The sequence below is a fragment of the Stenotrophomonas sp. CCNWLW57 genome, from assembly GCF_037203925.1.
Lineage (GTDB): Bacteria > Pseudomonadota > Gammaproteobacteria > Xanthomonadales > Xanthomonadaceae > Stenotrophomonas > Stenotrophomonas rhizophila_A.
Map to the genome: position 1 here is coordinate 515,336 of NZ_JBBCBJ010000001.1, position 111,959 is coordinate 627,294.

The 111,959-nt window shown below is 66.7% G+C and carries 108 protein-coding genes, 1 tRNA gene and 2 riboswitches (2 of these 111 running past the window's edge); of the genes, 42 read left to right on the top strand and 67 right to left on the bottom strand.

Going from position 1 to position 111,959, the window contains the following annotated elements; all coding sequences use genetic code 11:
* The 10 genes from glmU to V9K91_RS02300 form a co-directional block, all read right to left on the bottom strand.
* Window positions 1-187: the 5' portion of a bifunctional UDP-N-acetylglucosamine diphosphorylase/glucosamine-1-phosphate N-acetyltransferase GlmU gene (glmU, locus tag V9K91_RS02255; RefSeq protein WP_095363003.1), read on the bottom strand. The gene continues 1,178 nt to the left of window position 1, outside the view; the window shows 187 of its 1,365 coding nt (coding positions 1-187); the start codon lies at window positions 185-187; the stop codon falls past the left edge of the window.
* A gap of 134 nt (window positions 188-321) precedes the next feature.
* Window positions 322-744, bottom strand: coding sequence for a F0F1 ATP synthase subunit epsilon (locus V9K91_RS02260; protein ID WP_068854096.1), 423 nt, complete (start codon window positions 742-744; stop codon window positions 322-324).
* Window positions 745-746: 2 nt separating this feature from the next.
* Complete coding sequence (gene atpD, locus V9K91_RS02265) at window positions 747-2,153, bottom strand: F0F1 ATP synthase subunit beta (protein ID WP_068854097.1); 1,407 nt, start codon at window positions 2,151-2,153, stop codon at window positions 747-749.
* 38 nt (window positions 2,154-2,191) lie between these two features.
* Complete coding sequence (gene atpG / locus V9K91_RS02270) at window positions 2,192-3,055, bottom strand: F0F1 ATP synthase subunit gamma (RefSeq protein WP_068854098.1); 864 nt, start codon at window positions 3,053-3,055, stop codon at window positions 2,192-2,194.
* An 80-nt stretch (window positions 3,056-3,135) separates the two neighbouring features.
* Window positions 3,136-4,683, bottom strand: coding sequence for a F0F1 ATP synthase subunit alpha (atpA, locus tag V9K91_RS02275; RefSeq protein ID WP_068854099.1), 1,548 nt, complete (start codon window positions 4,681-4,683; stop codon window positions 3,136-3,138).
* A 44-nt stretch (window positions 4,684-4,727) separates the two neighbouring features.
* On the bottom strand, window positions 4,728-5,255 hold the full coding sequence (locus tag V9K91_RS02280; protein ID WP_068854100.1) for a F0F1 ATP synthase subunit delta: 528 nt from the start codon (window positions 5,253-5,255) through the stop codon (window positions 4,728-4,730).
* 3 nt (window positions 5,256-5,258) lie between these two features.
* Entirely contained in the window at window positions 5,259-5,729 is a 471-nt protein-coding gene (locus tag V9K91_RS02285) for a F0F1 ATP synthase subunit B (protein WP_068854101.1), read from the bottom strand.
* Between the two features lie 111 nt (window positions 5,730-5,840).
* Complete coding sequence (gene atpE / locus V9K91_RS02290; protein WP_068854102.1) at window positions 5,841-6,143, bottom strand: F0F1 ATP synthase subunit C; 303 nt, start codon at window positions 6,141-6,143, stop codon at window positions 5,841-5,843.
* Between the two features lie 63 nt (window positions 6,144-6,206).
* Window positions 6,207-7,001, bottom strand: coding sequence for a F0F1 ATP synthase subunit A (gene atpB, locus V9K91_RS02295; protein ID WP_068854103.1), 795 nt, complete (start codon window positions 6,999-7,001; stop codon window positions 6,207-6,209).
* Window positions 7,002-7,032: 31 nt separating this feature from the next.
* The gene (locus V9K91_RS02300; protein WP_176472592.1) at window positions 7,033-7,401 is read right to left on the bottom strand and encodes a hypothetical protein; all 369 of its coding nucleotides are present in this window, start codon (window positions 7,399-7,401) and stop codon (window positions 7,033-7,035) included.
* Between the two features lie 510 nt (window positions 7,402-7,911).
* Between V9K91_RS02300 and V9K91_RS02305 the strand changes: the two genes are divergently transcribed.
* Window positions 7,912-8,727, top strand: coding sequence for a hypothetical protein (locus V9K91_RS02305; RefSeq protein WP_068854105.1), 816 nt, complete (start codon window positions 7,912-7,914; stop codon window positions 8,725-8,727).
* A 130-nt stretch (window positions 8,728-8,857) separates the two neighbouring features.
* Here V9K91_RS02305 and lpdA read toward each other — a convergent pair whose 3' ends face one another.
* The 4 genes from lpdA to V9K91_RS02325 form a co-directional block, all read right to left on the bottom strand.
* Window positions 8,858-10,666, bottom strand: coding sequence for a dihydrolipoyl dehydrogenase (gene lpdA / locus V9K91_RS02310; protein WP_336442616.1), 1,809 nt, complete (start codon window positions 10,664-10,666; stop codon window positions 8,858-8,860).
* Window positions 10,667-10,683: 17 nt separating this feature from the next.
* Window positions 10,684-11,304, bottom strand: coding sequence for a hypothetical protein (locus V9K91_RS02315; RefSeq protein ID WP_336442617.1), 621 nt, complete (start codon window positions 11,302-11,304; stop codon window positions 10,684-10,686).
* Window positions 11,305-11,330: 26 nt separating this feature from the next.
* Window positions 11,331-13,058: a dihydrolipoyllysine-residue acetyltransferase gene (gene aceF, locus V9K91_RS02320; RefSeq protein ID WP_095363005.1), complete on the bottom strand. Its 1,728-nt coding sequence runs from the start codon at window positions 13,056-13,058 to the stop codon at window positions 11,331-11,333.
* A gap of 179 nt (window positions 13,059-13,237) precedes the next feature.
* Complete coding sequence (locus V9K91_RS02325) at window positions 13,238-13,762, bottom strand: DNA-deoxyinosine glycosylase (RefSeq protein ID WP_095363006.1); 525 nt, start codon at window positions 13,760-13,762, stop codon at window positions 13,238-13,240.
* A 192-nt stretch (window positions 13,763-13,954) separates the two neighbouring features.
* Here V9K91_RS02325 and V9K91_RS02330 point away from each other — a divergent pair, with 192 nt between their 5' ends.
* The gene (locus V9K91_RS02330) at window positions 13,955-14,584 is read left to right on the top strand and encodes an OmpW family outer membrane protein (protein WP_068854109.1); all 630 of its coding nucleotides are present in this window, start codon (window positions 13,955-13,957) and stop codon (window positions 14,582-14,584) included.
* Between the two features lie 224 nt (window positions 14,585-14,808).
* The gene (glpK, locus tag V9K91_RS02335) at window positions 14,809-16,311 is read left to right on the top strand and encodes a glycerol kinase GlpK (protein WP_249833162.1); all 1,503 of its coding nucleotides are present in this window, start codon (window positions 14,809-14,811) and stop codon (window positions 16,309-16,311) included.
* Between the two features lie 29 nt (window positions 16,312-16,340).
* Here glpK and V9K91_RS02340 read toward each other — a convergent pair whose 3' ends face one another.
* Together V9K91_RS02340 and V9K91_RS02345 are read right to left on the bottom strand one after the other, a co-directional pair.
* On the bottom strand, window positions 16,341-17,135 hold the full coding sequence (locus V9K91_RS02340; RefSeq protein WP_068854111.1) for a MetQ/NlpA family ABC transporter substrate-binding protein: 795 nt from the start codon (window positions 17,133-17,135) through the stop codon (window positions 16,341-16,343).
* A 93-nt stretch (window positions 17,136-17,228) separates the two neighbouring features.
* Window positions 17,229-18,194, bottom strand: coding sequence for a YafY family protein (locus V9K91_RS02345; RefSeq protein ID WP_068854112.1), 966 nt, complete (start codon window positions 18,192-18,194; stop codon window positions 17,229-17,231).
* An 89-nt stretch (window positions 18,195-18,283) separates the two neighbouring features.
* Here V9K91_RS02345 and V9K91_RS02350 point away from each other — a divergent pair, with 89 nt between their 5' ends.
* Entirely contained in the window at window positions 18,284-18,895 is a 612-nt protein-coding gene (locus tag V9K91_RS02350; RefSeq protein WP_249833163.1) for a hypothetical protein, read from the top strand.
* A 116-nt stretch (window positions 18,896-19,011) separates the two neighbouring features.
* Window positions 19,012-19,788 (top strand): DUF481 domain-containing protein, encoded by a 777-nt coding sequence (locus V9K91_RS02355; RefSeq protein WP_068854114.1) that lies wholly within the window; start codon window positions 19,012-19,014, stop codon window positions 19,786-19,788.
* Window positions 19,789-19,883: 95 nt separating this feature from the next.
* Here the strand turns inward: V9K91_RS02355 and hemC are convergent, their stop codons facing one another.
* The 6 genes from hemC to V9K91_RS02385 form a co-directional block, all read right to left on the bottom strand.
* Window positions 19,884-20,795 carry a hydroxymethylbilane synthase gene (gene hemC / locus V9K91_RS02360; protein ID WP_095363009.1) on the bottom strand — a complete coding sequence of 304 codons (912 nt, stop codon included), beginning with the start codon at window positions 20,793-20,795 and terminating at the stop codon, window positions 19,884-19,886.
* A 117-nt stretch (window positions 20,796-20,912) separates the two neighbouring features.
* On the bottom strand, window positions 20,913-21,641 hold the full coding sequence (locus V9K91_RS02365) for a LytTR family DNA-binding domain-containing protein (protein WP_068854116.1): 729 nt from the start codon (window positions 21,639-21,641) through the stop codon (window positions 20,913-20,915).
* A gap of 10 nt (window positions 21,642-21,651) precedes the next feature.
* Window positions 21,652-22,698 carry a histidine kinase gene (locus V9K91_RS02370; protein ID WP_095363010.1) on the bottom strand — a complete coding sequence of 349 codons (1,047 nt, stop codon included), beginning with the start codon at window positions 22,696-22,698 and terminating at the stop codon, window positions 21,652-21,654.
* Window positions 22,699-22,701: 3 nt separating this feature from the next.
* On the bottom strand, window positions 22,702-23,376 hold the full coding sequence (locus tag V9K91_RS02375; RefSeq protein WP_095363011.1) for an alpha/beta fold hydrolase: 675 nt from the start codon (window positions 23,374-23,376) through the stop codon (window positions 22,702-22,704).
* A gap of 43 nt (window positions 23,377-23,419) precedes the next feature.
* Window positions 23,420-25,324: a glucans biosynthesis glucosyltransferase MdoH gene (gene mdoH, locus V9K91_RS02380; protein ID WP_249833164.1), complete on the bottom strand. Its 1,905-nt coding sequence runs from the start codon at window positions 25,322-25,324 to the stop codon at window positions 23,420-23,422.
* Between the two features lie 400 nt (window positions 25,325-25,724).
* Window positions 25,725-25,889 carry a hypothetical protein gene (locus tag V9K91_RS02385; protein ID WP_157771772.1) on the bottom strand — a complete coding sequence of 55 codons (165 nt, stop codon included), beginning with the start codon at window positions 25,887-25,889 and terminating at the stop codon, window positions 25,725-25,727.
* A 211-nt stretch (window positions 25,890-26,100) separates the two neighbouring features.
* On the opposite strand from V9K91_RS02385, the gene V9K91_RS02390 reads away from it, so the two are divergent.
* Complete coding sequence (locus V9K91_RS02390; RefSeq protein WP_184125747.1) at window positions 26,101-26,490, top strand: DUF2628 domain-containing protein; 390 nt, start codon at window positions 26,101-26,103, stop codon at window positions 26,488-26,490.
* Between the two features lie 57 nt (window positions 26,491-26,547).
* On the opposite strand, the gene V9K91_RS02395 is transcribed toward V9K91_RS02390, so the two are convergent.
* A complete protein-coding gene (locus tag V9K91_RS02395; protein WP_095363014.1) occupies window positions 26,548-29,145 on the bottom strand; it encodes a methyl-accepting chemotaxis protein in 2,598 nt (865 codons plus the stop codon).
* A 168-nt stretch (window positions 29,146-29,313) separates the two neighbouring features.
* The gene (locus tag V9K91_RS02400) at window positions 29,314-30,768 is read right to left on the bottom strand and encodes a SulP family inorganic anion transporter (RefSeq protein ID WP_095363015.1); all 1,455 of its coding nucleotides are present in this window, start codon (window positions 30,766-30,768) and stop codon (window positions 29,314-29,316) included.
* A gap of 68 nt (window positions 30,769-30,836) precedes the next feature.
* Between V9K91_RS02400 and V9K91_RS02405 the strand changes: the two genes are divergently transcribed.
* A complete protein-coding gene (locus V9K91_RS02405; protein WP_068854122.1) occupies window positions 30,837-31,121 on the top strand; it encodes a putative quinol monooxygenase in 285 nt (94 codons plus the stop codon).
* On the opposite strand, the gene V9K91_RS02410 is transcribed toward V9K91_RS02405, so the two are convergent.
* The 11 genes from V9K91_RS02410 to V9K91_RS02460 all read right to left on the bottom strand — a co-directional run bounded on the left by V9K91_RS02410 (window position 31,115) and on the right by V9K91_RS02460 (window position 40,006).
* Window positions 31,115-33,064 carry a response regulator gene (locus tag V9K91_RS02410; RefSeq protein ID WP_336442619.1) on the bottom strand — a complete coding sequence of 650 codons (1,950 nt, stop codon included), beginning with the start codon at window positions 33,062-33,064 and terminating at the stop codon, window positions 31,115-31,117. The two genes, V9K91_RS02405 and V9K91_RS02410, sit on opposite strands and share 7 nt — an antisense overlap.
* Window positions 33,051-33,914 (bottom strand): ATP-binding protein, encoded by an 864-nt coding sequence (locus V9K91_RS02415; RefSeq protein WP_068854124.1) that lies wholly within the window; start codon window positions 33,912-33,914, stop codon window positions 33,051-33,053. The genes V9K91_RS02410 and V9K91_RS02415 overlap by 14 nt, the downstream gene beginning before the upstream one ends.
* Window positions 33,911-34,927, bottom strand: coding sequence for an ATP-binding protein (locus V9K91_RS02420; RefSeq protein WP_068854125.1), 1,017 nt, complete (start codon window positions 34,925-34,927; stop codon window positions 33,911-33,913). Before V9K91_RS02420 ends, V9K91_RS02415 begins: the two co-directional genes overlap by 4 nt.
* A complete protein-coding gene (locus V9K91_RS02425) occupies window positions 34,918-35,319 on the bottom strand; it encodes an ATP-binding protein (protein WP_093534678.1) in 402 nt (133 codons plus the stop codon). Before V9K91_RS02425 ends, V9K91_RS02420 begins: the two co-directional genes overlap by 10 nt.
* Window positions 35,316-35,696 carry an STAS domain-containing protein gene (locus V9K91_RS02430; protein ID WP_068854127.1) on the bottom strand — a complete coding sequence of 127 codons (381 nt, stop codon included), beginning with the start codon at window positions 35,694-35,696 and terminating at the stop codon, window positions 35,316-35,318. Before V9K91_RS02430 ends, V9K91_RS02425 begins: the two co-directional genes overlap by 4 nt.
* 1 nt (window position 35,697) lies before the next feature.
* Window positions 35,698-36,555 carry an STAS domain-containing protein gene (locus V9K91_RS02435; RefSeq protein WP_249833167.1) on the bottom strand — a complete coding sequence of 286 codons (858 nt, stop codon included), beginning with the start codon at window positions 36,553-36,555 and terminating at the stop codon, window positions 35,698-35,700.
* Window positions 36,556-36,725: 170 nt separating this feature from the next.
* The gene (locus V9K91_RS02440) at window positions 36,726-37,016 is read right to left on the bottom strand and encodes a PQ-loop repeat-containing protein (RefSeq protein ID WP_093534684.1); all 291 of its coding nucleotides are present in this window, start codon (window positions 37,014-37,016) and stop codon (window positions 36,726-36,728) included.
* Window positions 37,016-37,717 (bottom strand): glycosyltransferase, encoded by a 702-nt coding sequence (locus V9K91_RS02445; protein WP_336442620.1) that lies wholly within the window; start codon window positions 37,715-37,717, stop codon window positions 37,016-37,018. The genes V9K91_RS02440 and V9K91_RS02445 overlap by 1 nt, the downstream gene beginning before the upstream one ends.
* Window positions 37,714-38,301, bottom strand: a complete 588-nt coding sequence (locus V9K91_RS02450; RefSeq protein WP_068854131.1) for a class I SAM-dependent methyltransferase — start codon at window positions 38,299-38,301, stop codon at window positions 37,714-37,716. The genes V9K91_RS02445 and V9K91_RS02450 overlap by 4 nt, the downstream gene beginning before the upstream one ends.
* A complete protein-coding gene (locus V9K91_RS02455) occupies window positions 38,298-39,056 on the bottom strand; it encodes a PIG-L family deacetylase (protein ID WP_068854132.1) in 759 nt (252 codons plus the stop codon). The genes V9K91_RS02450 and V9K91_RS02455 overlap by 4 nt, the downstream gene beginning before the upstream one ends.
* Complete coding sequence (locus V9K91_RS02460) at window positions 39,044-40,006, bottom strand: acyl-CoA dehydrogenase (RefSeq protein ID WP_095363022.1); 963 nt, start codon at window positions 40,004-40,006, stop codon at window positions 39,044-39,046. Before V9K91_RS02460 ends, V9K91_RS02455 begins: the two co-directional genes overlap by 13 nt.
* Window positions 40,007-40,142: 136 nt before the next feature.
* On the opposite strand from V9K91_RS02460, the gene V9K91_RS02465 reads away from it, so the two are divergent.
* The 6 genes from V9K91_RS02465 (at window position 40,143) to V9K91_RS02490 (ending at window position 48,603) form a co-directional block, all read left to right on the top strand.
* Complete coding sequence (locus V9K91_RS02465; RefSeq protein WP_176472594.1) at window positions 40,143-40,307, top strand: hypothetical protein; 165 nt, start codon at window positions 40,143-40,145, stop codon at window positions 40,305-40,307.
* An 89-nt stretch (window positions 40,308-40,396) separates the two neighbouring features.
* Window positions 40,397-42,634 (top strand): ATP-binding protein, encoded by a 2,238-nt coding sequence (locus V9K91_RS02470; RefSeq protein WP_336442621.1) that lies wholly within the window; start codon window positions 40,397-40,399, stop codon window positions 42,632-42,634.
* Window positions 42,631-43,104, top strand: coding sequence for a response regulator (locus V9K91_RS02475; RefSeq protein WP_093534696.1), 474 nt, complete (start codon window positions 42,631-42,633; stop codon window positions 43,102-43,104). Before V9K91_RS02470 ends, V9K91_RS02475 begins: the two co-directional genes overlap by 4 nt.
* Window positions 43,097-45,490, top strand: coding sequence for a PAS domain-containing protein (locus tag V9K91_RS02480; RefSeq protein ID WP_336442622.1), 2,394 nt, complete (start codon window positions 43,097-43,099; stop codon window positions 45,488-45,490). Before V9K91_RS02475 ends, V9K91_RS02480 begins: the two co-directional genes overlap by 8 nt.
* A 15-nt stretch (window positions 45,491-45,505) precedes the next feature.
* Window positions 45,506-45,700 carry a hypothetical protein gene (locus V9K91_RS02485; protein ID WP_093534700.1) on the top strand — a complete coding sequence of 65 codons (195 nt, stop codon included), beginning with the start codon at window positions 45,506-45,508 and terminating at the stop codon, window positions 45,698-45,700.
* A gap of 344 nt (window positions 45,701-46,044) precedes the next feature.
* The gene (locus tag V9K91_RS02490) at window positions 46,045-48,603 is read left to right on the top strand and encodes a TonB-dependent receptor (protein ID WP_237334282.1); all 2,559 of its coding nucleotides are present in this window, start codon (window positions 46,045-46,047) and stop codon (window positions 48,601-48,603) included.
* Between the two features lie 53 nt (window positions 48,604-48,656).
* On the opposite strand, the gene V9K91_RS02495 is transcribed toward V9K91_RS02490, so the two are convergent.
* The 3 genes from V9K91_RS02495 to V9K91_RS02505 all read right to left on the bottom strand — a co-directional run bounded on the left by V9K91_RS02495 (window position 48,657) and on the right by V9K91_RS02505 (window position 50,446).
* Window positions 48,657-48,917, bottom strand: coding sequence for a BrnA antitoxin family protein (locus V9K91_RS02495; RefSeq protein WP_217977531.1), 261 nt, complete (start codon window positions 48,915-48,917; stop codon window positions 48,657-48,659).
* On the bottom strand, window positions 48,910-49,230 hold the full coding sequence (locus tag V9K91_RS02500; protein WP_306987461.1) for a BrnT family toxin: 321 nt from the start codon (window positions 49,228-49,230) through the stop codon (window positions 48,910-48,912). The genes V9K91_RS02495 and V9K91_RS02500 overlap by 8 nt, the downstream gene beginning before the upstream one ends.
* Window positions 49,231-49,675: 445 nt before the next feature.
* Complete coding sequence (locus V9K91_RS02505; protein WP_095363027.1) at window positions 49,676-50,446, bottom strand: oxygenase MpaB family protein; 771 nt, start codon at window positions 50,444-50,446, stop codon at window positions 49,676-49,678.
* A gap of 173 nt (window positions 50,447-50,619) precedes the next feature.
* Here V9K91_RS02505 and V9K91_RS02510 point away from each other — a divergent pair, with 173 nt between their 5' ends.
* The gene (locus V9K91_RS02510; RefSeq protein WP_336442623.1) at window positions 50,620-51,540 is read left to right on the top strand and encodes an MBL fold metallo-hydrolase; all 921 of its coding nucleotides are present in this window, start codon (window positions 50,620-50,622) and stop codon (window positions 51,538-51,540) included.
* 118 nt (window positions 51,541-51,658) lie between these two features.
* Window positions 51,659-52,612 carry an alpha/beta hydrolase gene (locus V9K91_RS02515; RefSeq protein ID WP_095363029.1) on the top strand — a complete coding sequence of 318 codons (954 nt, stop codon included), beginning with the start codon at window positions 51,659-51,661 and terminating at the stop codon, window positions 52,610-52,612.
* 174 nt (window positions 52,613-52,786) lie between these two features.
* Here the strand turns inward: V9K91_RS02515 and V9K91_RS02520 are convergent, their stop codons facing one another.
* Together V9K91_RS02520 and V9K91_RS02525 are read right to left on the bottom strand one after the other, a co-directional pair.
* Window positions 52,787-53,752 carry a hypothetical protein gene (locus tag V9K91_RS02520; protein ID WP_336442624.1) on the bottom strand — a complete coding sequence of 322 codons (966 nt, stop codon included), beginning with the start codon at window positions 53,750-53,752 and terminating at the stop codon, window positions 52,787-52,789.
* Window positions 53,749-54,693 carry a LysR family transcriptional regulator gene (locus V9K91_RS02525; RefSeq protein WP_336442625.1) on the bottom strand — a complete coding sequence of 315 codons (945 nt, stop codon included), beginning with the start codon at window positions 54,691-54,693 and terminating at the stop codon, window positions 53,749-53,751. Before V9K91_RS02525 ends, V9K91_RS02520 begins: the two co-directional genes overlap by 4 nt.
* Before the next feature lie 101 nt (window positions 54,694-54,794).
* On the opposite strand from V9K91_RS02525, the gene V9K91_RS02530 reads away from it, so the two are divergent.
* The 3 genes from V9K91_RS02530 to V9K91_RS02540 all read left to right on the top strand — a co-directional run bounded on the left by V9K91_RS02530 (window position 54,795) and on the right by V9K91_RS02540 (window position 56,815).
* Complete coding sequence (locus V9K91_RS02530; RefSeq protein ID WP_336442626.1) at window positions 54,795-55,124, top strand: nuclear transport factor 2 family protein; 330 nt, start codon at window positions 54,795-54,797, stop codon at window positions 55,122-55,124.
* Window positions 55,121-55,903, top strand: a complete 783-nt coding sequence (locus tag V9K91_RS02535; protein ID WP_336442627.1) for an SDR family oxidoreductase — start codon at window positions 55,121-55,123, stop codon at window positions 55,901-55,903. Before V9K91_RS02530 ends, V9K91_RS02535 begins: the two co-directional genes overlap by 4 nt.
* A gap of 132 nt (window positions 55,904-56,035) precedes the next feature.
* Complete coding sequence (locus V9K91_RS02540; protein WP_336442628.1) at window positions 56,036-56,815, top strand: alpha/beta hydrolase; 780 nt, start codon at window positions 56,036-56,038, stop codon at window positions 56,813-56,815.
* A gap of 191 nt (window positions 56,816-57,006) precedes the next feature.
* On the opposite strand, the gene V9K91_RS02545 is transcribed toward V9K91_RS02540, so the two are convergent.
* The 7 genes from V9K91_RS02545 to dtd all read right to left on the bottom strand — a co-directional run bounded on the left by V9K91_RS02545 (window position 57,007) and on the right by dtd (window position 62,678).
* Entirely contained in the window at window positions 57,007-57,276 is a 270-nt protein-coding gene (locus V9K91_RS02545; protein WP_095363109.1) for a DUF333 domain-containing protein, read from the bottom strand.
* Between the two features lie 192 nt (window positions 57,277-57,468).
* Window positions 57,469-57,948 carry a hypothetical protein gene (locus tag V9K91_RS02550; RefSeq protein ID WP_176472595.1) on the bottom strand — a complete coding sequence of 160 codons (480 nt, stop codon included), beginning with the start codon at window positions 57,946-57,948 and terminating at the stop codon, window positions 57,469-57,471.
* A gap of 242 nt (window positions 57,949-58,190) precedes the next feature.
* Window positions 58,191-59,042, bottom strand: a complete 852-nt coding sequence (locus V9K91_RS02555) for a DUF3037 domain-containing protein (protein ID WP_093534722.1) — start codon at window positions 59,040-59,042, stop codon at window positions 58,191-58,193.
* The gene (locus tag V9K91_RS02560) at window positions 59,027-59,779 is read right to left on the bottom strand and encodes a HipA family kinase (protein ID WP_249833174.1); all 753 of its coding nucleotides are present in this window, start codon (window positions 59,777-59,779) and stop codon (window positions 59,027-59,029) included. The genes V9K91_RS02555 and V9K91_RS02560 overlap by 16 nt, the downstream gene beginning before the upstream one ends.
* Window positions 59,780-59,833: 54 nt before the next feature.
* Window positions 59,834-59,909: transfer RNA gene (locus V9K91_RS02565), tRNA-Ile, on the bottom strand.
* A 388-nt stretch (window positions 59,910-60,297) separates the two neighbouring features.
* Window positions 60,298-62,148, bottom strand: coding sequence for an RNA polymerase sigma factor RpoD (rpoD, locus tag V9K91_RS02570; RefSeq protein WP_068854157.1), 1,851 nt, complete (start codon window positions 62,146-62,148; stop codon window positions 60,298-60,300).
* Window positions 62,149-62,237: 89 nt separating this feature from the next.
* Entirely contained in the window at window positions 62,238-62,678 is a 441-nt protein-coding gene (dtd, locus tag V9K91_RS02575; protein WP_068854158.1) for a D-aminoacyl-tRNA deacylase, read from the bottom strand.
* A gap of 73 nt (window positions 62,679-62,751) precedes the next feature.
* Here dtd and V9K91_RS02580 point away from each other — a divergent pair, with 73 nt between their 5' ends.
* From V9K91_RS02580 to V9K91_RS02595, 4 genes are all read left to right on the top strand, one after another.
* Entirely contained in the window at window positions 62,752-63,669 is a 918-nt protein-coding gene (locus V9K91_RS02580) for a lauroyl acyltransferase (RefSeq protein ID WP_093534724.1), read from the top strand.
* 65 nt (window positions 63,670-63,734) lie between these two features.
* Window positions 63,735-64,871 carry a GTP cyclohydrolase II RibA gene (gene ribA, locus V9K91_RS02585; protein WP_095363037.1) on the top strand — a complete coding sequence of 379 codons (1,137 nt, stop codon included), beginning with the start codon at window positions 63,735-63,737 and terminating at the stop codon, window positions 64,869-64,871.
* Window positions 64,872-64,958: 87 nt separating this feature from the next.
* Window positions 64,959-65,480 (top strand): PH domain-containing protein, encoded by a 522-nt coding sequence (locus tag V9K91_RS02590; protein WP_245356735.1) that lies wholly within the window; start codon window positions 64,959-64,961, stop codon window positions 65,478-65,480.
* The gene (locus V9K91_RS02595) at window positions 65,477-67,006 is read left to right on the top strand and encodes a PH domain-containing protein (RefSeq protein ID WP_336442629.1); all 1,530 of its coding nucleotides are present in this window, start codon (window positions 65,477-65,479) and stop codon (window positions 67,004-67,006) included. Before V9K91_RS02590 ends, V9K91_RS02595 begins: the two co-directional genes overlap by 4 nt.
* 3 nt (window positions 67,007-67,009) lie before the next feature.
* Here the strand turns inward: V9K91_RS02595 and V9K91_RS02600 are convergent, their stop codons facing one another.
* Window positions 67,010-68,068, bottom strand: coding sequence for a CDP-glycerol glycerophosphotransferase family protein (locus V9K91_RS02600; protein ID WP_336442793.1), 1,059 nt, complete (start codon window positions 68,066-68,068; stop codon window positions 67,010-67,012).
* Here V9K91_RS02600 and V9K91_RS02605 point away from each other — a divergent pair.
* Together V9K91_RS02605 and V9K91_RS02610 are read left to right on the top strand one after the other, a co-directional pair.
* Window positions 68,067-68,888 carry a glycosyltransferase family 2 protein gene (locus V9K91_RS02605; protein WP_068854164.1) on the top strand — a complete coding sequence of 274 codons (822 nt, stop codon included), beginning with the start codon at window positions 68,067-68,069 and terminating at the stop codon, window positions 68,886-68,888. The genes V9K91_RS02600 and V9K91_RS02605 overlap by 2 nt on opposite strands.
* A 44-nt stretch (window positions 68,889-68,932) precedes the next feature.
* On the top strand, window positions 68,933-70,060 hold the full coding sequence (locus V9K91_RS02610) for a glycosyltransferase (protein WP_249833178.1): 1,128 nt from the start codon (window positions 68,933-68,935) through the stop codon (window positions 70,058-70,060).
* Between the two features lie 9 nt (window positions 70,061-70,069).
* On the opposite strand, the gene V9K91_RS02615 is transcribed toward V9K91_RS02610, so the two are convergent.
* The 5 genes from V9K91_RS02615 to def all read right to left on the bottom strand — a co-directional run bounded on the left by V9K91_RS02615 (window position 70,070) and on the right by def (window position 76,034).
* On the bottom strand, window positions 70,070-71,422 hold the full coding sequence (locus V9K91_RS02615; RefSeq protein WP_336442630.1) for an O-antigen ligase family protein: 1,353 nt from the start codon (window positions 71,420-71,422) through the stop codon (window positions 70,070-70,072).
* A 10-nt stretch (window positions 71,423-71,432) separates the two neighbouring features.
* Window positions 71,433-73,157 (bottom strand): glycosyltransferase family 39 protein, encoded by a 1,725-nt coding sequence (locus V9K91_RS02620; protein ID WP_336442631.1) that lies wholly within the window; start codon window positions 73,155-73,157, stop codon window positions 71,433-71,435.
* A 24-nt stretch (window positions 73,158-73,181) separates the two neighbouring features.
* Complete coding sequence (gene rsmB / locus V9K91_RS02625) at window positions 73,182-74,522, bottom strand: 16S rRNA (cytosine(967)-C(5))-methyltransferase RsmB (RefSeq protein WP_336442632.1); 1,341 nt, start codon at window positions 74,520-74,522, stop codon at window positions 73,182-73,184.
* A 1-nt stretch (window position 74,523) separates the two neighbouring features.
* Window positions 74,524-75,447 carry a methionyl-tRNA formyltransferase gene (gene fmt, locus V9K91_RS02630; protein ID WP_095363042.1) on the bottom strand — a complete coding sequence of 308 codons (924 nt, stop codon included), beginning with the start codon at window positions 75,445-75,447 and terminating at the stop codon, window positions 74,524-74,526.
* 74 nt (window positions 75,448-75,521) lie between these two features.
* The gene (gene def, locus V9K91_RS02635) at window positions 75,522-76,034 is read right to left on the bottom strand and encodes a peptide deformylase (RefSeq protein WP_068854169.1); all 513 of its coding nucleotides are present in this window, start codon (window positions 76,032-76,034) and stop codon (window positions 75,522-75,524) included.
* A 125-nt stretch (window positions 76,035-76,159) separates the two neighbouring features.
* Between def and V9K91_RS02640 the strand changes: the two genes are divergently transcribed.
* The 9 genes from V9K91_RS02640 (at window position 76,160) to V9K91_RS02680 (ending at window position 85,719) form a co-directional block, all read left to right on the top strand.
* Complete coding sequence (locus tag V9K91_RS02640; protein WP_320457888.1) at window positions 76,160-77,293, top strand: LysM peptidoglycan-binding domain-containing protein; 1,134 nt, start codon at window positions 76,160-76,162, stop codon at window positions 77,291-77,293.
* A 74-nt stretch (window positions 77,294-77,367) separates the two neighbouring features.
* On the top strand, window positions 77,368-78,507 hold the full coding sequence (gene dprA / locus V9K91_RS02645; protein WP_095363044.1) for a DNA-processing protein DprA: 1,140 nt from the start codon (window positions 77,368-77,370) through the stop codon (window positions 78,505-78,507).
* 42 nt (window positions 78,508-78,549) lie between these two features.
* Window positions 78,550-79,023, top strand: coding sequence for a DUF494 family protein (locus V9K91_RS02650; protein ID WP_068854172.1), 474 nt, complete (start codon window positions 78,550-78,552; stop codon window positions 79,021-79,023).
* A 39-nt stretch (window positions 79,024-79,062) separates the two neighbouring features.
* Window positions 79,063-79,854 carry a pilin gene (locus tag V9K91_RS02655; RefSeq protein ID WP_336442633.1) on the top strand — a complete coding sequence of 264 codons (792 nt, stop codon included), beginning with the start codon at window positions 79,063-79,065 and terminating at the stop codon, window positions 79,852-79,854.
* A gap of 37 nt (window positions 79,855-79,891) precedes the next feature.
* Window positions 79,892-80,800 carry an RDD family protein gene (locus tag V9K91_RS02660; RefSeq protein WP_093534746.1) on the top strand — a complete coding sequence of 303 codons (909 nt, stop codon included), beginning with the start codon at window positions 79,892-79,894 and terminating at the stop codon, window positions 80,798-80,800.
* A gap of 189 nt (window positions 80,801-80,989) precedes the next feature.
* Window positions 80,990-83,488, top strand: a complete 2,499-nt coding sequence (locus V9K91_RS02665) for a DNA topoisomerase I (protein ID WP_336442634.1) — start codon at window positions 80,990-80,992, stop codon at window positions 83,486-83,488.
* Between the two features lie 60 nt (window positions 83,489-83,548).
* A complete protein-coding gene (locus tag V9K91_RS02670) occupies window positions 83,549-84,109 on the top strand; it encodes a Sua5/YciO/YrdC/YwlC family protein (protein ID WP_336442635.1) in 561 nt (186 codons plus the stop codon).
* 50 nt (window positions 84,110-84,159) lie between these two features.
* On the top strand, window positions 84,160-84,966 hold the full coding sequence (locus V9K91_RS02675; protein WP_210131151.1) for a DUF4124 domain-containing protein: 807 nt from the start codon (window positions 84,160-84,162) through the stop codon (window positions 84,964-84,966).
* Window positions 84,967-84,999: 33 nt separating this feature from the next.
* A complete protein-coding gene (locus tag V9K91_RS02680) occupies window positions 85,000-85,719 on the top strand; it encodes a DUF4124 domain-containing protein (protein ID WP_336442636.1) in 720 nt (239 codons plus the stop codon).
* A gap of 24 nt (window positions 85,720-85,743) precedes the next feature.
* Here V9K91_RS02680 and V9K91_RS02685 read toward each other — a convergent pair whose 3' ends face one another.
* Window positions 85,744-86,520: an SDR family oxidoreductase gene (locus tag V9K91_RS02685; RefSeq protein WP_336442637.1), complete on the bottom strand. Its 777-nt coding sequence runs from the start codon at window positions 86,518-86,520 to the stop codon at window positions 85,744-85,746.
* A 122-nt stretch (window positions 86,521-86,642) separates the two neighbouring features.
* Between V9K91_RS02685 and V9K91_RS02690 the strand changes: the two genes are divergently transcribed.
* Window positions 86,643-86,858 carry a hypothetical protein gene (locus tag V9K91_RS02690; protein ID WP_336442638.1) on the top strand — a complete coding sequence of 72 codons (216 nt, stop codon included), beginning with the start codon at window positions 86,643-86,645 and terminating at the stop codon, window positions 86,856-86,858.
* A 118-nt stretch (window positions 86,859-86,976) separates the two neighbouring features.
* Here V9K91_RS02690 and sppA read toward each other — a convergent pair whose 3' ends face one another.
* The 4 genes from sppA to V9K91_RS02710 form a co-directional block, all read right to left on the bottom strand.
* Window positions 86,977-88,881: a signal peptide peptidase SppA gene (sppA, locus tag V9K91_RS02695; protein ID WP_068854181.1), complete on the bottom strand. Its 1,905-nt coding sequence runs from the start codon at window positions 88,879-88,881 to the stop codon at window positions 86,977-86,979.
* Between the two features lie 85 nt (window positions 88,882-88,966).
* On the bottom strand, window positions 88,967-90,337 hold the full coding sequence (locus tag V9K91_RS02700; RefSeq protein WP_336442639.1) for an MATE family efflux transporter: 1,371 nt from the start codon (window positions 90,335-90,337) through the stop codon (window positions 88,967-88,969).
* 71 nt (window positions 90,338-90,408) lie between these two features.
* Complete coding sequence (locus V9K91_RS02705) at window positions 90,409-90,963, bottom strand: DUF3106 domain-containing protein (protein WP_336442640.1); 555 nt, start codon at window positions 90,961-90,963, stop codon at window positions 90,409-90,411.
* Window positions 90,956-91,957: a hypothetical protein gene (locus V9K91_RS02710; RefSeq protein ID WP_336442641.1), complete on the bottom strand. Its 1,002-nt coding sequence runs from the start codon at window positions 91,955-91,957 to the stop codon at window positions 90,956-90,958. Before V9K91_RS02710 ends, V9K91_RS02705 begins: the two co-directional genes overlap by 8 nt.
* A gap of 437 nt (window positions 91,958-92,394) precedes the next feature.
* Between V9K91_RS02710 and V9K91_RS02715 the strand changes: the two genes are divergently transcribed.
* Window positions 92,395-94,626, top strand: coding sequence for a primosomal protein N' (locus tag V9K91_RS02715; RefSeq protein ID WP_336442642.1), 2,232 nt, complete (start codon window positions 92,395-92,397; stop codon window positions 94,624-94,626).
* Window positions 94,627-94,666: 40 nt separating this feature from the next.
* Here V9K91_RS02715 and V9K91_RS02720 read toward each other — a convergent pair whose 3' ends face one another.
* Window positions 94,667-95,287: a glutathione S-transferase gene (locus V9K91_RS02720; RefSeq protein ID WP_336442643.1), complete on the bottom strand. Its 621-nt coding sequence runs from the start codon at window positions 95,285-95,287 to the stop codon at window positions 94,667-94,669.
* A 234-nt stretch (window positions 95,288-95,521) separates the two neighbouring features.
* On the opposite strand from V9K91_RS02720, the gene V9K91_RS02725 reads away from it, so the two are divergent.
* The gene (locus V9K91_RS02725; RefSeq protein WP_336442644.1) at window positions 95,522-96,832 is read left to right on the top strand and encodes an NAD(P)/FAD-dependent oxidoreductase; all 1,311 of its coding nucleotides are present in this window, start codon (window positions 95,522-95,524) and stop codon (window positions 96,830-96,832) included.
* Here V9K91_RS02725 and V9K91_RS02730 read toward each other — a convergent pair.
* The gene (locus tag V9K91_RS02730) at window positions 96,805-97,122 is read right to left on the bottom strand and encodes a hypothetical protein (RefSeq protein WP_336442645.1); all 318 of its coding nucleotides are present in this window, start codon (window positions 97,120-97,122) and stop codon (window positions 96,805-96,807) included. The two genes, V9K91_RS02725 and V9K91_RS02730, sit on opposite strands and share 28 nt — an antisense overlap.
* Window positions 97,119-97,391: a GIY-YIG nuclease family protein gene (locus V9K91_RS02735; RefSeq protein ID WP_093534768.1), complete on the bottom strand. Its 273-nt coding sequence runs from the start codon at window positions 97,389-97,391 to the stop codon at window positions 97,119-97,121. The genes V9K91_RS02730 and V9K91_RS02735 overlap by 4 nt, the downstream gene beginning before the upstream one ends.
* Window positions 97,392-97,435: 44 nt before the next feature.
* Window positions 97,436-97,518, top strand: a riboswitch (glycine riboswitch).
* Between the two features lie 20 nt (window positions 97,519-97,538).
* Window positions 97,539-97,629: riboswitch (glycine riboswitch) on the top strand.
* Window positions 97,630-97,712: 83 nt separating this feature from the next.
* Here V9K91_RS02735 and V9K91_RS02740 point away from each other — a divergent pair.
* On the top strand, window positions 97,713-98,330 hold the full coding sequence (locus tag V9K91_RS02740; RefSeq protein WP_068854189.1) for a trimeric intracellular cation channel family protein: 618 nt from the start codon (window positions 97,713-97,715) through the stop codon (window positions 98,328-98,330).
* Here the strand turns inward: V9K91_RS02740 and V9K91_RS02745 are convergent.
* The 3 genes from V9K91_RS02745 to V9K91_RS02755 form a co-directional block, all read right to left on the bottom strand.
* Window positions 98,327-98,764, bottom strand: a complete 438-nt coding sequence (locus tag V9K91_RS02745) for a GNAT family N-acetyltransferase (protein ID WP_337308171.1) — start codon at window positions 98,762-98,764, stop codon at window positions 98,327-98,329. The genes V9K91_RS02740 and V9K91_RS02745 overlap by 4 nt on opposite strands.
* Before the next feature lie 46 nt (window positions 98,765-98,810).
* Window positions 98,811-99,116 (bottom strand): DUF1778 domain-containing protein, encoded by a 306-nt coding sequence (locus V9K91_RS02750; RefSeq protein WP_068854191.1) that lies wholly within the window; start codon window positions 99,114-99,116, stop codon window positions 98,811-98,813.
* Between the two features lie 147 nt (window positions 99,117-99,263).
* Entirely contained in the window at window positions 99,264-100,337 is a 1,074-nt protein-coding gene (locus V9K91_RS02755) for a 3-deoxy-7-phosphoheptulonate synthase (RefSeq protein WP_068854192.1), read from the bottom strand.
* Window positions 100,338-100,639: 302 nt separating this feature from the next.
* Between V9K91_RS02755 and V9K91_RS02760 the strand changes: the two genes are divergently transcribed.
* Entirely contained in the window at window positions 100,640-101,803 is a 1,164-nt protein-coding gene (locus tag V9K91_RS02760; RefSeq protein ID WP_095363057.1) for a serine hydrolase domain-containing protein, read from the top strand.
* A 69-nt stretch (window positions 101,804-101,872) separates the two neighbouring features.
* Here V9K91_RS02760 and groL read toward each other — a convergent pair whose 3' ends face one another.
* Both groL and V9K91_RS02770 read right to left on the bottom strand, forming a co-directional pair.
* Complete coding sequence (gene groL, locus V9K91_RS02765; protein WP_093534776.1) at window positions 101,873-103,522, bottom strand: chaperonin GroEL; 1,650 nt, start codon at window positions 103,520-103,522, stop codon at window positions 101,873-101,875.
* Between the two features lie 90 nt (window positions 103,523-103,612).
* Window positions 103,613-103,900, bottom strand: coding sequence for a co-chaperone GroES (locus V9K91_RS02770; RefSeq protein WP_068854195.1), 288 nt, complete (start codon window positions 103,898-103,900; stop codon window positions 103,613-103,615).
* A 279-nt stretch (window positions 103,901-104,179) separates the two neighbouring features.
* On the opposite strand from V9K91_RS02770, the gene V9K91_RS02775 reads away from it, so the two are divergent.
* The 4 genes from V9K91_RS02775 (at window position 104,180) to V9K91_RS02790 (ending at window position 109,397) form a co-directional block, all read left to right on the top strand.
* Window positions 104,180-105,964: an endonuclease gene (locus V9K91_RS02775; RefSeq protein ID WP_249833191.1), complete on the top strand. Its 1,785-nt coding sequence runs from the start codon at window positions 104,180-104,182 to the stop codon at window positions 105,962-105,964.
* Between the two features lie 147 nt (window positions 105,965-106,111).
* On the top strand, window positions 106,112-106,450 hold the full coding sequence (gene cutA / locus V9K91_RS02780; protein ID WP_068854197.1) for a divalent-cation tolerance protein CutA: 339 nt from the start codon (window positions 106,112-106,114) through the stop codon (window positions 106,448-106,450).
* A complete protein-coding gene (locus V9K91_RS02785; RefSeq protein WP_249833192.1) occupies window positions 106,450-108,816 on the top strand; it encodes a protein-disulfide reductase DsbD domain-containing protein in 2,367 nt (788 codons plus the stop codon). The genes cutA and V9K91_RS02785 overlap by 1 nt, the downstream gene beginning before the upstream one ends.
* Window positions 108,813-109,397, top strand: coding sequence for a TlpA disulfide reductase family protein (locus V9K91_RS02790; protein ID WP_095363059.1), 585 nt, complete (start codon window positions 108,813-108,815; stop codon window positions 109,395-109,397). The genes V9K91_RS02785 and V9K91_RS02790 overlap by 4 nt, the downstream gene beginning before the upstream one ends.
* Here the strand turns inward: V9K91_RS02790 and V9K91_RS02795 are convergent.
* Window positions 109,373-111,959 carry the 3' portion of an excinuclease ABC subunit UvrA gene (locus tag V9K91_RS02795; RefSeq protein WP_336442647.1) on the bottom strand. It continues 50 nt past the right edge of the window, so 2,587 of the gene's 2,637 nt are visible here — the last part of the coding sequence; the start codon falls outside the window, past its right edge; the stop codon is at window positions 109,373-109,375. The genes V9K91_RS02790 and V9K91_RS02795 overlap by 25 nt on opposite strands.

A 111,959-nucleotide genomic window follows, 5' to 3' on the forward strand; every position in this document is an offset into this window, starting at 1 on the left:
CGCGCACCGCTTCACCACCGTGGCCGTACACCACATGGATGGCGTCGGGCCGCAGCTGGCGCGCGGTATCGATCACATGGGCCAGCATCGGGCGGCCGGCAATCGGCTGCAGCACCTTGGGCAGGTCCGACTTCATGCGCTTGCCAGCGCCGGCGGCGAGGATGATGACGTGCAGGGCTTGGGTCATGGGGATGGAGGGTGATCAAAGGTGACGACTGCGATTCTAGAACGCCCGCCGTCAATGTGCCGCGTTTCCGGCACGCGGAAACAACAACGCCGGCAGAAGCCGGCGTTGTCGTATGCAGCGGTAAGCGCTGGATGTCAGTGCTTGAGGGTCTTGCGCAGGCGCTCCAGCGCCTGCAGCTGGACCACGGCTTCGGCCAGCTTCTGCTGGGCTTCGGCCACTTCCATTGCTTCGCCACGGTTGGCCAGGATGCGCTCGGCTTCTTCCTTGGCCTTGCGGACCGAGGTTTCGTCGATGTCCTGCGCGCGGATCGCGGTGTCGGCCAGCACGGTCACGACCTGCGGCTGCACCTCGAGGATGCCGCCGGAGATGGCGAAGTCCAGCTGTTCGCCATTCGGGGTGGTGACCACCACCTTGCCCGGCTTGAGCCGGGTGATCAGCGGGGCATGCTTGGGCGCGATGCCCAGTTCGCCAAGCTCACCCGTAGCCACGACCAGAGTCGCTTCACCACGGAAGATTTCCTGCTCGGCGCTGACGATGTCGCAACGGATGGTGCTCATGATCAGGCCTTCTCAGCCATCTTCTTGGCTTTCTCGACCGCTTCTTCGATGCTGCCGACCATGTAGAACGCCTGCTCCGGCAGGTGGTCGTATTCGCCGTCGACGATGGCCTTGAAGCCGCGGATGGTGTCCTTCAGCGACACGTACTTGCCCGGCGAGCCGGTGAACACTTCTGCCACGTGGAACGGCTGGCTGAAGAAGCGCTCGATCTTGCGGGCGCGCGAAACGGCCTGCTTGTCTTCTTCGGACAGTTCGTCCATGCCCAGGATGGCGATGATGTCCTTCAGTTCCTTGTACTTCTGCAGGGTCTGCTGGACGCGCTGGGCGGTGTCGTAATGTTCGTGGCCGATGACCAGCGGGTCCATCTGGCGGCTGGTCGAATCCAGCGGATCCACCGCCGGGTAGATACCCAGCGAGGCGATCGAACGCGACAGGGTCACGGTCGAATCCAGGTGGGCGAAGGTGGTCGCCGGGGACGGGTCGGTCAAGTCATCGGCCGGCACGTAGACGGCCTGGATCGAGGTGATCGAGCCGTTCTTGGTCGAGGTGATGCGCTCCTGCAGCACGCCCATTTCCTCGGCCAGGGTCGGCTGGTAACCCACGGCCGACGGCATGCGGCCCAGCAGTGCCGACACTTCGGTACCGGCCAGGGTGTAGCGGTAGATGTTGTCGACGAACAGCAGCACGTCCTTGCCCTTGCCGTTTTCGTCCTTCTCGTCGCGGAAGTATTCGGCCATGGTCAGGCCGGTCAGCGCGACGCGCAGGCGGTTGCCCGGCGGCTCGTTCATCTGGCCGTACACCATCGCGACCTTGTCCAGGACGTTGGAGTCCTTCATCTCGTGGTAGAAGTCGTTGCCCTCACGGGTACGCTCGCCCACGCCGGCGAACACGGACAGGCCGCTGTGCGCCTTGGCGATGTTGTTGATCAGCTCCATCATGTTGACGGTCTTGCCGACGCCGGCGCCGCCGAACAGGCCGACCTTGCCGCCCTTGGCGAACGGGCACATCAGGTCGATGACCTTGATGCCGGTTTCCAGCAGCTCGGTGGCCGGCGACTGGTCTTCGTACGACGGCGCTTCACGGTGGATTTCCCAGCTGTCGCTGGCGGTCACCGGACCGGCTTCGTCGATCGGACGGCCCAGCACGTCCATGATGCGGCCCAGGGTGCCTGCACCGACCGGCACCGAGATGGCGCGTTCGGTGTTGGTGGCCACCAGGTTGCGCTTCAGGCCGTCGGTGGAGCCCAGCGCGATGCAACGGACCACGCCGTCGCCGAGCTGCTGCTGCACTTCCAGCGTGATTTCGGTGTTGTCCACCTTCAGCGCGTGGTACACCTTCGGCACCGACTCGCGGGGGAATTCCACGTCGACGACGGCGCCGATGATCTGAACGATCTTGCCCTGACTCATTGCTGCATCCTCTAATTTAAATGCTTTGACTGCGCGCGTCAGACTGCTGCCGCGCCGCCGACGATTTCCGAAATTTCCTGGGTGATCGCTGCCTGGCGGGCCTTGTTGTAGACCAGCTGCAGGGTTCCGATCAGCTTGTTGGCGTTGTCACTGGCCGACTTCATCGCGACCATGCGGGCTGCATGCTCGGACGCGACGTTTTCCAGCACTGCCTGGTACACCAGCGATTCGACGTAACGCGTCATCACGTGCTCCAGCACGGTCGCGGCGTCGGGTTCGTACAGGTAGTCCCAGTCGTGGTGTGCAACCTGCTTCTCGGCGGCCGGCAACGGCAGCAGCTGGTCGAAGCTGGCCTTCTGCGTCATCGTGTTGATGAAGCGGTTGTAGACCAGGTACACGCGGTCGACCTTGCCCTCGGTGAAGGCGTCGAGCATGACCTTGATGACACCGATCAGCTGTTCCAGGTGCGGCACGTCGCCCATGTGGGTGACGCTGCCGACCATGTTGACCTTGACGCGGCGGAAGAAGGTGGATGCCTTCTGGCCGATGGTCACCAGGTCGATCTCGGCGCCCTTGTCCTGCCACTCGCGCACGTCGCCGAGCATCTTGCGGAACAGGTTGTTGTTCAGGCCGCCGGCAAGGCCGCGGTCGGAAGAGACCACGATGTAGCCCACGCGCTTCACTTCGTCGCGCTGGACCAGGAACGGATGCTGGTAATCGGTGCTGGCCTGGGCCAGGTGGCCGATCACCTGCTTCATCGCCTGCGCATACGGACGCGACGTCTTCATCCGCTCCTGCGCCTTGCGGATTTTGGAGGCCGAGACCATTTCAAGCGCGCGGGTCACCTTGCGGGTGTTCTGCACGCTCTTGATCTTGGTTTTGATTTCGCGTCCGCTTGCCATCTCTTATTCCCGTAGAGCGGGGCCATGCCCCGCTTTGTCGTTTGCGCAGCGGGGAAACACTCCCCGCCCCACGAAGCGGCTTACCAGCTGCCGGTGGTCTTGAACTCGGAGATGCCCTTCTTGAAGGCCGCTTCGATGTCGTTGTCCCAACCGCCGGTGGCGTTGACCTTGCCGACCAGTTCGCCCTGGGTGTTGGCGAAGTGGGCGTGCAGGCCTTCTTCGAAGGCCAGCAGCTTGTTGACCGGCACGTCGTCGAGGTAACCCTCGTTGACGGCGTAGATCGACAGCGCCTGGTTGGCGATCGACATCGGGGCGTACTGCTTCTGCTTCATCAGCTCGGTCACGCGCTGACCGCGCTCAAGCTGCTTGCGGGTGGCTTCGTCCAGGTCCGAGGCGAACTGCGCGAACGCCGCCAGCTCACGGTACTGGGCCAGCGAGATGCGGATGCCGCCCGACAGCTTCTTGATGATCTTGGTCTGGGCCGCACCACCGACGCGCGACACCGAGATACCGGCGTTCACGGCCGGGCGGATGCCCGAGTTGAACAGGTCGGTTTCCAGGAAGATCTGGCCGTCGGTGATCGAGATCACGTTGGTCGGCACGAACGCGGAAACGTCGCCGGCCTGGGTTTCGATGATCGGCAGCGCGGTGAGCGAACCGGTCTGGCCCTTGACGGCACCATTGGTGAACTTCTCCACGTACTCTTCCGAGACGCGGGCGGCGCGCTCGAGCAGGCGCGAGTGCAGGTAGAAAACGTCACCCGGGTAGGCTTCACGGCCCGGCGGGCGCTTCAGCAGCAGCGAGATCTGGCGGTACGCCACGGCCTGCTTGGACAGGTCGTCGTACACGATCAGGGCATCCTGGCCGCGGTCCATGAAGTACTCACCCATGGTGCAGCCCGAGTAGGCGCTGATGTACTGCATGGCAGCCGATTCGGACGCGGTGGCGGCCACGACCACGGTGTGGGCCAGGGCGCCGTTCTCTTCCAGCTTGCGCACGATGTTGGCCACGGTCGAGGCCTTCTGGCCGATCGCGACGTACACGCACTTGATGCCGGTGTCCTTCTGGTTGATCACCGCATCGATGGCCAGGGCGGTCTTGCCGGTCTGGCGGTCACCGATGACCAGCTCGCGCTGGCCGCGGCCGATCGGGATCATGGAGTCGACGGACTTGTAACCGGTCTGCACCGGCTGGTCGACCGACTTGCGCCAGATCACGCCCGGGGCAACGCGCTCCACCGGTGCGGTGGCCTGGGCAGCGATCGGGCCCTTGCCGTCGATCGGCTCGCCGAGCGCGTTGACCACGCGGCCCAGCAGCTCCGGACCGACCGGCACTTCCAGGATGCGGCCGGTGGTCTTGGCCACGTCGCCTTCGCGCAGGTGCTCATAGCCACCCAGGACCACGGCGCCGACCGAGTCGCGCTCCAGGTTCAGGGCCAGGGCGAAGGTGTTGTTCGGCAGTTCGATCATTTCGCCCTGCATCACGTCGGCCAGGCCGAAGATGCGCACGATGCCATCGGACACGCTGGTCACGGTGCCTTCGTTGCGCGATTCCGCGGCCAGCTTGACCTTCTCGATGCGGTTCTTGATCAGTTCGCTGATTTCGGAGGGGTTGAGCGTGGTTGCCATCGTCAAGTCCTAGTGCCGGCGATCACGCCGGACGTTAAATGAATTCAGTTAGCGAGCGCGGTCTGCAGGCGCGACAGCTTGCCCTTGAGCGAGCCATCGATCACCACGTCGCCAGCGTCGATCACCGCACCGCCGATCAGCGACGCATCGATGGCGGTGGTGACGTCGACCTCTTGGCCGAAGCGCTTGCGCAGCGCGGCCTTGATGGCGTCCAGCTCAGCGGTGGACAGCTCGGCGGCCGAGGTCACCGTGGCTTTCACCACGTGTTCGGCTTCAGCGCGGAGCTGGTCGTACATGCCTGCGATTTCCGGCAGCAGCGGCAGCCGGTGCGCTTCGGCCAGGATGGCCAGGAAGCGACCGAACGACTCGCCTGCCGTTTCCGGGGCCAGCAACGCGACGGCATCGTCACGGCCCAGCTCCGGGTTCGACAGCAGGGCCGACACGCGCGGATCGGCGGCTACATGGGCGGAGAACGCAAGCGCGTCCGACCACGGCGCGAACGTGCCTTCGTCGCGCGCGGTCGCGAACGCGGCGCGGGCATACGGGCGTGCAAGCGTGAGGGCCTGGCTCATCGATCAGATCTCCGAGGCCAGCTCGTCGAGCAGCGCCTTGTGGGCGTTGGCGTCGATTTCGCGCTTGAGCAGCTTTTCGGCACCGGTCACGGCCAGCACGGACACCTGCTTGCGCAGATCCTCGCGGGCACGGTTGGCGGCCAGTTCGATCTCGGCGTGGGCCAGTTCTTTCTGGCGGTTCGCTTCGACGATGGCTTCATTCTTGGCAGCATCAACGATCTGGTTGGCGCGGGCATGGGCCTGGTCGATGATCTCGTTGGCCTTGGTGCGCGCATCCTTCAGTGCTTCGTTGACCTTTTCCTGCGCCTGGGCCAGATCCTTCTGGCTGCGGTCGGCAGCAGCGAGCCCTTCAGCGATCTTCTGCTGGCGCTCTTCGATGGCGTTCATCAGCGGCGGCCAGATCTTGGTCGCGATGATCCAGATCAGACCGGCGAACGCCAGTGCCTGGGCAACGAGGGTAAAACCGATTTCCATGGGGTTCGCTCAATCTGGGGTGATGGGGTGGAGGCGCCGCAGGAGCGGCGCATCCGTTCCTTCATCCGCGATCAGGCGCTCGAGGCGCCTGATCGTTTCGCTTTCGCTGGATCAGCCGGCAACCGGCGGCAGGCGGGTCACGAACTCAGCGATGGTCGGGTTGGCGAAGGCCAGCAGCAGGCCGACGGCGACCGAGATGATGAACGCGGCGTCGATCAGGCCGGCGGTGATGAACATGCGGACCTGCAGCACCGGGATCAGTTCCGGCTGGCGGGCAGCCGATTCCAGGAACTTACCGGCCATGATGGCCAGACCGAGACCGGCACCCAGCGCGGCCAGGCCGATCATGATGCCGACGGCGAGGACGGTGGAGCTCTGGACTTGGGCGAGGTTGGTCAGGACGGCAAAGTACATGGGTTATCTCCGGAAACTTAAGTAGCTAAGGGTAATGAAACGGATGAAGGGTGAAGCGGAAACTCAGTGAGCGTCTTCCGACAGGCTCAGGTACACGATGGACAACATCATGAAAATGAAGGCCTGCAGCGGAATCACCAGCAGGTGGAACAGCATCCAGCCGAGGCCGAAGGCACCGCCTGCGATGGCGCCCATGATGCCGGCACTGCCCAGCACCCAGATCAGCAGGAACACGATTTCGCCGCCGAACATGTTGCCGAACAGTCGCATCGCCAGCGAGATCGGCTTGCTCAGCCACTCGACGATGTTGAGGATCAGGTTGAACGGCATCATCCACTTGCCGAACGGTGCGGTCAGGAATTCCTTGGTGAAACCACCCAGGCCCTTGGCGCGCAGCGCGAAGAAAAGCATCAGGAAGAACACGCTGATCGACATGCCCAGGGTGGCATTGACGTCGGCGGTCGGGACCGGCTTCCAGTACGGAATGCCCAGCGCTTCAAGCGGCAGGGCGATGAAGTCGGCCGGGATCATCTTGATGAGGTTCATCAGGAGGATCCAGAAGAAGATCGTGATCGCGATCGGGGTCACCAGCTTGCTGGTGCCGTGGTAGGTGTCCTTGGCCTGGCGGTCAACGAACTCCAGGCAGATTTCAACGAACGCCTGCCACTTGCCCGGTACGCCGGCGGTGGCCTTGCGGGTGGCCATCCAGAAGCCAAACACCATCAACAAACCCATCAGGACCGAAGTCACAATGGTGTCGACGTGAATTGCCCAGAAACCACCTTCCTGCATGTGGAACGTCAGGTTGTGCAGGTGATGTTGGATGTAGGAGGTGGGTGTAAGCGCCTCGCCTGCCATGTGTCCGGAACCTTGAGTTAAATAAATTGGATCAGCGCCTGGCCAGAGCCAGGACCTGGAACATCAGTCCGACGGCGATTCCGGCCAGCAGCGCCAATGCAGGCAGCTTGAAGACCACGAAACCCACCGCCAGGACACCGAATACGAGCGCCCACTTTGCCACCACCGCCAGGATCAGCCGCGACATCGCTGAACCTGCCGCCTGCACCCCGCCCCCCAGCGCCATCCGCGCCGCGACCCAGCCGCCCGCCGATACCGCGATGCCCGATGCCAGCGCGCCAAGCGCGTACTTCGGGCCTGCCAGCAGCAGGAGCACCAGGGCCAGGACAGCCACTGCAGCCAGCGGGTACACCGCTGCGCGCAGCATCAGTCGCCGACCCGCGTCAACGGAGTTCAGCACACGTATGTCCTGCATGGTTGTGGGAGGGGTGACCGGGGCTGGAACTGCCTGTGCCCCGTCGAGCCGCCAAATTATAGCAACGGGACAATTTGCGAGACAACCTGCGCCTGTTCATCCCTGACAACGCAAGTTGCTGCATCGCCACAGATTTTGGCGCGGGAGGGCGTCCGATCCCGCCACTGCCCGCCCCAATTCATGTCGCGTCGCACCATATTGAACTTTGGTCGTGGGGGCTGGTCAGAGAAGTGGGCCTGCCAATTCGATCCTCGTCGACGCCCCTGAAGCAGGCCGGTACCGGGCGGCCCCGAGCTCTCTCCGGGGCCGCCTTTTTTCCGGGCCGGCCGCATCCGCTACAACGTTGTGCAGTGCCCGTGGCGGCCACGCGCGGACACCGACGGTCACCCGGGGTGCATGAACGGTACACACAATCTCCACCATACGTTCACGAATGGTGGACGCGGCGCTGGGCAGAGTGACTCCACTTCACTGAATCCCTCCAAGGATAGAACGATGCGCCTGCTTCCCCTGCTCGCCCTGCCGCTGGCCATGGCCGCCCTCACCCACGCCACGTCCGCGAGCGCGGCCGAAGGCGATGACCGCTTCGCCCTGCGCCTGGGTGCGATGAACATCGACTCGGACAACACGATCCGGGGCAACACCACGGTGCTCGGCCAGGATGTGGGCTTCTCCGAGGACTTCGGCCTGGGCGGCAAGGAATGGGAGCCGCGCATTGACGGCCTGTTCCGCATCAGCGACCGCCAGCGCCTGATCTTCAACTACTTCAAGTACGACAAGGACCGCCGCGAAACCCTCAACGACGGCATCAGCTTCGGCGGCGAAACCGTGCCGGCCGGCAGCTTCGTCAAGGGCGAGCTGAAGTACCAGGTGGCCAGCCTCGTGTACGACTACTCGGTGGTGGACACCGAGAAGTTCGACCTCGGCCTGCAGCTGGGTGCGGAGTACGCCAAGGTGAGCACCAAGGCCTACGCCGACCTGGGCACCGTGTACCAGGGCGAGTTCCTGGACGAGAAGGCCGACGGCGTTGCGCCGGTGGTCGGTGCGCGCTTCACCATCACCCCGTCCGAGAAGTGGATGATCACCGCGCAGGGCCAGTACCTCAACACCGACTGGGGCAACTTCGATGACTACGATGGCGACCTGACCCGCGCCAACGTGATCGTGGATTACAGGTTCACCGACAATTTCGGCATCTTCGCCGGCTACGACTGGTTCCGCCTCGACGTCGACCAGACCGGCAGCGATGGCACCATCGGCCTGAAGCAGGAATTCAAGGGCCCGGTGGCCGGCATCAGCGTTTCGTTCTGATCCAACCGTTGGTTGGTGTGTTACCGCACGAAAAACCCGGCGAAAGCCGGGTTTTTTGTTTGAACCGGTCTCACGACCAACGGTCGTGAGCTACCGAAATAAAAGAAACCCGGCTTTCGCCGGGTTCCTTTTATTTCTTTTTCGGGATGTACAGATCGGTGATGGTGCCGTCGTAGATTTCCGCGGCCATCGCCACCGATTCGCTCAGCGTCGGGTGGGCGTGGATGGTGTGGCCGATGTCTTCGGCTTCGGCGCCCATCTCGATGGCCAGGCCGATTTCGGCCAGCAGGTCACCGGCGTGCACGCCGACGATCGCGCCGCCGATGATGCGGTGGGTGTCCTCGTCGAAGATCAGCTTGGTGAAGCCTTCGGTGCGGCCGATGCCGATCGCGCGGCCGCTGGCGGCCCACGGGAACTTGGCCACGCCGACCTTCAGGCCCTGCGCCTTGGCTTCGGTTTCGGTCACGCCGACCCAGGCGATTTCCGGGTTGGTGTAGGCCACCGACGGAATCACCCGCGCCACCCACTCCTTTTTCTCGCCCGAGGCCACTTCAGCGGCCAGCTTGCCCTCGTGCGTGGCCTTGTGGGCCAGCATCGGGTTGCCGACGATATCGCCGATGGCAAAGATGTGCGGCACGTTGGTGCGCATCTGGCGGTCCACCAGAATGAAGCCACGCTCGGTGACGCCCACCCCGGCCTTCTCCGCGCCGATCTTCTTCCCGTTCGGCGAACGGCCCACGGCCACCAGCACACGGTCGAAGGTGCCCTGCTCCAGGCCCGGCTTCTCGCCTTCGGCAGCGGCGTCGAAGGTCACGGTGATGCCCTTCTTGTCCGCGGTCACGCCGGAGGCCTTGGTCTTGAGATGGACCTCGACGCCCTGCTTCTTCAGGCGGTCGGCCAACGGCTTGACCAGGTCCTTGTCGGCACCGGGCATCAGCTGGTCCATGAATTCCACCACGGTCACCTTGCTGCCCAGCGCCGCGTACACGGTCGCCATTTCCAGGCCGATGATGCCGCCACCCACCACCAGCAGCGAGCCGGGAATGTCCGCCAGTTCCAGTGCGTCGGTGGAATCCATCACGCGCGGGTCGTCCCACGGGAAGTTCGGCAGCTTCACCGCCTGCGAACCGGCGGCGATGATGCACTGCTGGAAGCGCAGCAGCTGGGTCTTGCCGTCGTCGCCGACGATCTCCAGCTCATTGGCCGAGACGAACGTGGCCACGCCCTGCACGGTGCGCACCTTGCGCTGCTTGGCCATGCCCGACAGGCCCTTGGTCAGCTGGGTGACCACCTTTTCCTTGTAGCCGCGCAGCTTGTCCAGCGTGATCTTCGGTGCGCTGAATTCCACGCCGAAATCGCCCGCGTGGGCCACTTCGTCGATCACCGCGGCCGCATGCAGCAGCGCCTTGGACGGAATGCAGCCCACGTTGAGACACACTCCGCCCAAGCTGGCATAGCGTTCGATCAGCACGGTGTCCACGCCCAGGTCGGCCGAGCGGAACGCAGCGGTGTAACCGCCCGGGCCCGCCCCCAGCACCACCATCTGGCATTCGATGTCGGCCGGCTTGCCCGACGACAGCGCCGGCTGCGGCGCGGCCGGTTCGGCCGGGGCGCGGTGCGACGGGGTCACCGGCGGCTTGCTGGCCGGGGCGGCTGCCTTGGGCGCTTCCGCCGCAGGCGCGGCCGGGGCGGCAGCGGCGCCTTCGGCGTCCAGCACCACCACCACATCGCCCTCGGACAGCGTATCGCCGAGCTTGACCTTGATTTCCTTGACCACGCCGGCAGCCGAAGACGGCACTTCCAGGGTGGCCTTGTCCGATTCCAGCGTGACCAGGCCCTGGTCCTTCTTCACCGTGTCGCCCACGGCGACCAGCAGTTCGATCACCGGCACCGCGCTGTAATCGCCGATGTCGGGAACCTTGATTTCAATAGCGGCCATTCGTCTTCTCCTGGGTCTCAGCCGGCGTTGCCGGCGAGCAGTTGCTGCAGTTCGTCGAGCGACTCGTCCAGATCCTGCCAGCGACGGTCGAGCTTCTTTTCCTTGGTGTCGCTGGCTTCGATCAGCAGCGCCACCTGTTTCATCATCAGTTTGCCGGCGCCGCACTCCCAGCGCGGGCCGCTGTAGCGCTCGCCAGCCACCTGGAAGGACAGCACCTCACCGTCGGTCACCGGCGCCTTGCGCCCTGCCGGCACACCCGAATCCAGCGCGGCCTGCCAGCTGCGCACCAGGCGCTGGGCCAGCGCGGCGGGGATGGCGACCTGGTACTGGTCCGGTTCCTGGTCCACGCGCAGCTCCACGCCACCACCGCGTGCACTGTTGTTCCAGTTGTACACGCGCTTGTCGGCCTCGCTGTAGCGCAGGGTCCACGCCTGGTCCTGGCTGCCGGGCAGCAGCGCCACGCCGGCTTCCACCCCGCCCTTGGGCAGGATGGTCAGCGCCAGCGCGAGCTGTGCCTTGCCGTTGAACAGGGTTTCCACGGCCTGGCCGTAGTTGCCCACCGCCGGCGGCCAGCCGCGGCCGATATCGGTCGTGCACGCGGCGGACGCGCCGGGCGCAACAACCAGGGCGGCCAACATCACCGCAACGCCCGCCAGGCGCTGCCTCACAGCAGCACGCGCCGCATGTCGGCCAGCACCTGCGACAGGTACGTGGTGAAGCGCGCGGCCAGCGCACCGTCGATGACACGGTGGTCGTAGCTCAGCGACAGCGGCAGCATCAGCTTCGGAGCGAATTCCTTGCCGTTCCAGACCGGCTGGATCGAGGACTTGGACACGCCCAGGATGGCGACTTCCGGTGCATTGACGATCGGGGTGAAGGCGGTGCCGCCGATGCCGCCCAGCGAGCTGATCGAGAAGCAGCCGCCACTCATGTCGGCCGGGCCCAGCTTGCCGTCGCGCGCCTTTTTGGCCAGCTCGCCGGTTTCCTGGGCGATCTGCACCACGCCCTTCTTGTCCACGTCGCGGATCACCGGAACGACCAGGCCGTTCGGGGTGTCAGCAGCGAAGCCGATGTTGAAGTACTTCTTCAGCGTCAGGTTTTCACCGGCCGCATCCAGCGATGCGTTGAATTCCGGGAACTGCTTCAGCGCCGCGGCGCTGGCCTTGATCAGGAAGGCGAGCATGGTCAGCTTGATGCCGGCCTTCTCGTTTTCCTTGTTCAGCGCCACGCGCAGGCCTTCCAGGTCGGTGATGTCGGCCTGCTCGAACTGGGTGACGTGCGGGATCATGGCCCAGTTGCGCGCCAGGTTGGCGCCGGAGATCTTCTTGATGCGCGACAGCGGCTGGGTCTCGACTTCACCGAACTTGCTGAAATCGACCTTGGGCCACGGCAGCAGGTTGAGCCCACCACCCGCAGCGACCGTGCCACCGGCAACGGCGGCGCCACCGCCGGTCAGCGCCGACTTGACGAACTTCTGCACGTCGGCCTTGGTGATGCGGCCGCCCTTTTCGGTGCCGGTCAGCTGGTTGAGGTCCACGCCCAGCTCGCGGGCGAACACGCGCACCGCCGGGGTGGCATAGGGCACCTTGGACGGCAGCACGCTGTCGGCGTTGAACTGCACCGGCGGGCTGCTCGGGGCACCGGCCGAGGGGGCGCTGGCGATTTCGCGCGCCGCCAGCTTGTCCGGCTGGGCCGGCACGGCGACCGGTTCCACCTTGGTGCCGGTTTCGGCAGCGGCCGGGGCGGCGGCAGCGGCGGCCTGGCTCGGCGCCGGGGCGGCGGCGCCCTCGGCTTCGATGATGGCGACAACCTTGCCCTGCGACAGGGTGTCGCCGACCTTGACCTTGATTTCCTTGACCACGCCGGCAACCGACGACGGCACTTCCATCGTGGCCTTGTCCGACTCGAGCGTGACCAGGCCCTGGTCTTTCTTGACGGTATCGCCGACGGCGACCAGCACTTCGATCACCGGGATATCGGTGTAATCGCCGATGTCCGGCACCAGCGCTTCCACCGGGCCACCGCCGGCAGCAGCCGGTGCAGCGGCGGGCGCGCTCTGGGTGGCCGGGGCCGGGGCGGCAGCAGCAGCAGCCTTGGCCGGGGCGGCAGCGGGTGCCGGCGCAGCCGCCGGGGCAGGCGCTGCGGCTGCGTCAGCCACTTCGATCAGGGCCACGACCTTGCCCTCGGACAGGTTGTCGCCGACCTTGACCTTGATTTCCTTGACCACGCCGGCGACCGAGGACGGCACTTCCATCGTGGCCTTGTCCGACTCGAGCGTGACCAGCCCCTGGTCCTTCTTGACGGTGTCACCAACGGCGACAAGCACCTCGATTACCGGGATATCGCTGTAGTCACCGATATCGGGGACAAGTGCTTCCTTGATTTCGGCCATGGGGATAACTCCGGCAATCTGGTGTAGGGAATCGCCTATTGTGGGGGCATGAGGCGTCAGCGCCAACCAGCTTGGGCAATTTTCACCCGCTCTGTCCCGGGACAGCGTGTTGCAGCAGGGATGGGCGCTGCTGCGGCCGGTGTTCCAGTCGGTACCGTATTGTCCCGCTACGGTCCGGCTCAGCCGGCCAGGACATCGGCGACGGGCTGCCACGCCACCTGCAGGCGCGGCAGCGGCCATGCCGCATTCGCCGGACTGGTCGAGGGCAGCGACCACACCGCCAGGGACGCCGCACGGTCGCCCAGCACCGGCAGGATGTAACGCACGAAGGCCGCGTGTGCAGTGGCGCCATTGCAGGCGACCGCCGCGAGGACCGGCAATTGGCCAACCAGATCGGCCACGGCGTTGGGCACTTCGCTGCCGCGCACGATCGCCGCGTCCAGGCTGCCACGCCGCTCGCACTGCCCGATCACATCCCACAGCCCTACGCCCGCCAATTGCAACGCCTGCAGGCGATCAACGTAGGCAAGACCCGCGTTGATCCCGGTCAGCGCCGACATCAACGGCCAGAATCGGTTGCGCGGATGCGCGTAATACTTCGCTGCATGCAGCGATGCCACGCCCGGCATCGATCCCAGCACCAGCACGCGGCAACCTGCCGAAACCTGCGCAGGCAGGCCGATGCACAGCGTTGGATTCGTCACAGTGTCTCCAGATGCATGAATGTCGCGCATTGCATGATCGCGCGCCAGCGCAACGATTTCGCGCTGCTGGCTGAACAGAACAAACTAAATTTTAACGTGCGTCGGATTCGATTCATGTTGCGGGGACTACGTTTGCCTCGCCCCGATGCAACGGGGGCCCAAGAACAAAAAAATACCTGAGGAGATTCCCCCATGCGCTCCATCCGCACCCTGACCCTGGCTACCCTGACTGCCCTTGCCTTCGCACCTGCCGCCTTCGCGCAGGACAGCACCACCGACACCGCGTCGGGCAAGCATTTCGCCGTTGTCGGCGGCGTTGCACTGCTGCAGCCGAAGAATGATCCGCTGGAAGGCATCGACAAGGTCGATGGCGGCCCGGCGCCGACGCTGAGCTTCAGCTACTACATCAACGACAACTGGGCCGTGGAACTGTGGGGCGCAGCTGACAAGTTCGACCACCGCGTGCGCGGCGCCAATGGCCAGCTGGGCACGGTTGAGCAGCAGCCGATCGCGCTGAGCGGCCAGTACCACTTCGGCCAGGCCGACAACGTGTTCCGCCCGTTCGTGGGCGTGGGCTACTACGAGTCGAACTTCAGCAACGAGAAGCTGGCCAGCGACGTCGGCCATATCGGGCTGGAAACCGCCAAGGGCGCCATCGGCACCGTCGGCGTGGACATGAACATCAACAGCACCTGGTTCGCCCGCGCCGATGCCCGCTACATGCATTCGCGCCCGGACCTGACCGTCAACGGCCGCAGCACGGGCGACGAAGCCAAGCTGGATCCGTGGACGGTGGGCTTCGGTATCGGCGCGCGCTTCTAAGCGCTTCCGCTACACGTAGCAATGCAACGGGCCCCTCGCGGGCCCGTTGTCGTTTCTGGCATTGTCCTTTTTACCGGTCGCATTTCGGCGCGGGGCTGTATGCGCGTGAAGTGGACTACCTTGATCGCGGGAATGGGCCGTCGAGCTGTACGATCTGCCATGGCGGCAATCGCGTAGCGTTACCATCGCCAGTGCATCGTGCCGGCCGTACCCCAGGATCCCCCATGGACAAACGCTACGTACTCGCCATCGACCAGGGCACCACCAGCTCGCGCGCAATGCTGTTCGACCGCGCCGGGCACGTCGCCGGGGTGGCGCAGCGCGAGTTCGGGCAGATCTTCCCGCAACCCGGATGGGTTGAACACGATCCGCGCGAGATCCTGACCAGCGTCTACACCACCCTGACCGAACTGCTCAACCGCGAGCAGGTCGACCCGCGCCAGATCGCGGCGATCGGCATCACCAACCAGCGCGAAACAACGGTGGTCTGGGACAAGGCCACCGGCCAGCCCATCCACAATGCGATCGTCTGGCAGTCCCGACAGAGCAACGACATCTGCGAGCGACTCAAGGCCGAGGGGCACGAGCCGCTGATCCGCGAGCGCACCGGGCTGCTGGTGGATGCCTACTTTTCGGCCACCAAGATCCGCTGGATCCTTGACCACGTGGAAGGCGCGCAGGCCCGCGCCGAGCGCGGCGAGCTGCTGTTCGGCACCATCGACAGCTGGCTGGTGTGGAACCTCACCGGCGGCGCGGTGCACGTCACCGACTACAGCAACGCGGCCCGCACGCTGCTGTTCAACATCCATACCCTGGCCTGGGATGATGGGTTGCTGGCGCTGCTGGACATCCCGCGCGCGATGCTGCCCGAGGTGCGCAGCTCCAGCGAGGTGTATGGCACCACCCGTTCGCAGTTCTTCTTCGACCAGCACATTCCGATCGCCGGCATCGCGGGCGACCAGCAGGCCGCGCTGTTCGGCCAGGCCTGTTTCGAACCAGGCATGGTCAAAAACACCTATGGCACCGGCTGTTTCATGCTGATGCATACCGGCACCCGCGCGGTGGCCTCCAGCAACGGCCTGCTCACCACGCTGGCCTGGGGCATCGATGGGCAGGTGGAGTACGCCCTGGAAGGATCGATCTTCGTGGCCGGCTCGGTGGTGCAGTGGCTGCGCGACGGGCTGCGCATGTTCGGCAAGTCCAGCGACTGCCAGGCCTATGCCGAACGCGCGGCCGACAACGGCGGGGTGTACATGGTGCCGGCCTTCGTCGGCCTGGGCGCGCCGTACTGGCGCAGCGATGTGCGCGGGGCGGTGTTCGGCCTGAGCCGGGGCACCACCAAGGAACACTTCATCCGCGCGGCGGTGGAATCGATGGCGTACCAGACCCGCGACGTGCTGGCCGCGATGCAGGCCGATGCGGGCATTGAACTGAAGGAACTGCGCGCCGATGGGGGCGCGATCGCCAATGACTTCATGGCGCAGTTCCAGAGCGACCTGCTGGGCGTGCCCGTGCTGCGCCCGCAGGTGGCCGAGACAACCGCGCTGGGCGCGGCCTACCTGGCCGGCCTGGCGACCGGGTTCTGGAGCAGCCGCGCCGAGATTGCCGAGCAGTGGGCGGTGGATCGCCGGTTCGTGCCGCAGATGGCGGTTGACCGGCGTGAAGCGCTGTATGCCGGGTGGCTCCAGGCAGTGGAAGCGACGATGGGGTTCCGCCCCCCGCGGTAGGAGCCGACCGTTGGTCGGCTCTTCCCCGATCAGAACGCCGGCAGCACCGCGCCTTTGTATTTCTCGGCGATGAAGGCCTTTACTTCCGGGCTGGTCAGCGCCTTGGCCAGCTGCTGCACGCGCGGGTCGTCCTTGTTGTCCGGGCGGGCGACCAGGAAGTTCACGTACGGCGAATCCTTGCTTTCAATCGCGAGCGCGTCCTGGGTCGGGTTGAGGCCCGCATCCAGCGCGTAGTTGGTGTTGATCAGGGCCAGGTCCACCTGGTCGAGCACACGCGGCAGCATCGCCGAATCCAGTTCGCGGAACTTGAGCTGCTTCGGGTTGGCAATGATGTCGCGCTGGGTGGCCAGTGCGTTGGTCGGGTCCTTGAGCGTGATCACGCCGGCCTTGTGCAGCAGGATCAGCGCACGGCTGTTGTTGCTCGGGTCGTTGGGAATCACCACGTCGGCCCCCACCGGCAGATCGGCCAGCGACTTGAAGCGGCGCGAGTAGGCGCCGAACGGCTCGATGTGCACGCCGATCACCTTGGTCAGGTCGGTCTTGCGGTCGCGGTTGTAGGCGTCCAGGTAGGGTTCGGTCTGGAAGTAGTTCACGTCCACCTGCTTCTGCACCAGCTGGTCGTTGGGCTGCACGTAGTCGTTGAAGACCTTTACGTCCAGCTCCAGGCCTTCCTTCTGCAGGATCGGCTTGACCACCGCCAGGATCTCGGCGTGCGGCACCGCAGTGGCCGCAACGACCAGCTTGCTGGAATCGGCGGCGGGCTTGCCGCAGGCGGCCAGGGCCAGCGTGGCGGCCAGCAACGGGAGCAACAGGGTCTTTTTCATGGGGACGGAATCCGGGGGGCTGCGTAGCAGCCAACCATACCGCAAGCCCCGGCCAGCCGGGTATCCCGGCCATATGACCGGGGGGCATGACCGTTATTCGTAATTGCTCAGCGCCATCATCAGCAGCGCCTTGGCCTGCTCGCGCAGCACGGTCGGCTCGATGATTTCCGCGTCCGAACCGTAGTGCAGCACGTCCATCAGCAGCTCACGCGAAACGCTGTAGGGCACCTTGAGCTCGTAGCGGCCGTCGGCCAGGAACCGGCCCTGCTGCTTGGAATGCCAATGCTCGTCGGCCACCCAGCGCGCGGCCTTGGCACTGAAGACGATGGTGGCCCAGCCCTTGGGCGGGCCGGAGAAGATGCCGTAGCTGGCACCCAACTGCTCGTCCAGCTCGGTGTCGTCCACGTCGCGCGCAACCGTGTCGACCACGCGAGCCTTGTAGATGCGGTCCACGGCGAAGCTGCGCAAGCCCTCGCGGCCGTGGTCCCAGGCGTCCAGGTACCAGTTGTCGCGATAGTGGGTCATGCGCTGCGGCGACACAGTGCGCTTGGTCGCCTCGTCGGTGGAACGGGCCCGGTACTCGAACGCCAGCTGCCTGCGCTCGAGCACGGCCGAGGCCACGGCGCGGAAGCTGGCTTCATCGAACTTGCGGCCGCGGTGCGGAATGACCCGCACCCGGTCCACCGGCCAGGTCGACACGCCGGCCTGCGCGGCCAGCAACCCTTCGATGCGCTGCTGCAGCGGCGCCAGCACCGACGACAACACGCCACCGCCGGTACGCGCCAGCAGGTGCTGGGAGGCCAGCAGGGCGTGCAGTTCTTCGGAGCTGAGCCACAGCCCGGGCAGCTCGAACCGCTCGCTCTCGTTGTCCTGGTAGCGGAAGCCGGCCTCGCCATCGCCCTCGACCGGCGCCATCAGCGCATCGCGCAGGAAGGCCAGGTCGCGATAGACGGTGGCGCGCGAACACGCCAGTTTTTCCTGCAGGGTCGCCACCGTGACCGGATAGCGGGCGGACTTCAGCAGACGATGCAGGGCGTTGATGCGTTCATATCGGTCCATGACCCGATTATGTCCGAGTCGCCGCCGTTGTGGCGGCCCGGATCCGAACTTCGGCTATCGTGGGGCCCCCTGCCCGCCCGAACCCCGCCATGCGCCTGCTGCCTGCCGTTGCCGTGCTGTCCCTGCTGCTGTCTGCCTGCGGGCAGGCACCTGCGCCCGCCGCTCATGCAGCCGCCACGCCGCCGGTACCGGTCGCCAGCGATCCCGCACAGGCGGTGCTGGCCGCCAGCCAGCGCTTCGGGCAGCTGCGCAGCTTCCACGCCAGCCTGCACATGCAGGGGCCGCGCACGCTGGACGCCCGCATGGAATTCGTGGCGCCGGACCGCTACCGCCTGCAGACCGACGAGGGCGTGCAGACCATCATCGGCGACACGTTCTTCCTGCAGCGCGCCGGCGAAGTCCGCCAGGTGCCGGTGCCGCCGGGCCTGCTGGCGCAATGGCGCAGCCCGTTGCCGGCTGACGCCACCGCCGCCGAACTGCAGGTTGAAGCGCTGGGCGAGGAACGCGTGGATGGGCAGCCCGCCCGCCGCTACCGCGTGCGCCACGCCAGCGCCGCACCTGACGGCATGCTGTACTGGATCAACGCTGCCGGCCTTCCGGTGCGGATCGAACGCCAGGGCCAGACCCAGGGCAAAGCCTTCAAGGTCACGGTGGATTACAGCCGTTTCGACGATCCCACACTGCAGATCGCAGTGCCCTGAACAGGCGACAAGTCCAAACCTCTCCTAAAGCACGGGCGGGAAAAGGAAAAACGGCGTGAAGGCATCCAGTATCATCACGCGTTGCTCCTCCCCCCTGTTGATCCGGAGAATCGTTGATGTCCCTGCGCGTGACGTTGCTTGCTTCCCTGCTGCTCAGTGCCCCGGCCGCCTTTGCCCAGGACACCACCGACCTGGCCGCGATGACCTCGCCGTGGAGCGGCAGCGGCGGCGAACTCGGGTTTGCCTCCGCACGGGGCAACAGCAACACCGAAAGCGCCAACGGCCGCCTGCGCCTGCGCTATACCGATGACGACTGGGTGCACAGCATGGACCTTTTCGGCCTGCGCTCGCGTTCGGAATACACCGAAACCGCCGACGATGGCACCGTCACCAAGCGCAGCAACACCACCGCCAACCGCTACACCGGCAGCGCCGGCAGCGCGCTGCAGCTGGGCGAGCACCGCCAGATCACCGCCACGGTGCGTTATGAGCGCGACGATTTCGCTACCTACGACCGCCAGAGTTCGTTCGGTCTGGGCTACGGCACCCGGCTGGTGGAAGGCGACCGTTTCTACATGGATGCGCAGATCGGCCCCGGTGTGCGCCGCACGCACAACACCGAAGACGACGAGACCCGTACCGGGCTGATCGGCCGCGGGCTGTTCGACGTGAAGTATTCGCTGACCCCCAATACCGACCTGATCAACACCCTGCTGGTGGAATCGGGCTCGTACAACACCTTCGGCCAGAACGATTTCGGCGTGTCGGTGAGCATGAACGAGCATCTGGCCCTGAAGGCGGCCTGGCAGGCGCGTTACAACAGCGACGTAGCCGAAGACAAGCGCAAGACCGACACCCTGACCACGATGAACGTGGTCTACAAATTCAAGTAATGGGGACAACCGGGATCCGCGGTTGGTTCATCCCGATCCCAATGGGCCCGTAGCAATTCGTAGGTCCGGCCGTTGGCCGGACACCGCGCGCAGCCTCAGACGGCGATCAACTCGCCGGCACCGCCGTCCAGCAGGCCCTGGGCCACCGCTTTTCCGAGCGCATCAGGGTCACTGCCCGGGCCCCGCGCTTCGGCGCGGATCAGCCGCCCGTCGGCCACGCCGCCGACCAGGCCCTGCAGGAACAGATCGTCGCCCTCCCACTGCGCGTAGCCGGCCACCGGCACGTGGCAGCTGCCGTGCAGCGCGCGGTTCATGGCGCGCTCGGCTTCCACGCAGGCGCGCGTACGTGCATCGTCGAGCGCGGCGAACAGTGACATCACCCGCGCATCGTCGCCGTTGCATTCCACCGTGACCGCGCCCTGCGCCGGCGCCGGCAACCAGTCCGGTGCAGCGAGCCGCGCCACGATGCGCCCGCCCAGCCCCAGCCGTTCCAGGCCCGCCACGGCCAGCACGATGGCGTCGTAGCCGCCGTTGTCGAGCTTGGCCAGGCGCGTGTTGACGTTGCCGCGCAGGTCCAGCAGTTCCAGGTCCGGGCGCAGCGCGCGCAGCTGGGCCTGGCGGCGCAGCGAGGAGGTGCCCACGCGCGCGCCTATCGGCAGCGCGTCCACCGAGGCGTACAAGTTGGAAATGAACCCGTCGGCCGGGTCGTGCCGGGTCAGCATGGCCGGCAGCGCGAACGGTACGTCCAGTTCCATCGGCACGTCCTTGAGCGAGTGCACGGCGCAGTCCGCATCGCCCCGCAGCATGGCCAGCTCCAGCTCCTTCAGGAACAGGCCCTTGCCGCCGATCGCGGCCAGCGAGCGGTCCAGCACCTCGTCGCCGCGGGTGCTCATCGGCACCAGCACCACGTCCAGCCCGGGGTGGGCCTGGCGCAGGCGGTCGGCAACGTGTTCGCTCTGCCACAGGGCAAGCGGGCTCTTTCGGGTGGCGATGCGCAGGGTGGTCATGTGCCCATTATCGCCGCCGGAAGGCGTATCGACCAACGGTCGATACCTACCGCGGTGTCGCGCCCGTTCGCCGGTGCATTGCCAACCGGTAGGTCACGACCGTTGGTCGTGACCGCGTTACAGGTGCTTCAGATCCTGTTTGAGGCTCGCCACGCAGCGCCGGCTGACCTCCAGCGGGGCCTTGCCATGGCGCAGCACGGCCTGGACCTGGCCTGCGCCATTTCGTCGCAGCTCCACCAGTTCGTGGCGGGCCACCAGGCAGTTGCGGTGGATGCGCACGAAACGGCTGGCAAATTCCTCTTCCAGCGACTTGAGCGACTCCTCGATGAGGTCCTCGCCGCGCGCATGGTGCACCACCACGTACTTTTCCTCGGCCTGCATGTAGTGGATGTCGTCGATCGGGATCAGCCGCAGGCTGCCGCGCAGGCGCGCGCACAACAGCGTGCGTGCCTGCTGGCTGGGCGCGCTGGGCTGCCCGTTGCGGCCGGCCAGGAACGTCCGTGCGCGTTCCAGCGCGGCAACCAGTCGTTCGCTGCGTACCGGCTTCATCAGGTAATCGATGGCCGCCGCTTCGAATGCGGACAGCGCGTGCGCATCGTAGGCGGTGCAGAACACCACCGCCGGGCGCGGATCGAACGTGGCCAGGTGACGGGCGGCCTCCAGGCCGTCCAGCCCGGGCATGGCGATATCCAGCAGCACCAGGTCCGGCTGCAACTCCGCGCAGGCATGCAGCGCCTGCTCGCCATTCTCGGCTTCGGCCACCACCTCGACCCCGGGCTGTTCGGCCAGCAGGCTGCGCAGGCGCTCGCGGGCGAGCGGCTCGTCGTCGGCGATGACAACTCTCAAGCAGGCTTCCTCACTGAACAGGCACGAAGATGTCGCAGGCATAGTAGCCGTCGTTCCATGCCCCCGTCATCCGTGCAGCCGGGCCGAACCGCCAGGCCAGGCGGTGCGCGATGTTGCGCTGCGCATGCCCGGCGCCCTGCATCAGCGGCAGCGCACGCACGTCCGGATCGGGCGCGGGGTTCTGGATGCGGATGTGCAGCTGCGCCCCTTCGAAGGACAGCGCAATGACGATGGTGCCGCCAGCCGGCAGCCGCGAGATGCCATGCAGCACCGCATTTTCCACCAGCGGCTGCAGCACCAGGCGCGGCATCGGCAGGGTCCAGGGCAAGCCGTCTGCGCGTTGCCATTCCACCTGCAGGCGTTCCCCCAGCCGCAGCGACTCGATCGACAGGTAGGCTTCGGCCAGTTCGCACTCGGCCTGCAGGGTGGAATCGCCCTCGCCCGCCCCCAGCGCGGCACGGAACAGATCGGACAGATCCAGCACCGCGCGCTCGGCCACTTCCGGATCACGCCGCACCAGGCTGGCGATGAGATTCATGCTGTTGAACAGGAAATGCGGGCGGATCCGCGCCTGCAGCGCATCGGCCTGCGCGCGTGCGTTGGCCACGGTCTGCGCACTCCAGCGATCGCTGACGTAGAAGTAGCGCAACGCCAGTGCCACGATCAGCGCGGTGACCGTGGCGCAGCCCAGGGTGAACCGCCAGAAGCCGACATCCCCGGCGAAACCGCGCGCATCCAGCACTGCATACAGCGCGTGCACGATGCCCGTGCAGGCAGCAGCGATCAGGGCGGCCATGGCCACTGCCACCGCCGAACCCAACGCTTCCGGGAGCCGCGACAAGGTCGTCCGCGCCGCGCACAGACTCACCGTGACCGCCAATGCCAGCCACAACGCCAGGCCGCTGGCCGACAGGAAATCCGCCACGCTCCATTGCCGGCTGCCGTCGGGCGCCAGCGCCACCACCACCACCACCAGCTCTGCCAGGCCGAGCATCGCGCCCAGCCGCGGCAGGCGGCACAGCTCGGGCAACCACAGCTGCTGGCGCGGGTCGTTCATGGCTCAGGCGGCGGCGAAGCGTGCGTCCAGCCAGTCGCTCAGCGCCTGCAGTTCTTCTGCGCAGACCTGGTGGGCCATGGAATAGGAATGCCACTCCAGCGGGAAGCCGGCTGTCGTGAGCCGCTGGGCGGTGTCGGCAGCGATCACCTGCGGGATCACCGGATCCTGCGCGCCATGGGCCATGAACACCGGCGGCCGCGCGCCATCGGCAATGGCGGCCTTGATGGCCGTTTCCGGATCCGGCAGGTAGGTGGACAGCGCGATCAGACCGGCGATGGGCCGGGGTGAGCGCAATGCAGCGCTGAGGATGATCGCCCCGCCCTGCGAGAAGCCGGCGAGCAGGATGCGCTCGACCGGAATGCCGCGCGCGACCTCCGCATCGATCAGGGCATCCAGCGCGCGTACCGAGGCATCCACACCGGAAGCATCGGCACGCGAGCGGAAGTCCATGCTGACGATGTCATACCAGGCGCGCATGGGCACGCCGTTGTTGATGGTGATCGGCTGCATCGGGGCATGCGGAAACACGAAGCGGATCGCCGGCCAGTGCGGACGCAGCAGCTCGGGCACGATCGGGGCGAAATCATGGCCATCCGCGCCCAGGCCGTGCAGCCAGAGCACGGACCATTGCGGGTTGGCGGCGGTTTCGTTGACTACGGTTTCCAGCGCTTGCGACATCGTGCGGCTCCAGTACGTTCTGGCCGCATTATGGGGCCAGATGTCAGTGGCCGGCGCGTTGGGCAGCAGCACGGCGCAGTTCGGCGGCGCGCTGCAGGATGGTCGGCGGGGTGGTCTCTTCCGGGATTTCCATCAGGCGCAGGCGGTGCAGCAGGTCGCCGGCGCGGCGCCCGGAAGTCAACGCGACCACCGGAATGGCCAGCACCATGCCCACCACCACCGGCGCCATCCAGGCGGCCAGCGCCGGCGACACCGCATAGGCCAGCACGCCCATGAACAGCCCGAACACGCTCAGGCCACCGTAGCCCTTGATCAGCGCCGGCCAGGAAATGCCGCCATCGTCGCGCTGCTGTGCATCCCAGCCCGAATCCTTGCCGGCCAGCACTTCGGCCACGCCGCGCGACTGCACGTACATCACCACCGGCGCCATCAGCGCGGCCAGCACGGTTTCCAGCAGCATCGACACGAATGCGCGGATGCCACCGCCGCAACCGCGGCGTTCGGCCGGGTCGATCAACATCGCGATGTAGCCCAGCACCTTGGGCAACAGCAGCACCGCCATGGTGATGGCGAACATGCGGATCACCTGGGTTTCATCCTGCTGGCGCCAGTACAGGCCCGGCGACATGTGCAGCACTTCGCTGAAATCGATACCGCCCTGGAACAGCGGGATGGCAATGCCGATCAGCATCAGCATCGCCCACATCGGCGCGGTGAAGTAATGGCCGATGCCGATCATCATGTGCATGCGGCTGACCCAGTGCAGGCCGCGCGAACCCACCACCTTGGCGTGCTGCAGGTTGCCCTGGCACCAGCGGCGGTCGCGTACCAGCATGTCGGTCAGGGTCGGCGGACCTTCTTCATAGCTGCCCTTGAGGTAGGGCACCATATGGGTGGCCCAGCCACCGCGACGCATCAACGCCGCTTCGACGAAATCGTGGCTCAGTACGTGGCCACCAAACGGCTGCCGGCCCGGCAACGGCGGCAGGCCGGCGTTCTCGGCAAAGGCCTCGGTACGGATCACCGCGTTATGGCCCCAGTAATTGCTTTCCGCGCCGTGCCACCATGCCACGCCGCGCCCGATCACCGGGCCGTACACGCGCCCGCCAAACTGCTGCATGCGCGCGAACAGGGTACGCCCACCGATCACCGCCGGCAGGGTCTGGATCAGGCCCACGTCCGGGTTGTGCTCCATGCCCGCCACCAGCCGCACGATGGTGTCGCCGGTCATCAGGCTGTCTGCGTCCAGGATCAGCATCTGCGGGTAACCGCCGCCGAAGCGGCGCACCCAGTCGGCGATGTTGCCGGCCTTGCGCCCGCTGTTATCGCCACGGCGCCGGTAGAACAGGCGCTCATGCCCACCGACCGCGTCGCACAGCTCGGCGAACGCCTGCTCTTCGGCCGCACCGATGTCCTCGCGCCGGGTGTCGCTGAGCACGAAGAAGTCGAACTGTTCCAGCTGCCCGGTGCTGGCCACCGATTCGTAGATGGCCTGCAGGCCGGCCAGCAGGCGGCGCGGATCTTCGTTGTAGGTCGGCATCAGCAGCGCGGTGCGGGTATGCACCTGCGGCAGCGGCTGGTCCGGGTCGATGCCCAGCTTGTAGCCACGGTCGAACACGGCGGTGAGGAACCCGGCCAGGGCACCGGCGAAGGACAGCGCGATCCAGGCGAACAACGCCACGAACAGCACCAGCAGGCAGCCTTCCAATACGGTGATGCCATTGGTAGCCAGCACCTTCCACATCATGTGGGTGGCGGCCACGGTCATGGCCGCCGTGCCGCCGAAGATGTAGAAGCGGCGCAGCGCGATCATGCGCGGCGCGGTGCGCTGGCGCGGCGTCAGCAGGCGGCCTTGGGTAAAGGTCTGTTCGGGCATGCCCATCGGGCTTTCGACGGGCAGCACCGGGCGGCCGGCATCGATCACGGCGTTGACGGTCTGCACACTCATGCGCGGCTACCCTGCGTGCGCTTCCCGCCAGTGCTGCCCTGTCCTGCAGCGGCGTGGCCGTGGCCGGCGCCCTGCTGATGTCTGTGACTACCGGAACCCACGAACTCTCCAACGGCACTGAGGCGAAAAATGCGGCCCAGCATAGGGGGCCAAATGTAAGCCGCGCGCGAAGGGGCTTTCGGGGTATTTCCCCCCATTCAGCAAACCCGCGCAAGCCCTCAAGCGGGCTGGTTGCGACAAACGGCCGCAGGCCTTGTGCCGTAAGACTTTCCCTATTCAGGGCGTAGGGTAACCCCTGGCAGAAGGCGCCTCAGGGGAGCCAGGGCAGGAAGGCCGGGGACCGACGCACCCGGCTTGGAACTGCGCAGACCGGCGCTCAACCGGGGGGCATGAACCCGCTTCAGGCCGGGGTGGCGTCCACGGCCACATCGCTCTCCACCGGCAGGCGCGCCAGCGCGCGCGAACCGACATGGGAAAACTGCAGCTGTGCCAGCAGATGCTGCGCCTGGGTGGCAACCGGGCACGGCAGGATGCGCGGGCCGGCTTCAGGACGCTCAGGGGACATCACAACACTCGACATGGTCTGACTCTCGATCGCTTCCAATACACCCGCGCGGCACCCATGCCGCGAGGAATGCGAACCCTATATGAATTTGTGGACGAATGTGTGACGTCGCCTACGCCGGAATGCGTCAGCACTGATGCGCGCCCGAAAACTGGCGCTTTTCAATAGTCAGCGACTATCATGTAACCGTTTTCAACATCATAAAGTGGATATGGATTCCAACATCGCGTCATCCTTCAGCCCCAAGTGGCAGTTCCGGTTCGACTTCTTCAACACCTATGGCGCGCCGAACTCGCCAGCCTTCAAGGCCGCCTACAAGGCGCTGCCGTTCGGGCAGAAGGTCAAGGTCAACTTCAACTTCTTCGCCCTGTTCTTCGGCTGCATCTACCTCTTCATCCTGGGCATGTGGCGCAAGGCCCTGACGATCCTGGGCCTGACCCTGGTGCTCGGCGTGGTGCTGGCATTCCTGCCCGACCCGATCGGACGTGGCATCGCGATTGCGTGGTCGCTGTTCATTGCGCTCACCACCAACTACAACTACTACCTGGAAAAAGTGAAGGGCGACACCAGCTGGAACCCCTTCCAGGGCATGCGCTGGTAAACCCCCGCAGCTCGCCTCACCTGAGAAGCCCGGTCGATTGACCGGGCTTTTTGTTGCTCAGAAGGTTTCCCATTCGGTCTCGACCGCTGCCGCTGCTGCACGCACCGGGGCCCGTTTCTGGCCGACGGACTTGCGCGGTGCCGCAGGCGCTGCGGCCGGCGCAGCCGCGCCGGTGCGGAAGATCGCCACCGCAGTGCCCAGGTGCTGGGCCTGCTCTTCCATCGCCCGCGCCGCGGCGGTGGCTTCTTCCACCAGCGCCGCATTCTGCTGGGTGGTTTCGTCCATCTGGGTGATGGTCTGGTTGACCTGTTCGATGCCGGCGGACTGTTCCTTCGAGGCGGCGGAAATCTCGGCCATGATGTCGTTGACCCGGCGCACGCCGGTAACGATCTCTTCCATGGTGCGCCCGGCGGTCTGCACCAGCGCCGAGCCTTCGGCGACCTGCTGCACCGAATCGTCGATCAACTGCTTGATCTCCTTGGCCGCACCGGCCGAGCGCTGCGCCAGCGCGCGCACTTCGGAGGCCACCACCGCAAAGCCGCGGCCCTGCTCACCGGCGCGCGCCGCTTCCACGGCGGCGTTGAGCGCCAGGATGTTGGTCTGGAAGGCGATCCCATCGATCACCGAGATGATCTCGGCGATGCGCTTGGACGCGGCCTCGATTCCGGCCATGGTGGTCACCACCTGGCCCACCACCTGCCCGCCCTGTTCGGCCACGTTGGCGGCACCGGCGGCCAGCTGGTTGGCCTGCACGGCGTGGTCGGCGTTCTGGCGCACGGTGGAGGTCAGCTCCTCCATCGACGCAGCGGTTTCCTCCAGGCTCGCGGCCTGCTGTTCGGTACGGCGCGACAGATCGCTGTTGCCCGAGGCGATTTCGCCCGCCGCCAGGTTGATGCTGTCGGTCGCCTGCTGGATACGGCCGACGATGTCGGTCAGCTGGGTCACGGTGGTATCGGCATCGTCGCGCATCTGCGCAAACACGCCATGGAACTGGCCGTGCATGCGCGCGGTGAGGTCACCGGCGGCGATCGCGCGCAGCAGCGCGGAGATCTGCTGCAGGTTGTCGTCGCTCACCTGCATCATGGTGTTGAGGTTTTCGACCATGGCGCGGAAGTCATGGTCGAAGCGCACCCCGTCGCCGCGCTGGCTGAAATCGCCGCGCGCGGCGGCACCGGCCAGGTCGCGGATCTGGGTATTGATCGCGCGCAGGTTGGCCTTGGTGGTGTCCATCGCATTGGTGAACACGGCCTGGTCGCCGGGCAGGCGGTCCATGTCCTGCGACAGATCGCCTACCGCGTAGCGCTGCATCACCTCGACCAGGCGACGGGTGACGGCAATGTTGGCGCCTACCAGCTGGTTGGTGTCTTCGACCATGCGTCCGTACGCGCCCGGGAAGGCCTGCGCGTCCATGCGATAGCCCAGCTCGCCGGCTTCATGGCGTTGCGCCATCTCGCCCTGCGCGCTCATCACCGCGCGCAGCTGGCCGCGCATGCGCTGCATGGATTCCAGCAGGCGGCCAACTTCGTCGTCGCGTGGGGGCGGCAGCGGCGTGTCCAGGCGGCCTTCGGCCACGTCCGCCGAAAGCCGCACGGCATCGGCAAGCGGGCGGATCGCCTGGCGGCGCAGCAGCACGTACACGCTGGCGCTGAGCACCAGCGCCGCGCCCAGGCCAACGCCGAGGATGATCCACAGCAGCGAGCGCGCCTGTTCGGTGATCAGCGCATACGGCACGATCACGCCCAGCGCGAACCGCTCTTCGCTGCCACCGATGCGCAGCGGCACATACGCCTTCACGTTGCCTGCGGCATCCGGAGTGAACGCTTCGAAGCGCTGGTCACGCGCCACGGCTGCAAGGACCTGCGCAGTGAAGGCATCGTCGCGGCGCTGGCCGATCTGCTTGGCATCCTGCGCGGCCAGCACGATGCCGCCGGGCGAGATGAGTTCGACGTGGCCCTGCCCCATCGGGCGCAGCGCCGCCAGACGCTCCTGCAGCGCGGCCAGGCCGAAGTCCACGGTGACCGCGCCCAGGAACTGGCCGTTGTCGAGCACCGGGGTCGACAGCGTGGTCATCAGCACCTGCCTGCCGCCGATCTCATAACGGTACGGCTCGCTCACGGCCTGCCGCTTGAGCTCACGCGGGCGCAGGTACCAGTCACCATCGCCGGGGACGTCATAGCCCTTGAGTACATCCTGCACCGGGGCGCCGTCCTGCCAGGCCCAGTAGCTCATGAAGCGGCCGGTGGCATCGTGGGCTTCGGCACCGACGAAGTCGGCGTCCCTGCCATCGAAGGCCTGCGGTTCCCACAGCGTGCCCAGGCCCACCCATTCCGGGTGCGACTGCAGCTGCTGTTGCAGCACCTGCGCGGCGGTCGCGCGCGACAGGGTGGCAGCGCGGTGCTGCACCACCAGGCTGTCGGCCAGTGCCTGGCTGGTAGAAAACGCGGCGGCCAGGTCGGCACCGACCCGGCGCGATTCGGCCTCGGCCTGGCTTTCCATGGTCCGCCGCGAGGATTCGAGCAGCGCCTGGCTGGCTTCGCGGTAACTGAGGGCGGCGGTCACGCCGAAGCAGAGCATGGCGATCAGCGCGGTTCCCAGCATCAGCCGGTTGGCGATGCTGCCGGGGCGCTTGGAAGCGGACGGGCGGGACGTGGACATGGGGGTGTTCCGGGCAGGAGTACAGAACAGCGCGCGCCCGAGGGCACCGCTACTACGTCACGCAGTCCATTGCGGCCCGCCCCGCACGGTGCAACGCACATGCCGGTCGGGTCATACGCTGGTAACGGCCCTGTGCTGGAGATGTTGAGCGCCGGATCCTGACCGGGTTCAGTGAGGCGTACGGCCACCCAGCCGCTCCACCAGCGTCTGGCTGGCGGCATTGAGTCCGATCACCTCGACCTGCGCGCCATGCCCGCGCAGTTTGAGGGTCACCCTGTCCAGTGCGCCAACCGCACTCAGGTCCCAGAAGTGCGCCTGGCTGAGGTCGATCCGCACCCGCGCCGGCACTTCCTGGAAATCAAAGCTCTCGCCGAACTGCCCCGCCGAAGCGAAGAACACCTGCCCGGTGGCCGTGTAGGTGCGGACTCCGTCGGCATCGGTGTGGTCGGTGACGACCAGCAGCCGACCCACCTTGCGCGCGAAGAACAACGCCGACAGCAGCACTCCGGTCAGCACGCCCTTGGCCAGGTCGTGGGTGGCAACGGTCACCACGACGGTGGCCACCATCACCACCGAGGAGCTCATGGGGTGCACGCGGAACTCGGCAAAGGAACGCCAGTGGAAGGTCCCGATGCTGACCATGATCATCACCGCCACCAACGCGGCCATGGGAATCTGCCGCACCCAGTCGTGCCCGTACACCACCAGCAGCAACAGCAGCACGCCTGCCACCAGGCAGGACAACCGGCCACGCCCGCCGGAGGATACATTGATGACCGACTGCCCGATCATCGCGCAGCCGCCCATGCCGCCGAACAGGCCAGCGGTGATGTTGGCCAGGCCCTGGCCGGCGCACTCACGGTTGCGCTGGCTCGGGGTGTCGGTCATGTCCTCGACGATCTGCGCGGTCATCATCGACTCCAGCAGGCCCACCACCGCGAGGGTTGCCGAGACCGGCAGCAGCAGCGCCAGCGTGTCCCACGTCATCGGCACATCGGGGAACAGGAACGTGGGCAGGCTGTCGGGCAGTGCGCCCATGTCGCCCACGGTCCGCACTTCCCAGTGCAGCCCGATCGACAGCGCGGTCAGCACCACGATGGCCACCAGCGGCGACGGCACTGCGCGGGTCAACCGCGGCAGCAGGTAGATGATGGCCAGCCCCGCCGCGCACACCGCCCACACCTGCCACGAGCGCCCGATCAGCTCGGGCATCTGTGCCAGGAAAATCAGGATGGCCAGTGCGTTGACGAAGCCGGTGATCACCGAACGCGACACGAACCGCATCAGCGCGCCCAGCTTCAGTGCGCCGGCGATGATCTGCAGCAGGCCGGCCAGGATCGTCGCGGCCAGCAGATACTGCAGGCCGTGGTCCTTCACCAGGTCCACCATCACCAGCGCCATCGCGCCGGTGGCCGCCGAGATCATGCCCGGCCGGCCGCCGGCGATGGCGGTGACCACGGCGATGCAGAACGACGCATACAGGCCCACCTTGGGGTCCACGCCGGCAATGATCGAGAAGGCAATGGCTTCAGGAATCAGCGCCAAGGCAACCACGGTGCCAGAAAGCAGGTCGCCACGGATATTGCCGAGCCACTGCTGGCGCGGGGGATAGGAGACAGACATGGGGGGCCAGGCGGCAGAACGGCGCGCAGGATACCATCGACCCTCCCTCGAGCAGCAGGAAGGCATCCATGTACGGTCTGATCGGAAAGATGAACATCGCTCCCGGCGAGCGCGACGCGGTCATCGCGATCCTGCTGGAGGGCACCCAGGCCATGCCGGGATGCCGGAGCTACGTGGTGGCCAAGGATCCCGCCAATGCCGACGCGATCTGGATCACTGAAGTCTGGGACAGCGCTGAACTCCACCACGCCTCGCTGGCGCTGCCAGGCGTGCAGCAGGCCATTGCCCGCGCACGCCCGCATATCACCGGATTCGGCGAACGGTTCGAAACCGAACCGGTGGGCGGTTACTGACGGGGGCCGAACATCGCGCCAACGCTGTGCAGCAGCTCGTGCACGCTGAACGGCTTGGGCAGCAGCGACATCCCCTCGCCCAGGAACTCGTTGCGCACGGCGGCGCTTTCCGTATAGCCGGTGATGAACAGCACCGGCAAGCTCGGGCGCAACGCGCGCGCGGCATCCGCCAGGTCGCGACCGTTCATGCCGGGCAGGCCGACGTCCGACAACAACAGATCCACGGCCCGCGCTGAATGCAGCTCCAGCAGCGCCTGCTGCGCGTTGGTGGCTTCCACGACCTGGTAGCCGACCTCGAGCAGCATCTCGCGCACCATCATCCGCACCGAATCGGTGTCGTCCACCAGAAGGATGCGTTCGGCATGGCCGCGCTGCACCTGCACCTGCGCCGTGGACGCAGACGCCATCTCGACCTGTTGCTGCCCCTCGGGCAACAGCAGTTCGATCTCGGCACCTTCCCCCTGCTCGCTGGCAATACGGGCGCTGCCGCCGGACTGGCGCGCGAAGCCGTAGGTCATCGACAGGCCCAGGCCGGTGCCTTCGCCCTGCGGCTTGGTGGTGAAGAACGGTTCGAACACCTTGTTGATCAGGTCCAGTGGAATGCCGGTTCCGTTGTCGATCACCTTGATGGTGATGTAGTTGCCCGGCGACAGCTCGTGGTCACGCTCGATCCTCGCGCGGCCCGCGCGGATGCGGATCAGGCCTTGGCCGGCCAGCGCATCGCGCGCGTTGATGACCAGGTTGAGCATGACGTTCTCGAACTGGTTGGGATCGGCCATGGCCACCAGCGGTTCGGCGCCCAGCTCCAGTTCCAGTTCGATGTTCTCGCCGATCGAGCGCCGCAGCATGTCTTCCAGCGAGCGTACGCGGGCAACCACGTCGAACGTCTGCGGGTCCAGCGGCTGCTTGCGGGCAAAGGCCAGCATGCGCTGGGTCAGTGCCGCGGCGCGGTGCGCCGAGGCGGTGGCGATGTCGACGTAACGGCTTGCCTTGTCCCACTTGCCGCTGCTGGCGGCCATCTCGATCATGTCCAGGCCGGAGATGATGGTGGTCAGCAGGTTGTTGAAATCATGCGCGATACCGCCGGTCAGCTGGCCGAGCGAATCCATCTTCTGGGCCTGCATCAGCTCCATTTCGGTGCGCTCGCGCTCGGCGATCTGGAAGGCCAGCTCGCTGTTGGCGCTCTCCAGCTCCTGGCGCTGCTCCAGTTCGCGCACGTGGCGCTCGGTGATGTCTTCGACCAGCACCAGGCCGAGGCCAGGAGCGCTGTAGGGCGTCACCCGCCACTCGGTCATGCGCCGGCTGCCCTGCACCTGCAAGGCAAAGGTGCCCTGCCAACGCTCACCTTCGGCCAGCGCCACCTTCAACGCGCTCATCGGCGCGAACTGGTGGTCCAGCAAGGCCTCGATCCGGCCCGGTCCCAGGTCCTCTCCAAGCAGGCGCTTGAAGGCATCGTTGGCTTCATGCACCTGCAGCTGCGCATCCAGGACGGTGATCGGTGCATTGATCTGGCGGAAGATCTCGCCGAAACGCGCTTCGGCATCGCGCAATGCGTCTTCGGCGCGGCGCGCACGCAGCAGGCTGCGCAGCGTGGCCAGCAGCACGTCCGGATCCACCGGGTGCACCAGGTAGGCATCGGCACCGGCGTTGAGGCCGGTGATGAGGTCCCCGGTGGCGATCGAGGCGGCCGAGACATGCACAACCGGCAACAGCTGCATGCGCGGATCTTCGCGCAGCTGGCGAACCACATCGAAACCGCTCATGTCGGGCAGGTTGACGTCCAGCACCAGCGCACCGAAATCCTGCGTGTTGAGCTGGACCAGGCCGTCGGTGCCGGTGCCGGCTTCTTCCACGCGGAACCCGTGGTGTTCCAGCACCCGGCGCACCGAATAGCGGGTGGCCGCGTTGTCGTCGACGATCAGGATCCGGTCACGCGTCGGCATCAGCGGTCTCCTCGGCAGCCAGCTTCAGCGGCAGCTTCACATGGAACTCCGAACCGACGCCCAGTTCGCTGGTCACCCCCACCTCGCCGCCCAGCAGCTCGGCAAAGCGCTTGCACAGCGACAAGCCCAGGCCGGTGCCGCGCAGACGCTTCTGCAGCGGCGTGTCCACCTGCACGAAATCCTCGAACAGGGTAGGCAGCAGGTCCTGCGGAATGCCGATGCCGGTGTCGCGCACGCTGAAGCACACCGAATGCGCGTCGACCAGCTTGGCCGACACCACCACCTGGCCGTTGGGCGTGAACTTGAGCGCGTTGGAAATGAAGTTGCGCAGGATCTGCGCCAGCTTCTTGTCATCGGTGTACAGCAGGGGCAATGCCGGCGGATCTTCGAACACCAGGTCCACCCGGTTTTCTTCGATGAGGGGCCGGAACATGCCGCGCAGCGCCGCGAACAGGTCCATCAGGTCGAACCAGGCCGGCGAAATGGTGATCCGGCCCGCTTCGATCTTGGCCAGGTCCAGCAGGTCGTCGACCATTTCGCGCAGCTCGGCCGCCGAGCCGCTGATGAAGCGCACCTGCCGGCGCTGCTCCTCGGTCAGCGGGCCATCCATGCCGTCTTCCAGCAGCCGGGTCATGCTCAGTATCGAGCCCAGCGGCGTGCGGAATTCATGGCTCATGTAAGACAGGAACCGGCTCTTGAGCTCGGAGACCTCGCGCAGCTGCTCGGCCTGCTGGTCCAGTTCGGCGTACAGGGCCAGCACGCCCTGGTTGGTTTCCTCAAGCTCCGCGCGCAGGGCATCGGCCTGCGTGCGCAGCTGGACGATTTCCTGTTCGGGGGGAAGCGCGTTCAATGCAGGTCTCCGAGCCGCAGGGCGATGATGCCGGTGTCGTCGCGGCCACGATCGAAATCGCGCTGCAGCACCGCCACTATAAGCGCCGGGTGGCGATGGAACAGGCCGGGGTAGTCGCGCAGGCTCCAACGCGCCTGCAATCCATCACTGTGCATGAGCAGCAGCGTGCCTTCCGGCGCGTGAAAATGGAATGGTTGCGCCTTGCGGAACTGCACCCCGACGATGCCCGGGTGCGAGGCCATGCCACGGGTCGTGGTCGCCTCGTGCAGGCCCGCCGAAATGTTGCCGATGCCGGCAAACTGGACCGCGCCGCCGGCAACGTCCACGCTGGCAACCGCCGCGGCCCCGCCCCGGGTACCGGACATGCCGGCATGCATCGCCGCGACCAGGTCCGCCGGTGCAACCGCCCCGCGCGCGGCTGCGACCGCCACGCCGGCCTGGGCGGCATCGGCCGCCGGCAGCCCGTGCCCGAGGCCATCGATCAGCGTCACGGCCACCGACTGGGCATCGGCACGCAGGTGCCAGGCGTCGCCGCAGGCCACCTCATGGCGCATGGCCAGGCGCAGCGCACCGTAGGGTACGTCCACGTCGCGGGCAACGCGGCTGGCGTAGACGCGCGCCACCACCACGCAGCCCTTGTCGTCGGACCAGGCATCGAGCACGGTGGCCTGGCGCCGTATTGCGCCGAGGCCCAAACCCTGCGTACCGCCGGTCGAATAGCCGTCAGGCAGGGACTGCGCCAGCGAGAAGCCCGGCCCGGCATCGAGGGTGCACAGTTCGATGCCCTCACCGCCGCGACCGCACACCACTGACAGGTACATGCGCCCGCCGCGTCCGTGCTTGATCACATTGGTGGCCAGCTCGGTGGCGGCCAGGGCCACCCGGCCAGCATCCATTTCATCGAAGCCGATGCCATCGGCCATGGCCAGCGCTTCGCGCCGGGCCTGCCCTACCTGCGAGACCTCTTCCACCACCACGACCCGGGTAACGCGGCCAGAGAAATTCAGATCCATTTGGTGATGGCAACCCGGGTGCCCTTGCCGGGTTCGCTCTCCAGTTCGAACTGGTCCACCAGCCGGCGCGAGCCGGACAGGCCCAGCCCCATGCCGCTGCCCGAGGTCCAGCCATCGGTCAGGGCCTGGGCGATATCGGGAATGCCGGGACCATTGTCGGAGAACACCAGGCGCAGCCCGCGGCGGATGCCGCTGTCCACCACCTCCCATTCCATGCTGCCACCGCCGCCATAGATCACCGCGTTGCGGGCCAGTTCGCTGGCGGCAGTGACCAGTTTGGTCTGGTCGATGAGCCGCATCCTGCATGCCACGGCCGCCTGCCGGGCAGCCTGGCGTGCCAGCACCACGTCCTGCTCGACGCGGATCGGCAAGGATCCACTGACGGCGGTCATGGCGACTCTTCGTCGGGTTGCTGCAACAGGTCCATGCGCAGCAGTTCCATGCCACGTTCGACATTCAGCGCGGTGCGCACCCCGGTCAGGGTCAGGCCCAGCTCAACCAGCGTGATCGCCACGGCCGGCTGCATGCCCACCACCACCGTGGTGGCATCCATGATCCGGGCCAGTGACGAAATGGTGGAAATCATCCGGCCAATGAAGGAATCGACGATGTCCAACGCGGAAATGTCGATCAACACGCCGCGCGCAGAGGTCTTTTGAATACGTTCGGTCAGGTCGTCCTGCAGGGTCAGCGCAAGCTGGTCATGCATGTCCACCTGGATGGTCACCAGCAGCAGATCGCCCATCTGCAGGATCGGGATGCGGTCCATTTCAGCGCGCCGCCTTGGTCACCGTCTGGCCGGTGCGCTTGAGCGCCAGTGCCAATGCGTCGGCCAGGTTGGCCTTGGTGACGATGCCCTGCAGGTCCAGGCCCAGGTGCACGATGGTCTGTGCGATCTGGGGGCGCACGCCACTGATGATGGCGTCGGCGCCCATCAGGCGGATGGCGGTAACGGTCTTGAGCAGGTGCTGGGCGACCAGCGTGTCCACGGTGGGCACGCCGGTGATGTCGATGATGGCGATTTCCGAACCGGTGTCGACGATCCGCTGCAGCAGCGATTCCATCACCACCTGGGTGCGCTGCGAATCGAGCGTGCCGATCATCGGCAGGGCCAGCACGCCCTCCCACAGCTTCACCACCGGGGTGGACAGTTCCAGCATTTCTTCCTGCTGGCGCTGGATCACATCCTCGCGGGTCTTCTGGTAGACCTTGACGCTGTGCAGGCCAAGCCCGTCGATGAGTTCGGAAATCGCCCACAGCTGATCGCCGACCGCCTTGGGGTCGTCGGCGAAGTTCTGCTGGACCAGCTCGAACAGCGGGCGCTTGAGCGAGAACAGGAAGCTGGCGGTTTCCGAGGAGCTGAAGCCCTTGAGCACGCGGTCACGCGAGAGCTGTTCGAGGAACTGGCGGGTGTCCTGCCATTCGCTGCCGGCCACGCCGGTGCCGTTGGTGGACACTGCTGCCTGGAACAGGCGCCAGAATTCGCGTACCTGGGCATCCAGCTCACGCGTGCTCAACCGGCCATCCTGGCCCTGGCCGGAGCCGGCCAACTGGTCGCCCCACTGCGCCACCACGGTGTCCTGGTGGGTACGAAGAAGGTCGATCGTGCGCTGCTGCAAAGCCGCCATGGGGAGATTCCTAGGTAGGAAGGTGTGAAAGCCCCGGCACGCAACGCGCCGGGGCTTGGAATTTTCCTGAGCTTAAATGAATTCAGCTACACGGACCATTACGACAACGGATGACGCGTGAAGGCCGTGTGCACAACACTGACTGATTCAGAATAGACGGCCGCGGGCCCTCATTTCCTGCCGGTGGCGGGAGCGTTCTGCGCCTTGCGCCTGCGCATGGCGAGCACCTGGCCGACCACCGCCGTGACCAGGATCAGGCTGTTGGTGACCACGAAGACCGTGGAGCCCAGCAGCGCGCTGTACACGATGAACAACACCGAGGCGGTTATCTGGCCGACGAACAGCCAAGTGGAAACGCCCTCCACCGACCCGGCCTGGTGCTGCTTGTAGATCTGCCGCACCAGCGTGGCGATCAGCACGGCCGTGGCGGCCCAGCCCAGCAGGTCGGCGGGCTGCTCCATCAATCCGCTACCACGTGGACCGGCAGCAGTGAGGGCCCAGCACCCATGACCTCGCGCTCCAGTGCGCGCAGGAATCCACTGAAACCGTGCGGGGCACGTGCGGTTCGCCGCGCGCTGGTCGCCACGGCAGGCCGGGCCAGCCAGGCGATGCGGGCACCGTTGCCGGCCAGTGCTTCGACCAGTGCAACATCTTCCCCCGTGCGCAGGGCCGGAAAGCCACCCACCGCCAGATAGGCGGCCGCGCTCATGCCAAGGTTGGCCCCATGGATGTGCCGGTGCCCATCCTGCACGATTTCCCGCTCGGAAAAGGCGTTGCGCACCCGCTCGGGGTAATCGAGCCAGTCCTCCACCTCTACCACGCCACAGAAGGCATCGGCGCCGCACAGGCTTTGCCGCCACAGCCAGTCCTGCGGTACGGCGGTGTCGGCGTCGGTGCTGGCGATCCAGCGCGCGCCATGCGCCAACACGTGGCTGGCCGCCGCTGCCCGCGCGGTGCCCACGCACTGGGCGTCCACGGCCACGGTGATTGCCCCATGTCCGGCGCACACCGCCTCCGTGGCATCGCTGCATGCGTCGAGCGCGACCACCACCAGCACCGGCTCGCGGCCCAGACCGGGATGCGCGGCCGCCACGGCGATGGAGGCCAGGCAGCGACCAATGGCGTGCGCTTCGTTGTGTGCGGGCACGATCACGCCGATCATCGCAGGCCTTCCCAGCGGGCAACGCTGGTCGGTTCCCGACTCCACGCCTGCATCAGCAGGTCAGCGTCCTGGTAGCAGAAGGCCTCGTCCAGGCCACGACCGAACGCGCGGTGCACCTGCTGGGCCGAGCTCAGTGCTTCCTCGAACGGGTGCACCCAGTGGCACGCCAGCAGCAGGCCGTCATCAGCAAGGCTGCCACGCAGCTTTGCCGCCATCGCCACCACATCCTGCGGTGCCAGGTAGTAACCGACCTCGCTGACCACGATCAGGTCGAAGCGCTCCGCGGGCCATTGTTCGGGATGACGGGCCTGTTCAAGCCGCACGTTTCCAAGGTGCCCGGTCGAGCGTGCCGCGTCTGCCAGCGCGGCCTCGCTGAGGTCGGTCGCCAGCAGCGCGTCGCAGCGTGTTGCCAGCTCTGCGCTCAGCACGCCATTGGAACACCCCAGCTCCCACGCATTGCCGTAGCGCGGCCGGGGCAGGCAGGCCAGCGTCAGCGCGCGCTTGCGCGCCTCGTACCAGCGGTTGCGGTACTGGAACGGGTCGGGCTGCTGGTAGATCTGTTCGAAATAGGCACGGGTGTTCATCCAATCAGCACCTCGAAGGAACGCCGGAAGCGGGCGAGTACGTGTTCGGGAAGGATCGGCTCGCAGCCCAGCGCCTCGCCCTCCCCGGTCTGCGTCGCAAAGACCGCCATGGCTTGGCGCTTGCGGGCCTGCGCGTCCGGGCACAGCGCAATGCGCTGCGCGGTCGTCCACGGACCGGTGGACGCCAGCGCATCCAGCCAGTGCCAGGCCCAGACCGGATACTGCAGGCTACGGGCACCGCAGAGGGCCGCCGCCGCAAGCGCCGCACGCCCCACCGCTTCATGGTCCGGGTGGGCGTCGTGGATCCAGGGTGCCAACACGACGTCGCCTGGTGACACGCAGGTGCGGAGATGCGCGACCAGGTCGGCTTCGTGCCGCGCCACCGCACCATCCGGCAGGCCAAGCGAGGTCACATGGGTGGCGTCCATGCCCAATGCCTGCATCGCCGCCGCCAACTCGCGTCGGCGCGCGTCACGCAGGCATGCCGGTGTCCAGCGCGGGTGGTCGGGGTAGCAGGCTTCGCCGTCCGTCACCGACACCACCTGCACTCCGCACCCCTGTGCGGCCGCCGCCTGCATCAGGCCACCACAGCCCAGCACCTCATCGTCGGGATGGGGCGACACCACGATGAGCCGTCGCGCGCCGAGCAGTACGGTGTCAGCTTCCACCAATGGCAATGCGTCCAACCATGCACAGCGTTCCCACGCCGACTCCGGCGTGCCCCGCCCTTCGATGCGAACCGCTACAGCGTCCACGGCTGCTCCTGGCGCTGGATGGCCCGGCCCAGTTCGGCCCAGTCGCGGTCGGCATGGCTTTGCCGGATGAACACCGTGAGATCGGCCCAGCGCCGCGCATGCTCCGGATCCAGGCACATCGGCGCCGGTCCCAGTGCGCGGCCTACGGCATCAAGCACCTGCATGGAGCCGCGCTCAACCACGCTGCGCACCCGGATCACATCGGACTGATGGGGCTGCGCGGGCATCGCATCGATCCAGGCGGCCAGCTCGCGCAGCAATGCTGCTGATGACTGCAATGCCATGTCGACCTGGCCCAGCAATGCGGCCGCCTGGGCGTCGCCTTCCACCCGGGGCGAGCGCTGCAGCGGTGACGCCAGCGCGACCGCAGCGCCGTACCAGCATGCCGCAATGCCTGCACCGCCGTGCCAGAAACCGGGCCGGGCCAGATAGGCGCCGCTGGGACCCACCACCTCGGCGCGCACGCGGTCGAACTGCACGGTGCCGCTGGGTATGCCGGCCATGCCCGTGGCATGCCAGCTCTGCGGCTGCAGCAGGATGCCGGGCGCATCGGTGCGCAGGCAGACCAGCCGCGAGCCCTCGCCACAGCGCGCGGTAACCAGCGCCACATCGACCAGCCCGGCACCGGAGCACCAGGGTTTGGCGCCACTGACCGTGCCCGTCTCTTCGTCATAACGCAAGGTGGCGTGTGGGCCTTCCGCTGCCCACACCGCCGCCAGCCGGCCCTCGGCGAGCGATGGGGCATGCAGGTCGGCCAGGATGGCCTGCGCGTCGTAGTGCGCCTCCATCACCTTGGCCACGCACAGGTCGCGCCCGGCTATAGCGGCCAGCGCCCGCCATCGTTCCAGGGTGTGACCCCGACCGGGGAGCGGCAATGATGGTTGGCGCGCAAGCACCTCGCGCGCGGCCGCCTCAAGTGCCGGTGCGGCATGTTCGGAAATCTGGTCCATGCCCAAGGGATACCTCGCCCCCTGTGGCTGGGTGGTGAGCCCGGCGTGTGGATGCCGTGCACCCGACGCGGACGCCGCGCTCACCTGCACGGCTTCAAGCTTGCGCGTACACCCCCCGCCTATCGGAGCACGGCTCATGAACGCGTCATCTTCCAACCCGCTGGAAGGCAAGGACGACCAGCAGAAGGCGCACACGCCGGACAAGCTGCGCAACGACGATGCCCGGTGGAAGGACAAGGACATGCCCGAGCAGGAGCACACGGCCACCCCCGACGACTACGAACGCCCGCCCAAGCCGTAGCCCATCAGCCCCTGCCTCATCACGGAGATGAAAACAGGGATATGCGAAGCTATGGGCGTTAGCACGCACCCCTTGGGGGGATTGAACGAATGTCGTCCTGGAATTTGAAACAAAACGCCTTGGATCTCAACAGCTGTGCCAGAGAACCGATACGTACTCCAGGCGCCATCCAACCCTACGGTTTGATCCTCGTCCTCGACCCCAGCACGCTGACCGTGAAAGAACGCGCCGTGGCACGCGCGGATGTGATCGAGACGCTGGGCGACCCATTGGGTCAAAGCATCGACACGCTGCTCGGCGGTGCCCTGGCGAGCTGCCGCCCGGCCCTGGAATCACTTGCAACCGGCGCGACACAGTTCCTTGGCGCGCATCCGGTTGGCGGCCATGGGGGACATCACACCCTGGCCCACCGGCTCGCCGACGATCTGATCGTGGAGCTGGAAGCGCCCGTGCCGGGCGAACCCGGTTCGCTGGAAGACCTGTATCCGGCCATCCGCGCGTTCATGGGCGAGATCGAGCGGGTACCCGGCACCCGCGAACTGTGCGAGCTGGCTGCGGTGCAGATCCGCCAGCTCACGGGCTTCGACCGCACCCTGGTCTACCAGTTCGACAAGGAGTGGAATGGCGCGGTGGTGGCCGAGGACGGCAATGGCGTGCTGCCGAGCTACCTTGACCTGCGCTTTCCCGAGTCGGACATCCCCGCCCAGGCCCGTGAGCTGTACCGGCAGAACCGGGTACGGCTGATCGCCGACAGCGATTACCAACCGGTGCCGCTGGTCCGCACGGCCGACACCGCCGCCGCGCCGCCGACCGACCTGAGCCCGGCCATGCTGCGCAGTGTCTCGCCGGTGCACCTGCAGTACATGCGCAACATGGGCACCGGCGCCTCCATGTCGGTCTCGTTGCTCCGCGAAGGCGAACTGTGGGGATTGATTTCGTGCCACAACGAAGCGCCCAAGCGGGTGCCGTACCACGTGCGCACCGCCTGCGAGTTCATCGGGCAGATCCTGTCCCTGCAGATTTCGTTGAAGGAGCGGGCTGCGGTGGTGGAAGAGCGCATCGCGCGGCGCGCCATCCAGGTGCGCCTGCTCGGACGCATGGCCGGCGACCAGGATTTCATGGCGGCACTGGGCCGGGACCAGCAGAACCTGCTGGCGCTGACACAGTCCGCTGGCGCCGCGATCGTGCACCGCGGCCAATGCATCCTGCATGGTGACTGCCCACGCCAGGAGCAGGTGATGCAGCTGGTGCAGTGGTTGACCGTCCAGCAGCACGAAGGCGACCTGATCTGCACCGACCGCCTGCCGCTGGAATGGGACGCCGCCGATGCGTTCGCGGACGTGGCCAGCGGCGTGCTCGCCATCTCCATTTCGCAGATCCACGACAGCTTCGTGCTGTGGTTCCGGCCGGAGGTGGTGCGCACCGTGCGCTGGGGCGGCGATCCGCGCAAGGAGGATACCGGCCTGCCGCTTTCGCCGCGCACGTCGTTCGAAGGCTGGAAGGAAACCGTACGCAGGCAGTCGTTGCCCTGGAATGAGGTGGACCGCGATGCGGCGATGGAACTGCGCACCGCCATCGTCGACATCGTGCTGCGCAAGGCCGAAGAAATGGCCGCGCTCAACGAGCAGCTGCTGCGCAGCAACAAGGAACTTGAAGCGTTCTCCTATTCGGTCAGCCATGACCTGCGCGCACCGTTCCGCCACATCGTGGGTTACTCGGAACTGCTCTGGGCCGCAGCGGGCGAGAGATTAAACGATTCAGAAAAGAGATACCTCGATACCATCGTCGAGTCCGCACAATCTGCCGGAACACTGGTGGACGACCTGCTCAGTTTCTCGCAGATGGGCAGGTCCACGATGGGTCAGATCTCGATGGACATGACGGCGCTGGTACAGGATGTACGACACAAACTGGACATGGAGTACGCAGGCCGATCCATCACCTGGGTGGTGCCAAACCTGCCGCGCGTTCAGGCCGACCCCGGCATGCTGCGGCTGGTCTGGCAGAACCTGCTGTCCAATGCGATCAAGTTCACCCGCGACACCGCCCACCCCGCCATCGAAGTGGGCCATTACCGCACCGACACCGAACACGTGTTCTTCGTCCAGGACAATGGCTGCGGTTTCGACATGCGCTACGTGGACAAGCTGTTCGGCGTGTTCCAGCGCCTGCATCATTCCGACGAGTACGAAGGCACCGGCATCGGCCTGGCCAACGTAAACCGCATCATCACCCGCCACGGCGGCAGAACGTGGGCCGAAGGCCAGTTGGGAGTGGGCGCCAAATTCTTCTTTACCATTCCCTTTGTTACTGGAGACAAAGTATGAGAGACCTGCGGCCGATTCTGCTCGTGGAAGACAACATGAAAGATGCGGAGCTGACGCTGGCTGCCCTTGAGCGCTGCCAGCTGATGAACGAAGTCACCCATGTGCGGGACGGTGTGGAAGCGCTGCAGTACCTGCGCAGCGAAGGCCCCTACGAAGGCGCGCTGCATGGCGGCCCGGTGGTGGTGCTGCTGGACCTGAAACTGCCCAAACTCAACGGACTGGAAGTGCTGAAGGAAATCCGCACCGACGCGGCGATCAGCACCACCCCGGTGGTGATGCTGACCTCTTCGCGCGAAGAGCAGGATCTGATCCGCAGCTACGAGCTGGGCGTGAACGCCTTCGTGGTCAAGCCGGTGAACTTCAAGGAGTTCCTCGAAGCGATCCAGGGTCTGGGCATGTTCTGGGGCATCACCAACCAGCCGCCGCCGCACGGCACGCTCTTCGGCGCCAAGAGCCGCAAAGATGGCTGAGGATGTGCCCGCGACACCGATCCGCATCCTGATGGTGGAGGACAGCGCGCTGGATGCGGAATTGATAACGCTCCAGCTGCGCCGCGCCGGCCTGCCGTTCACCGTTGAGCGCACCTGGTCCGACCAGGGCATGCGTGATGCGCTGGCGGCACACGACTTCGATGTGATCCTGGCCGACCATGTGCTCCCCGGCTTCAGCGGCGACCTGGCGCTGGAGCTTGCCGGCGCGCTGACACCGGAGGTGCCCTTCATCTTCGTCTCCGGCACCCTCAGCGAAGAACTGGCCGTTGAAGCATTGAAGCGCGGCGCCCGCGATTACGTGGTCAAGTCGCGGCTGCAACGCCTGCCCGACGCGATCCTGCGCGCGATCAACGAAGCCCAGGAGCGGCGCCGGCTGCTGCAGGTCGAAAACGAGCTGCGCGAAAGCCATCAGCGCCTGCGCCTGATCACCGATTCATTGCCTGCCCTGATCGCCTACCTCGACCGCGACCATCATTACCGCTTTGCCAACCAGGCCTATATGGAATGGCATGGCCTGGACCCTGAAGCCATGGTGGGCAGGCATGCCCGCGAGATGGTGGGTGAGGAGGGATTCGCCGCCCTGCAGGAACAACTGGACAAGGTGCTGCGGGGCGAGCGGGTCAGCTTCGAGACCCTTGCCCATCGCCGCGTTGGCCCCCCGCGCCATGCGCAGGTGGACTTCGTGCCCGAACTGGGCCCCGAAGGTGCGGTGCTGGGCTACTACGCCATGGCGCGCGATATCGGGGAGCTCAAGCAGGTCCAGGCGCTGCTGACAGCCAGCAATGAATCGCTGGAACGCCAGGTCAGCGAACGCACCTCTGCCCTGCACCGCAGCGAAAGCCGCCTGCAGGCGCTGTTCGAATCCAGCTTCCAGCACCAGAACCTGCTGACCCTGGATGGGCACATCATCGACACCAACTCCGCCTCGCTGGCCGCGATCCTGGCCACCAAGGAGGATGTCCGCGGCGCGCTGTACTGCGAATCGGCCTGGTTCGCCAGTACCGAAGGCGTGCCGGCCATCGTCTGCCAGGCCGTGCTGGAGGCGGCCGCAGGCAATGCGTCGCGGCATGAGCTGGACCTGCTGCTTCCCACCGGCAAACGCACCTTCGAGTTCTCGTTCCGCCCGTTGCTCGACCATCAGGGCACGATCACCGCCGTGGTTTCCGAGGCGGTGGAAACCACCGCGCGCCGCCAAGCCGAGGAAGCACTGCGGCAGAGCCAGAAGATCGAAGCCGTGGGCCAGCTCACCGGCGGCATCGCACATGACTTCAACAACATCCTGACCGTGATCGCCGGCAACGTGGAGTACGCCAAGCTGCTCACCGAGCGTCTGGGCGATGTGGCGGACGGCTCCACGCGCGCACTGGACAACGCCCTGAAGGGCGTGATGCGCGCGGCCAATGTCACCCAGCGGCTGCTTGCGTTCTCGCGCCGGCAACCCCTGCGCAGCCTGCCGGTCGACCTCAATGCACAACTGCGCGACATGGAAGACATGCTGCACCGTTCGCTGGGCGAACTGGTGCAGCTGGAAATCGTGCACCACCCGGACATCTGGTGCGTGGAAGTGGACCCCAGCCAGCTGGAGGCATCCGTGCTCAACCTGGCGGTCAACGCCCGCGATGCCATGCCGGAAGGCGGCCGCTTGGTGATCGAAGTGGACAACGCCCACCTGGACAATGACTTCACGGCGCAGAACCCCGACGTTCCGCCGGGCCATTACGCAATGCTGCGGGTCAAGGACACCGGCCACGGCATGTCCGCCGAGACGCTGACCCGCGTGTTCGAACCGTTCTTCACCACCAAGGAAGTTGGGCGCGGCACTGGCCTGGGCCTGTCCATGGTGTACGGCTTCGTCAAGCAGTCCGGCGGCCACGTGCTGGTGGATTCCGCGCCCGGTGCCGGCACGTCGATCACCCTGCTGTTCCCGCGTTCGGCAGCCGAGCTGCCGCAGGCCGGCCAGACCGAGCACCGAGGCCTGGGCGGTTACGAGATGCAGGAGGAGGCCACGGTGCTGGTCGCCGAGGACAACGACGACGTGCGCGCGTATACCGTGGACACGCTGCGGCAGCTGGGTTACCGCGTGCTTGAAGCACACGACGGCGCCTCGGCCATGCGCCTGCTCGAGCGCACCGACGTCGACGTGGACCTGTTGTTCTCGGACATCGTGATGCCCGGCATGTCCGGTTGGGAACTGGCCAAACGCGCGCTGGCGCACAAACCGGCGCTGCGGGTGCTGTTCACCTCCGGCTACCCGCGCGACATCGACGCCAGCGGCGCGGTGGGTCGCAACATCGCGATACTGGGCAAACCGTTCACCCGCAGCGACCTGGCGCGCTCGATCCGCGGATCGCTGCAGGATGAATGACACGAGACCGTTCCCATGACGCCGCTCGACAAACCCCTGCGCCGCGAAGTCCAGATTGGCGATGAGTCCTACACCCTGACCCTCGACCCCGAGGGTCTGAAGCTGGTGCGCAAAGGCCACCGCAAGGGGCTGGATCTGCGCTGGGTGGACCTGGTCAGCGGCGATGCGGCCCTCGCGGCCGCGTTGCAGGCATCGCTGGAAGCGCCCTGATTCCAGCGGGCTGACAGGCCAGATCTGTCCAGATTCGCGGCACCGATCTCACTTCAGATGAGATCCAAATCACACTTTTCTCCGCTTTTCCGCATTCAACGGGGGCGGATGCGGGCCCCTTTGGCCTCACGTCTCTTGAACGAATGAGGTCAAAACGAAAGATACGTTGCAGTATTGTTTACGTTCTGTTAAGTATTTGTGCAGCGCACCAGGTCCGCTGGCACGCAAGGAGAACCACCGGATGAGCACGTAACGAGAACGACCCAACCACAACCAGACTGCAGGGTGCATGCATGAACGACCGCATTGGCAAGTGTGTTCACGCTCCGAAAGCAATTTCGCCATTGGCATCTTCAGTAAAGGCGGCACTCGCTGCCGCACTGCTGCTCACCAGTTCCGCCGCGGTGGCACAGAACAGCGACAATGCTTCGACCAACCCGGAAACCGCGACCCTCGATACGGTTTCAGTACTGGGCAGCCGCACCAAGCCCCGCACCGTTTCCTCGTCCGCAGTACCCATCGACATCATCAGCGGCGAAGAATTCCGCAACCAGGGCGCCACCGATGCGCTCGACCAGCTCAAAGTGCTGGTCCCCTCGTTCAACGTCAGCACCATTCCCATCGATGACGCGGCCAGTCTGATCCGCCCGGCCAACCTGCGTGGCCTGCCGCCGGACAACACCCTGCTGCTGGTCAACGGCAAGCGCTTCCACCGCGCGGCGGTCATCACCTTCCTGGGCCACGGCCTGTCCGACGGCGCACAGGGCCCGGACCTTTCCGTGTTTCCCTCGCTCGCCCTCGAACAGGTGGACGTGCTGCGCGACGGCGCCGCCGCCCAGTACGGTTCGGATGCCATTGCCGGCGTGATCAACTTCGGCCTGAAGAAGCTGCGCGAAGGCGGCACGGCCGAAGTGTTCACCGGCCAGTACTACAAGGGCGACGGACTCACCACCCAGTACTCGGCGCAGATCGGCCTGCCACTCACCGAGCGCGGCTTTGCCACGCTGACCGCCGAGTGGCGCAAGGTCGACGACACCTCGCGGAGCGTGCAGCGCGATGATGCCGCCGCGGCCATCGCCGCCGGCTACCCGGGCGTGGGCGAGCCGGCGCAGATCTGGGGCTCGCCGAAGGTCGACGACGACCTCAAGCTGGTCGCCAACCTGGGCCTGAGTACCGACAGCGTGGACTTCTACCTGTTCGGCAACTACGCCAAGCGCGACGTGGATGGCGGCTTCTACTTCCGCGATCCCACCGCACGCTCGGGCGTGTACTCCAACGACGGCGGCGACACGCTGCTGGTCGGCAACCTCACCGGTGCAGGCGCCTGCCCGACCATCGCGCTGCGCGACGGCGGTGGCAACCTGCTGCCGTACAGCACGGTGAGCGGTGCTGTCGCCGCGCTGCCGGCCAACTGCTACACCTTCCTGTCCAGCCTGCCGGGCGGCTTCACCCCGCGCTTCGGCGGCAAGCTGGAAGACAGCTCCGTGTACGCCGGCGCCAAGGGCAACTGGGGCGAGTGGTACTGGGACGTGAGCGGTTCGTGGGGCCGCAACGATATCGAGTTCATCATCTACAACACCGTCAATGCCTCGCTCGGCCCGGACCAGCCGGCCGGCCTGTACTTCCGTCCCGGCGGCAACACGCAGACCGAAAAGAGCGCCAACATCGACGTGAGCCGCGATATCGCCACCAGCTTCACCAGCCAACCGCTGCGCCTGGCCATGGGTGCCGAGTGGCGCGAAGAGAGCTTCGAGATCAGCCCCGGCGATGGTCCGTCCACCGCGATCGGTCCGCTGACCGAACAGGGCTTCGCGCTGGGCTCCAACGGCTTCAACGGGTTCAGCACGCGTACCGCCGGCACCTTCGACCGCCGCAACTGGGCCGCGTATGCAGACCTGGAAGCGCAGGTCACCGAGCGCCTGCTGCTGGCCGGTGCGCTGCGCTTTGAAGATTTCGACTCGTTCGGCAGCACCACCAACGGCAAGGTCACCGCGCGCTTTGACTTCAACGAGCACTTCGCGTTGCGCGGCGCGTACAACACCGGTTTCCGTGCGCCCACGCCGGGCCAGGCCAACATCAGCCAGATCAGCACCGTGTTCGGCGGCACCGCACTGGAAGACATCGCCACCCTGCCGCCGACCAATCCCATCGCCCAGCTCAAGGGCGCCCAGCCGCTGACCCCGGAAGAATCGAAGAACGTTTCGCTGGGTGCGGTGTGGACCGAAGGCGATTGGCTGATCACCCTGGACGGTTACCAGATCAAGGTCGAAGACCGCATCGCGCTGAGCACCAGCTTCGCGGTGACCCCGGAAGAACGTGCGGCGCTGGTGGCCGGCGGCAACCCGGAAGCGGCCTCGATTTCGCAGGTGACTTACTTCGGCAATGCGTTTGATACCACCACCACCGGTGTCGACCTGGTCACCAGCTTCAAGAGCACCCACTTCGGCGGCGACACCACGTACTCGCTGGCCGCCAACTGGAACCGGACCGAGGTCGACCGCTTCGACCCGGACTTCATCGACGAAGCGCGCGTGTACAAGCTGGAGAAGTCGCTGCCCAAGACCAAGGGCTACTTCAGCATTCATCACCAGCGCCAGATCTTCAACGCCAACCTGCGCTTCAACTACTACAGTTCGTGGTATGAGGATCACCTGGACAGCGGCGTGATCTCCGCAGCGGACGGCGGCCTGCCGATCTACGGCGGCAGCGCCTTGATCGTGGATGCCGAAGTGGGCTGGAAGTTCGATTCGGGCCTGTACTTCAGCCTGGGCGCGCAGAACCTGTTCGACCGCACCCCGGCCAAGAACCCGTGGTCCGGCGTTGCAGGTGCGGAGTACCCGGTGCATTCACCGTACGGCTTCAACGGCGGCTTCTACTACGCGCGGGTGGGCTGGAAGTTCTGACAGGGCTGAGACTGGCATGGGGTGCCAGCACAGGCACCCCATGTTCAGACGTACTACGCCTTTGCGCCACCGCTGCCTTTATGCGCAATCACCCAGTCTTTCAGCACTGCGTCGATCCTGGTCTGCCAGCCCGCGCCAGTTCCCCGGAATGCTTCGAGTACCTCCGCTGAGAGCCGGATCGTTATCCGCTCTTTGGTCTCCATGGCCTTGGGGCGGCCACGCAACGATTTTTGCAACGGCTCCGGCAGGTCATCCAACGTCACTGCGCGCTTGAAGTCAGCATCCGACCACTCCGGATTTTCGGAGTCAGGCATTTCGGCGTTTCTGTGCTTGTTCATAGCGTCTGACCTCTCGCTGGTTGGCTTTGCGGAAGCTGATGACTCGAATCCCGTCGCACGTTCTGGTAAAGACCAACGCATGTAGGCGCTCACCCACCCATCCAAACCCGAGATAGCGAATCTCTCCGTAGTCCTGTCTGTCATCGACAACGAACAGCGCCGTCTCGAAATCGAATGCCCGTACCAACTCGAAGGACAGGCCGCGCTCCTCGATATTTCGATTGCTTTTCGCGGCATCGTAAGTGATGGATGGCGCATTTATTGTATGCACAATAATTACCGAGCGCAAGTCTGGAGGTAGGCTTCTCGAGGCAGCGTCAACTGCGCTCAGCCTAGGAACAAAGAAAGCCACCCCGCCGTTGCTGGCGGGGTGGTTGCGCGTTCGGTAATCACGTGCGCTTGCGTGAATCAGGCTGCGAGCAGGGTGTCCTGTTCGTTCTGATCGTAGTAATCAGCATTGGCGATTACAGTTTTTGCGCCGATTACGTCGGTCGCCTCTCGGGCTGTCCACATTGACTGCTCGCCACGTCGAAACCAGTGCAGCCCCTTCAGCTGGGCACCAAGGCTGGTGCACATGTGGTGGAGCTGGCGGGAATCGAACCCGCGTCCGCAACGCATCCTCTCTGCTTCATACAGCCATAACCCGTTGCCAACGACTGCATTCGGGGTTTCTCGCCACACACGGCGAAGAAGCATTGAACCGCCATGGGAGGCAAGCGGCTTTCAGGATTCGCTCATTTCCCAAGCTGCCTGAGCTTTCGCAGGAAGTACCGCGCCGGCAGATGCCGAAGCCAGCGCGGCTGCAGCCAATACAGACGCGGTGCCCAACGACGAAAGCGCTGCCAGCGCTTCTCGTCTGCCGGCGTCCATGGCAATGCGAACATCTGTCTCAGGTGCGGTGGCAACATCGCCCGCGTCACGAACGCCTGCAGCGGCAGCGCTGGGCGCAGGTACCACGGGGCTCCGTTTTCCAGCACGGCATGCAGATAGGCGCGCACTTCCTCGTCCACGCGCAGCTCCAGCTGACGGCTCTCCCACCACGCATCGAAGGCATCGGCCGTGGGCGGCCACTGCTCGTCTGCCACCTGCAGCGTGCGACCGAAGGCCCACGCCTCTTGATACAACGGTTCGCGGCTGCTTTCGGGCACCGGGCCAACGAACAGTTCGTACATCTCCAGCCCGCCGCGGTAGAGCGTTGCCGCGACCCACAACTGCAGGTCGCGATCGAATGCGCTGTAGCCCTCGCCCTGCACGGGCACATGCGCGCGATTGACATGGCGGGCGATGGTGGCCCGGTCCTCGTCCGTACCCAGCGACACCGCGTAGATGTAGCTCATGGTGGCCCGCAGCCTTGAGAACGGCCGTCTCAATGTCTGACTGTGGCGGGCCACGCCGCGCCCCACGCCGGGGTCGGCAAGCTGCCACGCGACCGCCGCGCCTGCACCGAAGAAGATGTAGGACTCGATGTTGATATCGGCCAGGCGGACAGGTGGGGGATTGGGCATGGGCCCAGTCTAGACACACGCGTGTGGGTTCGCCGTCACCCGTAACGCGCCGGCATTGCTGCGTGATCGGCAACAGTGTGAGCCCCTGCGCGGATCTACTGGCCGCGCGCGCCCTTCCCTAGGCTGATTCCGCACGGCGCCCCTGCCGTGGATCCCGCCAAGGAGATTTCCTCATGTTCACCCTGGAAAACACCGTAGCCCCGCCCCCGCCCGCGCTCGACGAACTGGTTCCCTCACGGTACGCGCTCAAGGTGGGCGATATCGACGTGCTGGTGGTCAGCGATGGCGTGCTGCCGTTGCCCACCCAGATGCTCGGCCACAACGTCTCCGCCGCCGAGCGCGCGCCGTGGTTCAAAGAGATGTACCTGCCGCCGGATGCGCTGGACTGGGCGTTGAACGTGATGGTGGTGCGCAGCGGGGACCGCAACATCCTGATCGACGCCGGCCTGGGCATGGACCCCGACCTGAACCTGCCGCGCGCCGGCCAGCTGATCCGCCGCCTGGGCGCTTCAGGTATCAACCTTAACGAGATCACCGACGTGGTGATCACCCACCTGCACATGGACCACATCGGTGGCCTGCTGGTGGATGGCGTAAAGGAACAACTGCACCCGGAGCTGCGCATCCACGTGGCCGCCGCCGAAGTGGACTTCTGGAAGGCGCCCGACTTCAGCCGCACCAACATGCCGCCGGGCTTCCCGGATGCGCTGCGCGCCACCGCTACCCACTTCCTGGCCGAGTACGGCAGCTATGTGCGCACCTTTGACGAGGTGCACGAGATTGCGCCGGGCGTCACCGCGCACCGCACCGGCGGCCACACGCCCGGCCACAGCGTGGTGCGCCTGAACTCGAATGGCGAGGCCCTGACCTTTGCTGGTGACGCCATCTTCGCAGTGGGCTTCGAGCAGCCGAACTGGCACAACGGGTTCGAACACGATCCAGAAGGCGCCGCGCAGGTGCGCATCACCCTGCTCAACGAGCTGGCCGGTACCGGCGAGATGCTGGTGGCCACCCACCTGCCGTTCCCGTCGGTCGGCCGCGTCTCGGCCGATGGCGACGTCTACCGCTGGGTGCCGGTGTTCTGGGACTTCTGAGTTCGTTGACGCTTTGTACTCTCGGTCAAATTTCAGGGACTTTCAGCCATCTCTAGTCCAGCCGAGGGGTCCAATGTAGCGCCTGTCGCATCCCCTTCCCTCTGCAGGAGACCACCCGATGAACACGCTTACCCGAACCCTGGCCACCACCGCCTTGGCCATTGCTGTCCAGGCCGGTACCGCCGCGCAGGCCGCTGCACCGGTGAACCCCGCCGCTGTCACCGCCATTGCCCACACCCCCAGCACCATCACCACGGCCGATGGCGTGCAGCTGTATTACAAGGACTGGGGCCCGAAGGATGGCCCGGTGGTGACCTTCAGCCACGGCTGGCCGCTGGATTCGGACAGCTGGGATGCACAGATGATGTTCCTGGCCAACCACGGCTACCGCGTGGTCGCGCATGATCGCCGCGGCCATGGCCGCTCAAGCCAGCCGTGGGAAGGCAACGACATGGACCACTACGCCGACGACCTGGCCACGGTGATCAACACGCTCGACCTGAAAGACATCACGGTGGTCGGCTTTTCGACCGGTGGCGGCGAAGTGGCGCGTTACATCGGCCGACATGGCACCGGCCGGGTCAAAAAAGCCGTATTGATCAGCGCGGTGCCGCCCTTCATGCTCAAGACCGCCGACAACCCCGGCGGCGTACCGGTCGAGGTCTTTGACGGCCTGCGCAAGGGCCAGCTTGAAAACCGCGCGCAGTTGTTCAGCGACGTGGCAAGCGGTCCGTTCTATGGCTACAACCGTCCCGGCGCCAAGCCCAGCCAGGCGCTGATCGACTCCTGGCGGGCGCAGGGCATGCTGGGCGGAATCAAGAACACCTACGACTCGGTCGCCGCGTTCTCGGCCACCGACTTCCGCGAGGACCTGAAGCGGTTCAACGTCCCGACGCTGATCATCCACGGCGACGACGACCAGGTCGTGCCGATCGATGTCGGCGGCCGCATGTCGGCCAAGCAGATCAAAGGCGCCAAGCTGATCGTGTACCCGGGCGCGCCGCACGGGCTGACCGAGACCCACAAGGACAAGGTCAACCAGGACCTGCTGGCGTTCCTGCAGCAGAAGTAATGTCGCGTTCGGCCAATGGCCGCCGTGTTGCGCGAGGCGCCGGATGAAGCTCCGGCGCCTTCTTTTTGCCTACGCAAACGCAGGGTAAGCGCTTATGGCGATGCTTGCGCGCTCTTCCCAGAGTGACCGACAGAAATCAAGGCGATACCTTGCGCTGCCTGGCATGCACCAGGCTCAGCGCCGAGTAGGCAATCCGGATGTTGCGTTCACTGGAGGCTTCTGCCTCGCCGCTTCTTCCTTCAGCACTTCCTCGTAAAACGCCCGCTCGCGGGCTGCGGCGGCGGCTTGATCGCGCGCATCCTCCTCGCGGTTGAGGCGATCAATCTCCTTGTACTCGGCCCATGTCTCCGGCGATAGGGTTTCGAGGCGGTTGTCTGCGCGCAGCTGCAGCGACGCGGCAGGCGCCGTAGCCACGGCGAAGTTATCCATCAGCCACTGCTGCCGTAGTTGCGGTGACGCATTCACCAGGTCGGGTTCGGCATAGGTGTCCATCGGCAATATCTGCTCGGCCAGCGTCTGCTGGGAAGAAATGCGTACCAGCCTTACGACCAGGCGCTCCTGCTCTCGGTCCTTCTGGTACACCGCGACGACATCGCCCTGGATCCAGAGCACGTACCAGTACCCTGCGATAGGGTAGACATGGAAGGGCGTGTGGCGGACCAACAGCAGATTGCTGCCCTCATCGTAAAACGCCGACCATCCCGGCGGCGCCGGGTCGGGCGCGCAGTCGATGCTGCTTTTCATGATCTTCTGAAGATGCACCTCACCGCCACTGGCAGAAAGCCGCGTCATCCAGCAGCGCGCACCGGTGTCGTTGTGCGATGCCAGCAGGATGGAGGATGCATCCAGCACGACCACGTCGCTGTGCACGACCGTATCCTTCAGTGCGTCCGGGTCCTGCAGCAACGCTGCGAATCCAGCGTCGGACAGCTTCTCGCCATCCACGTACAGGTCATAGCGGGTGTACTTCCGGTATTCGCTGACATTGATGTCCAGCGTGCTCTGCGTCACCGCCACGACCTTCAGCGGATCGGCGGATAACACGGTCTCGCGGCTGGTCCTTCCGCACGCTCCCAGGATCAGCGGCGCGGCAACGAGAAGGATGGCCATGCGCGACAACGCGCTGATGCTTGCGCTCATGGAACTCCGGGGGGCTGGGAAGGCGAGGCATGATCGTCACCGCCAAGGTCGCGGTCGAGCAGGCAATCGATGAAGGCGCGCAGCGCAGGACGCAGGTAGCGCCTGCTGGAATAGTAAAGATACAGGCCCGGCACCGTGGGCGACCAGTCGGCCAGCACGCGCCGCAGCCGTCCATCGCGCAGGGCCTCGGCGATGCCGTCGTCATTGTAGGCGTACAGGATACCCAGCCCCTGCAGGGCAGCGGGCACCACGATGTCCTGGTGGTTGGAGATCAGCGGGCCCTCGCCGACGTACTCGGCGCGCCTGCCCCGCTTGATGAATTCCCATCCCGCCACTTTTCCGCTGCCCGGGAAACGCCAGTTGATGCAGGCGTGGTTGCCGAGGTCATCCGGTGTCCTGGGCTCACCAGACCTGGCGAGGTAGTCGGGCGACGCCACCGCCAGCAGTTCGATGTCCGGCGTGAGCCGTACCGCCACCATATCCTTCTGCAGGCGTCCACCCACCCGGATCCCGGCGTCGAAACCCTCTCCGGCGATATCGGCCAAGCCATCGTCGATCACGATGTCCAGCACCACCTCCGGATGCGCCTGCGCAAACCGGCCCAGGCGCGGGGCAATCACCTTCTTCGCCGCCATGCTCAGCGTATTGATGCGCAGCGTGCCCGCCGCGCGCGCGTTCGCACCGACCGCTTCTGCCACGGCCTGGTCCATGTCGCGCAGCATCGGCGCTATGCGCTCATGCAGCCGGCGCCCGGCTTCGGTGGGCGACACGCTGCGGGTGGTCCGGTTCAACAGGCGAACGCCCAGGCGGGATTCGAGCTGGCGGATGACCTGGCTCAGGGCAGACCTGGACAGGCCCAGGTGATCGGCCGCCCGGGCAAAGCTGGTGCGATCCACCACCGCCACGAAGGCCTTCAGTTCCGCGAATTCAGCGCCGCGCATTGTGCACTGTTCCCTACATGGTCTGATCCGATCATAGGCGATTCTCTTACCCTCCAGATCGGCTCACGCTTGCTCCACCTCGAACCCACTGGAGCACTGCCATGAAAGACCTGAACCTGCCCGAGCCGATAGCCGCCTACTTCCATGCCGACAGCCAGGGCGCCGCGGCCGTGGCCCGCTGCTTCACCCGCGATGGGGTGGTGCAGGACGAGGGCCGTACCCATGCCGGGCCTGCGGCGATCGCGGCGTGGAAGACCGATGCCTCCGCCCGCTACAGCTACACCGCCACGCCGCACGCGTTGGAGCAGCATGGCCGCAGCTACCTGGTCACCAGCACTGTGGCCGGCAATTTCCCCGGCAGCCCGCTGGACCTGCGCTACGCCTTCACCCTGGAGCGCGGAAAGATCGCCCGGCTGGAGATCGGGGCATGAACTTCGATCTGGAACTGACCGGGAAGCGCGTGCTGGTGACCGGCGGCACCCGCGGGCTGGGCGCGGCGGTGGTCGAGCTGCTGGCGGGGCTGGGCGCACGCGTCGTGGCAACAGCGCGTACCTTGCCGCACGCGCCCATCGAGGGTGTGCATTACATGGAAGCAGATCTCGCCAGCGCTGAAGGCGCCCGCCAGGCCGGCGAGGCAACGCTGCATCACCTCGGCGGCATCGACGTGCTGATCAACGCGGTGGGCGGCTCATCGGCACCTGCCGGCGGGTTCGCCGCGCTGGACGATGCCGAATGGGCCAACGCGCTGGACCTCAATTTGATGTCTTCCGTGCGGCTGGATCGTGCACTGCTGCCGGCGATGATCGCGCAGGGATCCGGCGTGATCCTGCACGTCACCTCGATCCAGCGCACCCTGCCGCTGCCCGAGGCGACCACCGCCTATGCCGCCGCGAAGGCCGCCTTGTCCACCTACAGCAAGGCACTGTCCAAGGAAGTCACGCCGAAGGGCGTGCGGGTGGTGCGGGTCGCGCCGGGCTGGATTGAAACCGAAGCTTCCGTCGCCTTCGTCGAACGTATCGCGGCCGAAGCACAGACCGATTACGAAGGCGGCAGGAAACGGGTCATGGACGGCCTGGGCGGCATCCCACTGGGGCGACCGGCGCAGCCGCGCGAAGTGGCCGACCTCATCGCGTTCCTGGTCTCGCCGCGTGCGGCTTCGATTTCGGGCACAGAGTACACCATCGACGGCGGGACGGTGCCTACGGTGTGAGGGACGCAGGTCCGGGGCGATTTGGACGCCGGATCAAGTTATCAGGACTTTATGCGACCGATCGTGCGCGTGTGGCCGGCAAAGTAGCCCTGCCGGCCAGCGCCGCAATCCCACCGTCCCGAGGAGTCGTCCATGTTCAAGCTCATCCCTGCAGTGTTCGCGGTCGCCCTGGCGGCCGCCCTCTCCCCCGCCCAGGCCAGCGACGCCGTTCGCGACCAACCGGTGCACAACGTCGTGCTGGTGCATGGCGCCTTCGCCGATGGCAGCGGCTGGCGCGGGGTGTACGACGACCTGACCGCGCGTGGCTACCACGTGTCGATCGTGCAGAACCCGCTGACCTCGCTCGCTGACGACGTGAAGGCCACCCAGCGCGTGCTGGATCGTCAGGATGGGCCGGCCATCCTGGTCGGGCATTCGTGGGGCGGCACCGTGATTACCGAAGCGGGTGTGCACGACAACGTTGCCGGGCTGGTCTACGTCTCGGCGCTGGCGCCGGATGCGGGCGAGACTACGGCGCAGCTGTACACCGGTTTTGCGCCCACGCCTGAGTTCGTGATCGAAACAGGAAGCGACGGTTTTGGCTTCATCAAGCCCGACAAGTTCAAGGCAGGCTTTGCGCATGACACCACCGATGCGGACGCGGCATTCCTGCGCGATTCGCAGGTGCCGATCAACATGTCGGCGTTTGGCACTAAAGTGACGCATGCGGCCTGGCACACCAAGCCGAGCTGGGCGGTGATCGCCACTGAAGACAAGGCGTTTGATCAGGCGATGCTGATCCACATGGCCGAACGCATCAACGCGCAGATCACCAAAGTGCCTGCGAGCCATGCCGTCTTCATGACCCAGCCCAAGGTGGTGGCCGATACGATTGATCGTGCGGCCAAAGAGGTCGGCAAGAAGTACAAGTAGGGCGCTTGCGGTCAACGGTCGCGAGGTACCGGGTGCGCCGGACCGTTGGTCCGGCGTTTGCCTGCGATGCTGATGCGCCCGCATGGCCTTGCTATCAAGTTGCTATAAAACTTAGTAAGACTTTATAGGTCGTTGATACGTCGCACCTATCGTTTAAGCCAACTTGATTGAAAATTCGGATTGGACCGGCGTTAGCGCTGCTTCTGCCCGCCGTCCCGCCGGAACAGTTCCCACTCGTCGATCCGTTTGCCGTCCGGCAAGTGGCAGATGCCCCGCTCATTGCCATCCCGGTCCTTCTCGATCATGACCTTGCCACCGCGTTTCACGCAGTACTCGGACGCCGGGTTGGCCATGCCAACAGGAACGCCATTCTCGCGCGCCTCCTGATTCTGCTGGGAACACCCCGCTGCTCCGGCGACCGCGATGGCAGCAGCGAGCACGGCAACATTGATGCGACGCATGAGCCATCTCCAGTACTGCCCTATTGGCTCAGGCAGTGTGGAACCGGAGTTGTGAACGTTCTGTAGCAGCAACACCGGTAGCGCCGGACCGTTGGTCCGGCGACTCTCCACCCAGCCCGCGACAACAACATGCGCGGGCCGCATTTCCATCATCCGCGCCCCCCCTGGGCAGGCACGGACACCTGCAAGGCCCTAGTGCACCGCCGCAGCCGCCTTGGTGGCCTCCGTAACAGCCGCAGGCGTAAGCGGCGAGTTGTAGACATCCACAACGGAGATCAACGCCAGCAGGTTCCTGATGGTCAGGTCTTCCACGGTTCCCGGGCAGTGCTCCAGGATGTCGATGAGTGCCAGCAGTTCGACGATACGCAGATCATAGATGCGCAGCAGCTCGCGGATGACCCGGAACAGATCCGTCCTGGATACATCGTCCACGCCGATCAACCGGTTGACCAAGGTGCCCGGTGCGTGAGGGTGTGCGCTGCGGGTAGAGTGAATGGCACCAATGACATCGCTGAGCGTAAGCGCCTCGAACGGCGTGTCGTTGGCAGTCAGATGTTCTTCGAACGTAAGCCAGGTGGAGCTCCCCCACTCCAGCGTATCGGCGATTTGGCCGAAGTAGTGGGTGAAGTCAACGGATGTGCGCGTGGGCGCGGTGAGATTTTCGGATGACATGGCGGGATTCCTCAGTTGAGTTGAGATCCAGCGCCCTGCAACGGGCTGGGCGCTGATGCGCCTTGCTCTTCGGGCTGCAAATCCCGGTCACCGATTTTGCGGTGACGATGCCATGCTGACGCTGGGAGACAGCCGAGTCAACGCGCTGCGCCTCAAACTGTGCGCGGCGCATCAACGGCAGGCTGGAAGCGTGCTCTGCATTCCGTAGTCGATGGTCTTTTGCGACGCACTGGTCGACGCGATCAGTGAAGGGCAGCCGCCTTAGCAAACGCGGTAATGGCGCGAATGTTGTCCGCACGCTCCACCTCTACACCCGCCTTTCTCAGATCACCTTCGATCTCATCGATGGCTCCCAAGATGCGCTGGTCATTACCGTCGGGCCGCTGGACAGCAACCAGCATATCGGGCGGCAAAAGATTGTGCTTCTTGAGACGCTGGATGCGGTCGACAAGACGACCACCGGTATCGAAGACTCTGCTGGCTTCATCCTTTGCGAGGTCGAGGGGCTTGATCGCAAGGTGCACATTCTCGCCACGCTTGTGAGCAAACGGGACGTTCAGGTGCAGATCTTCGTTGCCGATCACTGCTTCGTTGAAATACATCCGAAGGTTCGCTTTGCGCAGCAGCTCGCGAACGCCTCGCTCGACCAACTTGTCGTGATAATCCTTGTTTGCGAAATCACGCTCAACCATCCTGGCGAACAACTGGCCGAGCATTGCATCAGGGTCCTCTGCCATCACGACCCGAGTTTCACCGAATCGCAGCAAAGTCTCACGTGGATGCACCAATCCGATGAACAGTTGGCGCACAGCTTCCTTATTGCCTATGGCGACATTGGCAGCCAGTGCGCGGAGGCGCTCAAGCTCCTCCCCCATGTAGGTCAGAGCGTCGCGATATATCTTCAGATCCAACTGCTCAAAGAAGCCGCGGATGCGCCCGGTTTTTCGGGTGGGAACCAGGCGGAAGTCAAAGTAGCCCGTCGCCGGACAGGCCAGCACCACGCCGACATTGGCAAACTCGCCCGTTTCCGCGTAAGGCAGAAAGCGAATGATTGCGTACTGGCAGGGAACAGGATTCATCAGGCTCGGAGCCATGGAGTCATCCTCCAGAAGTCCTCATGGGAGTATCTATTCAACAGGGCAAGAACAGCATCTGGATCGAAATTGGTGGGTACGGTCTGCTCTTCATCCACGAACTGCCACTCTTGAGGGACATTCTTGCAGGCATCGGCCCAAACCGCCAGCGCCCGACCGCACAGTTCGCGTAGACGCTGAGGTTCTATAAGATCTTGATTCAAAAGATCTATCTGGCCTGCAAAGACATGGGTCACACTGAACGTAGCAGGGTCAAAGTCCGGATCGAAGGCTAAGTTCTGATCAATGACGACCAGCTTGCGCGCCTCGGTACTCCACAGCAAATTGGGGTTCCCGCTGTAGGCCGTAAGGGTGCGGTCTCCATTGTTGATCCACCAGTCGAAAGCCAGCACATCGCGCTGCAGACAGTCATCCACCTGATGCAAGTGGGAAATGCTGAACTCCTGCACGTGTTCTACCTTCCGCGAGGCAAACAGAGGCATAGACCCCAGGTCTCGGCCTTCCGGGTGCAGTTCCAGAAGCTCGGGGGCTGCCTGTGCGATCGTGAATTCCGGAATCGGCAGACCGAAAGCTTTAGCGAGATTGCCGCCAAGCCATTCGCAGATCAGGCTGCGCTGGCTTGCCGCGCGCCCTTTGACGAAGTAAAGGTTGCCGTCATCGCAGCGGCAGTGAAACGGGCGCGTCATGCCCTGCTCACTTCGGCCCTGGATCTCAACTACGGTGAGGGGTCTGATCATTGCGGCAGCTTACCCGGCCAATACCTGGTCAACATCGCTATCAGCGCTCGGATGTGGTGGGCCCACCAGGATTCGAACCTGGAACCAAAGGATTATGAGTCCTCTGCTCTAACCGTTGAGCTATAGGCCCTTCGCGGCTGCACAGTGTAGTGGAGGCGAAGCGGGGGTTGCTACTGGGGACGGGCTGAAGCAGGGCGTGCTATGCCCCACTCCAGTGCCTTTCGCGGGCGTTCGGGCCCGTGTCACGCTTGAGGTAGCCAGTGCTACATGGCGCCACTGGCCTGATCAGCGCGGCAAGGCGCCGGGGTGGGCAAGAGCGATCTTCGGTTGGGGCCATGCGTTACCGTACCGATTGGCGAGGTCGGCGGTCGTTTGGGAACCGACCCTACCCGCCCCCAGCATCATGTGTGCCAGCGTCCGGCGCGATGCGGCGGAGCCCGATCCGTCCGTCGCTGGCGGCAACCCATGAAAAAACCCCGCCGAAGCGGGGTTTTTTCATTTACGCGACTGCCTGGCAATCAATCGATGTCCAGGAAGCTGCGCAGCTGCTCGGAGCGGCTCGGGTGGCGCAGCTTGCGCAGCGCCTTGGCTTCGATCTGGCGGATGCGCTCGCGGGTGACGTCGAACTGCTTGCCCACTTCCTCGAGGGTGTGGTCGGTGTTCATGTCGATGCCGAAGCGCATGCGCAGCACCTTGGCTTCCCTCGGGGTGAGGCCAGCCAGCACGTCACGCACGGTTTCCGACAGGTTGATGTTGGTGGTGTTCTCGATCGGGGACTCCACGTTGGTGTCCTCGATGAAGTCGCCCAGATGGGAATCCTCGTCGTCGCCGATCGGGGTTTCCATCGAGATCGGCTCCTTGGCGATCTTCATCACCTTGCGGATCTTGTCTTCCGGCATGTCCATTTCCTTGGCCAGCTCCTCCGGCGTGGCCTCGCGGCCGTACTGCTGGAGCATCTGGCGGGAAATGCGGTTCAACTTGTTGATCGTTTCGATCATGTGCACCGGAATACGGATGGTGCGCGCCTGGTCGGCGATCGAACGGGTGATGGCCTGGCGGATCCACCAGGTCGCATACGTGGAGAACTTGTAGCCGCGGCGGTATTCGAACTTGTCCACGGCCTTCATCAGGCCGATGTTGCCTTCCTGGATCAGGTCGAGGAACTGCAGGCCGCGGTTGGTGTACTTCTTGGCGATGGAGATCACCAGGCGCAGGTTGGCTTCGACCATTTCCTTCTTGGCCTTGCGCGCCTTGGCTTCGCCGTAGGCCATGGCCCGGCTGATTTCCTTCAGCTCTTCCAGCTCCAGCGAGGTGTTCTTCTCGATGTCGATGGTGGCCTGCTGTTCGGCAATGATCTGGTCCTTGACGTCACGCAGGGCCGAGGACCACTTCTGCTTGCGCTTGAGTGCGTCTTCCACCCATTCCAGGTTGGTCTGGTTGCCTTCCCAGGAACGGATGAAGTCCTTGCGCGGCATGCGGGCGGTGACCGTGGCCAGGTTCAGCACGCGGCGCTCGTGGCCCTTGATGTCGGCCATCACGTCGCGCAGCTGCTTGACCAGCACGTCGGTCAGCGGCAACGGCAGCTTCAGGGTGACGAACACGGCGGCCATGTCGTCGCGCAGCTTGGTCAGCGGCTTGCGGTCGGCCTTGGTCGCCGCCTTCTTGAAGGCAGCGTAGGCAGCAGCCAGCTCGGCCATGCGGCGGGCGACTTCTTCCGGGTCCGGACCGGTCGGGCCGGCTTCTTCTTCGACGTCGTCGCCGTCTTCTTCGTCTTCGTCGGCGTCCGCATCGGCGTCGTCGCTGGTGTCTTCAGCCACGACCGGGGCCGGGACTTCTTCCACGAGGTCGTTGAAGCCGACGATCACTTCGGCCAGGCGCTTCTTGCCTTCCTTGTGCGCTTCGTAATCGGCCAGCAGCGATTCCACCGACACCGGGAAGGTGCCGAGTGCAGCCTGGACCTGGCCCAGGCCTTCTTCGATGCGCTTGGCGATGGCGATTTCGCCTTCGCGGGTCAGCAGCTCCACGGTACCCATTTCGCGCATGTACATGCGCACCGGGTCGGTGGTGCGGCCACCTTCGGTGTCGAGTGCGCTCAGTGCGGCGGCAGCTTCTTCGGCCGCGGTGTCATCGACTTCGCGGTTACCGGTGTTGCCGTCGTTGAGCAGCAGGGTTTCGGCATCGGGCGCAACTTCATGGACATCAATGCCCATGCCGTTGATCATGCCGATGATGTCTTCGATCTGCTCCGGGTCGACAATGTCGTCGGGCAGGTGGTCATTGACTTCGGCGTAGGTCAGGTAGCCCTGTTCCAGGCCCTTGCTGATCAGAAGCTTGATGTCGTTTTGCTGGGCAGGACGTTCGTTGGCCATGTAGTGCTCGCGCCACCGGCAGGGATAGGGAATAGAACCTAGCATTATACCAGCCCAGCGCCCCTCGGGCCCGGGCGGTGGTCCCGGGGTCAGGGTCTGAGCAGGAAGGTCACCGGACCATCGTTGATCAGGCTGACAACCATATGGGCGCCAAACTGACCGGTTTCCACCCCTGAAACGTGCTTTTGGCGACAGATCTCCACCAATCTGTTGAATCCACGTTCAGCCTCGTCAGGCGGCGCGGCGGTACTGAAGCCCGGGCGCATCCCGCTGGCTGTGTCTGCCGCGAGGGTGAACTGGCTCACCAGCAGCAGGCCGCCCCCTGTCTCCCCCAGGGATCGGTTCATTTTCCCGCTCTCATCTGCAAACACACGGTAACCAAGCAAGCGATCGGCCATCCGCCGGATCTGGGCCTCGGTATCGCCCGGCTCCATGCCCACCAGGGCCAGCAGGCCCGGGCCGATCTGGCCGACTACGGCGTGGTCCACGCTGACGCTTGCCTGGGTAACGCGCTGGATGAGGACGAGCATGGTGGGGCTTTCCAGGATGAACAAGCGGCCTACCTTAGGGGTTGAGCGCCTGCACCGGCTAGACTTTGCCCCGATGAAACCGCAAACCACTGCCCGCCTGGCCTACCGCGCCGCCGCTTTGTTCACCCGCCTGCCCTGGTCCTGGCTGCGCGGCTTTGCCCATGGCCTGGCCGGGCTATGGATCGCCCTGAACGCCCGCGAGAGCCGGGTGACCCGGCGCAACCTGGAGCTGGCCTACCCTGAGCTTTCGGCCGAGGACCGCGACGCCCTGCACAAGGCGGTGCTGCGCTCGACCGCGCTGCAGGCAGTGGAAACCCTGCGCCTGTGGACCCGTCCGCGCGACAGGAACCTGGCCCTGCTGACCGAACGCCATGGCGAGGCGCTGTACGACGCGGCCCTGGCCAGCGGCAAGGGCGTGATCGTGGCCGCCCCGCACTACGGCAACTGGGAGCTGCTCAACCAGTGGCTGGCCTCGCGCGGGCCGATCGCCATCGTCTACAAGGCGCCGGATGAAGCGGTGGGCGATGAATTCCTGCAGCTGGTCCGGGGCGGCAGCAACGTGCAGCAGGTCCGGGCCGAAGGGCCGGCGGTGCGCCAGCTGTTCAAGGTGCTCAAGGACGGCGGCGCCACCGGCATCCTGCCGGACCAGCAACCCAAGGCCGGCGATGGCGTGTTCGCCCCGTTCTTCGGGGTGGAAGCGCTGACCATGACCCTGGTCAACCGGCTGGCCGAGCGCACCGGGGCCACGGTGCTGTACGGCTGGTGCGAACGCACCGGGCCGGGCATGCAGTTCGCCCTGCACATCACGCCGGCTGACGCCGCCGTGGCCGATCCTGACCCGCGCACGGCCGCCAGTGCGCTCAATGCCGGCATCGAGGCGATTGCCCGCCGCGATCCGGCCCAGTACCAGTGGACCTACAAGCGTTACACGCTGCGCCCGCCGCACAGCGACGAAGTGGACCCGTACGCCACCGACCGACATCCGCACTGAGCGCGACGCTGCGTCGCATTGGCCACGATTGAATCGGCGCCTTCCGACCCCACTGTGAAACCACGATGTCCCCCACGGCCCCTGCCATGTCCCCAGTTGCTTCTTCCCCGTTCGGCGATCCGGCCGCGATCCGCTGCGAGCGCGCCGTGGCCGAACTGCGTGCCGGCCGCCCGGTGGTGATCGATGACGGCCACGGCCAGCGCCTGGCCTTCATCGCCTTGGACAGCAGTACCCGCAGCAGCTACACCGCCTTTGCCGGGGTGGCCGCCGGGCAGCACTACCTGTTCCTGACCGCCACCCGCGCGCGGGTGCTGGGGGTGGCCGCCGAAGACGGCGCACGCGTCCCGCTGGCCGGAGTCGACTTCGATGCACTGCCCTCGCTGAGCTACCTGCGCGATGCCGAGCCGATGCCGGCCGGCTGGACCGCCGGGCAGGCCCTGGATGAGGGCGCGGTGGAAATCGCCCGGCTGGGCCTGCTGCTGCCTGCCATGGTCGGGGTACTGCTGGCCCCGGGCGATGCCCGCTTCGACAGCTGCGCGCAGGTATCGCTGTGCGACCTGGCCCAGGGCGCCGAGCAGGCCGCCCACGCCTATGAGCTGGTAGCGCGCTCGCCGGTGCCGCTGCGCGAAGTGGGCATGACCGAATTTGCGGTGTTCCGCGGCGGCGTGGCCCAGCGCGACCAGGTGGCGATCATCGTGGGCAACCCCGATCTTGGCGGCGTGGTACCGGTGCGCGTGCATTCCTCGTGCCTGACCGGCGATCTGTTCGGCTCGCTCAAGTGCGACTGCGGCGACCAGCTGCGGCGCGGGCTGCGCAAGCTCAAGGAACTGGGCGGTGGCGTGCTGCTGTACCTGGACCAGGAAGGCCGCGGCACCGGCATCGCCGCCAAGATGCGCGCCTACGGCTACCAGCACGATGGGCTGGACACGATAGATGCCGATGCACAGCTGGGCTTCGGCGCCGACGAGCGCCGCTATGGGAGCGCGGTGGCGATGCTGCAGGGCCTGGGCGTACAGCGCGTGCAGCTGCTCAGCAACAACCCGACCAAGGCCCAGCGCCTGCGCCATGCCGGGATCGAGGTGGTGGACTGTGTGCCGGTGACCGGCGACATCACCGCCGAGAACGAGCACTACCTGCGCACCAAGGCCGAACGCGCCGGCCACCTGCTGGATGTGGACGCGCTGATCCAGGCCGCGCAATAGCCCGCGCCAACCTGCTACCGTCTGCGCGACGGGCGCAGCCGACCTGATGTGGACGCCCGGCATGTTTCCTCCTGCCGAGCGCCTGCCTTGTCCGACCCGTCCCCTGCCCCGTTGCCGTCCCCGCCCCCCCTGCCCGACCAGGGCACGTGGCAGCCGCTGCCGCTGCGCGCGGCCACCATCGCCGGCGTGGCCGGCGCCATCACCGGTGCAATCTTCATCGGGGGCGTGCTCGGCACGCTGTGGGTGGTCTTCGACCTGCCGATGCGCTGGATCGCGGGACCGGCCATGCTGCTTCCCGGCGCGCTGATCGGCGGCGTCTTCGGCTTCCGCCGGCAGCGCCGCACGTGGTGGCGGCTGGATGCGCAGGGGCTGGGCGTGCGCCGTGACCTGATGTGGCAGCTGGAGACCCGGGTGCCGCTGTCGCGCGTGCAGCACCTGGACCTGCGCCGTGGCCCGATCGAACGCACCGCGCGGCTGTCCACCCTGGTGGTGCATACCGCCGGCAGCCGTTTCAGTGCGGTGTCGCTGGCCGGGCTGGACCAGGCCGATGCCGAGCACCTGCGCGATACGCTGGGGCGCCAGCTGGACCAGGATGACGACGCCCTGTGAGCACGCCCCTGGCTGACGACGGCGCCCCCGACCAGCGCCTGCATCCATGGTCGTGGCTGTTCGTGCTGCTGATGCAGCTGCGCCAGTTCCTGCTGCCGCTGGTAGCGCTGGTGGTGTTCGGTGGCCGCGGCGACAGTGACCAGGAGGAGATGTGGTCGAACCTGGCCGCGCTGGTGGTGATCGTGGTGCTGGTGGCCGTTTCCATCCTGCAGTACCTCACCTTCCATTACCGGATCGGCCGCGATGCGATCAGCGTGCGCAGCGGCGTGATTTCACGCAACCGGCGCGAGATTCCCTTCGCACGCATCCACAACGTGGTGGTCCACCAGAATCCGTTGCACCGACTGTTCGGCGTGGCCGAACTGCGCCTGGAATCGGCCGGCGGGAACCGGCCGGAGGCGGAAATGCGCGTGCTCAAGCTGGACCAGGCGCTGGCGCTGGAGCAGCTGGTGCGCCAGCGCGGGCAGCAGCAGGTGGCCAGCGGGGATACGACGGCGGTGCAAACCACCGACGTCCCGGCCGAAGATGTCCTGCTGCAGCTGGGTACCGCCGATGTGGTGCGCGTCGGGCTGTTGTCCAATCGCGGCTGGGTGGTGGTGCTGGCCGCTATCGGTGCGTCGTACCAGCTGTTCCCGCGCGGCGCGGTCGACGACGCCATTGAACACGGTGGCCGCCAGGCGTTCGGCTATGCCAGCTCCCTGCACCCGGCCACCTGGGTCTGGGTAGTGGCGGCACTGGTAATGGTGATCGGCTTCTGGGCACTGCTGCGGGTGTTCTCCGTGGCGGTGGCGCTGCTGCGCTATCACGGCTTCCGGCTGACCGAACACGAGCGCCGCCTCACCGTGGCCAGCGGCCTGCTCACGCGTATGCGCACCAGTGTGGCGCGCCGGCGGATCCAGGCCTGGACGCTGCGCGAAACCGCGCTGCAGCGCGGGTTCGATCGCCGCCACCTGCGCATCGATATCGCCGCCGGTGTATCCACCGATGGCGAACGCCGCGACCTGCGCGAACTGGCGCCGCTGGCTACGCCCGAGGCCTGCAACACGCTGGTGCAGCATCTTCTGCCGCAGCTGCAGTGGCCACCGGCGCAGTGGCGCCCCGTGCCGCTGCGCGGCTGGTGGCGGTTGTGCCTGCCGGCCCTGGTGATCGTGCCGCTGCTGGCTGCCGGTGCGGTGTGGGAAGTGGGGCCGTGGGGCGCGCTGGTGCTGGCGTGGCTGCCGTGGTCGGCGCTGCGCGCACATCGCACCATGGCGCACATGGGCTGGCACCTGGATGCGCGTTACGTGGCCGTGCGTGGTGGCTGGTGGCAGCGCTGGTGGCGGTTTGCCGAGCTGGACAAGCTGCAGGCGCTGCGGCTGGGCCGCTCGCCGCTGGACCGGTGGCTGGGCACGTCCAGCGTATGGCTGGATACGGCGGGGGCAAACGGCAGCATCGCGTTGTGCCTGCGGTATCTTCCGGAGGCCGAGGCGCGGGCGATGTTCGAGCAGCTCAATGCTGCGTTCGTGAAGCGCCGCCCGTATCGGTAACCGTTACCGCTTGGAGGGGCCCCAATAGCCCAGGTCCCTGCGGATCTGCAGGCCGCGTGTCCACGCGCCGAACGGCTTGCGCTTCAGGGTGCCCAACTCGCCTGCAAGGAAATCCTCGGTGGCGGCGATAACGCGCTCGCTGGAGCGGCCGTCGCGCCATGGGTGGATGTCGTCGGCGTAGCGGCGGATCTCTGCCATCAACGCCGGTTCCGGGTGCAGCGCGCGTGCCAGCATCGCCGGCAGCTGGGCCGGATCGTCGAAATCGATCATGTGCGGCTGCGGGACGCGGTTGCGGAAGGTCACCACCGGTTTGTGCTGCACCACGAACTCGGAGACGATCGAGGAGGTGTCCGACACCAGCACATCGGCGGCGCGCTGCGCGGCCATCACCTGTTCCGGTTCGATGAAAGCGGCGTTGGCGCCGGCCAGTGCGCGGTAGCGCGCGAACAACTCCGGCGGGCACTTGGGGTGCAGGGTCAGCAGCCAGTAGTGGCCGCCCCGCGCGATGTCCCCGGCGATCTGCTCGTAGAGGTGCGGGGCCGCACTGAGGCGCTCGGTGAAGGTGGAGCCGAACAGGATCACCGGCCGCCCCTGCGCGGGCGCGCGCAGCGCCGCGCTGGCGCCGCCGTCGTCCAGGAACAGCGGGTCGAGCTTCGGCCAGCCGGTCTCGGCTACCGCGAAGTGGCCCTCACGTGCGGCCAGCTCGCGGAACGGGGTGGTGGTGGCCGGGCCCTGGGTGCAGTACAGGTCGAACAGCCCCCGCACGCGGAAGTGGCCACGGGCACTGTCGCGTTTCTGCACGTTGAAGCCATGGAAGACCTGCACCTTGGCCCCGGCAATGAACGGCGGCACCCAGTTGGCCGCGCTGAACACCGCGCGCGGGCGCAGCGCCAGCGCCTGCTGCAGGCCAACGTTGGGCACGCCTGGCAGGCTGGCCCCGGCCGCTCCGTCGGCAAACCACGCCGACACCGGTTGACCGGAGGCGTGCAACGCCTGGGCCAACGGGGCGAGAATAGGCAACGCATAGCGTTCCGTCGCAAACAGCAGGTACTCGGCCATCATGTCCTCCACGACCGCTCCCGTTGAACGGCCTCGCATCTCGGCCTGCATTATCGCGTTCAATGAAGCCGACCGCATCGGCGACTGCCTGGCCTCGCTGGCCTTCTGCGATGAGGTCATCGTGGTGGACTCGTACTCCACCGATGCCACGGTGGCCATCGCCACGGCCGCCGGGGCGCGGGTGCTGCAACGCCCGTTCGACGGCTTCCGCAGCCAGAAGGCATTCTGCGTGGCGCAGGCCACGCACGACTGGGTGCTGTGCCTGGATGCCGACGAACGCATCAGCGACGACCTGCGCGCAGCGATCCTCGCCGCCCAGGCGGTGGGCTTCACCGGCCACCATGGCTATCGCTTTGCCCGGCTTTCCGAGTACTTCGGCAAGTTCCTGCGCCATGGCAATGCCTACCCGGACCGGGTGCTGCGGCTGTTCGACCGCCGCCACGGCGGCTGGCGCGGCAAGCGCGAGATCCACGAAGCAGCCAGTGTCGATGGCAGCGTGGGCACCCTGCGCGGCGACCTCATCCACTACCCCTACCGCTCACTGGAACAGCAGCTGGCCAAGACCCAGCGCTATGCGCGGATGATGGCCGAGCACGAGTTCGCGCGCGGCAAGCGCGCCACGCTGGCCAAGCTGGTGCTGGCCCCGGCGTGGCGGTTCTGGCGGGGGTTGCTGCTGCGCGGCGGTTTCCGCGATGGCTGGCATGGCCTGGTGTATGCCTACGTGCGCGCCAACTACGTGCGGCAGAAGACCATCATGCTGTGGATGCTGCAGCACGGGCAGCCGGTCAGCGATCCGCCACGGGACGTTGGCGACACTCCCTGAACACGGGTATGTCAGACTTTGGGGGCGTATTACCGAAGGCCCCCATGAAGATCCTCTACACCAACTTCCACGCCGGTGATGGCGGTGGGCACACCACCTACCTGGCGTCGCTGGCGCGCGCACTGTCGCCGCGCCATCAGCTGTTCATGGCCGCACCCGCCGGCAGCCGGGTGCTGCGGGTAGTGCGCCAGGAGCGCATCGCCGAGCCGGTGGAGATCGCCTTCAGCAGCGGCCTGGCCACGCTGGGGCGGCAATGGGCTGACCTGCGCACGCTGCGCGGGCTGATCCGCGAGCACGCCATCGATATCGTGCACGCCAACGGCGCGCGCGATCACCGCGTGGTGATGGAGGCGGTGGCGGGGTTGCCGAAGCGGCCCAAGCTGGTGTTCACCAAGCACAACAGCAAATCCAGCAACACCTTCGGCAATGCCGTGCGTGCACGCTGGGGCACCGACCGGGTGATCGCCGTGTCCGAACACACCCGGCAGATGCTGCTGGACAGCCCGTACCGGCGCTGCCCGATCGACGTGGTGCGCAATGGGGTGGACCTGCAGCGCTTTTCGCCGGTTGCGCCCGCCGATGGCGCGGCCCTGCGCGCGCGCTGGACCCTCGACCCGGATGCGCTGGTGCTGGTGAGCAACGCCGGCACCGATGGCCACAAGGGCTGGATCGACCTGGCCCGCGCCATCGCCACCCTGCCCGAACCGCTGCGCGGCAAGGTGCACATGGCCGTGGCCGGACGCGAGCCCGACCCGCAACTGGTGGCGGAAGTGGAACAGCTTGGCGTAACCGGGCAGGTGCATTTTGCCGGGCTGCTGGAAGACATCCGCCCGTTCGTGGCCAGCGGCGATGCGGGCTTCGTGCTGTCCTACGACGTGGAAACCATCTCGTTTGCCTGCCGCGAAATGATGGCGATGGGCAAGCCGGTGATGGTCAGTGATTACGCGGGTTTGCCTGAGAACATCACGCATGGGCACAACGGCTGGATCGTGCCGGTGCGGAACGTGGCCGCCATCGCCGCGCAGGTGGTGGCGCTGTATGAGCTGCGGCAGACATTGCCGGCCGTCGGCCAGGCCGCGCGCGCGCATGCGGTGGAAGCGTTCGGGTTGGAGACGTTCAGTGCGTTGACTGAAGCTTGTTATGTGGCGGTGTTGGGTGGGGCAGCCGACTAACAGTCGGCTCTACACGTCGGTTGGGGTGCGCAGGCGCAGGGGGTCGGACAGGGCCAGGAAGAAGGCGATCCAGGTGGCGTAGAACGAGGCGGTGCGCATGTCGCGGAACATCATTTCGGTCAGGCCGAACACCGCAAAGCCCACGCAGATCATCAGGCCCGCACCGGCGAACAGGCGGGTGGGCCGGTCGGTCACACCCAACCGCAGGCGCCTGGCGAACACCCAGCCCGGCGCGATGTAGAGCAGCACCAGGCCCAACCCGCCCAGCACGCCGTAGGTGGCCAGGAAGTACAGCAGGTCGTTGTGGGTTTCGCCGAAGTCGCGCGCCACCGTCGGGGTGACCTGCTTGGCGTCGGCCAGCTGCGCCAGCTCCTCGCGGAAGCGGTCGCCGCCGCCCACGCCGAACAGCGGCTCGCTGCGGATCATATGGCCGGCCGCGCTCCACAGCTGCAGGCGGATGCATACCGAGGTATCGGAGAGGTGCGCCACCTGGCACTGGTCGAACTCGCTCACGCCAAGGTGGATGCGCTCACGCATCGAGGCATCGCTGGCCACGATGATGCCGGCCAGGCCCAGCAGCAGCGCAGCGGACAGGACCTTGAAGCGGTTCATGCGGCGACCCTGCACCAGCAGAGCGATGAACAGGAAGAACGGAATGGCCAGCAGGCCGCCACGGGTCTGCGTGGCCAGGAAGGCCCCGATACCGGCGATGCCGCTGACCAGCTTGAGTGCGAATTCGGTGCGGCGGAAGCGGGTGATGCGCAGGCCCAGCAACAGGAAGGCAATCACCGAGAACAACAGGGTCAGGTCGCCGTATGTGACGGCGTTGAACTGGCGGGTCGCAGGGCGCGCACCGGTACTCAGCACCAGCCAGGCCACGTTGATCACGGCATACCAGATGCCGGCCAGCAGGCCGAACGCGGCATGGACCAGCACAGGGCGTGGCACGCGCAACGCGGCGGCGAGAATCAGGCCCACGGTGAGGAAACGCACCGCCTTTTCGGTTTCCGATCCCTTCCAGATGCCATGCACGGCAAGGCTGGTCAGCACGCCCAGCAGCATCACGCCCATGCCTGCCACCATCCACAGGTACTCGCGGCGATTGTCGCACCAGACGGTGCCGACCGCAGGGCGACGCACCCAGGCCAGCACGATGAAGCTGAGCAGCACCAGCCCGTAATAGCCCGCGCTGCCGCCGTCCATCGTGGACATCAGCAGTACCGGCGACAGGCCAAGCGCGATCGTGAACACCCAGGCCAGGACAGGGTGGACGCCGGCGGTACGGGGAAGCGCGTTGTTCACGTTCAATGCGACTCGGGCGGAGCGGGCGGCATTGTCGCTGATCGGTCGGGAATGATCCATGAGCGCAGGGTCAGTCCTCGCCCTCTTCCTTGCCCTGCTCGCGGCGTATCCGCGCCAGGTCCACGGCACTGGGCTGGCAGGGCCCTGCGAACGCACGCGCCGGTACCAGCCACCAGCCCCGCCGATTGGCCACCCCTACGCGCTCGGCCTGGGCCCGGTCCACGCAGGCGAGCAGTGCGGCCTGCTGCACGAGCAGCCAGCGCCGCTCGGGCGCCTGAGCCTGCCATGCCCGGCCGTCCTGCAGCTGCAGGTACCAGCGCCGCTTGAAGCCGAAGGTGCGCACCGGCCGGTCGGACATGAGCAGGTTCTGTTCCTTCCAGCCCACCAGGCCCAGCTCGGCATCCGGGCCGATGCGCTGGCCCACCTGGTACATCAATCCGCGCGCCGAACTTGAATCGTTGAACAGCGGGTAGCCCACCAGCCCGTAGGCCACCCATGCCATGGCCAGGATCGACACCACCGCCAGGTGGAAACGACGCGCACCGCTGAACACCAGGCTGACCACGCCCCAGCTCCCCAGTGCGATGCCGACCCAGCCCAGCGCGGCGGTCACCGAGGTGTCGATGCCCCGCTCAAGGATGAGCTTGCGCTCGAAGCTGGGCTCACCGCCGAGCATGGCCACGCCGATCCCCAGCAGCGCGACGGTAAGCAGGAGCGCGAAGCCGCCCAGCACCCATTGCACGTCGCGCCGCCGCAGCAGGCCCGGCAGCAGCGGTGCCAGCGCCAGGCAGAACATCGGCAGCGCCGGCAGGATGTAGACGTCGCGCTTGCCGTGCGGAATGGAGAAGAACAGCACGATCAGCAGCCACCAGCCCAGCAGCAGCAGGTAGCGCGGGTCGCGCCGGCGCAGGCGTCGCCACCAGGCGGGAATCGCCCACGGCACCAGCAGGAACGCCGGGACCCACATGGACGGCATGGTGGCCAGGAAATACCACCACGGCTGGTGGTGGTCCCAGGACTGCGCGTAACGCTTGGCGGTCTGCCGGAACAGGATGTCGTTCATGTACGCACGGTATTCGGCCGAGCCGCTGGCGGTGGCCGCCAGCACCATCGGCACCAGCCACAGCGCAATGGCGGCCAGGAAGGCCACCGGCCCTACCCAGAATTGCCAGTTGCGCAGGTCGAGCCGGACGCGCGGCCAGCCCATGGCGACGGCGGCCAGCGCCGGTACCAGCATGAACAGCGCCAGCACGCCCACGCCCTTGGTGATCACCCCCAGCCCGGCGGCGAACCAGCCCAGCCACCACCAGCGCCAGGCCGGCCCGCACAGCAGGTGGCGCAGGAGGCCGTAGTTGGCCAGGGTGATGAAGAACACCACGAGGGGATCGATCTGGGCCTTTTTCGCCTGGAAGGTGAAGTGCACCGCGAACAGCAGCGCCCAAGCGGCGTACAGGCCCACCTTGCGGGTCCACAGCCGGCGACCCAGGTCATACACGCAGGCCAGCGTGCCCAGCGACGCCAGCAGGGTGGGCAGCAGGAACGCCACCCGCCAGTCGCGCAGCGCGGTATAGAGCGTGGCCTGCAGCCACATCAGCATCGGCGGCTTGTCCGAGTAAAGCTCAGTGCCACGGTGCGGGAACAGCCAGTCACCGCTGAGCACCATCTGCTTGGCCACCAGCGCGAAGCGGGGTTCGTCCGATGGCCAGGGATCGCGCATGCCAAGCCCTGCCCCCAGTACCAGCAGGGCCATCAGCGCAAGCAACCAGAATTCCCGGGATTCGCGTGTTTTCAGCATGGGCGCGATTCTAACGGTGCAGGGTTACCCTTTCTTTAGCAGACGTGCATAGAAGAAGCCGTCAGCACCCTGTTCCCCGGGCAGGCGCTGGCGCCCGGCCCAGGAGTCATGGCCGTAAGCGTCACCCAGTGGCAGGAACCCCGCGCCGCGGGTGCGCTGCAGGAAGGCCTCGACCTGGAACTGGTTTTCCTCGCGCAGGATCGAGCATGTCGCATACAACAGGGTGCCGCCCGGGGCGAGCATGCCGAAGCAGGCATCGAGCAGGCGCGCCTGCAACGCCACCAGCGCCGGAATATCGGTAGCGCGGCGGTGCAGCAGCACGTCCGGCTGGCGGCGGATGATGCCGGTGGCCGAGCACGGCGCATCGAGCAGGATCACGTCGAAGGGCTGCCCGTCCCACCAGCTGGCCGGGTCGGTGGCATCGGCCGCACGCACCTGGGCGTGTTCGCCCACGCCGGTGCGCGCAAAGGTCTCACTGATGCGCTTGAGCCGGCGCGCATCGATATCCAGCGCCAGCAGGCGCAGGCTGGGGTCGCGCTCGAGCAGGTGCGCGGACTTGCCGCCCGGCGCGGCGCAGGCGTCAAGCACGCGCGCGCCCTTGGGCACGGCCAGCGCATCCGCCACCTGCTGGGCCGACAGGTCCTGCACCGACAACGCGCCATCGCTGAAGCCTGGCAACGCGGAGACGGCCACCGGTACCGGCAGGCGGATCGCATCGCTGCCCAGCGCGCTGGCCTCGGCGGCGATGCCGGCCGCTTGCAGCCGCTCCAGCATCACATCGCGGCTGCCGTGCTGGCGGTTGACCCGCAGCCACAACGGCGCCGGCTGCAGGCTGGCGGCAAAAACGTCCTCGGCCTGGTCGGGCCAGTCCTGTTCGATCTGTTCGGCCATCCACTGCGGGAAGGCCTCGCGCGCCGGCAGCGCTGGAATGCCATCGCGCTGGGCGCGGCGCAGCAATGCATTGACCATCCCGGCCTGGCGCTCCTTGCCCAGCGCGCGGGCGGCGTCGACCGTGGCCGAAAGTGCGGCATGCGCCGGCAGGTCGAGCGCATCGAGCTGGGCAAAGCCGACCAGCAGCAGCGCGCGCAGTTCGTCCTCGCGCACGCTGAGCGGGCGCTGCATCCATTTCGCCAGGGCGGCGTCATAGGCGGTGCGCCGGCGCAGCACGGCAAAGCACAGCGCTTCGAGCAGGGCGCGGTCGCGGCTGTCGTCCAGCGTAGGCAGCGCGGTGGCCAGTTCGGCCTTGAGCGAGCGCCCACGGCCGATCACCTGGGCCAGCACGCGGGCGGCGAGCACGCGGGTGGGTACGCCCGGGGCCAGGCCGGACAGCGCGGGGGACGGTTTGTTCTGGCGGGGCTGGGCCATCTCAGGTGCCCACGGCCAGGTCGCGGCGGGCATTGAGGTAGTCGGCTGCGGTGATCGCCTTGCCACCCTCGCGCTGCAGCACGCGCAGGCGCAGCGCACCCTGGCCACAGGCGATATCGATGCCGTCGCGGCCGGCCGCCAGCAGCGTGCCCGGGGCCTTGCCCTGGTTGTCGGCCAGCGCCACCGCGCCATGGATGCGCACGCGCTCGCCAGCCAGCTGGGCTTCGGCAATCGGCCACGGGTTGAAGGCGCGCACGGTGCGCTCCAGCACCTGCGCATCCTGCGACCAGTCCAGCCGCGCTTCGGCCTTGTCCAGCTTGTGCGCGTAGGTCACCCCTTGTTCCGGCTGCGGCTGGGCGATCGGCTTGAGGCCGGCGCGCAGCAGGCCCAGGCCGTCGGACAGCACCTGCGCGCCAAGTTCGGCCAAGCGGTCGTGCAGCGAGCCGCCCAGTTCACCGGCCTGGATCGGGGTGTGCTGGCGCAGCAGCACCGGGCCGGTGTCCAGCCCGGCTTCCATCTGCATCAGGCACACACCGGTGTCGGCATCGCCGGCCTGGATGGCGCGCTGGATCGGCGCGGCGCCGCGCCAGCGTGGCAGCAGCGAGGCATGCACGTTCCAGCAGCCGTAGGTCGGGATGGCCAGCACCGCCTTGGGCAGGATCAGCCCGTAGGCCACCACCACCATCAGGTCCGGCTGCAGGTCGCGCAGCTGCTGCTGGGCCTGTTCGCTCTTGAGCGATTCGGGCTGGAACACCGGGATGCCGCGGGCGATCGCTTCCAGCTTCACCGGCGAGGGCATCAGCCCGCGGCCACGGCCGGCCGGGCGGTCCGGCTGGGTGTACACGCCCACCACCTCCTGGTGGCGCGCGGCGGCGCGCAGCGAGGCGACGGCGAACTCAGGCGTTCCGGCAAAGACGATCTTCATGGCGTTCCCACTTGCAGAAAGAAAAACGGCGCCGGGGCACGGCGCCGAACAACCGGTCAGGCGGCGTGGCCAGGTCAGGCAACGTGCTTGCGCGACTTGGCCAGCTTCTTGCGGACCATCTCGCGCTTGAGCGGAGACAGGTAATCAATGAACAGCTTGCCGTCCAGGTGGTCCATCTCATGCTGCACGCACACCGCCAGCAGGCCGTCGGTGGTCAGCTCCTGGGCCACGCCCTGGCGGTCCAGGAAGCGCACGGTGATGGTGTCGGCGCGGGTCACGTCGGCAAAGATGCCGGGCACCGACAGACAGCCTTCCTGGTAGACCTGGCCGCCTTCGCTGGCCACGATCTCCGGGTTGATGAACACCCGCGGGGTGTCCTTCTCTTCGCTGACGTCGATGACCATGAAGCGCTTGTGGACGTCGACCTGCGAGGCCGCCAGGCCAATGCCCGGGGCGTCGTACATGGTCTGGAACATGTTGTCGATCAGTTCCTGGAAGGCCGGGGTGGTCACTTCGGCGGCGTCGATCAGCGCCGCCTTGGTGCGCAGGCGCGGGTCCGGGAACTCGAGAATGGGCAGGATGGCCATGGCAAATACCGTTTGGGGGCGCCCTTAAAGCGGCGTACGTCGCAATTCTATCGCCAACGCTTGCCTTGCGCCCCGGTTTCTGGACTATAGTGCTCGAACCTGTTGGGGAATCAGGCACCACACCTATGTTTGAAAGAACTCGTACGGTCGTCGCCGTCGCGATGCTGACCGTCGCTACCTATGCTACCGCCGTTGAAGTGAATGGCGGGCACCCGGAAACCTACGTCGTCCAGAAGGGCGATACCTTGTGGGACATTTCCGCGCGCTTCCTTAAAAAGCCGTGGTTGTGGCCGGAAATCTGGCAGGCCAACCCGCAGGTCAAGAACCCGCACCTCATCTATCCAGGTGACGTGCTGAGCCTGGCCTACCTGGACCGCGTCGTGGCCCAGCCCGGCCCGCGCCAGGAAGCGCCGATCAATGCGATCCCGCTCAGCCAGGTCGAACCCTTCCTGAAGCAGCTCAGCGTGGTGGACGAGATCGACTCGTTGCCTTACGTGGTGGCCCTGGAAGACAACCGCCTGCGCGCCACCACCGGCCAGACCGCCTACGTGCGGGGGCTGGAAGGGGCACAGGTGGGCCAGCGCTGGGCCGTGGTCCGACCGACCGTGCGCTACTCGATGCCCAAGCCGACCGAGGACCTGACCGCCAACGGGGATGTCACTCCGGGCAGCGGCAACCTGTGGAAGAACTTCGTGGCCGCGCCGAGCAAGCGCAACGAGATGCTGGGCTACGAGCTGTCCCAGCTGAACGTGGGCACGGTCGTGAAGGTGCCGGACGACAAGTCGGACGTGACCTCCATCGCGCTGCAGGGCCGGACCGACGGGCGTGAAGTGCGCGCCGGCGACCGCCTGGTGCCGGTGGAAGCCACCCCGTATGACCTGCAGTTCTTCCCGCACGCCCCTGCCGCCCAGACCGAAGGCCTGGACATCCGCGTGCTGGCGGTGACGGACATGTACCTGGTCGGCGGTCCGCGCGATGTCATCGCGATTTCGGCCGGCAGCGCCAACGGCATCGACAACGGGACCGTGGTCTCGCTGTGGCGCCAGGGGCGGCATGTGGCGCATCGCATGAAGTACCCGGGCTCCTCGCGCATGGACGACTCGCTCACCGATGGTGCCGGCCGGGTGTCCCTGCCGGATGAGTACGCCGCCCACGCGATGGTGTTCCGCACCTTCGACAAGGTCAGCTATGCGCTGGTGATGCAGGGCGTGAAGCCGGTCCTGGTCGGCTATTCGGCCAAGCACCCCGACGCGCAATAACCGCGGGAAAACCTGACGCAACAACACGACGGCGCCCCAGGGCGCCGTCGTCGTATGCGGGCTAGCCTGAGCCGATGCCCGATGACCTGCCCTGCTCTATCGAGGCGCTGCTGCGCCTGGTCCTCGCCGGTGGCGCCCCGGCACCCCGCCGCGCCCTGCTGGCCCGTTTCGCTGATCCCGCCCAGGCCCTGCGTGCCGGCCCTGCCGCATGGCGCGCCGCCGGTTGCAGCCCGCACCAGCGGGCACTGCTGGCGCTGCCCGACCGCGACGCGCTCGCTCGCGGCCTGCATTGGCTGTCGCAACCCGGCCGGCACCTGCTGTCGATCGAAACCGACGACTATCCCACCCTGCTGCGCCCGCTGGATCCGGCGCCGCTGGCGCTGTTCGTGCACGGCGACCCGGCCACACTCTGGCACCCCGCGGTGGCCGTGGTCGGCAGCCGCACCCCATCGCCCACGGGTGCCGAGCTGGCCGCCGAGTTCGCCGGCGCCCTGGCCCGCAGTGGCCTGGGCGTGGTCAGCGGGCTGGCCGCCGGGGTCGATGCGCGGGCCCACCAGGCCGCCCTGGACGTACCCGGCGGGCGCACCGTGGCCGTGGTGGCCACCGGCCTGGACCTGACCTACCCGCCCCGGCACGAAGCGCTGCAGGCACGCATCGCCGAGCGCGGCGCCGTGGTCAGCGAGTATCCGCCCGGCACCGTGGCGCGCCCGGGGCAGTTCCCGGCCCGCAACCGGATCGTGGCCGGGCTGACCCTGGGCACCCTGGTGATCGAGGCGGCCGCCCGCTCCGGGGCCCTGATCACCGCGCGCCTGGCCGCGGAGATCGGCCGTGAGGTATTCGCGCTGCCCGGCTCGGTGCGCAACCCGCGCGCGCGCGGCTGCCATCGGCTGATCCGTGATGGCGCCCAGCTGGTGGAAACCCCGGCCGAGGTCGTCGCCGGGCTGACCGGGGCGGCCGCCAGCCTGGGGCAAGCCTTGCGTTGGCGCCTGGACGCCCCCACTGAACAGGCACGGTCGGCGCATGCCAGCGCTTCCCCCTTCCCCCTCCCCGACTACCAGCGCTTGTGGAACGCGCTGGATGAAAACCCAACGGGTATGGATTCATTGATCCAGCGCAGCGGATTGACGGCGGACCAGCTGTCGGCCATGCTGCTGATCATGGAACTGGATGGAAAGGTGGTCGCCAACCATGGCCGCTACTGTCGAAAACCCTAGTTTCTTCACCTCCACAGCGTCGTTGACGCAGGCCGAGGGGCAATGAAAGAGAGCATTCTGGATGTCCTGCTGTACCTGTTCGAACACTATTTCAGCGAGGACGCGGACCTCATCCGCGACCGCGACTCCCTCCAGAACGGCCTGATACAGGCCGGCTTCAGCCCCACCGAAATCAACAAAGCCTTCGATTGGCTGGACGCCCTGGCCGAGCAGCGCCCGGCCGTGACCCTGGCCCGCGTCGACGGTCCCGTGCGCATTTTCCATGGCCCGGAGCTGGACAAGCTCGACGTGGAAGGCCGTGGCTTCCTGATGTTCCTGGAACAGCACGGCATCCTGGATGCCAACCAGCGCGAGCTGGTGCTGGACCGCGCCATGGCCCTGGACCAGGACGAACTGGACCTGGACGACCTCAAGTGGGTGGTGCTGATGGTGCTGTTCAACCAGCCCGGCGCCGAGGCAGCGTATGCCTGGATGGAAACCCAGATGTTCGTCGACGAACCGGAACCCCTTCACTGACCGTACACTGGGTGCTTCGCGCATTCAGGGGAATGGAAAGTGAGCCAGTGGTTCTATGCAGAAGGGAATCGTCAGCAGCGGGGTCCGCTGACATCTGAAGAGTTGATCGCGCTGTACCAGTCCAGCCGCATTGCGCTGGATACCCTGGTATGGCGCGACGGGCTTGCCCAATGGCAGCCCCTGCGCACTGTCGCCGACGAGATCGGCCTGGTGATCGCACCGCCGCCGGCGGTGGAGCCGCCGCTCCCGCTGGACGGCCCGCAGTTGGAGCCGGTCGTGCCCAGCCCGCCGAGGATTCCCGGGTTCGACACGCCTGCGCCGCGCGCCACCGGACCCGGGCCGGCCGCGCCCGCCTATGCCTCGGCGCCGGGTTACCCGCGCGCCGCGCCGCCGCCGAAGAAGACCTCCGGCTGCCTGATCATCGGGCTGGTGGTAGGCCTGGTGTTCCTGGTGGTGATCGCCATCCTTGCCGCGATCGCGCTTCCTGCCTACAGCGATTACCAGCACCGTGCCCGCGTGGCCAATGCGGTGGGCATCGTGTCGCAGCTGAAGAACCAGGTGACCGAGTTCGCCATGAACACCGACCGCTGCCCGGTCAACGGCGATGATGGCTTCCAGAGCCCGACCTCGTACGCCGGCGACTACGTGGGTGCAGTGCGCATCGGCCGCATCGGCGAAGACAAGTGCGGCATCGAAATGGAATTTGCCGTGCCGGGCAAGCGCGCACTCGATGGCAAAATGTTGTGGTTCGAATACGACATGCAGAGCCAGGCGTGGACCTGCAGCAGCGATCTCGACACCAAGTATCTGCCCGCGCAATGCCGCGGTTGAGCAGCACTTCAATTATGGATGAGAGGGGAAGCACGCAATGACTGAGTGGTATTACGCAGACGGCCAGGACCGCCAGGGTCCGTTGCTGGTCGAAGACCTGCGCCAGCGCTTCCAGCGCGGTGAAATCAGCCTCACGACGCTGGTATGGCGCGAAGGCTACCCGCAGTGGAAGCCGGTGTCCGAAGCGGTCGAGGAGCTGCAGCTGCAGAACCTGACCAGCGCCACGAGCAACCTGGGCAGCGGCTTCGACCTGCGCGGGGATTACACCGCCATCGACAACGGCACCGCACCACTGCCCGGCACCGGCGGCGGCACCTATTCGCCGTATACCGCACCTGCCGCCACCGGCGGCTACGGCGCGGCCGTGGTGGGCGGTGGCGAGGTGGTCTACGCCGGCTTCTGGAAGCGTTACGCGGCGTACTTCCTGGACTCGATCGTGGTGGGCATCATCAACGTCCCGGTCAGCGTGGTGTTCAACCTGATCGGCGCGTCCAGCGGCAATGAAAGCCTGGCCCTGGCCATGAGCCTGGTGGCCATGCTGAGCGGTTTCGCCATCGGCATCGGCTACTACGCCGGCTTCCACGCCTCGCGCGGCGGCGCCACCCTGGGCAAGATGGCCGTGGGCATCAAGGTGGTGCGCAGCGACGGCGAGCGGATCACCTTCCTGCGCGGCGTGGGCCGCTACTTCGGTTTCATCCTGAGCAGCCTGACCCTTTTCATCGGCTTCATCATGGCCGCCTTCACCGAGCGCAAGCAGGCACTGCACGACATGCTGTGCGACACGCTGGTGGTGGACAAGTGGGCCTTCACCGAGAACGCCGAGTTCCAGGAACGCGGCCTGGGCACGGTCACCATCGTGATCCTGGTCATCAGCGGCATCCTGACGGTGGCCATGATCGGCCTGTTGATCCTCGGTTTCGGGGCCATTGCCGCGTCCATGTCCTGACCGGCCCTCACACCCGGCCGCTTGACACAGGCGGCTCCGGCGTGATTCCTCTAGCAGGCGCAAAACCTGAACGCCCGGCGCATACCCGGGCGTTCAGCATATGGAATTCGACGGCTGCCCTTCACTAATGCGGCCATTTGCTCCACCCTAGCGCCCTCCCCCGGGCTGCTGCCCACAGAAATCAACGACATGCCCAAGCACCTGCTCATCGTCGAATCGCCCGCCAAGGCCAAGACGATCAACAAATACCTCGGCAAGGACTTCACCGTCCTGGCCTCGTATGGGCATGTGCGCGACCTGGTCCCCAAGGAAGGTGCGGTCGACCCCGACAACAACTTCGCGATGCGCTACGACCTGATCGAGAAGAACGAGAAGCACGTCGATGCGATCGCCAAGGCCGCCAAGGGCGCCGACGACATCTTCCTGGCCACCGACCCGGACCGCGAGGGTGAAGCGATCAGCTGGCACATCGCCGAGATCCTGAAGGAACGCGGGCTGGTCAAGGACAAGCCGATGCAGCGGGTGGTCTTCACCGAGATCACCCCGCGCGCGATCAAGGAGGCCATGAGCCAGCCGCGCGCCATCGCCAGCGACCTGGTCGATGCCCAGCAGGCGCGCCGCGCGCTGGATTACCTGGTCGGCTTCAACCTGTCCCCGGTGCTGTGGCGCAAGGTCCAGCGCGGCCTGTCCGCCGGCCGCGTGCAGAGCCCGGCGCTGCGCATGATCGTCGAGCGCGAGGAGGAAATCGAAGCCTTCATCGCCCGCGAGTACTGGAGCATCGATGCCGCCTGCGCGCACCCCTCGCAGCCATTCAATGCCCGCCTGATCAAGCTGGACGGCCAGAAGTTCGAGCAGTTCACCGTGACCGACGGCGACACCGCCGAGGCCGCGCGCCTGCGCATCCAGCAAGCCGCCCAGGGCAACCTGCACGTCACCGACGTGGCCAGCAAGGAGCGCAAGCGCCGCCCGGCCGCCCCGTTCACCACCTCCACGCTGCAGCAGGAAGCCTCGCGCAAGCTGGGCTTCACCACCCGCAAGACCATGCAGGTGGCGCAGAAGCTGTACGAAGGCGTGGCGATCGGCGACGAAGGCACCGTAGGCCTGATTTCGTACATGCGTACCGACTCGGTCAACCTGTCCCAGGATGCGCTGGCCGAAATCCGCGACGTGATCGCCCGCGATTACGGCATTGCCGCCCTGCCGGACAAGCCCAACACCTACCAGACCAAGTCCAAGAACGCCCAGGAAGCGCATGAAGCGGTACGCCCGACGGCCGCGCTGCGCACCCCGGCGTCGGTGGCGCGCTACCTCACCGACGACGAGCGCAAGCTGTACGAGCTGATCTGGAAGCGTGCGGTGGCCAGCCAGATGATTCCGGCCACGCTCAACACCGTCAGCGTGGACCTGTCGGCCGGCAGCGAACACGTGTTCCGCGCCAGCGGCACCACCGTGGTGGTGCCCGGCTTCCTGGCCGTGTACGAGGAAGGCAAGGACAACAAGAGCGCCGAGGACGACGACGAAGGCCGCAAGCTGCCGGCGATGAAGCCCGGCGACCGCGTGCCGCTGGAGCGCATCCTGGCCGAACAGCACTTCACCCAGCCGCCGCCACGCTTCACCGAAGCGGCGCTGGTCAAGGCGCTGGAAGAGTATGGCATCGGCCGTCCGTCGACCTATTCGTCGATCATCCAGACCCTCCTTTTCCGCAAGTACGTGGAAATGGAAGGCCGCAGCTTCCGCCCGTCCGACGTGGGCCGTGCGGTCTCCAAGTTCCTCTCCAGCCACTTCACCCAGTACGTGGACTACGACTTCACCGCCAAACTCGAAGACGAGCTCGATGCGGTGTCGCGCGGCGAAGAAGACTGGATTCCGTTGATGGCCCGCTTCTGGGAACCCTTCAACCAGCTGGTGGAAGAGAAGAAAGAATCGGTCGACCGCGCCGAGGCCAGTGGCGCGCGCGAGCTCGGCACCGACCCCAAGAGCGGCAAGCCGGTCAGCGTGCGGCTGGGCCGCTTCGGGCCGTACGCGGCCATCGGCAGCACCGCCGAGGACGCCGAGGACAAGCCCAAGTTCGCCTCGCTGCGCCCGGGCCAGTCGATGCACACCATCAATCTGGAAGACGCGCTGGAGCTGTTCCTGATGCCGCGCGCGCTGGGTGAGGACAAGGGCGAGGACGTCAGCGTGGGCATCGGCCGCTTCGGTCCGTTCGCCAAGCGTGGCAGCACCTACGCTTCGCTGAAGAAGGAAGATGACCCCTACACCATCGATCTGGCCCGCGCGGTGTTCCTGATCGAAGAGAAGGAAGAGATCGCCCGCAACCGCATCATCAAGGAATTCGACGGCAGCGAGATCCAGGTGTTGAACGGCCGTTTCGGCCCGTACCTGAGCGACGGCAAGATGAACGGCAAGATCCCGAAGGATCGCGAGCCGGCCTCGCTGACCCTGGCCGAAGTGCAGCAGCTGATGGAAGAAACCGGCAAGCCGGTGCGCAAGGGCTTCGGAAAAAAGGCCGCCAAGAAGGTCGTGGCGAAGAAGGCCCCGGCGAAGAAGGCGGCAGTGAAGAAGGAGCCGGCCGCGAAGAAGGCCGCCGTCAAGAAGGCCCCTGCCAAGAAGGCACCTGCGAAGAAGGCGGCGACCAAGAAGGCCGCCACGAAGAAGGCCGCAGCAAAGAAAGCAGTAAAGAAGGCCTGACCCCGGTAGCGCCCGACCGTGGGTCGGGCGACAACACGGCGCACTGGAACGGTCGTCACCATGAATGAACTCACCGTCGACTCTGCCTCTCCCGCGCTGCGCGCCGGCGGCGTGATCGCCTACCCCACCGAAGCGGTGTGGGGACTGGGCTGCGACCCGGCCAACGCAGCGGCCGTGCTGAAGCTGCTGCAACTCAAGCAGCGGCCGGTCGAGAAGGGCATGATCCTGGTCGCTGCCGACCTGGCCCAGCTGGAAGACTGGGTGCGGATCGACGCGCTGCCTGCCGAGCGCAGGGCCGAGGTACTGGCCAGCTGGCCCGGCGCCAATACCTGGATCCTGCCCGCCGGGCCTCGCGCGCCACGATGGATCACAGGGGAACACACCGGCATTGCCGTGCGGGTCAGCGCCCACCCGCTGGTGGCGGCGCTGTGCCGCGCCTGGGGCGGGCCGCTGGTGTCCACCAGCGCCAACCTGGCCGGCCAGCCGCCGGCGCGCAGCCGTGCGGGACTGGACCCGAACCTGCTGCGCGACCTGGACGGCCTGGTTGACGGCGCCACCGGTGGCCTGGACCAGCCCACCCCGATCCGCGACGCCCTCACCGGCCACGTCCTGCGCACCTGAGCCGCATGGCGTTCTTTGCGCCTGCACAGGCAAGGCCGCACACTGCGGCCATGCGCCCACACCCTGCCCTCCCGCTGTACCTGTTGCTGCTGTGCAGCGCCCCGCTGGCGGCGCAGGACAGCAGCGTGCGTGTCTACCGCTGCGTAGGCAGCAACGGGGCGGTATCGCTGCAGGACGCCCCTTGCCGCGACGGCCGCCAGGAAGTGCGCGAGATGCAGCGCCCGCGCGATCCGGCGCCGCGCGTGGTGCGCAGCGACCGTGACCCCGCCACGCCGGCACCGGCAGCACCCGAGCGCGAGGTGCGCTATGTGCAGGTACAGCCGCCGCAGCCGATGTACGAATGCATCCGCGACGACGGCAGCCGGTATACCAGCGAAACCAGCGAGGGCAATCCGCGCTGGGTGCCGGTGTGGACCAGCGCCTGGATCCCAGGACGCCGGCCCGGTGGCATCCATCCCGGCCCTGGCCCTGGCCCGGGACCGGGGCCGGGACCACGCCCATTGCCCCCGATCGCCCCGATGGGCAGCGGCTCGGTCAGCTCCAGTGGCGGCTCGCTGACCGTTTCCGGCGGCGGCTCACGGGTTGGCGGCAGCCTCTCCGTCGGCAGCGGCAGTACCCAGTGGCACAGCGAAGGGTCGGCGTACCCGGGCACCTACCAGGACGTGGTGGTTCCGGCCGGCAACGTGCTGGTGCGCGACCAGTGCCACCCGTTGCCCGCCAGCGAAGTGTGTTCGATCCTGCGCGACCGCCGCTGGGAGCTGGTGCGGCGCTACAACAGCGCGCTGCAGGGCGAGCGCGATGCGATCAGCCGCGAGCAGCGTGGCGTGGATGCGCGCCTTGACCGGGATTGCCGGTAGGGCGCCGCAACCGGCGCGTTGTATCCTGCGCCGATGAAACCGTATTGCCTCCTGTTGCTGCTGTGCGTGGCGTCGTCGGCGATGGCCGATGAGCCGATCGTGTTCCGCTGCACCGATGCAGACGACAACGTGACCGTGCAGGGCAAGCCCTGCCCGGCCGGCAGCCACCAGGTCATCCAGCGCATGAATGCCGCGCCATCGCGCGCGGAGGTGTCCGTGTCGGCCCAGGCGACGCCCCCGCCGCCTGCCGCGCCAACGGTCCAGCCGTTGTCACCCGCACCGATGCCGCCGCAGGTACCCGGCAAGGCGCAGCCGATGGAGCGCATGATTTCAGAGGCGTACGAAGTGCCACGCGGCACCGCGATCCTGGACAGTGCCAACCTGCCCAAGCCCGGCGACGAGTTGCCCGGCGACGGCCCGGCAAAACCGCCGCTGCCGGAGATCTACCAGTGCCAGGGCCAGGACGGCGGACGCTACCTGCATGAGCGTGAACCGGCACCGCCGACCTGCGTGCTGCTGTCGGTCACTGCGCTGGGCGGCAACACGCCGGTCAACGCCGCCAGCTGCGAAGTGGTCCGCGATACCTGCGAGCCGCTGGCTGAAGACCAGCGCTGCAATGCGTGGCAGCAGCGCTTCCGCGATGCGCGCGGGCGGGAACGCTTCGCCTCGCCCGGCACGGCAGCCGCCGCTGCCGCCGAGCGCGAGCGCCTGCAGGGCGTGCTGTCAGAAAGCAACTGCGCGGTACCCCGGTAGGTACCGACCGTTGGTCGGTACGCCTCAGAACCCGTAGCGCAGGAATCCGCCGTCCACGGCAATGCATTCGCCGGTGACATAGCTGGCCGCAGGCAGGCACAGGAACCCGACGGCGGCAGCTACTTCCTCAGGCTCGCCGATGCGCCGCATCGGTGTGCGGTCGATCACCTGTTCGTAGTAATCCGGGTCCGCCAGCGAGCCGGAGGTGCGGCGGGTGCGGATGTACCAGGGCGCCACCGCGTTGACCCGGATGCCGTCTTCGGCCCACTCCACCGCCAGGTTGCGCGTCATCTGGTGCATCGCCGCCTTGGTCATCCCGTACACCGCGCCACTGCGCACATGGGTGAGCCCGGAGACACTGCCGACGTTGACGATGGCCGAGGCGGCGTGGCGGGCCAGCAACGGGTGCGCATAACGCGACAGTTCGAACGCCGAAAACAGGTTCGTCTCGAAGATGCCGCGCCACTCGTCTTCGGTGTATTCGGTGGCCGGCTTGGTGATGTTGCCGCCGGCATTGTTGATCAGCAGGTGCAGCCCATCGCTGTGGTCTTCCACCCAGTCCAGGATCTCGCGACGATCCTCGTCGTCGGAAACGTCGGCGGACAGGCCGTGGATCTCACGATCCGGATAGGCATCGGCCAGCTCATCGCGGGCCATTTCCAATGCGTCCGCGTCGCGCCCCACGATCAGCAGGTCGGCGCCGAATCCCAGCAGCTCGCGCGCGATCGCCAGTCCGATACCGGCACTGGCACCGGTGATCAATGCGGTCTGTCCGTCCAGTCGCCAACGATGCGCACTCACCTGCTTCTCCTGCCTTGGGGCACTGCAGGATAGCCCGCATGCCGGTGCGGCGCACCCCATCACACACGGGCCGGCAAAGCGGTGCGAAACTGCGCTTCCCTGGGTTCGCCTGCGAGGTTGCCATGTTGATCCGTATCGCCCTTCCGCTGGCTGCCCTGCTCGCCTTGAGCGGCTGCAGCCGCCCGGTGCCACCGGACCCTGACAAGCGTCCGGAGCCCCAGGCCACCGCATTGCGCGACGCCATGCAGCAACCGCTGGACAAGGCCAAGGCCACGCGCGAAACGCTGGAAAAAGCACCGGACACCAGCGCCGCCGACGAGGTCGAAGCGGGCCGGTAAGGAATGAAAAAACCCGGCCTTGCCCGGGTTTTTTGGTTGAAGCGCGTCACCACCAACGGTGGTGACCTACCGCGACAATCGCATCGGGTAGATCACGACCGTTGGTCGTGATCCGCCGTCAGAAACCGCAGAAGCAGTACGCCAGCGCCTTGACCGGGGCGCTGCCGCGCGGGTCGCGGGCGGCGTCTTCGACGAAGCGCAGCTGGGTGTCCACTTCCGGCATCGACCGGGCCAGCATCATCCGCGCCACGCCCGATTCGCCCAGCATCCAGGCACCGGCATGGCTGCCGGCGAAGCCGCTGAGGAACTGCGCGAACGGAGTGGCAGGCTTTTCGATGTAGCGCACGCGCACCTTGTCCGGGCCGCCCAGCTTGGCGCGGTTGGAGGCGTCGGCGATGGCCGCCTTGAGGCCGCCGAAGGCATCCACCAGGCCGCGTTCCTTGGCCTGCGCACCGCTCCACACGCGACCGCGGGCGACTTCGTCCACCGCTTCCACCGGCTTGCTGCGTGCATCGGCCACCTTGCCGGTGAAATCGGCGTAGCCCTTGTTGATCACCGACTGGATCACTTGGCCCACGGCCGGATCCATCGGCCGGGTGATGTCGAACGCACCGGCGAAGCGGGTGGTGCCCACGCCGTCGGTGTGCACGCCGATCTTGTCCAGCGAACGCGACAGGTTGGGGATCATGCCGAAGATGCCGATCGAACCGGTGATCGTCGACGGATCGGCGTAAATGCGGTCGGCATTCATGCTGATCCAGTAGCCGCCCGATGCCGCCAGGTCGCCCATCGATACCACCACCGGCTTGCCGGCCGCCTTCAGCGCCACCACCTCACGGCGGATCTGCTCCGAGGCGAACACTTCACCGCCGGGCGAATCCACGCGAAGCACCACGGCCTTCACGTTGTCGTCGTCGCGCGCTTCGCGCAACAGCGCCGAGGTCGACTCACCGCCCACGCGGCCGGCCGGCAGGTCGCCACCGGCGATCTCGCCGGACGCCACCACCACCGCCACCTGCGGTCGCGAATCCACCGGCGAACGACGGGTGTCGATCTGGGTCAGGTATTCGTCAAGGTTGATGCTGCGGAAGCCACCGTCGGCGTCTTCATCGGCCACGCCACGATCGGCCAGCAGGTCTTCGACTTCCTCGCGGGTCTTCAGGCCATCCACCAGCTTCTGCTGCAGGGCGAACTTGGCCAGGTCGCCACCGGCAGCAGCGATGCCTTCGGGCATGGTGTCGATGCCGGCGGCCAGCTGCGCGGCGTCCAGCTTGCGCGCCGTGGCGATGTCGGCCAGGTAGCGCTGCCACACGTCGTTCATCCAGAACAGGTCGGCTTCCTTGGCCTGCGGCGACGCCGCGTCCAGCACGTACGGTTCGGCGGCGGACTTGTATTCGCCCACCTTGAACAGGTGCACGTCCACGCCCAGCTTGTCCTGCAGGCCGGTGCGGAAGTACTGGCGGTAACGACCGAGGCCTTCCAGCACCACCCCACCCATCGGGTCGAGGTAGATCTCCTTGGCCTGCGCGGCCAGCAGGTACTGCCACTGGCTCATGTTGTCGCTGTAGGCCACGATGTCCTTGCCCGACGCGCGCAGTTCCTGCAGCGACGCGGCTACTTCACGCATCGAGGCAAAACCGCTCGGCTGCAGCTTGTCCAGCTGCAGGACCACGCGTTCGATCTTCTTGTCCTCGCGCGCCGCATCCAGCGCGCGCACCAGGTCGCGCAGCTGCACTTCCTCGGCGCTGTTGTCGCCAATGGCCTTTGCGAGCGCACGGCTGACCGGATCCGCACTGAACTGTTCGACCAGGCGGCCTTCCGGCGCGATCACCAGCGTGGTGCGGTCCTGCAGGGTGCGGCCACTGCTGGCGCCCTTGCCCATCGCGAAGACGAACAGGACCAGGATCAGCAGCAACAGGCCGAAGAACAGCAGGTTGAGGATCAGCCTGCGGGTAAAGTTCATCACATCCCACAGCCCGATGAAGAAGCTGGCGACGGGATTGCGACGCACGGGTTGGTTCATGGGGAAAACTCCAGTTGGCTTCTTGCCGTGGTACCAGCATAGCCCGTGCCGGACAGCCCGGCATCGGACACAAGTAAGGGGGCCATCAGGCCGGCAGGTTCAGTTCATTGCCGACACGACGGCTGCTCACGCGCAGCCGCCAGCCCATCAGGATCGCCGCCGCGGTCAGGCCCAGGATCAGGCCCAGCCACATGCCCTGCGGACCCATGCCCAGGCCCAGGCCGAGCCCGGCGCCGAGCGGCATGCCCAGCCCCCAGTAGGAGAACATGGCGATGAACATCGGCACGCGGGTGTCCTTCAGGCCGCGCAGCGCGCCGGCTGACAGCACCTGGATGCCATCCGGGAACTGGAACGCGGCCGCATACAGCAGCAGGGTGGAGGCCAGCGCGGCCACGCCCATGTCGGCGGTATACACCCCGACGATGGCGTCGTGCCCGAACAGCAGCACCAGCGCCGACAGCGTCTGCGTGCCGAGGATGATCAGCAGGCCGGCGATGGCAGCGCGCCGCACGCCCAGCCCGTTGCCGCTGCCGACCGCATGGCCCACGCGCACGGTGGTGGCTTCGGCCACGCCCATCGGGATCATGAAGCACAGCTGGGCCACGTTGATGGCGATCTGGTGCGAGGCCGCCTCGGTGGCGCCCAGGCGACCGATCAGCAGGGCGGTAACGATGAACAGCCCGCCCTCCATCAGCACCGTGATGCCGATCGGCAGGCCGGTACGCAGCAGGTCCCAGATCGCCGCCCAGCGCGGCAGCTCCAGGTGCGAAAACAGTTCCAGGTGGGCAAAGCGCTTGGTCTTCCACAGGTAGCCGGCAAAGCACAGCGCCTGGATCCACATCATGGTGGCCGAGGCGACGCCCAGGCCTTCGGCGCCCATTTCCGGGAAGCCCAACTTGCCGTAACACAGCACGTAACCCAGCGGCGCCAGCACCAGCAGGCCGCCGAAGCCGAGCAGCATGGTCGGGAGCGTCCAGTGCATGCCTTCGCTGAGGTAACGCATGCAGAAGTACAGGGTCAGCGCCGGGCCACCCCATCGCACCGCATGCAGGAACGCGGTCGCGCCCGGCACGATGTCCGGGGCGATGCCGAACGCGGGCAGCAACGGCGGCACCACCGTGAGGAAGGTGAACATGATCAGCCCCAGGCCCAACGCCAGCCACAGCGCCTGGCGGAACAGCGGGCCGATCTCCCGCTCGCGGCCGGCGCCATGCAGCTGCGACACCGAGGCGGTGAGTGAGATCAACGTGCCGATCGGGATCAGCATCGGCAGCCACAGCAGCGCCGTCCCGATGGTGACCGCCGCCAGGGTCTGGGTGCCGTGGTGGCCCGCAATGACATTGTCGACGAAGGAAATCAGGCCAGTGGAGATGTGGCCAAGGACCAGCGGCAGCGCAAGCAGGCCGGTGGCGCGCACTTCCCGGGAGAGGCGCGGCGTTGCGGTAACGGTAGACATGGGATCACAGACGGCAACTACGGCAGCGCGCGGAGGGCACAGGCACCGGGTTGCGGCCGGTCATCTTACGCTCAACGCACCAGGTTTTCCTTCAACCAGGCATCGCGCGCGGCCGGGGCCAGCCCCAGGAACTGGTCGCGCACCTGGTCGCGCTCCTGCGGCGGCGTGCGCTGGGCGATCAGCGTGAGTTGGGCCAGCTGGCCCTCGTTGAGCTGGCGCAGCGCGGCCAGGGCGGGTTCGCGCTGGTCAGCGGGCAGGTAGCCGAACAGACCTTGCAGCTTGGGGAAATGCTGGCCCAGCTGCGGGCCCAGCAGCCAGCCGTCGCGGAACCGCTGGTCCTGTTCGTCGAAGCGGGCCCGCAGCGCCTGCTGCTGTGCAGCGGGCATCGCGGCAATACGGCCGGCGGCCTCGCGGATACGGGCACGTTCGGCTGCAGGCAATGCCTGCCATTGCGCATAGCGGCTGCGCAGTTCACGCAGCTGGGCCGGGTCCAGCGCGGCGGGGGTGGCGGGAATGGCGGGTGTGGTAACCGGCACAGGCGTGGCGGATGGCAGGGGCAGCGGCTGTGGCGCGGCATGCGCACCGGTCGCCAAGCCGATGGCGAGCAGCAGGATCGACTTATTCATCAGCGGCTGCCGTCTCCAGGCCGGCGGTGGCAGGTTCGGGGCGGCTGGGCTGCGGTTGCGACTCGTCCACCGGCACCGGCCCACCGGCGGCAGCCCACGCGTACAGGTCCGCATCGCGGGCGAGCATCAGGTCCGGGTCGGCCAGCATGGCCGCGTCACTGGCGGCGTGGGCCGGATCGGCCGGCGCCGTCACCGGCAGGTCTTCAGCCGCCAACGGTTCGACCCGCACCGGGTCGGCGGTGGACACCGCGCCGTCGGGCACGCTGGCCTCGGGGGCGAGCGCCGGGCTGCGGTGCTTCCACCACGCCGCACCGCCCAGCAACACGGCGATGGTGACCAGCAGGATCAGCAGGCCACGCCACAGCGGCCGGCGATTGTGACGGCGCACCGGCGTGCGCCGGGGCGCCGCATCGGCCGGGGCCGGCGCGCGCCAGGAGGCCGGACCCTTGCCCGGCGCGGGGGCCGGCGCGGGCTGGTGGAGTTGCTGCAGCCTGCTGGCCGGCAGGTCACGCAGGCGCTGCTGCACCTGTTCGGCCAACGCACGCCAGCCCGCCGCATCGGGGTGGCCCTGCGCATCGCGTGGGCAGGCCTGCGCCAGCGCCTGCTGGTAGTCGGCGACCGGCATGTCCAGGATCTGCGCGGCGGCCGCCTCGTCCAGCCCGCCCCCTACCCGCAGCAGCAGCGCCAGACGTGCCGGCGGCGCCAGGCTGGGCAGGTGCGCCAGGCCAGGGGCCCACTGGCCGCCAGGGGCCGGCATGCGGATCGGGGTGCGGTGGGCCAGCAGGATCCAGAACCGGTCCGGCCACTGTGCCATCGGCACATCGCTGGCGATGCCGGCGAAGGCGCGCATCACCGCCACCAGTGCCTGTTCGGCGACGGTCGGGTCGCCGCACTGCAGCTCGGCAACCACCAGGGCACGGCGTTCGACGCCTCGCAGGAATGCGGACAGGGCACCCGCTGCAGTAGAGGAAACAGGGGCGTTCACAGCCGTCATAGCAACTCCATCAAGTGCCGAAATGATAGCGAGTGCGCCCGCGCAGGGGGATGCCGATACGGGTCACGTGCGACTACCGCGGTGGTGTAGATGGCTTGACAGCGGCGCAGGTTGTGCACAGCACCAACAAAATCGGCAGAAAACCGGCAGGTGAAGCCGGCGTCACCCATGTGTCAGCTGTGTTTCACAGCCATCTTATTGATTTACATACATTTAGTTGTGTGGCTATTTTTTGACCAACCCAAGCTTCACTGCGGAACTCCCTGACAAACAGCTCGGAGTTCGACACTCGCACACAGACTTATCCACAGAAGATGTGGATAAGACCGAATCTCCAATGGCCACGGATATTTAGCTCCTATTTAGGTTTCACGGCGCCGGCCGGCGATCGGTTTCGTGTGCTGAACAGGGCCGGTTCGGGCCGCTACACTGGCGCGATGCTGCCCCCCGATCCAGCCCCCCTGCTGACCCTGGAAAGTGCCCCGGCGCCGCTGCCGGATGCCCCCTCCCTCCAGGTTGCCCTGCCCCTGCCGCTGCCGCAGTGGTTCGACTACGCGCCGCCGCCGGGAGCGCCGCCCGGGCCTGGCATGGTCGGTCGCCGGCTGCGGGTGCCGTTCGGCTCGCGCGAGCTGGTGGGCGTGGTGGCCGGGATCGGTACGGTGACCGACGGCAACGCGCTGCGCGCTGCTGTGGAATGGCTGGACCCGGCGCCGCTGCTGGGCGGCGAGCTGTGGACCTCGCTGCAGTGGCTGGCACGCTATACCCATGCGCCGCTGGGCGAGGTGGTCAGCACCGCCCTGCCCGCGCCATTGCGCCGTGGTGAGCCGGTGCCCGACACCCATCGCTGGGGCTGGCAGCTCACTGCCGAAGGACTCGAACACCGCGCCAAGCTGCGGGCCGGCACCCGTCCGCACCGCCTGGCCGAACAGCTGGCCGGCGGCAGCGTGGACGAGGACCTGCTCGACGAGGCGATGGACGACTGGCGCAGCGCGGCGCGCTCGCTGGCCAAGCGCGGCCTGGTCGAGCGCATCGCGCTGGAGCACGCCCCGGCGATGCCGGCCCTGCGGCCGGGGCCGACCCCGAATGCGGAGCAGGCCAACGCCATCGCCGCGATCACCGCCCACGCGCGGTTCGGCGCGTTCCTGCTCGACGGGGTGACCGGCAGCGGCAAGACCGAGGTGTACCTGCAGGCCATCGTGGACTGCCTGGCCCGCGGCCGGCAGGCGCTGGTGCTGGTGCCCGAGATCGGGCTGACCCCGCAGACGCTCGCGCGCTTCCGCAGCCGCCTGGGCATTGCGGTGCACGTGCTGCATTCGGGCCTGAACGACAACGAGCGCGCACGGGTCTGGGCGGCCGCCGCGCGCGGCGAGGCACAGGTGATCGTGGGCACGCGCTCGGCGGTGTTCACCCCGTTGCCCAACGCCGGGCTGATCGTGGTCGATGAAGAGCACGACGGCAGCTACAAGCAACAGGACGGCATTCGATACCACGCGCGCGATTTCGCGCTGGTGCGGGCCAAGGCGCTGGATGTGCCGGTGGTACTGGGCAGCGCCACGCCGTCGCTGGAATCACTGCACAACGCCCATGCCGGCCGCTACACCCATCTGCGCCTGAAACAGCGCGCAGGCGAGGCGCGCCCGCCGCGGGTGCGGGTGCTGGACGTGCGCAAGCGCCCGTTGAAGGACGGCCTTTCGGCCGAGGTGATGGAAGGCATCGGCCAGCACCTGGCGGCCGGCCACCAGGTGCTGGTGTTCAAGAACCGCCGCGGTTACGCACCGGTGCTGCTGTGCCACGACTGCGGCTGGACCGCGCCCTGCAAACGCTGCGATGCGCCGATGACCGTGCACGCCGGCGGCCGCCGGCTGCAATGCCACCACTGCGGCGCGCGCCAGCCGGCGCCACTGGCCTGCCCCGACTGCGCCAGCCTGGCGCTGCAGCCACAGGGCATCGGCACAGAGCGGCTGGAAGAACGCCTGGTGGAAGCCTTCGCCGATTTCCCGGTGATCCGCATCGACCGCGGCACCACCAACCGGCGCGACGCGCTGGAGACCCAACTTGCCACGCTGGGCGACCGCGCCGGCATCCTGGTCGGCACGCAGATCCTGGCCAAGGGCCACGACCTGCCCAAGCTGACCCTGGTGGTGGTGGTGGGCATCGACGAGGGACTGTTCTCCGCCGATTTCCGCGCCAGCGAGAAACTGGCCCAGCAGCTGATCCAGGTGGCCGGGCGCGCGGGACGCGCCAGCGACGCCGGCGAGGTCTGGCTGCAGACCCATCACCCCGGGCACCCGTTGCTGGAAACGCTGGTCAACGGCGGCTACCACGCCTTCGCCGACGCCGAGCTGCAGCAGCGTGAAGCGGCCGGCTTCCCGCCGTTCGCGCACCTGGCGCTGATGCGCGCCGAGGCGCAGCAGGTGGAGCACGCCAACGCCATGCTGATGGCAGTGCGCGAGCTGATCGCGCATGAGTGCCCCGTGGAACGCTTCGGCCCGATGCCGGCGCCGATGCCGCGCCGCGCCGGTTACCAGCGCACGCAGCTGCTGCTGTCGGCCCCGGCGCGGCGGCCGCTGCATGCGCTGCTGGATCAGATCATGCCGCAGGTGTACGGCTTGCCGCAGGCGCGCAAGGTGCGCTGGTCATTGGACGTCGATCCCACCGACCTGTATTGAAAGCGTGCGGACCAACGGTCCGCACCTGCCGTCCGTTACCTCAAGTCAACGGCGTCATGACCGCTTTGACGTACGCCGGGCGCTGCTGGAGGCGCTGGTACCACGCTTCCAGGTGCGGCAACGACGGCCGCTGGATCGGCAGCTCGAACCACGCATAGACCAGCGCGCCCAACGGAACGTCGCCCATCGCGAACTGCTCGCCGGACAACCACGGTTGCTGCGCCAGGGTGGCATCGGCCATGCCCAGCAACTCGCCGGCACGGGTGATCGCGGCATTGATGCGGGCCTCGTCGCGGTCGGCCGGGGCGGTGCGCATGATCCCCCAGATCAGGTCGGTGTACAGCGGCGCCATGCGCGAGGTACTCCAATCCATCCACTTCTCGGCCTGCGCGCGCGCCATTGCATCTTCGGGGTACAGCGTGCCCAGCGCGTAGCGCGCGCTCAGATAACGCACGATGGTGTTGGATTCCCACAGCGGCAGGCCGTGGTCTTCGATCACCGGCACAAGGCCGTTGGGGTTCATGCCCACGTATTCCGGCGACTGGGTGCCACCGAAGGGGCCGCCCACTTCGATGGATTCGTACGGCAGGCCGATTTCCTCCGCGCACCACAGCACTTTGCGCACGTTGCTGGAATTGCGGCGGCCCCAGATCTTCAGCATGTTGGTGTTCCCGGTTGTCGATAGGCGCCGATACGATACGCCGATCAACGCGCCGGTGTTGCCGCGTCTTCTTTCGGAATTGCGCGCAAGCAGGTGGACGTTCCAGGCAAGGGTCGAATCGGCCGCCGGCAGGCGCGACGGCTGCTGAACCCAGTATCTGCCATCCACGTGAATATCGCGCGTCACGTGCGAACATGCAGTGCTTCGCTTCGACCCCCGCCAAGGAGTCATTGCATGACCCGCGATTCCCTGCCCCACCTGGTCATCATCGGTGGCGGCTTCGCCGGCCTCTGGGCCACCCGCGCGCTGGCCAGCGCGCGCATCCGCATCACCCTGGTGGACCGTCGCAACCACCATCTGTTCCAGCCGCTGCTGTACCAGGTCGCCACCGCCGGCCTGTCCGCACCCGACATCGCCGCGCCGCTGCGCCACATCCTGGGCGACCAGCGCAATGTTGAAGTGCGGCTGAGCGAGGTGACCTCGATCGACAAGGCCAGCCGCCAGATCACCCTGGCCGACGGCAGCCAGCTCGGCTACGACACCCTGATGCTGTGCACCGGCGCCACCCACGCCTATTTCGGGCACGACGAGTGGGCCGCCGACGCGCCTGGCCTGAAGACCCTGGACGATGCGATCGCACTGCGCCGCAAACTGCTGCTGGCCTTCGAACGCGCCGAGGCCGAGCCGGATCCGGCACGCAAAGCGGCGTGGCTGAGCTTCGCGGTGGTTGGCGGCGGCCCCACCGGGGTGGAACTGGCCGGCACCTTGGCCGAGATCGCGCGGCACACGCTACGCAACGAGTTCCGCCATATCGATCCGGCCAGCGCCAAGGTGCGGCTGGTCGAAGCCGGGCCGCGGGTGCTGTCCAGCTTCCCCGAGGTGCTTTCGCTGAAAGCGCGGCGCCAGCTGGAGAAGCTCGGCGTGGAAGTGCTGACCGGTACGGCGGTGAGCCACATCGACGGCGAGGGCTTCCAGCTCGGCGAGCAGTTCGTTGCCGCGCGCACGGTGGTGTGGGCCGCGGGCGTGGCCGCTTCGCCGCTGGCGCGGACGCTGGAGGTGCCGTTGGACCGCGCCGGACGGGTGCCGGTGCAGCCCGACCTCACCCTGGCCGGACACCCGGAGATCTTCGTCGCCGGTGACCTGGCCGCGCTGCAGCAGGCCGATGGACGGCCGGTGCCGGGCGTTGCCCCGGCCGCCAAGCAGATGGGCAAGCATGTGGCCGCGACAATTCGTGCGCGGCTGGACGGCAAGCCGTCACCCGGGCCGTTCAAGTACCAGGACTTCGGCAACCTGGCCACGATCGGGCGCATGGCTGCCATCGTGCATCTGGGCCGGCTGCAATTGTCGGGCGTGCTGGCCTGGTGGTTCTGGCTGGCCGCGCACGTGTTCTTCCTGATCGGGTTCCGCAACCGGATCGTGGTGCTGCTCAACTGGGCCGTGGCGTATTGGAGCTACCAGCGCAGCGCGCGGATCATCTTCGGTGATGACCGCGAGGACCGGCGGCCGAAGCCATCCGATCAGGGATCGTTGCCGGGCGCGAGGTGAACGTCCCAGGTGCACAGGAAATCCGGATCGCTGATGGTCAGCGCCATCGAGCGCAGGGTGTATTCGCCTGGAGCGGCCGGCGTGTAGTGGTCCAGCGTGGGCGGCAGGAACAGCTCCTCGCCGTCCACTGCGCTGGCCAGTACCACGCCCTCGTCGTCATTGATGCGCAGCACGTGCCCGGCCATCTGGCGGTGCTCCAGGGCGTTGCCTTGGGCGTCAAGGTAGGTGATGCCGGCGAGCACGGTCCTGCCGATCATTGCGCGCGCCTTGGCCGGGTCGATTCCGGTCATGTCTCGGCACTCCGTTGCTGCAGCCAGGCCAGTTTGCGTGCGCGCGGCTGGCGCTTGAGCTCGCATTCGGCCTTGGAAGCTGCCGAGCGGTTGGGATACGCGCGCACCGCCAGCAGCTTCACTGGTGGATTGGCGCGGGTGTAGCGCGCGCCTTTGCCGCACAGGTGTGCCTGGAAGCGGGCATCCACGTCGTTGCTGATGCCGGCGTAATAGCTGCCGTTGCGGCATTCCAGCAGGTAGACGTACCAGGGGGCGGGTTCAGCGGGCATACCGGGATTATCCACCGGCGGGGGCGTGCTGGCTGCTAGAATCGGACCCGGATGCAGGAGAGAGGCGCCGCGCTGGCGCCCGCCGAAGGCGCAGGCTCCCATAATCGCTCAGGCCGGTGGCTCGATACGCCACCAACCATGCATCCAACACGCCGATCTGGAGAGAGGTCTTCAATGACCCGCCGAAGGGGCACGTGGCCTGGCCACTGAACTCTCAGGCAAAAGGACAGCGGGAGCGGCAACGGAATCCCACCCCACGACAGTGCTGCGGCGCTGGCGCGTGCGCGTTTCCGTCCCCGCCTGCCCCTCCGGAGCCGTTGCATGCTGCTGTCCATCATCTACCTCATCGCCATTTCCGCCGAAGCCATGACCGGCGCGCTGTCTGCCGGTCGTCGGCGGATGGACCTGTTCGGCGTGGTCATCATCGCCTGCGTCACGGCCCTGGGCGGCGGGTCACTGCGCGACATCGTGCTGGGCCACTACCCGCTGGGCTGGGTCAAGCACCCCGAGTACCTGGGCTTCACCATATGTGCGGCGCTGATCGCCACCTGGGTGGCGCGCTGGATGCACCACTTCCGCCGCACCTTCCTGGTGCTCGATGGCCTGGGCCTGATCTGCTTCACCCTGATCGGCTGCGCGGTGGCGCGCGACGGCGGCCACGCGGTGCCGATCGTGCTCATCGCCGGCATGCTCACCGGCGCCTTCGGCGGCGTGCTGCGCGACGTGCTGTGCAACGAGGTGCCGCTGATCTTCCAGAAGGAGCTGTACGCGGTGATCACCCTGCTTACCGGCGCGGCATGGCTGGGCCTGCTCGAACTGGGTGTGTCGCTCAACGCCGCCACGTTGTGGTGCCTGGGCGGCGGCTTCGCCTTCCGCCTGCTCGCGATCCACTTCAAGTGGGAGATGCCGAAGTTCGTGTACCGCGACGAGGTGCATTAGCACGCAAGGGGCAGCATCAGCGTCAGAGGGTGAATGGGTGAAGCGATGAAACCGTGCTTGAGGTAGAACGCCTTGGCGGGCTCATCGATGGCATGGCAGAGCAACGCCCGTGCGCCGACCTGACCGCACGCCTGCAGCGAACGTAGCACCGCATCCTTCAACAAGCCCTGGCCAATGCCTTGCCCCGCGCTGTCCGCATGTACCGCCAACCGCCCCAACACGATGACCGGAATGGGATCGGGCATGTTGCGGCGGATTCGTCCGGGCACGGCGTCATGCGCTATCGAACCGGCTGAGAGCGCGTAGTAACCGACGACGCGACGCTTCTCATCGCAGGCAACGAAGCATCTGGATGCGCCGGATGCCTGGTTCTGGCGTGCGCGTTCAAGCAGCCATTTCGCCAGGGCTGGAGCGCTGCAGCGGAAGTCATCCAACAGATGATCCGCATGCAGCGGTGTTGGAGCGGAGAGCCACAAGGCCTCAGCGTTCCCAGGGCGCCGGCGTGCTCAACAACCGGCGCAGGGCAAGGTTGTCCTCCAGCGGTGCGTCCAGCAGCGCATTGAAGCGCTGCAGCTGCTCGGCATTCAACGTGAACTGCGTCTGGTCGGCCAGCACCTCGCGCGCCCTGTCGCACGCGGCATCCAGGATGAACTCGGTGCGATTCACGCCACTGATTGCTACGGCACGATCGATCAGATCCTGCTTATCGGCAGGGGCCCGGAAATTGATGACTTTGCTTGCGGTTCCCATGGGAAGCACCCGCACGTTGCTGGACTGTGCATACATTGTACATACACCCTGTAGGACCCTCAAGTGAGGCCTGCAGTCTGCAGCGCCGGGTGCGCAGTATCCAATTGATTCTCTTTAACAAAACCAGACTTCCGGTAGAGCGGATCTTTCGTGGAGCCGGCCGGCGGCCGGCTCCCTGCGGGGTCAAGCCGCCTCGGCCAGACGCCGTGCGCGCCGCGCACGCACGGCCTCGGCCAGCGCTTCGAGCACCTGCAGCGAACTATCCCAGCCGATGCAACCATCGGTGATGCTCTGGCCGTACACCAGCGGCTGCCCTTCCACCAGTTCCTGGCGGCCAGCCACCAGGTGGCTTTCCACCATCACGCCCACGATGCGCTCTTCGCCTGCCGCCAGCTGTGCATTGATGTCGGCGATCACCTTCGGCTGGTTCTCCGGATTCTTGCTGCTGTTGGCGTGGCTGGCGTCAATCATCAACCGCGCCGGCAGCTGCGCCTTGGCCAGGGTCTGGCTGGCGGCATCCACGCTGGCGGCATCGAAGTTCGGCACCTTGCCGCCGCGCAGGATCACGTGGCAATCCGGGTTGCCGGCGGTGGCGACAATGGCCGTATCGCCCTGTTTGGTCACCGACAGGAAATGATGCGGGTTGGATGCGGCCCCCACTGCGTCGGCGGCGATCTTGATGTTGCCGTCGGTACCGTTCTTGAAGCCGACCGGGCACGACAGCCCGGACGCCAGCTCGCGATGCACCTGGCTTTCGGTGGTACGCGCGCCAATCGCGCCCCAGGCAACCAGGTCGGCGATGTACTGCGGCGAGATCACATCCAGGAACTCCACGCCGGCCGGCAGGCCCAACTTGTTGATGTCGCGCAGCAGGCCGCGCGCAACGCGCAGGCCCTTGTTGATCTGGAAGCTGCCATCCAGGTCCGGGTCGTTGATCAGGCCCTTCCAGCCCACCGTGGTGCGCGGTTTTTCGAAGTAGACGCGCATGACGATTTCCAGTTCGCCCGCGTACGCATCGCGCAGCGGCTTCAGGCGCTGGGCGTACTCGATCGCCGCGACCGGGTCATGGATCGAGCACGGGCCGATCACCACCGCCAGGCGGTCATCGCGGCCGTGCAGGATCTCGTGCAGTGCGGCGCGCGAGGCGCTCACCGTGGAGGAGGCTTCATCGTCGCAGGGCAGCATCGCCAACAGCTGCGCCGGCGGGGTCAACGGTTCGATCTTGCGGATGCGCAGGTCGTCGGTGTGGGGGGGCATGGGGGTGTCTCCTGGAAGGTGGGGGGTCCCCAGCGCGGCGGCAACAAAAAAGCCGCCAGGTGCGCTGGCGGCTTTCGGGAATGCGTCTGAAGGTTTCTTCAGGGTGAGCGCATGCCTTCCTCCGCCGGTGGCTTCGGAAAGTAATACCAAAAGTAGGAATTGGCGTGGCGTGCGTTCATTGGGGAGTATTGATAGCACAGGGGTTTGGGAGTGCCAACTGTTTCATTCGCAACTGGGGTGCAGTGTTCAGGGCTGCAAGCCCGACGGTACGATTGGCGCTGAGACCCGGAGGAGTGCCGTGCATGCGCCCGTTCGTCCTGATGTTCTCCCTGTTGATGCCAGCGTCCGCTGCGCTGGCCGCCGCCCCACCCCACGCGCTGCCGTCCCCGCCCGCGGTGGATGCGCAGATGCAGCGTCTGATGCGGGAAACCCAGGCCCAGGGGCTGGCGTTGGCCGTGATCGATGACGGCAAGGTCGCGCAGGTGCACGCGGCCGGCAAACGCAATGCGGCCGGCGAGCCGCTGCAGCCAGACACCATCATGTACGCCGCGTCGCTGACCAAGGCGGCGTTTGCCTACATGGTGCTGCAGCTCGTGGACGACGGCATGCTGGATCTGGATCTCCCCATCGCCGCCTACCTGGACCGTCCACTACCGGACTATCCGGCCGATAAGCGCTACGCGCCCTGGCCCGACCTGAAGGACGACCCGCGCTGGCAGCAGATCACCCCGCGCATGCTGCTCAGCCACCGCAGCGGTTTCTCCAACTTCGCCTTCCTTGAACCGGAGGGAAAACTGCGGCTGCATTTCGACCCGGGCACGCGGTATGCGTATTCCGGGGAAGGGCTGATCCTGCTTCAGTTCGTGCTCGAACAGGGCGTAGGCCTGGACGTGGGCAGGGAAATGCAGCGGAGGGTGTTTGATCGCCTCGGCATGACCCGTACCAGCATGACCTGGCGCGCGGACTTCGCCGGCAACCTGGCCGACGGCTGGACACAGGACGGCAGCACCGAACCGCATGACGAGCGCAGCCGTGTGCGAGCGGCTGGTTCGATGGACACCACCATCACCGATATCGCGCGGCTTGCCGCCGCCCTGGTGAGCGGTAAAGGCCTTTCACCTGCATCGCGGCGTGAGCTGGTGCGCGCGCAGTGGCCGATCACCACCGCATCGCAGTTCCCCACGCTGCAGGACGAACTGCCCCCGGCGAAGCGGCGTGCCGACCTTGCCGCCGGGCTGGGCGTGGTGGTGTTCGATGGCCCGCAGGGCCATGGCTTCTACAAAGGCGGGCATGACGATGCGGTGGGTAACACGATGGTCTGCCTGGAACGTGGCCAGCGCTGCGTGGTGATCCTGGGCAACGATGTGCGCGCCGAAGCGGCATTCCCCGCACTGGTGCGCTACGTTTTGGGTGACACCGCCGTGCCGTGGACCTGGGAATACGGCAACAAGGTGTTTGTCCCATAACGAAAGAACCCCGCCTTTCGGCGGGGTTCTTCGTTTACAGCACGACAGGGTGTCGCGTGTGCGGGGACCTTAGAAGTCCATGCCGCCCATGCCACCCATGCCGCCCATGCCGCCGCCTGCTGCGCCGGCGCCGTCATCCTTCTTCGGCGCTTCGGCCACCATCGCTTCGGTGGTGATCATCAGGCCGGCGATCGAGGCAGCGTTCTGCAGGGCAGAACGGGTCACCTTGGTCGGATCCAGGATGCCGAACTGCAGCATGTCGCCGAACTCGCCGGTGGCGGCGTTGTAGCCGTAGCTGCCGGTGCCTTCCTTGACCTTGTTGACGATCACGGACGGCTCTTCGCCGGCGTTGGCGACGATTTCACGCAGCGGGGCTTCCATCGCGCGCAGGGCGATCTGGATGCCGTGGTTCTGGTCTTCGTTGGCACCCTTCAGGCCAGCCAGCGCGGTGACCGCACGGACCAGGGCAACACCGCCGCCCGGCACCACGCCTTCTTCGACCGCCGCACGGGTAGCGTGCAGGGCGTCGTCGACGCGGTCCTTCTTTTCCTTCATTTCGATTTCGGTCGACGCACCGACCTTGATCACGGCAACACCGCCGGCCAGCTTGGCCACGCGTTCCTGCAGCTTCTCACGGTCGTAATCGGACGAGGTGTCTTCGATCTGGGTCTTGATGCGGGCCACGCGTGCCTGCACCGCGTCCTGGTCGCCCTGGCCGTCGACGATGGTGGTGTTTTCCTTGGAAACCTGCACCTTCTTCGCGCGGCCGAGGTCGGCGATGGTCGCCTTCTCCAGCGACAGGCCGATTTCTTCGGAGATCACGGTGCCGCCGGTCAGGGTGGCCATGTCTTCCAGCATCGCCTTGCGACGGTCGCCGAAGCCCGGTGCCTTGACGGCCACGACCTTGACGATGCCGCGGATGGTGTTGACCACCAGGGTCGCCAGCGCTTCGCCTTCGACTTCTTCGGCCACGATCAGCAGCGGCTTGCCGGCCTTGGCGACGCCTTCCAGCACCGGCAGCAGGTCACGCACGTTGGAGATCTTCTTGTCGTGCAGCAGGATGTACGGATCATCCAGGTCGGCGGTCTGCGCCTGCTGGTTGTTGATGAAGTACGGGGACAGGTAGCCGCGGTCGAACTGCATGCCCTTGACCACGTCCAGCTCGTTTTCCAGGCCCGAGCCTTCTTCAACGGTGATCACGCCTTCCTTGCCGACTTCACGCATCGCCTCGGCGATGATGTTGCCGATCGACTCATCCGAGTTGGCCGAGATCGTACCGACCTGGGCAATCGCCTTGTCGTCGGCGGTGGGCTTGGAGATGTTCTTCAGCTCGGCGACGGCGGCGACCACGGCCTTGTCGATACCGCGCTTGAGGTCCATCGGGTTCATGCCGGCAGCCACGGCCTTGGCGCCTTCGCGGATCAGGGCCTGGGCCAGCACGGTGGCGGTGGTGGTGCCGTCGCCGGCGTCATCGTTGGTACGCGAGGCGACTTCCTTCACCATCTGCGCGCCCATGTTCTCGAACTTGTCAGCCAGTTCGATTTCCTTGGCGACGGACACGCCGTCCTTGGTAATGGTCGGGGCGCCGAAGCTCTTTTCGAGCACGACGTTGCGGCCCTTCGGGCCCAGGGTGGCCTTGACGGCATTGGCGAGAACGTTGACGCCGCGCACCATGCGGGCGCGGGCGTCTTCACCGAAACGAATTTCCTTGGCAGCCATTGCGATTACCTTTTATGTGGCGCCGGGCGATGCCCGGCTGCGTTGATCTGAAAAAAGAAGAAGCGGCGGGGCAAGCCCGGCGGCGCAAACTCAGCCGATGACGGCGAGGATGTCGTCTTCGCGCAGGACCTTGTATTCCACGCCTTCGCTCTTGTAGGTGCTGCCGGCGTACTGGCCGTAGATCACCTTGTCGCCAACCTTCAGCGACGGCGCGCGCACGCTGCCGTTGTCCAGCGGCTTGCCCGGGCCCACGGCCACGACTTCACCCTTGGTCGACTTTTCCTTGGCCGAGTCGGGGATGACGATGCCGCCGGCGGAGACTTCGTCGGCTTCGATCGGCTTGACCACAACGCGGTCGTGAAGCGGCTTGATGTTCATGCGTGCCTCTTAAGTTGTTGATTGGTTTGAAAAAGTCCGGCGATCTTAGCACTCACCCCAGGTGACTGCCAGCACCGCTCGTGAAAAAACCCGCCAGTGCGGGACAGGGCAGAGATGGTGCTGTCCCGAGCCCTTTCAAGGGGGTGCCGACGAATTCCCCCAGACCGCCATTTTCTTGACGCACGTCCCACTGCGGAGTGCCGAATCCGACAAATCGATAGATGTGTCATATGGATTAGCTAGATTCGGCCGGCAAAACCCAATCACAAGGAGACGTAGATGAGGTTGCTCACACCGCTGTCCCTGGGGTGCCTGTTGGCGCTGGCCGCCGGTTCCGCCCAGGCGGACGTATTCATCAATGAACTGCACTACGACGACAGCACCCCGGCCGGGGATGTCGGCGAAGCCATCGAGGTGGTCGCCACCGGCGGCGAGGACCTCAGTACCTACCGGCTGTACCTGTACAACGGCAGCACCCCGTCGGCGGCCACGGTCTATGCCAACAACGCCGTGCCGGCCGGTACCGCCGCCGGCTGCGGCAAGGCCAGCATCGCCACCGTCACCTACCCCACCAACGGCCTGCAGAACGGCGCCAACGACGGCATCGCGCTGGTGGATGCCAGCGGCAAGGTCATCCAGTTCATCAGCTACGAAGGCACCATCACCGCCTCCGGCGGCCCGGCCGCCGGGCTGACCAGCCAGAACATCCCGGTCAGCGAGAGCAACAGCACCGCCCCGGGCACCTCCCTGCAGCTCACCGGCAGCGGCAGCCAGTACACCCACTTCACCTGGGCCGGATCGGCGGCGCAGACCTTCGGTGCCTGCAACACCGGCCAGACCTTCAGCGGCGGCGGCAGCACCGGGCCCAACACCCCGCCGTCGGTGAGCACCACCACCCCGGAACAGGGCGCAACCAGCTTCCCGGCCGCTGCCGACCTGGCCGTGACCTTCAGTGAAAGCGTCACCGTCAGCGCCGGTGCGTTTGCCCTGAGCTGCGGCCAGTCCGGCACGGTGCCGCTCACCCACGCCAGCAGCGGTACCCGCTTCACCCTGTCGACCAACACCGCGCTGGTGGCCGGTGAAGCCTGCCGCTTCGACATCCGTGCCGCGCGCATCAAGGACGCCCAGGGCGCACGCCCGGCGGCCGATACCCGCATCGCCTTCACCGTGGCCAGCGGCGGTACCGACCCCGGTCCCGACCCGGATCCGGGCAGCTACTACTCGAAGGTCAACACCTCCAGCCCCAGCCAGCTGCGCTGCTCGCTGCACGCCACCATCAAGGGCCACACCTCGTATCCGTACAGCGGCTCGGGCACCAGCACCTGGACCATCCTGGAAATCGCCGACGAGGATCCCAACAACAGCGGCCGCATCCTGGACGCGTACCGCAACCGCAGCTACGCCAAGGTCACCGACCGGGCCGGCACCGGCAGCGGGTTGACCTACAACCGCGAGCACACCTGGCCCAATTCACTGGGCTTTGCCAGCACCACCGGCGACAAGGGACTGCCCTACGCGCCCTATACCGATACCCACATGCTGTACCTGACCGATGCGCAGTGGAACGCGGACCGCGGCAACAAGCCGTTCGCCAAGTGCGACAGCAACTGCGGCGAGCGCGCCACCGAGGCCAACAACGGCACCGGCGGCGGCAGTGGCGGCTATCCGGGCAATTCCAACTGGGTGCGCACCCCGGACGGGAATGCCGGCACCTTCGAGGTGTGGGGCCACCGCAAGGGCGACATGGCGCGTGCGGTGATGTACATGGCGATCCGTTATGAGGGCGGCAAGGACGCAGCCACCGGCCAGTCCGAACCGGACCTGGAGCTGACCGACGACCGCAGCAGGATCGTGAAGACCTCGGCCTCGCCGGCCTACATGGGCCTGCTCTCGACCCTGATCGACTGGCACCTGTCCGACCCGCCGGATGCCGCAGAAAAAGCCCGTAATGAAGTGATCTACAGCTTCCAGGGCAACCGCAACCCGTTCATCGACCACCCGGAATGGGGCACGCCTGCCCTGTTCACGTCGGCCAAGCCGGCGACCTGCGAGTTGGCGAACTGAGGCATCCCGAGTTGCCGGCCAGGGGCCGGCACCAGGACAATACGGTGCCCCGGCCACCCGCCGGTGCCACCGGGATTCGATTCTCCGGCCGGTTCCCAGGCGGAACCGGCCGGCATCGCCAGGCCGCGATCTCTATACTCGGCGGTCATGTCGACCCCCGATCCCGTATTCATCCTCCTGACCACCTGCCCCGATGCGGCCACCGCCACGCGGCTGGCGCATGCGCTGGTGGAAGAACGCCTGGCCGCCTGCGTGACCCGGCTGGACGGGGCGCACTCGACCTACCGCTGGCACGGTGAGGTGACCGAGGACGCTGAGGTCCAACTGCTGATCAAGACCACCGGCAGCCGCCTGGATGCGGCCATCGCGCGCGTGCAGGTGCTGCACCCGTATGAACTCCCCGAGTGCATCGCGGTCGAAACCCGCGCCGGCCTGCCGGCGTACCTGGATTGGATTCGGGCCCAGACCCGAGAGGAAACTGATTGATGACGCTGTTTCGTCGTGTTGCGGCGCTGTGCGCGCTGTTCGTGGTGTCCCTGCCGGCACTGGCCGTCAGCGAGAAAGACCTGCTGCCGGTGGATGAAGCCTTCGGGCTGAGCGCGCAGGCGCGCGACCGCGACCGTATCGAGGTGAGCTGGAAGATCGCGCCGGGCTACTACCTCTACCGCCACCGCACTACGGTCAAGAGCGACGCCGGCTTCAGTGCCGAGGCGCTGCAGATGCCGGCCGGCAAGAAGCACCACGATGACTTCTTCGGCGAAGTGGAAACCTACCGTGAGCGGCTGACCGCCGTACTGCCCGGCAAGGCTGCCGACGGTGCTGAAACGGTGACGCTGGAAGTGCGTTACCAGGGCTGCGCCGATGCCGGCGTGTGCTACCCGCCGCAGAAGCGCAGCGTGCAGGTCACGCTGCCGGGTGGCAGCGCCCGTGCCGACAGCGCCATGACCCCGGCCTTGGGCGCCGCCGCCGCGTCGCCGTTCAACAACCCGCTGGCCGGCAATGCTGCCGGTGGCCTGCGCCTGCCCGGCGCGGCCAGCACCCCGTCACTGCCGCTGCCGTCCGAACGCGCCTTCGGCTTCGAAGCCATCGTCGGCGATGGCAATACCGTGCTGCTGCGTTTCAGTCCGGCGCCGGGCTACTACCTCTACCGCGACCGCACTTCGCTGAAGCTGGAAGGCGCCCCGGGCATCCGCGCGGACAAGCCGCTGTGGCCGGCCGCCAAGTCGCACCGCGACGAGCACTTCGGCGATGTGTCGGTGTATTTCGACCAGGTCGATGTGAAGCTGCCGCTGCGCCGCAGCGTGGCCGAGGCCGCCGATGCCACGCTGGTGATCACCTTCCAGGGCTGCCAGACCGATGGCATCTGCTACCCGCCGATGACCCGGCGGGTGAAGCTGGCGCTGCCGGCCGGCAAGGTCAACGCCAGTGCGGGTGAAGAAGCGCGCCGCAGCGAAGTGATCGCCCCGCTGGTGACGCGCGATAAGCGTGCGCAGGAACGCGAGGCCAACGGCATTGCGACCCAGCCGATGCTGATCCGCCCGAACGAACCGGCGCTGGCGCTGCCCGCCGACGGCACGCCCGACGCCAGCGCCGACAACGACCAGCGCACGCGTCCGCCGGGCAGCAGCGGCAGTGCCACGCCGATCACCCTGATCACCGCGTTGCTGCTGGCCCTGGCCGGCGGCCTGATCCTCAACCTCATGCCGTGCGTGCTGCCGATCCTGTCGCTGAAGGTGCTGGGCGTGGCGCAGAGCGGCGAAAGCCGCCAGCGCGCGCGCAGCCACGCGCTCTGGTACACGGCAGGCGTGCTGGTGGCGTTCGCCGCGATTGGCGCACTGGTGCTGGCGCTGCGTGCCGCCGGGCAGGCGGCGGGCTGGGGCTTCCAGCTGCAGCACCCGTGGTTCATTGCCGCACTGGTGTACCTGATGTTCACCGTGGGCTTGAGCCTGTCCGGGGTGTTCACCCTGGGCGGCAGCCTGGGCGGCGTGGGCCAGTCGCTGGCCTCGCGTAGCGGACCGATGGGCGATTTCTTCACCGGCGTGCTCGCCTGCGTGGTGGCCAGCCCGTGCGTGGCGCCGTTCATGGGGGCGCCGCTGGCCTATGCCTTCACCGCACCGGCGGTGCCGGCGATGCTGGTGTTCCTGATGCTGGGCCTCGGCCTGGCGCTGCCGTTCCTGCTGATCGGCTTCGTGCCTTCGCTGGCCAAGCGCCTGCCGCGCCCGGGCGCGTGGATGGAAACGCTGAAGCAGGTGCTGGCCTTCCCGATGTATGCCACCGCGCTGTGGCTGCTGTGGGTGCTGGGCAAACAGCGTGGCGTGGATGCCATGGCACTCGTGCTGGCCGGGCTGGTGGTGCTGGGCCTGGCGCTGTGGTGGTTCGAGCGCAGCCGCTGGCGCAGCCAGCGCGTCGGTGCCGCATTGGCGCTGGTGCTGCTGCTGGGCGCACTCGTGCCGGTGTGGGGCGTGACCCGCATCGCTGCACCGGCCAAAGCCGCACTGGCCGCGGCCGACAACGTGGTGGCCTATTCGCCGCAGATGCTCGACCGGCTGCGCCAGGACAACCGCGTGGTGTTCGTCAACATGACCGCCGACTGGTGCGTGACCTGCAAGGCCAACGAACGCGCGGTGCTGGGCACCCAGGGTTTCGAGGAAACCCTGCGCCGTACCAACGCGGTGTACATGCGCGGTGACTACACCAACGTGGACCCGGAGATCACCGCGTTCCTGGAAGAGCACAAGGCGGTCGGCGTGCCGCTGTACGTGGTCTACGGCCCCGGCGCACCGCCGACCGTGCTGCCCACCGTGCTGACCCAGGCGCTGGTGGAAGAAGCGCTGCTGCGCACCGCGCGATGAGTACCCCGCCGCCCCGTACCTCGTTGATGGTGGTGGCGGCGCTGGCTGCGGCGCTGGGGTTGGGCACCGGCGTGTACTACGTGGCGCGCACGCCACAGGAAACGGGGTTTCCTGCGGTGGGCCGCCCGGCCGCCGCGCCGGCCCAACCCGGCGATGCGATGCCGGCCATCACCCTGCCGGACGTGGATGGCACGCCCGTGGACTTCGCCCGCTTCGGTGGCCGCCCCCTGTTGATCAACGTGTGGGCCAGCTGGTGCGGTCCGTGCGTGGAAGAGATGCCCATGTTGGCCGCGTTTGCCGCTGCACAGCCGGCCGATGGCGTGCAGGTGGTGGGCCTGGCCATCGATACGCCGGACGGCGTACGCGATTTCCTTGACCGCGTGCCGGTGACCTACCCGATCGTGATCGAGCAGCCAGCGCCGGATGACGCCAGCGTGCGCTTGGGCAACGCCCAGGGTCTGCTGCCCTACACGGTGCTGGTGGGCGCGGACGGGAACATCGTCAAGCAGAAACTGGGGCCGTTCGCAGATGGGGAAATCGAGCAGTGGGTAGGCAGTCAGGCGAAGAACCGCCGCAGGTAGCCCGCCGTCCTGCCTGCTTTCGATCGGCTCACCTGCTCGGGTGTTCCCGCCGCCACGATCTGCCCACCCTGCTCGCCCGCGCCGGGACCCACGTCGATCACCCAGTCCGCATCGGCCACCACGCGCAGGTCGTGCTCGACCACCACCACCGTGTTGCCCGCATCCACCAGCCCATGCAGCTGCGCCATCAGCTTGTCCACGTCGGCCGGGTGCAGGCCGGTGGTGGGCTCGTCGAGCACGTACAGGCTGTTGCCGTGCTGGCTGCGCTGCAGTTCGGTGGCCAGCTTGATCCGCTGCGCTTCGCCACCAGACAGTTCCGTGGCCGGCTGGCCCAACCGCAGATAGCCCAGCCCGATGTCGCGCAGCAGCTGCAACGGACGCTGCACGACCGATTCACCGGCAAAGAACGCCAGCGCCTCTTCCACCGTCATCGCCAGCACCTGCGCGATGCTGCGGCCATTCCACTCCACCTCCAGCGTCTTGGCGTTGTAGCGCTGGCCGTGGCAGGTCGGGCATGGTGCGTACACGCTGGGCATGAACAGCAGCTCCACGTGCACGAAGCCTTCGCCTTCGCAGGTTTCGCAGCGGCCCTGCGCCACGTTGAAGGAAAAGCGGCTGGCGCTGTAGCGCCGCGCCTTGGCCATGCGGGTACCGGCGAACAGCTTGCGCACGTGGTCGAACAGGCCGGTGTAGGTGGCCAGGTTGGAACGTGGCGTGCGCCCGATCGGCTTCTGGTCCACGTTCACCAGGCGCTTGATCGCCGTGTGACCGGCATGCAGGCGGCCGCGGGTGCGCTCGATCCGGCTGGGTTGTGGCAGGTCATCGTCCGCATCGGGCGCCACCGGCTCATGGCCCAAGTGCTCACCCACCAGCTCCACCAGCGCCTGGCTGACCAGGCTGGACTTGCCCGAGCCGGAGACACCGGTAACCGCGCAGAACGTGCCCAGCGGGAAGCGTGCATCCAGCCCATGCAGGTTGTTGCGGTGGATGCCGCGCAGCTCCAGCCAGCCGGCAGGCGTGCGCGGGCTGCGGGTGGCACGGTCGTGCTTGCCGAACAGGTAGGGTGCAGTGGCCGAGGCGGCGACGCCGCGCAGCCCCTCGGGCTCACCGCTGTACAGCACCTGCCCACCGTGCTGGCCTGCACCGGGACCGACATCCACCAGCCAATCGGCACGGCGCAGCATCTCCAGATCGTGCTCCACCACGAACAACGTGTTGCCGCCTGCCTTGAGCTGGTCAAGCGCGCCATACAGGGCCTCGCCATCTGCCGGATGCAGGCCGGCGGTGGGCTCATCCAGCACGTACACCACGCCGAACAGGCTGGAGCGGATCTGGGTGGCCAGGCGCAGACGCTGCAGCTCACCCGGCGACAGCGTCGGGGTGGCGCGGTCCATCGACAGGTAGCCCAACCCCAGCGATTCGAGCGTACCGATACGCTCCACCAGATCGTGCGCGATGCGCTGGGCAGCGATACGCTTCTCCTCGGACAGGTCGGGCGTGCGGCGCACGTCACTGCTGCCTGCATGCAGCGGCCCGCCCTTCTCCACCCGCAGCTGTTCGGCCCTGCGCCCGGCCGCGCGGCTGCGCGTTGCCCCCTTTGCCGGCGCGTTGAAGCGGCCTTCCGCCGCCGGCCGCAGCGCCTCGGCCATCGCCGCCAGCGACAGCTGGGACAGCGCGCCGATGTCCATGCCGGCGAAGGTCACCGACAAGGCAGCACGCTTGAGGCGCTTGCCATCGCAGACCGGACAGACCGTACCCACCATGTAGCGCGCCACGCGCTTCTTCATCATGGCGCTCTGGGTGGTGGCGAAGGTGTGCAGCACATAGCGGCGCGCGCCACTGAAGGTGCCCATGTAGCTGGGCTCTTCCTTGCGGCGCAGCGCGGCGCGGGTTTCTGCCGGGGTGAACCCGGCATACACCGGCGCCACCGGCTGCTCGTCGGTGAACAGGATCCAGTCGCGCTGCTTCTTAGGCAGGTCGCGCCAGGGAATGTCAACGTCGTAGCCCAGCGTCACCAGGATGTCACGCTGGTTCTGCCCGTGCCACGCCGGCGGCCATGCGGCGATGGCGCGCTCGCGGATGGTCAGCGAGGGATCGGGCACCATGGACTGTTCGGTCACTTCATACACGTGGCCCAAGCCATGGCAGTTCGGGCAGGCGCCCTGCGGTGTGTTCGGCGAAAAGTCCTCGGCATACAGCATCGGCTGTCTGGCCGGATACGTACCAGCGCGCGAATACAACATGCGCAGCAGGCTGGACAGCGTGGTCACGCTGCCCACGCTGGAGCGTACGCTCGCGGTGCCGCGCTGCTGCTGCAGCGCCACCGCCGGCGGCAGGCCTTCGATGGCATCCACATCAGGCACGCCCACCTGGTCGATCAGGCGGCGCGCATAGGGTGACAACGACTCCAGGTAGCGACGCTGCGCTTCGGCATACAGCGTGCCGAAGGCGAGCGAGGACTTGCCGGATCCCGAAATTCCCGAGAACACCACCAGCGCATCGCGCGGGATGTCCACGTCGACGTTCTTCAGGTTGTGCTCGCGCGCCCCGCGCACGCGGACA

Bases quoted from the DNA above. Each gene is read 5' to 3' on its own strand.
- atpG (WP_068854098.1), bottom strand. From the start codon at position 3,055: ATGGCAAGCGGACGCGAAATCAAAACCAAGATCAAGAGCGTGCAGAAC.
- V9K91_RS02475 (WP_093534696.1), top strand. From the start codon at position 42,631: ATGAGAGACCTGCGGCCGATTCTGCTCGTGGAAGACAACATGAAAGAT.
- V9K91_RS02725 (WP_336442644.1), top strand. From the start codon at position 95,522: ATGACCCGCGATTCCCTGCCCCACCTGGTCATCATCGGTGGCGGCTTC.
- V9K91_RS02330 (WP_068854109.1), top strand. From the start codon at position 13,955: ATGCGCTCCATCCGCACCCTGACCCTGGCTACCCTGACTGCCCTTGCC.
- V9K91_RS02620 (WP_336442631.1), bottom strand. From the start codon at position 73,157: ATGCTGAAAACACGCGAATCCCGGGAATTCTGGTTGCTTGCGCTGATG.
- atpD (WP_068854097.1), bottom strand. From the start codon at position 2,153: ATGAGTCAGGGCAAGATCGTTCAGATCATCGGCGCCGTCGTCGACGTG.
- atpB (WP_068854103.1), bottom strand. From the start codon at position 7,001: ATGGCAGGCGAGGCGCTTACACCCACCTCCTACATCCAACATCACCTG.
- V9K91_RS02350 (WP_249833163.1), top strand. From the start codon at position 18,284: ATGCGCCTGCTGCCTGCCGTTGCCGTGCTGTCCCTGCTGCTGTCTGCC.
- V9K91_RS02425 (WP_093534678.1), bottom strand. From the start codon at position 35,319: ATGACCGCCGTCAGTGGATCCTTGCCGATCCGCGTCGAGCAGGACGTG.
- V9K91_RS02650 (WP_068854172.1), top strand. From the start codon at position 78,550: ATGAAAGAGAGCATTCTGGATGTCCTGCTGTACCTGTTCGAACACTAT.
- V9K91_RS02700 (WP_336442639.1), bottom strand. From the start codon at position 90,337: ATGTCTACCGTTACCGCAACGCCGCGCCTCTCCCGGGAAGTGCGCGCC.
- V9K91_RS02345 (WP_068854112.1), bottom strand. From the start codon at position 18,194: ATGGACCGATATGAACGCATCAACGCCCTGCATCGTCTGCTGAAGTCC.
- cutA (WP_068854197.1), top strand. From the start codon at position 106,112: ATGTCGACCCCCGATCCCGTATTCATCCTCCTGACCACCTGCCCCGAT.
- V9K91_RS02665 (WP_336442634.1), top strand. From the start codon at position 80,990: ATGCCCAAGCACCTGCTCATCGTCGAATCGCCCGCCAAGGCCAAGACG.
- V9K91_RS02355 (WP_068854114.1), top strand. From the start codon at position 19,012: ATGTCCCTGCGCGTGACGTTGCTTGCTTCCCTGCTGCTCAGTGCCCCG.
- V9K91_RS02495 (WP_217977531.1), bottom strand. From the start codon at position 48,917: ATGCCTGACTCCGAAAATCCGGAGTGGTCGGATGCTGACTTCAAGCGC.
- def (WP_068854169.1), bottom strand. From the start codon at position 76,034: ATGGCCATCCTGCCCATTCTCGAGTTCCCGGACCCGCGCCTGCGCACC.
- V9K91_RS02390 (WP_184125747.1), top strand. From the start codon at position 26,101: ATGGATTCCAACATCGCGTCATCCTTCAGCCCCAAGTGGCAGTTCCGG.
- V9K91_RS02445 (WP_336442620.1), bottom strand. From the start codon at position 37,717: ATGATCGGCGTGATCGTGCCCGCACACAACGAAGCGCACGCCATTGGT.
- V9K91_RS02480 (WP_336442622.1), top strand. From the start codon at position 43,097: ATGGCTGAGGATGTGCCCGCGACACCGATCCGCATCCTGATGGTGGAG.
- V9K91_RS02460 (WP_095363022.1), bottom strand. From the start codon at position 40,006: ATGGACCAGATTTCCGAACATGCCGCACCGGCACTTGAGGCGGCCGCG.
- V9K91_RS02510 (WP_336442623.1), top strand. From the start codon at position 50,620: ATGTTCACCCTGGAAAACACCGTAGCCCCGCCCCCGCCCGCGCTCGAC.
- V9K91_RS02420 (WP_068854125.1), bottom strand. From the start codon at position 34,927: ATGGATCTGAATTTCTCTGGCCGCGTTACCCGGGTCGTGGTGGTGGAA.
- V9K91_RS02435 (WP_249833167.1), bottom strand. From the start codon at position 36,555: ATGGCGGCTTTGCAGCAGCGCACGATCGACCTTCTTCGTACCCACCAG.
- V9K91_RS02610 (WP_249833178.1), top strand. From the start codon at position 68,933: ATGAAGATCCTCTACACCAACTTCCACGCCGGTGATGGCGGTGGGCAC.
- V9K91_RS02440 (WP_093534684.1), bottom strand. From the start codon at position 37,016: ATGGAGCAGCCCGCCGACCTGCTGGGCTGGGCCGCCACGGCCGTGCTG.
- V9K91_RS02430 (WP_068854127.1), bottom strand. From the start codon at position 35,696: ATGGACCGCATCCCGATCCTGCAGATGGGCGATCTGCTGCTGGTGACC.
- V9K91_RS02410 (WP_336442619.1), bottom strand. From the start codon at position 33,064: ATGCCGACGCGTGACCGGATCCTGATCGTCGACGACAACGCGGCCACC.
- groL (WP_093534776.1), bottom strand. From the start codon at position 103,522: ATGGCTGCCAAGGAAATTCGTTTCGGTGAAGACGCCCGCGCCCGCATG.
- V9K91_RS02785 (WP_249833192.1), top strand. From the start codon at position 106,450: ATGACGCTGTTTCGTCGTGTTGCGGCGCTGTGCGCGCTGTTCGTGGTG.
- V9K91_RS02385 (WP_157771772.1), bottom strand. From the start codon at position 25,889: ATGTCCCCTGAGCGTCCTGAAGCCGGCCCGCGCATCCTGCCGTGCCCG.
- V9K91_RS02485 (WP_093534700.1), top strand. From the start codon at position 45,506: ATGACGCCGCTCGACAAACCCCTGCGCCGCGAAGTCCAGATTGGCGAT.
- V9K91_RS02370 (WP_095363010.1), bottom strand. From the start codon at position 22,698: ATGAACGACCCGCGCCAGCAGCTGTGGTTGCCCGAGCTGTGCCGCCTG.
- V9K91_RS02760 (WP_095363057.1), top strand. From the start codon at position 100,640: ATGCGCCCGTTCGTCCTGATGTTCTCCCTGTTGATGCCAGCGTCCGCT.
- V9K91_RS02515 (WP_095363029.1), top strand. From the start codon at position 51,659: ATGAACACGCTTACCCGAACCCTGGCCACCACCGCCTTGGCCATTGCT.
- V9K91_RS02600 (WP_336442793.1), bottom strand. From the start codon at position 68,068: ATGATGGCCGAGTACCTGCTGTTTGCGACGGAACGCTATGCGTTGCCT.
- V9K91_RS02755 (WP_068854192.1), bottom strand. From the start codon at position 100,337: ATGCCCCCCCACACCGACGACCTGCGCATCCGCAAGATCGAACCGTTG.
- V9K91_RS02530 (WP_336442626.1), top strand. From the start codon at position 54,795: ATGAAAGACCTGAACCTGCCCGAGCCGATAGCCGCCTACTTCCATGCC.
- V9K91_RS02775 (WP_249833191.1), top strand. From the start codon at position 104,180: ATGAGGTTGCTCACACCGCTGTCCCTGGGGTGCCTGTTGGCGCTGGCC.
- V9K91_RS02340 (WP_068854111.1), bottom strand. From the start codon at position 17,135: ATGAAAAAGACCCTGTTGCTCCCGTTGCTGGCCGCCACGCTGGCCCTG.
- V9K91_RS02560 (WP_249833174.1), bottom strand. From the start codon at position 59,779: ATGATCAGACCCCTCACCGTAGTTGAGATCCAGGGCCGAAGTGAGCAG.
- V9K91_RS02405 (WP_068854122.1), top strand. From the start codon at position 30,837: ATGTACGGTCTGATCGGAAAGATGAACATCGCTCCCGGCGAGCGCGAC.
- V9K91_RS02395 (WP_095363014.1), bottom strand. From the start codon at position 29,145: ATGTCCACGTCCCGCCCGTCCGCTTCCAAGCGCCCCGGCAGCATCGCC.
- V9K91_RS02285 (WP_068854101.1), bottom strand. From the start codon at position 5,729: ATGGAAATCGGTTTTACCCTCGTTGCCCAGGCACTGGCGTTCGCCGGT.
- sppA (WP_068854181.1), bottom strand. From the start codon at position 88,881: ATGAACCAACCCGTGCGTCGCAATCCCGTCGCCAGCTTCTTCATCGGG.
- V9K91_RS02470 (WP_336442621.1), top strand. From the start codon at position 40,397: ATGTCGTCCTGGAATTTGAAACAAAACGCCTTGGATCTCAACAGCTGT.
- ribA (WP_095363037.1), top strand. From the start codon at position 63,735: ATGTCCCCCACGGCCCCTGCCATGTCCCCAGTTGCTTCTTCCCCGTTC.
- V9K91_RS02450 (WP_068854131.1), bottom strand. From the start codon at position 38,301: ATGAACACCCGTGCCTATTTCGAACAGATCTACCAGCAGCCCGACCCG.
- V9K91_RS02710 (WP_336442641.1), bottom strand. From the start codon at position 91,957: ATGACGGCTGTGAACGCCCCTGTTTCCTCTACTGCAGCGGGTGCCCTG.
- V9K91_RS02690 (WP_336442638.1), top strand. From the start codon at position 86,643: ATGTTGATCCGTATCGCCCTTCCGCTGGCTGCCCTGCTCGCCTTGAGC.
- glpK (WP_249833162.1), top strand. From the start codon at position 14,809: ATGGACAAACGCTACGTACTCGCCATCGACCAGGGCACCACCAGCTCG.
- dtd (WP_068854158.1), bottom strand. From the start codon at position 62,678: ATGCTCGTCCTCATCCAGCGCGTTACCCAGGCAAGCGTCAGCGTGGAC.
- rsmB (WP_336442632.1), bottom strand. From the start codon at position 74,522: ATGGCCCAGCCCCGCCAGAACAAACCGTCCCCCGCGCTGTCCGGCCTG.
- atpE (WP_068854102.1), bottom strand. From the start codon at position 6,143: ATGTACTTTGCCGTCCTGACCAACCTCGCCCAAGTCCAGAGCTCCACC.
- V9K91_RS02735 (WP_093534768.1), bottom strand. From the start codon at position 97,391: ATGCCCGCTGAACCCGCCCCCTGGTACGTCTACCTGCTGGAATGCCGC.
- V9K91_RS02260 (WP_068854096.1), bottom strand. From the start codon at position 744: ATGAGCACCATCCGTTGCGACATCGTCAGCGCCGAGCAGGAAATCTTC.
- dprA (WP_095363044.1), top strand. From the start codon at position 77,368: ATGCCCGATGACCTGCCCTGCTCTATCGAGGCGCTGCTGCGCCTGGTC.
- V9K91_RS02535 (WP_336442627.1), top strand. From the start codon at position 55,121: ATGAACTTCGATCTGGAACTGACCGGGAAGCGCGTGCTGGTGACCGGC.
- V9K91_RS02675 (WP_210131151.1), top strand. From the start codon at position 84,160: ATGCGCCCACACCCTGCCCTCCCGCTGTACCTGTTGCTGCTGTGCAGC.
- V9K91_RS02740 (WP_068854189.1), top strand. From the start codon at position 97,713: ATGCTGCTGTCCATCATCTACCTCATCGCCATTTCCGCCGAAGCCATG.
- V9K91_RS02305 (WP_068854105.1), top strand. From the start codon at position 7,912: ATGCGCCTGCTTCCCCTGCTCGCCCTGCCGCTGGCCATGGCCGCCCTC.
- V9K91_RS02315 (WP_336442617.1), bottom strand. From the start codon at position 11,304: ATGTTGGCCGCCCTGGTTGTTGCGCCCGGCGCGTCCGCCGCGTGCACG.
- V9K91_RS02580 (WP_093534724.1), top strand. From the start codon at position 62,752: ATGAAACCGCAAACCACTGCCCGCCTGGCCTACCGCGCCGCCGCTTTG.
- V9K91_RS02715 (WP_336442642.1), top strand. From the start codon at position 92,395: ATGCTGCCCCCCGATCCAGCCCCCCTGCTGACCCTGGAAAGTGCCCCG.
- mdoH (WP_249833164.1), bottom strand. From the start codon at position 25,324: ATGAGTGTGCAGACCGTCAACGCCGTGATCGATGCCGGCCGCCCGGTG.
- V9K91_RS02750 (WP_068854191.1), bottom strand. From the start codon at position 99,116: ATGTATGCACAGTCCAGCAACGTGCGGGTGCTTCCCATGGGAACCGCA.
- V9K91_RS02605 (WP_068854164.1), top strand. From the start codon at position 68,067: ATGTCCTCCACGACCGCTCCCGTTGAACGGCCTCGCATCTCGGCCTGC.
- lpdA (WP_336442616.1), bottom strand. From the start codon at position 10,666: ATGGCCGCTATTGAAATCAAGGTTCCCGACATCGGCGATTACAGCGCG.
- V9K91_RS02670 (WP_336442635.1), top strand. From the start codon at position 83,549: ATGAATGAACTCACCGTCGACTCTGCCTCTCCCGCGCTGCGCGCCGGC.
- V9K91_RS02615 (WP_336442630.1), bottom strand. From the start codon at position 71,422: ATGGATCATTCCCGACCGATCAGCGACAATGCCGCCCGCTCCGCCCGA.
- V9K91_RS02720 (WP_336442643.1), bottom strand. From the start codon at position 95,287: ATGCTGAAGATCTGGGGCCGCCGCAATTCCAGCAACGTGCGCAAAGTG.
- V9K91_RS02520 (WP_336442624.1), bottom strand. From the start codon at position 53,752: ATGAGCGCAAGCATCAGCGCGTTGTCGCGCATGGCCATCCTTCTCGTT.
- hemC (WP_095363009.1), bottom strand. From the start codon at position 20,795: ATGACCACCCTGCGCATCGCCACCCGAAAGAGCCCGCTTGCCCTGTGG.
- V9K91_RS02375 (WP_095363011.1), bottom strand. From the start codon at position 23,376: ATGTCGCAAGCGCTGGAAACCGTAGTCAACGAAACCGCCGCCAACCCG.
- V9K91_RS02525 (WP_336442625.1), bottom strand. From the start codon at position 54,693: ATGCGCGGCGCTGAATTCGCGGAACTGAAGGCCTTCGTGGCGGTGGTG.
- V9K91_RS02545 (WP_095363109.1), bottom strand. From the start codon at position 57,276: ATGCGTCGCATCAATGTTGCCGTGCTCGCTGCTGCCATCGCGGTCGCC.
- V9K91_RS02660 (WP_093534746.1), top strand. From the start codon at position 79,892: ATGACTGAGTGGTATTACGCAGACGGCCAGGACCGCCAGGGTCCGTTG.
- atpA (WP_068854099.1), bottom strand. From the start codon at position 4,683: ATGGCAACCACGCTCAACCCCTCCGAAATCAGCGAACTGATCAAGAAC.
- V9K91_RS02400 (WP_095363015.1), bottom strand. From the start codon at position 30,768: ATGTCTGTCTCCTATCCCCCGCGCCAGCAGTGGCTCGGCAATATCCGT.
- fmt (WP_095363042.1), bottom strand. From the start codon at position 75,447: ATGAAGATCGTCTTTGCCGGAACGCCTGAGTTCGCCGTCGCCTCGCTG.
- V9K91_RS02280 (WP_068854100.1), bottom strand. From the start codon at position 5,255: ATGAGCCAGGCCCTCACGCTTGCACGCCCGTATGCCCGCGCCGCGTTC.
- V9K91_RS02540 (WP_336442628.1), top strand. From the start codon at position 56,036: ATGTTCAAGCTCATCCCTGCAGTGTTCGCGGTCGCCCTGGCGGCCGCC.
- V9K91_RS02555 (WP_093534722.1), bottom strand. From the start codon at position 59,042: ATGGCTCCGAGCCTGATGAATCCTGTTCCCTGCCAGTACGCAATCATT.
- V9K91_RS02505 (WP_095363027.1), bottom strand. From the start codon at position 50,446: ATGCCCAATCCCCCACCTGTCCGCCTGGCCGATATCAACATCGAGTCC.
- V9K91_RS02770 (WP_068854195.1), bottom strand. From the start codon at position 103,900: ATGAACATCAAGCCGCTTCACGACCGCGTTGTGGTCAAGCCGATCGAA.
- V9K91_RS02790 (WP_095363059.1), top strand. From the start codon at position 108,813: ATGAGTACCCCGCCGCCCCGTACCTCGTTGATGGTGGTGGCGGCGCTG.
- V9K91_RS02705 (WP_336442640.1), bottom strand. From the start codon at position 90,963: ATGAATAAGTCGATCCTGCTGCTCGCCATCGGCTTGGCGACCGGTGCG.
- V9K91_RS02550 (WP_176472595.1), bottom strand. From the start codon at position 57,948: ATGTCATCCGAAAATCTCACCGCGCCCACGCGCACATCCGTTGACTTC.
- V9K91_RS02640 (WP_320457888.1), top strand. From the start codon at position 76,160: ATGTTTGAAAGAACTCGTACGGTCGTCGCCGTCGCGATGCTGACCGTC.
- V9K91_RS02465 (WP_176472594.1), top strand. From the start codon at position 40,143: ATGAACGCGTCATCTTCCAACCCGCTGGAAGGCAAGGACGACCAGCAG.
- aceF (WP_095363005.1), bottom strand. From the start codon at position 13,058: ATGGCCGAAATCAAGGAAGCACTTGTCCCCGATATCGGTGACTACAGC.
- rpoD (WP_068854157.1), bottom strand. From the start codon at position 62,148: ATGGCCAACGAACGTCCTGCCCAGCAAAACGACATCAAGCTTCTGATC.
- V9K91_RS02680 (WP_336442636.1), top strand. From the start codon at position 85,000: ATGAAACCGTATTGCCTCCTGTTGCTGCTGTGCGTGGCGTCGTCGGCG.
- V9K91_RS02730 (WP_336442645.1), bottom strand. From the start codon at position 97,122: ATGACCGGAATCGACCCGGCCAAGGCGCGCGCAATGATCGGCAGGACC.